This window comes from Caproiciproducens lactatisolvens, from assembly GCF_052443335.1.
GTDB lineage: Bacteria > Bacillota > Clostridia > Oscillospirales > Acutalibacteraceae > Caproiciproducens.
The window spans coordinates 2,759,758-2,871,380 of record NZ_CP195750.1 but is presented as its reverse complement, the minus strand read 5'-3'; the positions used below and the strand labels follow the sequence as shown (position 1 = coordinate 2,871,380).

Here is a 111,623-nt window from a genome sequence, read left to right as displayed (position 1 = left end):
TGCTGACGATTTGCGGGCCGGCTTCTGCGGCCGCGGTGCCGGGCGTGACGAAAGGCGGCGCAGCTTCCGCGGAAAGCCTGGAACCGTCCGTTATGCCGTACTTTACCAATCAGCCCGTAAGTCCCGACATCATGCCTTATGATACCGATCAACAGGTCGATCCGGCTATTGTGCCGAGCCAGAGAGATTCCGCCGTGCGTTCGGCCGGTGCGGTCAAGTGATTTTGATAAAATACTTGACAAGCAGGGCGGAATATAATATGCTATAAACCAATAACACAAATGCGCAGATGGGGACAGAATGCATCCTTTCCGCTCACAGAGAGCCGTCGGCAGGTGAAAGACGGCGCGGTGAATGCAGGATATCACCCCGGAGCAGGCAGCTGAACAGTCGCTAAGTAAGTACGCCCGGTTTCCCACCGTTACAGGGGAGTGCATTGTTTGATGCATGCTGAGATGCCGGTTTTCCGGCGAATTTAGAGTGGTACCGCGAAGGTAAGTCTTCGCCTCTATGCAGGGGCGAAGGCTTTTTTATTTTATCTGAGGAAGATGTGTCTTTAAGGAGGAATACGAATGCAGTTAACAGGGGCGCAGATCATTATGGAATGTCTGCTGGAGCAGGGCGTGGATACGGTTTTCGGCTATCCGGGCGGGGCGGTGCTGAATATTTACGACGCGCTTTACGAGTACAGGAATAAGATCAACCATATCCGCACCGCCCACGAGCAGGGCGCGGCCCACGCGGCGGACGGTTACGCGCGGTCGACCGGAAAAACGGGGGTCTGTATCGCAACATCCGGCCCGGGCGCGACCAACCTTGTCACAGGAATCGCCACCGCCTATATGGATTCGGTCCCGATGGTCGCGATTACCGGCAACGTAAGCTGTGACCTTCTGGGGCTGGACAGCTTTCAGGAAGTGGATATCACCGGCATCACCATGCCGATCACCAAACATAATTATCTGGTGAAAAATATCGAGGACTTAGCCGATACGATCCGCAAGGCGTTTTTGATTGCCGGTACGGGCCGGAAAGGGCCGGTGCTTGTGGATATTCCAAAGGACGTAACGGCGCAGAAATACGAATATACGCCGCAGCCGCCGCTCCCGGCGCCGAGGGGAGACTTCCCCTGGGCGGAGCGCTTCGAGCAGGCTTTGGAGATGCTCCGGACGAGCGAAAGGCCGTTTCTCTATACGGGCGGCGGGGTCATTGCCGCGGAGGCCTACGGCGAGCTGAAAAAATTCGCGGAACTTCTCGACGCGCCCGTTTCCTCTTCGCTGATGTGTCAGGGCGGCTACGACCAGACCGACCCGCGCTATATCGGAATGCTGGGCATGCACGGAACGAACACGGCGGCCCTCGCCATTAAAAACTGCGACCTGCTGATTGCCGTGGGAACACGCTTTTCCGACCGCGTGCTGTGCAACGCGAACCTGTTTGCGCGGCACTGCCCGATTATCCAGATTGAGATCGATACGGCGGAATTCAATAAGAATATCGACGTGGACCTGAAGATGAAGGGCGACGCCAGAGAAATTCTGGCGCACCTCAACGGGATGCTTTCACAGCGTCAGCACAAGCTGTGGATGGAGGAGATCGCGGAGTGGAAAGCGCTGTATCCGCTGGTGCAGGAAAGCACGTCGGAGGAAGAGGTCCTGCCGCAGGAGGTTCTGGAAACCCTTGACCGCCTTACGGATTCCGAAGCGATCCTCGTTACCGAGGTCGGCCAGCACCAGATGTGGACGGCGCAGTTCTACCGGTTCCGCACCCCCCGGCACTTTGTCAGCTCCGGCGGGCTGGGGACCATGGGCTTCGGCCTCGGCGCGGCGATCGGCGCGCAGGTCGCAAACCCCGGCAAACGCGTCATCAACATCGCGGGCGACGGAAGCTTCCATATGAACTGCAACGAGCTTTCCACCGCGGCGCAGTACAATATCCCGGTGATCGAGCTGGTCTTCAACAATCAGGTGCTCGGTATGGTGCGTCAGTGGCAGAAGCTTTTCTACGGCGGCCGCTTTTCGCAGACGACGCTGGACAGGACCACCAATTATGAAATGCTGGCGCAGGCGTTCGGCGTGAAGGCGTTTACCATCAGCCGCAGAAGCGAAATCGAACCGGTGCTGAAGCATGCGCTTGCCCTGCGGGAACCGGTCCTGATCAACTGCCATATCAATCCGGACGTCAATGTGCTGCCCATGGTACCGGCGGGCGGCTCGGTGGAAAATCCGATTCTTGAAATGTGAGGAGCGACAGATTATAATGAATCATGATAACGATAAAGAATATGTATTGTCCGTACTCGCCAGAAATAATCCGGGCGTTCTTCTGCGGATCGCCGGGCTGTTCAGCCGCCGGTGCTACAACATTTTGAGCATTGTCGCGGCCCAGACGGAAAACACGGAATACTCCCGTATCCTGATCGTCGTTTCGGGCGACGACCGCATTGTCCGCCAGGTGGATAAACAGGTGAGCAAGCTGGTCGACATCAAGGAAGTGACCGTGCTCAACCGGGAAGAGGCCGTCGTGCGCGAGCATCTGCTTTTGAAGGTGGAGCGGAACCTGCAGAACAGCGAAAAGCTGGTGGAAATCGCGAATGTGTTCCACGCCGGTATTTTAAATGTACAGCCGGATTCCATGATTATGGAGCTGACCGGCGACGCGAATACCATCAACTCTTTTATTGAACTGTACAATCCGTACAATGTCCTGAAAATCCTGCGCACCGGCGCAATGGCCATGATGAAATAATAATCGTTGGGGGTATCAGCTTGTTGACGTTAGATCAGGTTTATCACGCCGCCTATGTTTTAAAGGGAGTGATCCGCGAGACGGCATTGATTCACGCACCGCTCATCAATCCGGAAAGCCAGATTTACCTGAAGACCGAAAATCTTCAGATCACCGGTTCGTTCAAGGTACGCGGCGCATACTACAAAATATCTCAGCTGACCGAGGAGGAAAAGGCAAGGGGCGTGATCGCCTGCTCCGCCGGTAACCACGCGCAGGGCGTGGCGCTTGCCGCCGCGAAAAACGGGATCCGGTCACTGATCTGCATCCCGGACAGCGCGCCGATTTCCAAGGTGGAGGCGACCAAAAGCTACGGGGCCGAGGTCTGTCTGGTCAAGGGAGTCTACGACGACGCGTATCAGAAGGCCTGTGAGCTGCGGGAGGAAAGCGGCGCGACCTTTATCCATCCGTTTGACGACGCGCAGGTGATCGCCGGCCAGGGGACCATCGGGCTGGAAATTCTAAGTCAGCTGCCGGATGTGGACGCGGTGATCGTCCCGGTCGGCGGAGGCGGGCTGATTTCCGGCGTTGCCTACGCCGTCAAGTCGCTGAACCCCAACTGCAAGGTGTACGGCGTACAGGCCGGCGGCGCGCCCAGCATGGTGCAGGCTCTCGCCGACAAGCAGGTGGAGGCCCTGAAATGCGTTTCTACCTTTGCGGACGGAATCGCGGTAAAATGCCCGGGGGACACGACCTTTGACATCTGCAGCAAATATGTCGACGGGGTGGTCACGGTTACGGACGACGAGATCGCCACGGCGATTCTCACGCTGATCGAGCAGCAGAAGCTGATTGCCGAGGGGGCGGGCGCGGTGGCCGTTGCGGCCGCCATGTTCAATAAGGTTGATGTGAAGGGGAAAAAAGTGGTATGCTTATTGTCGGGCGGCAATATCGACGTGACCATCCTGTCCCGCGTCATCAGCCGCGGCCTGCTGAAAGCCGGGCGATCGGGCGACCTCGTGATCGCCATGGTCGATAAGCCGGGCCAGCTGAAGGACGTTTCCGCGATCATTGCCGATCTGGGCGCCAATGTGGTCAGTGTCCATCATGACCGCGGCGGGGAGAATACCGGCATCAACGACTGCTACCTGCACATCCGCATGGAGACCAGAAACCATGAGCATCTGGAACAGATCCGCAGGGCGATCGTCGACGCGGGATACCATATCAGAAATATGTAATAAATTGGAGGATGACAACATGAGTCAGGTCATTTCAACAAAAGACGCGCCGGCCGCCATCGGCCCGTATTCCCAGGCGATCGGGGCGGGCAATACCGTATACCTCAGCGGGCAGATTCCGATCATTCCCGCGACCGGGGAGATCGCCGAGGGCGACATCACCGTGCAGTCCGAACAGGTCATGCATAATATCGCCGCGGTGTTAAAGGCGGCGGGCGCCGATTTTACAAACGCGGTAAAAACCACCTGCTTTTTGGCGGATATGGCCGATTTCTCCGCCTTCAACGCTGTCTATGGAAAATACTTTATAGGCAAACCCGCGCGTTCCTGCGTCGCCGTGAAGCAGCTTCCCAAGAATGTGCTGGTGGAAGTCGAAGTCGTCGCGGTGAAGTAAAAAATTGGTTGTGCCGGCCTCTCTCAAAGAGGGAGTCAAAAAGACGTCGCGTGACGAATCGATCACTTAGGGACCTGCTTTTCAGCAGGCCCTTTTTTCGTACAGCAAAACAGCCGGAGGGATCCAGTGAACTGAGAGCCTCTCTCATAAAGCAATTAATTTTGGATATTATGTAATATATATTTGACATTATGCATAATATATGATATACTGCGTGTATCGGAAGTGCAAAGGAGGAATTTCGGTTGGGCAAGAATCTTCGCCTGAAATCCGCAAGGGCCGCGCTGGATATGTCGCAGAAGGAAGTCGCGGAGGCGGTCGGGGTCACACGGCAGACCTTAAATGCTATCGAAAACGGCGATTATAATCCATCGGTAAACCTGTGCATTGCCATATGCAGGGTTTTGGGGAAAACATTGGATCAGCTATTTTGGGAGGATGACGATCATGAAAAAAATTGAATTTGACGAATTGCAGCAAAACAGACGCTACCGGTACGGTTATCAGTCTTTTGTTCTGTTATCGTTCCTAATCCTCATGGATACGTTTATCGGCGGACTGGGCTTTGTGTGGATGGAGCCCCCGATGAACACCTTTATTCTGTTGCTGGCCGGGTGCACGTATTTTATCTGCCGCTGCATCTGGGGCGACGCGCTGGTAGGCCCGAAGGAAACGCCCCGGCGGGTCACCGCCAAAACGGCCGCGGTGATCATTTTGGCTGCTGCCGTTGCGGTGATTGCCGCGGGATACGGGCTTGTAAGGTACTCCTATCAGTTTTCCGCCGGAGCGGGCGGAAGCGGGGGAACGCTTACTCTGGCCTGTACGGCGATGTGGTCGGTCATCGCGCTGGTCTTTGCAGTGAAACATTTTATAAAAAGAAACCCGGAGAGGTAAAAAAAGGGCCGCCGATTCATCGGCGGCCCTTTGATTTATCCGCGGCGGATATTCTTCGTCTTTTCCCGGATGATCTCTTTCATTCTCTGCAGGGATTCATTGGAACGCATGGATTTCATAGTTGGGAACGCGCTGATAATGCGGCATTGAAGGCACTTGACGTCCGCTTCAATTTTATCCTTCTTTTCGTAAAGCTCACTCAGGGCTTTCTGATAAGCCGCTCTCGTTTCCTCATCGATCAGGCACGCCAGCGCGGACTGCATGGTTTCAATTTTATCCGCTTTAAAGGCCGCGGCCCTTTCTCTGATTTCATCCAGCACCTGCTGCATTTCGTCCAGCTTTCCGTTCAGCTTGAAGGTGGTGTAGACGGACAAAGTGGTGTCACAGACAAAGTACAGCACAAAAATACCGGCTGCCCAAGGCAGAACCGTTTCAGGAACGGATTCCAGCAGGTCCAGGAGCGTCGGGTGGATCAAAAGGATGCCGACCACACACATCACGCCGAACAACAGCGAATTTTCAAGGCAGATCCTGCCCTGAAAATGATATCGATGGGTGGAATAGTCCCAGTATTTTGTATGGAATATTTTTTCAAGGGCGAATCCTGTCCCGTATTCCAGCAGGGTCGTGATGACGACCCCGGCCAGATAAAGAACGACAAGATTGTCCTTAAAGGGCGTCAGGGCGGACACGACGACCACGCCGCCTACGCCGTAAATCGGGCAGAACGGTCCGTTCAGGAATCCGCGGTTGACGAATTTTCCGACGGGGACGGAACAGAAAATACTCTCAGTCAGCCAGCCGAGGAAACTGTATACGGTAAAAACGAGAAATAAGATCCAGAAATTATCCATTTTTCTCCCTCATTTTGCAGGATAGGTATAAGTTTAACTGCTTACAGCCATTTTGTCAAACTGCAAAACAAGGCGCTTTCTGAAGCAAGAGAAGCAAATAATACAATAGGGCGGCCAGAACCGCCGGAGTGAGAATCCAGCTTACCACATCCACCTCTATGGCGGTCACCTTCAGCAGCCGGTTGATGCTCAGGGAAGCGTTGTAAATCTCGCTCATAAAAAGGATGGCGATATAGGCCCGGATGCCGAAAATCGGCACCAGCCCCGCGATCAGGAGGACGCGCATCACCGAGTCGCTGAAATTGTATTTGAGGGAATACAGCTGCTGGTCAAGGCCCTTGAGCATCCCGTCCACCACGCTGTCAAGGTACATCAGCGGAAGAATCGGCGCCATAATGCGCAGAATATTTCCCACCTGTGCGCTTTTATAAAACGCCATTCCGATACTGTCCGCAAATACGATGAGGACCGAGGTCATCAGAAACGAAAAGGTGAGTGTAAAGCGCATCGCCTTTTCAACCGACCTCTGAATCGTCACCCGTTTTCCGCCCGCGTTGGCCTCCGCCATTTCGGGAATCAGCAGCATGGACAGGGCGGCGAGAAAGGCGGAAGGGAAAAACAGAATCGGCATCACCATGCCCTGCATGGTCCCGTACTGCGCCAGCGCGCCGCTGTCCCCGGCGCCGTATTTTCTCAGCCCGCGGGGAATGAGAATGTTTTCGGTGCTGCTCAGCAGGCTGCGGAAAAAGGAGCCGAACAGGACCGGGGCCGCAATATGAAGGACGCTTTGGAAAACGCCGCTGCTTTTCGTTTTGGAAAGGCCGCGCCGGCCGGCGAAGACAAGGTACAGCACGACGATATACGCGCAGGAAAAGACCTCGCCTATGGTAGAGCCGAGCATCAGCGCCTCCAGCGGCGCGGCGAGCCTGGTGAACAGGAAAATAGAAGCGCCGATAGTGACAAACTGCTCCAGCCACTCGCCGCACGCGGGAACAATCGTGTTGCGGATGGCAAGGAAATAACCTTTCAGGCAGGAGCATATCGCGATAAAGGGAAGGCTTGGCGCCAGAATCCGCAGCGGCGCTGCGGCGACGGCGTCGCCGATAAAATGTATGGAAATAAAATCCGCACAGGTAAACAGCGCCCCCGCCGCCAGGAGGCTCAAAACAAGCGCGTAGCAGACACAGCGCCGGATGCTGTCCCTGGTGCCGCGCCCTTCCGCCACAAGGCGCGTGACGGCAAGGCCCACCCCCGAGGTGCTCAGGGTGATGCCCAGAACAAAGACCGACAGGATCAGCTGATACAGTCCCATGCCGGACGCGCCGATTTTTGAGCAGATGAACACCCGGAACCAGATGTTGCTCAGCCGCAGAAGGACGCTGCTGGCGGTCAGGATGACCGCATTCAGGTAAAAAACGCGCTTTTTCATTCGATTAACACCTTTAATAAACTTCATTAATCAAGTGTATTCGCGCGCCCTGCAAAATAAGTCTATAAATTTTCAGAATCCTGGGTTATAATGAAAAGGAAACAGCCGGGAAAGCTTTGCTTCCCCGGCTCAGACTGACGACAAAGTTGTGCAACCGCAAAATTGCTGTGCAATTCTGCTTTCTGCGTTGGCTTGCACAATTGTCGCAGTCTGACAGTATAAGACAGCAGGAGGAAACAATGGACTGGACGGAAGTAACGGCAGAAGTGGACGCAAAGGAGATTGACAGGGCCGGCGACATTGCCCAGATGGTGGTGCCGTACGGAATTTATATTGAGGATTATTCGCATCTGTGCGAAGAGGTGGAGGAAATCGCGCACATCGACCTGATCGACGAGGACCTGCTGAAAAAGGACCGCTCAAAGGCAAAGGTGCACGTCTATATCAGCCCGGAGGAAAACCCCGCGGAGGCCATCGCCTTTTTAAGCGAGCGCTACAACGCGGAGGGAATCCGGCATACGATCACCACGGCGAACTGTGTGGAGGAGGACTGGATCAACAACTGGAAAAAATATTTCAAGCCGATTCCGGTGGGCAAAAAGCTTTTGATCCGTCCCACCTGGGAAGAGGAATACGATGCCGGAGACCGCAAGGTGCTCCACCTGGAGCCGGGGCTGGCGTTCGGCACCGGCACCCACGAAACGACGCGCCTGTGCATGGAGCTGCTGGAGGAAACCGTTACGCCCGGCTGCGAGGTGCTGGACGTCGGCTGCGGAAGCGGCATCCTTTCCGTCGCTGCCCTGCTTCTGGGCGCACAAAAGGCCGTCGGTGTGGACATCGACGCGCTCGCGGTCAAGACCGCCGAACAGAACGCTGAAATCAATCGGGTGGCCGACCGCTTCACCGGTATCTGCGGGGACCTGACCGACAAGGTCAGCGGAAAATACAACATTGTCGTCGCGAACATCGTCGCGGATGTGATCATTCTGCTCACAAAGGACATCGAGCGGTTTCTGTATCCGGATACGGTTTATCTGATGAGCGGAATTATCGACACCCGTGAGCGGGACGTTCTGGACGAGGTGGAGAAAAAGTTTACAATCGTCAGCCGCAGGACTGAAAAAGGCTGGGTCGCCCTCGCGGCCAAAAGGAGATAAGCATGCTACTGGAAAACGGGACGGACACCTGCAGCTGTCCGAAGATCAACTGTGAGCGCCATGGGAAATGCGCCGAGTGCCTCGAGCATCATCAAAGCCATAAAAAACATCCGCCGTACTGCAAGCGCGCCGGACGTACAAAAAGCAAAAAAGAGAACCCGCCGGACTGAAAAGCCCGGCGGGTTCTTTCTATCGGCAAGGTTATTCGTTTTCCGTGTAGTTCCCCAAAAAGGAGAAACGGGGAAGCTCGTCGTGAAGCGAACAGATCAGATTCAGCGTCGCGTCCTCCCGCACATTGCCGGTAAAATCAAGATAAAAATCGTATTCAAAGTTTTTATCCTGAATCGGGCGGCTCTCTATTTTCGTCAGGTTCAGCCCGAGCGCCGCAAAGCGCGCGAGCACGCTGTAGAGCGTGCCGGTTTTGTGGAGAAGCGAAAAGCACAGGCTGATTTTCCGGGCGCGGTCCGGGATAAACAGGCTGCGGCTGATGACGATAAACCGCGTGCAGTTGTTGGAGCTGTTCTGAATATCCCGTTCCAGAATGTGCAGCCTGTATTCGTTCGCCGCGTGCTCGGAGCAGATGGCGGCGATCCCGGCCTCCTGCCGCTGCGCGACCATCTGCGCGGCCGTGGCCGTGTTGGAGCACGGCAGGGGCCGCAGATCGTTTCTGGTGATGTATTCCGAGCACTGGGACAGCGCCTGCGGGTGGGAGTACACCGTGCCGATGGTGCGGACGTCCACTTTTTTAGCCGCCGCCAGGCAGTGGTGAACGTGCAGAGTCGCCGCGTTGACAATATAGAACCGGTATTTCAGAATGAGGTCGTAAACCTCGCTGACCGAACCGGCGGAGGAGTTCTCTACCGGCAGGATTCCAAGGTCCGCGTCCCCGCTGGCAACGGCCGAAAAAATCCCACCGAAGCCCTGGTAAAACTGGGGGGCCGCTTTGGGGTACAGCAGGCTGAGCGCCTCGTGGGAAAAGGAACCGTTTTCCCCAAGGCAGGCGATTTTTTCCGCCTTTTCCGGCGCGGCGCCGGCTTTGCGGATGGTTTCCCGCAGCTCTCCGCCGCCGCCGAGCAGGTTGTACTGCACCGCCCGGCTCAGATCCATCATGCCGGAATAAAGGAGCCGCGCTTCGCCGCCGTATTCCCCGGCCTGACGAACGATCCGGTCCAGAATTTCCTGCTCGCGCCCGCCGTTGAACACCGGAAGCTTCTGCTCCTGCTTGACGGCGGCGACCTGCTTCGCGCAGTCCATGCGACGGACGAAAAGCGGAAGAAGTTCCCGGTCGATCCGGTCTATTTCCTGTCTGATTTCTTCAAGGGTCATGCTTTCATTCCTCCGGTATGCAGATTGATCAGGTTCATCAGCGCGACCGCCGCCGCGGCTTCCACCACGGGGACCGCGCGCGGGACGATGCAGGGGTCGTGCCGCCCGTGCACGCTGAGCTTTGTATTCCCCTTTGCGGTCAGGTCCACGCTGTCCTGTTCTATCGCGATCGACGGCGTCGGCTTGAAGGCCGCGCGGAAAAGGACCGGCATCCCGGTGGAAATCCCGCCCAGGATTCCGCCCGCGTTGTTGGTTCTCGTTTTAATTCTATCGCCGTCACAGTAGTAGGGGTCGTTGTTTTCGCTGCCGAAAAGCGCCGAAGCGCCGAAGCCCGCGCCGAACTCCACGCCCTTGACCGCCGGAATGCCGAACAGGATGGAGGAAAACACCGGTTCGATCCCCCCGAACAGGGGGCCGCCGACGCCCGCCGAAAGGCCGGTCACCGCGCACTCGACCACGCCGCCCACGCTGTTTTGCGCAAGCCGGGCGGCCTCGATGGTATCCCGCATCTTCTGTTTTGCATTTTCATTGATAACGGGAAAATATACCGAGGATAAGGAAGACAATAAGTCCTCCGGAATAGATACGGGGTCGAACGGGTCGTCCGTCACGTCCTTCACTGAGAAAACATGCGCGCCGATCACAATGCCGCGGCGCTGTAAAATCTGGCGGCACACCGCGCCCGCAAAGACGAGGGGGGCCGTCAGCCGGCCGGAAAAATGCCCGCCGCCGCGCACGTCGTTGTATCCGCCGTAACGCAGGTGTGCGGGAAAATCCGCGTGTCCCGGACGGGGAACAAGCTTCAGGTTGTCGTAGTCCCCGGACCGGGTGTTCGTATTTTCAATCAGCGCGCACAGCGGCGCGCCGGTCGTTGTGCCGTTGAGCATCCCGCTGACGATCTGCGGCAGGTCGCTTTCCTTTCGCGGCGTGCTTGTGGAATCCCTGCCCGGCGCGCGGCGGCTCATCTGCAGCGCTGCGGCGTCGAGGTCGATTTTTTCCCCGGCGGGCAGGCCGTCCAGCACCACCCCGATCGCTTTTCCGTGGCTTTCGCCGAAGATGGATATTTTTACCGTTTCACCCCATGTGGAAGACATTTGCTTTTCCTCCCAACCGATTGTAATCTTCAAAAAAGGCCGGATAACTCTTTTGAACGCTCTGCGCATCGGTGACCGTGACGCTGCCGCCGGCTTTCAGCGCGGCAATGGAAAGGGCCATCACAATGCGGTGGTCGTTAAAGCCCTCCGCTTTTCCGCCGTGCAGCGCCGGGACGCCGTCGATGAGGAGCCCGTCGTCCGTTTCCGTAACCCTTCCGCCCAGCTTGGTCAGCCCGTCGGCCATGGCGAAAAGGCGGTCGCTTTCCTTGATTCTCAGCCGCTGCGCGTTGTAAATCCGCGTGCGTCCGCGGCAGAACGCGGCGGTCGCCGCCAGAACCGGCACAAGGTCGGGAATCTGGGACGCGTCGATTTCCATGCCCTTCAGCTCGTTTGGCGAGATGGACAAAACGGAACCGTGCCACTCCGCCTTTGCGCCGAATTCCCGGAAAAGCCGCTCCGCCGCGTGGTCTCCCTGACAGGAATCCCGGTTCAGGCCCTCCAGACGGAGGGTGCCGCCCAAAGCGCCCGCGGCGAGAAAGAACGCCGCCTGCGACCAGTCCCGCTCCACCCGGTACGCGCACGGGCGGTATTTTTGGCGTCCCGCAATGTTCCAGCCGTTTTCGGCGGGCTCCGCCGTTACGCCGTATTCGCGCATGATTTCGACCGTCATATCCACGTATCCCGCGCTTTCCAGCGGAGAGGAGAGTATCAGCTCGCTGTCGCCGTCCAGAAGCGGAAGCGCGAGCAGAAGGCCCGTAATGAACTGGGAACTGACGTTCCCCGGCAGCACGAACCGGCCCGGGGTCATCCGCCCGCTGACGGAAAGCGGAAGCCCGCCCTGCGTCCTGCACGAAACGCCGTGCCGCGGCAGGCAGTCCAGATATACGCCGATGGGCCGCTCCGGCAGGCGTCCGCTGCCGGTAAATTCCGCGTTCAGCCCCAGCGCCGCCGCGACGGGAATCAGAAAGCGCAGGGTGGACCCGGATTCCCCGCAGTCGATCCGAACGGGGTCCCCGCCGCCGCAGATTGCCCGCATGGCGCGGCAGGTCGCCGTAATGTCGTTGCTGATCGCTTCCCCGTCAAAAAGAGGGGCTCCGCCCGCCAGCGCGGAGCAGATCGCCGCGCGGTGCGCCGCGCTTTTGGAGGGGGGCACGAGGATGCTTCCGCTCAGGACGGAGGGGGAGATCGTTACATTTGCCATCACAGCACCCCGGTCAGTTCGGCAAGACTGCCGCGGGAAACGCGGTCCACAAAGCTTTCGCCGATTTCCCTGAGCATGATCAGGCTGATCATGCTGCCGCTGCTCTTCTTGTCCAGCGCGGTAGCTTCCAAAATCCGGTTTACGGGCATTTCGTCCTTTACCGGCAGGTTGTATTTTTTCAGGGCGGCGATGATTTCATCGGTCGTCCCGGCCTTTGTAATCCCCGCGTTTTCGCCGCATTTCGCCATCATTACCATGCCGATTCCGACGGCTTCCCCATGGGAAAGCTTCTTGAAGCCGTACAGCTTTTCCAGTGCGTGGCCGAAGGTGTGGCCGAAGTTCAGGAGCATGCGCTCGCCGGTGTCGAATTCGTCCCGCTCGACCACCTCGCGCTTAATGTCCACACAGCGGAAAATCAGTTCCTCTATCTTCGGGGAAATCTCTTCCCGGACAATCATATCGAACAGGACCCGGCTTTTGATGCAGCCGTATTTGACCGCCTCCGCCATTCCGTCGGAAAAGTACCGCGGGGGAAGCGTGGAGAGCGTGTCCGGGTCAATCAGCACCAGCCCGGGCTGGTGGAACGCTCCGACCAGGTTTTTTCCCTGCGGCAGGTCCACGCCGGTTTTTCCGCCGACGGAGGAATCGATCTGCGCCAAAAGGGTGGTCGGTATCTGGATGAACGGGATTCCGCGCAGAAAGGTCGCCGCGGCGAACCCCGCCATATCGCCCGTTACCCCGCCGCCGAGGGCGACGATAAAGTCGCTGCGGGTAAGGCCGCGCGCCGCGCACTCGGCGTACATGGCTTCAATGGCGGAAAGGCGTTTGCTTTCCTCGCCCGCCGGAAAAGAGAACAGGGAAGCGGAAAAGCCCGCGGCTTTCAGAGAATCCAGCACGCGCTTTCCGTACAGCGGGAGCACGTTGCTGTCGCCGATGACGACCGCTTTGGCGCCGGGCTTGAAAAGCTCCCCGGCGCGCGCGCCGGCCGCGTCCATACAGCCGCGTTCAATGATGATCCGGTAGGCGCCGGATGTGTGAACCGTCAGTTCCATTATTCACCAAGCCTTTCCTTGATCAGTCTGCCCCTGCGCAGAAGCGCGCGCAGGGCCTCGGCGTCGCCCTTCGCGACCGCCTCTTTGATATCGGTGATATTCGTAATGAGCGTATCCAGTTCATCGGAAAGCGCCTTCCGGTTGTCGATGAAAAGCTCCGCCCAAAGCTGCTCGTTGATATTCGCGACACGGGAAACATCCCGGTAGCTGCCGGCGGAAAAGCCGTTGTGCTCCGGGCACCGCGGGCTCATGACATAGGCGCAGGCAAGCACGTGGGGAAGCTGGCTGGTAAACGCAATCATCTGGTCGTGGTGCTCCGGCGTGGTGACCACCGTGCCGCCGAAATGGAGCTCCACGGCGACTGCCTTGAGCGTGTCAACAGCGGACTGCGGCGCGCCGCACGGAACGATCAGATAGCTGGCGTCCAGAAAAAGGTCGGCGTCGCTTGCCGCAAAGCCGCTCTGCTCCTTGCCCGCCATGGGGTGCCCCCCCACGAAGGGGAAGCCGTGCTTCTCCGCCAGAAGCGGGAGGTGCCTGCAGATTTCCGACTTGATGCCGCAGGTGTCGGTGACGAGGCACGACGCCGGAATCAGATGGGCGTGCGAAGCGATAAAGTCGATATCGGCCTGCGGGTACAGGCAAAGGTAGAGCAGGTCGGCGTTTCGGATATCCCCGTCGTCCCCGATCCTGTCGATCGCGCCGCAGCTCAGCGCGGCTTTCAGGACCCCGGGGTCCCGGTCGATTCCGGCGACGGTGCATTCGCTGTATTTCTGAAAGGCTTTCGCGAGCGAACCGCCGATCAGGCCCAGGCCGACGATCACGATTTTCTTGTTCATACAGGCTTCCCTCCGTACGCAGTATTTTTAAACTTTATTATAGCAAAGATCGGCGGGGGAATCCACTTTTCTTCCAAAAGCTTTCGCGGCGGCCTTCACATGCGCCGCCACCTTGTCAAACTGGTCGGGCGTCAGGGACTGCGCGCCGTCGGACAGGGCCTTGGCGGGGTTGTTGTGAACCTCGATAATCAGTCCGTCCGCCCCGGCCGCGACCGCGGCGAGCGCCAGCGGCTCCACCAGCCAGGCAATGCCGGAGGCGTGGCTCGGGTCGACCACCACCGGCAGATGGGAAAGCTTTTTCAGAATCGGGATGGCGGAAATATCGAGGGTGTTGCGCGTATAAGTCTCGTAGGTCCGGATTCCGCGCTCGCACAGGATCACGTTGTCGTTGCCGCCGGCCATAATGTATTCGGCGCTCATCAGAAGCTCCTCGATCGTGCTGGAAAGCCCGCGCTTGAGCAGGATGGGCCTTCTGATTTTTCCGAGCTCCTTCAGCAGCTCGAAATTCTGCATGTTTCTCGCGCCGACCTGGATGATGTCCACATTCTCCTTCAGGAACAGGTCGATCTGGCCGATGCTCATGAGCTCCGTAACGATCGGCAGGCCGGTTTTCTTTTTCGCTTCCCTGAGAAGCTCCAGCCCCTCGGCCCGCAGCCCCTGGAAGGCGTAAGGGGAGGTCCTGGGCTTGAAGGCGCCGCCGCGCAAAAACTGCGCGCCCGCCTTTTTTACCCGTTCGGCCACGCCGCAGATCTGTTCCTCGCTCTCCACCGAGCACGGCCCGGCAATCAGCGCGAGCCCGCCGTCGCCGATGGTCTGGCCGGTCGGCAGGGTAATCACCGTGTTGTCCGGATGGAACTTGCGGTTCGCCTTTTTATACGGCTCCTGCACCCTTTTTACGCTTTCCACAAAATCCTGCGCGGCAATGAAGTCGATGTCGATGGCGGAAGTGTCGCCGATCAGCCCGAGCACGGTGCTCTGCGTTCCCACCCAGGTGTTGACCTTCACGCTGTATTCCTTGGTGAGCGAATCCGTGAATTCTGAAAGCTGCTGCGGGGTACATTCGGGTTTTAATACAATAATCATACTGTTCCTCCTTTGATGCGGGCCGGTAAAATGAGTAAAAAAATAACGGAGCTGCTGTCAGCTCCGTCAAAAATATCAGCCCGTTATCAGTCAATAAAATACGGCTATATCCTTTTACACAAAAGCTTACAGTTGACTTTGCTGCATGCACAAAAATCCCATGCCATAAAATAGCGGGGATAACCGAAACCAGTAAATCGTGTTGTGTATGCGGACAAATTCATCATGTAACTCCTTTGCGTTCACCTTATCCCGTATCATAATACAGAATGCCGCCGGTGTCAAGATGAAATTGCGTGGATTTGGGCGTAAAGAAGAAAGAACGTGAAAATCCATACGAAATTTCTTGATTGTTCTATACTGATTTGCTATAATCAGTAAGTATATCAACCTGAGAAGCAGCAAGTGTCTTTACAGAAAGAAGTGACGCCGATGCCCCAAACGGCAATGAGTACACTCGGTATAGAAAACATAGTCAATTACCTCGGCGGCGGTGTTTTCTGCTGTAAAAACGATGGTGTCCTGACGATTATCTATGCAAGCGCTTCCTTTTACAGGATGTTTGGGTACAGCGAAAGGGAAATCACCGCGCTGAACGGGCCGGCGCCGAACCGGCTGCTGAGCAGCGACCAGCGGATCAACTGGGGCAGACTTGCCGAAAGTTTGAAAAAACGCGGCCTTGCCGAGCTGGAACTGAAACTGGTTCGGAAAGACGGGGATTCTATCTGGACCATCTGCTGTCTGCGTCTTATGACGGCGGGGGATGGTTCCGAGTATTTTTGCGGCGTGTTGGAGGATATTACCAAGAGAAGGCATTCCATCAAGCGGGAAAGGGAACAGCTTGAAATCATAAAAAAAGCCAGACGGGAGCTTGCCGCCAGCGAGGAACGGTACCGCATCATCATGGAGCAGGCGGCCGACCCGATCTGCGACTATAATTTCAAGACGCAGGAGCTTTACTGCTCGCCCCCGTTCAAAGAAAAGTTCGGCATTGAAGTAAACGCGGACGGTCTTTTAGACCAGCTCTACCATTCGGATATTATTTTCGAAGACGACAAATCGCGCATCCTCAACGACATCTACGGCTTTTTAAACGGGGCGAATCCCAAAAGCCCCGAATACCGGTTCAAGGACGTCAACGGCGATTACCGGTGGTACCGGGTACGCAGCACGGTGATCCGGGACGAGCAGAAGGAACCGCTCCGGATGATCGCCTTTATTTCCGACATCGACAGGCAGAAACGGGAAACGATCAGCTTAAAGGAGAAGGCGGAGCACGACCAGCTGACCGGCCTTTACAACCGGATGACCACCAACGCGCTGATCGACAAGGCGATCGGCCAAAGCTCCCCGGGCAGCCGCCACGCCCTGTTTACCATCGATATCGATAATTTTAAGAATGTAAACGACAATCTGGGCCATCTGGTGGGGGACGAAGTGATTGTCGACATCGCTTCCAAAATCAAGAAAAAATTCCGCGAGGACGACATTATCGGCAGGATCGGCGGGGACGAGTTTGTTGTGTTCCTGACGGATATTTCCCGCAAGGACGTCAGGCGGAAAGCCGATGTGCTGCAGGCCATCTTCCGCAACGCCCATCCTCAGGACGACGCGGAGCTCAGGGTTTCCGGCAGCATAGGGGTCGCGTTTTACCCGGAGGACGGAAAAAACTACAACGAGCTGTTTGCGAAGGCCGACGCGGCCATGTACGCCGCGAAGAACAGCGGGAAGGACGCTTACCGCACCTACGCCGACATGACGCTTCAGAATCAATAACAGGGTCCCGCTTATTCGTTTGGAATGAGCGGGATTTTTACTGTCTCCCGGATTTTTTCCGCAACCGTTTCCACCCCGCCGTCCGTGTCCACCGCGAAATCCGCCGCCGCGCGGTACCTGTCCGTCCGCTCGCTGTAAAGGCGGCGCATGGTTTCCTCCCGGCCGGGCCCGCTGAGCAGCGGGCGGGTGGAGTCGCCGGAAAGTCGCTGCCGGATGGTTTCCAGCGAAGCGTTCAGCAGTACGATCACGCCGTTTCCTTTCAGGGCGGCCGTGTTTTCGGGGTCCATCAGCGCCCCGCCGCCCGTGGCGATGATCAGGCCGCTTTTCAGGGACAGTTCTTTTGCCGCCGCACGTTCCATCGCGCGGAAGGCGGCTTCTCCCCGCGAGGAGAAAATTTCCGCAACCGTCATGCCCTCCTTCCGTTCGATATAGCGGTCCATATCCACAAAGGTACGGCCCGTGATCCGGGCAAGGCGGTTCCCCACGCAGGTCTTTCCGCTGCCCATATAGCCGCATAAAACGATATTGCCGAATTTCTTTTTCATTTCCGCCACGGCGTCGCCGCAGAGCGCCTGAACGTCGCCGGCGGCAAATTCCGCCCCGTACCAGATTCCGTGCGCGGCCGCCGCCTGCCAGACCAGCATGCTCATCCCGCCGACGGCCCGCACGCCGTTTTTGCGCGCGGTCCGGATCAGGAGCGTTTCGTCCGGGTTGTATACCGCGTCGAAAACACAGCAGGCTTTCCGGACGGTTTCCTCCGGAACCGGGCATTCCCCGGTGCGGGGGAACATGCCGACCGGAGTGGCGTTGGCCAGTAAATCGATTTTTCCGCCGATGTTTTCCAGCAGGCAGAAATCCGCCCGGGCGCCCGCCGCTTTTGCGCGGATATCCGCGCAGAGCTTTTCCGCCGCCGCCAGCCCGTGCGGGCGCACGGCCACGGTCACGCTGCCGCCGGCAAGGGCCGCCTCAAACGCCAGCACCCTGCCCGCGCCGCCCGCGCCGAGCACGACCGTGCGTCCGCTCAGGCTTGCGCCGCCGGCCTCCAGCGCTTTGCAGAAGCCCGTGCCGTCCGTGGTGAACCCGGTCAGACGGCCGTCCGTATTTTTTACGGTGTTGACCGAATGAAAAAATTCCGATTTTTCGTTCAGCCCGTCCAACAGCGGAATAATCGACTGCTTATGGGGAATGGTGATGTTGAAGCCGCTCAGGGTACGGAGCAGCTCCATCCGGCCGGGCAGTTCCTCCGGCGCGATGTCCAGGACGCCGTAGCCGCCGGTTTTTCCGCTCAGGGCGAAAAGTCTTTCATGAATAAACGGGGACATGGTATGCGCAATTGGATGCCCAATCACGGCGAAATGATTCTCGGCCATTTTCTTTCCTCTTGCTTTCTGAAAAAAAGGTTAAAAAAATATTGACAAAGTCATGGTTTGCTAATAATATGTGGTTATACAATCAGTGTCCGGAGCGATTTATGTGGTTTTTTCTGTGGCAATTGTAACATACGAGAGATATTATTGTCCACAATAAACAATAACGTTTTCCGCGTGCCGATGTTTCAAAATTTGTAATTCAAGATTTTTAAGGAGGATACGACATGGTTTTTGAGAAGGTAAAGGCGATTCTCAGCGAACAGTTTGACGTTGAGGAGGACTCTATCACTCCCGAAACAAGCATTGCTGACGATCTGGGCGCCGATTCCTTGGATGTAGTCGACCTGTTGATGTCCATCGAGGACGAGTTTGAAATCGAAGTTCCCGATGAAGAGATTGACAACATCAAAACCGTTGGGGAACTGGTAAAGTACATTGAAGATAATGTCTGAGTGACACGTCTTCCTGAAACCGCTGTGCATTTTGCATGGCGGTTTTTTAATTTTCTTCTGTTTTTGTGTGATTTTATTGTGCTTTTACTTGAAATAGCACCGCGCATCAGATATAATATTTTTAAGTTTTGCATTTTTTTAACAGAAGGAGAGTTAAAGTCGTTGAGTGAATTCAGCTTTTTAACGAACGGCATTCAATTCATGGCCCAGAACCCCAAGATGCTGGTCATGTGGGCGATCGGCGCGCTGCTGATCTGGCTTGCCATTGAAAAGGATTTCGAACCGGCACTGCTCTTACCGATGGGATTCGGAGCAATTCTTGTCAACCTGCCGCTTCCCGGCGTAGTGGGGGAATCCGGCATTGTGAAGTGGCTGTTTGAAAAGGGAATCGTCGCTTCCGAAGCATTTCCTCTTTTATTGTTCGTGGGGATCGGCGCGATGATTGATTTCGGCCCGCTGCTTTCCAACCCGCGCATGCTGCTGTTCGGCGGCGCGGCCCAGTTCGGCATCTTCCTTACCGTCGTGCTGGCGGTTCTGCTCGGATTCCCGCTGAAGGACGCGATGGCCGCCGGAGTGATCGGCGCGGCGGACGGCCCAACCTCCATTCTGGTTTCACAGGTACTCCACAGCAATTACATCGGCGCGATTGCGGTGGCGGCTTACTCCTATATGGCGCTGGTGCCGATTATCCAGCCCGCGGCGATCCGCCTTGTGACAACGAAGCATGAGCGGATGATCCATATGCCCTATAATCCGAAGGCGGTTTCCAAAACCACGAAAATCCTGTTCCCGATCATCGTTACGCTGATTGCGGGACTGGTCGCGCCGGATTCCGTTGCGCTGGTCGGCTTTTTGATGTTCGGCAACCTGATCCGGGAATGCGGCAAGCTGGAAGCGCTTTCCCAGACCGCTCAGGGACCGCTTGCAAACCTGATTACCATCTTTTTGGGAATCACCATCGCCTATCAGATGCGGGCGGAGCAGTTCCTTACCCTCGGCACTCTGATCATTATGGCGCTGGGCCTTTTCGCCTTTGTGTTCGACACCATCGGCGGTGTGGTCTTTGCGAAAATCCTGAACCTGTTCCTGCCGAAGGATAAAAAGATCAACCCGATGGTCGGCGGCGCGGGAATTTCCGCGTTCCCGATGTCCGCGAGGGTCATCCAGAAAATGGCTCTGAAAGAGGACAACCAGAACCACATCCTGATGCACGCGGTCGGCGCGAATGTGGCCGGCCAGATCGGATCGGTTGTTGCGGGAGGCATTATCCTGAATCTTGCAAGAATTTGGGGGATGATATAACATGATGCAGTTAAACGCAATGGCGGTTTTATTTAAGAGTCTTATGGGCGACGTAAGCGGCGCCGACATCGGAAAATCGTTTGAACTGATGGGGAAGGGCATGCTCGGCATTTTCATCGTAATGATTTTGATTTATGCCGTGATTGTCATCCTCAGTAAAACCAGCGGTACGAATAAAGATTCAAAGTAAGACGATCGATGAACCCCTTGGCGTTGCAAAGAGCCGGGGGGTTTGCTTTATCCCGTATAATCTAAACAGAATTGAGGAGATTTCAATGGCGGAACAGAAGAAGATGGTAGACGCGATCACTCCCATGGAGGAGGATTTCGCCAGATGGTATACCGATATCGTCAAAAAAGCGGAGCTGATGGACTACACCAGCGTGCGCGGATGCATGGTCATTCAGCCGTACGGCTGGGCCATCTGGGAAAATATTCAGCATATTCTCGACACAAGGTTCAAGGAGCTCGGTCATGAGAATGTTTCCATGCCGATGTTTATTCCGGAAAGCCTGCTGAATAAGGAAAAGGAGCATGTGGAGGGCTTTGCCCCCGAGGTCGCCTGGGTCACGATGGGCGGCAGCGAAAAGCTGCAGGAGAGAATGTGCGTGCGCCCGACCTCCGAAACCCTGTTCTGCGACCATTACGCCAAGGTGATCCATTCCTGGCGCGACCTGCCGAAGCTCTACAACCAGTGGTGCTCCGTTGTGCGCTGGGAAAAAACCACGCGCCCGTTCCTGCGCTCCGTGGAATTCCACTGGCAGGAGGGCCACACCATGCACGAAACCGCACAGGAGGCCGAGGCGGAAACGGAGCGGATGCTCCGGGTTTACGCCGACTTCTGTGAAAACGATCTTGCCATTCCGGTGATCAAAGGCCGCAAGACCGACAAGGAGAAATTTGCAGGCGCCGTGGCCACCTATACCATAGAGGCGATGATGCACGACGGAAAGGCGCTTCAGTCCGGCACCAGCCACTATTTCGGGGACGGCTTTGCAAAAGCGTTCAACATTACCTTCCAGGGCAGGGACAATTCCATCTGCCATCCGTTCCAGACCTCCTGGGGGATGAGCACCCGCATCATCGGCGGCATCATCATGACGCACGGCGACAACAACGGCCTTGTGCTCCCGCCCGCCGTCGCTCCCATCCAGGTGATTATCCTGCCCGTCGCGCAGCATAAGCCCGGCGTGCTGGAAAAGGCACACGAGCTGCGTGAGCGGCTCAAGAAGAGCTTCCGCGTGCGCGTGGACGATTCGGACAATACCCCCGGCTGGAAGTTCGCGCAGTATGAAATGAAGGGCGTTCCGCTCCGTCTGGAGATCGGGCCCAAAGATATTGAAAAGAATCAGTGCGTGCTGGTCCGCCGCAGCGACCGCGAGAAGATTTTCGTGCCGCTGGACAATCTGGAGGCCGCGATTGCGGAACAGCTGGAGGAAGTGCGCAAAGGAATTTACGAAAACGCGCTTGCCCGCCGCGAGAGCATGACGTATACCGCCCGGAATCTAAAGGAGCTCAGAGACATTGCCGACAATCAGCCGGGCTTTATCAAAGCCATGTGGTGCGGCGACCCGGCCTGCGAGGAAAAGCTCAAGGAAGCCGCGGGCGTTTCCTCCCGCTGCATGCCGTTCGAGCAGGAGCATCTGTCCGACACCTGCGTCTGCTGCGGCAAGCCCGCGAAATCGATGGTCTACTGGGGCAAGGCATACTGATAACGGAATAACAGCCTGACAGGTTTTCGACACTCTCACAGCCGCGGAACGTTCCGCGGCTGTTTTTGATAGGCTCCGTGATGATGATTATTTTTTATGCTGTAACCTTTTGGACCCGATAAACGTGTTGTTCGTGAAAGGAGATGAATCCATGGGGAAACAGGCAACGCGCCCGGACGATCTGTCTGAGAAATATGATTTATACGGGAATATGCTGTTCAGGCTCTGCATGGTCATTCTCTGCAACCGGGAAGACGCGGAGGACGTCGTACAGGACACCTTTGCGAAGTACTTGCAGAAGCGCCCTGAATTTCACAGCGAGGAGCATGAGAAGGCGTGGCTGATCCGGGTGGCCACAAACGGCAGCCGGGACAAAAGAAGGCGCTTCTTTTTCAGGAAGACCGTATCGCTGGAGGAAATCGGCGAGTACGCCGAAACCACGGAACAGACCGAGGTGCTGGAACAGCTGATGGAGCTGCCGCCGAACTACAAAACGGTTTTGTATCTTCATTATATTGAGGGCTATAAGATCAGGGAAATGTCCGGCATTCTGGGGATGAAGGAAAATGCCGTCAAGGTGGCGCTTTACCGGGGCCGGGAGAAACTGAAGCTGCAGATGAGAGAGGAGCTGATATCATGAAAACAGAGGATTTTATCGATGCGGTCAACCGGATTCATGCAAGGGAAGAGTTAAAGAATAAAGTGATGGGCGGAAAGCCGTCGCAGAACAGACGCCGGTCAGGATTTCCGGCGCTTGCCGCCTGCGCAGCCTGTCTGGCCGTTTTGATACTGGGGATCACGTTTGTGCCGAAGCTGTTAAAACCCGTCGGCACCGTCCGGAACGGGGAGTCCGCGCCGAATGCATCCCTTTCCTCCTCCTACGCGCAGCCGGTTTTGGTGAACGGCCTTTATCATCAGGACGAGGTGCGCAACCTTTTGGTGCTGGGCGTGGATGACGCGGGCGGCACCGGCGCCGGGCGCAGCGACTGCATCATGCTTCTCTCCATCGACCGCCGGAAAGGCAGCGAGCGGTGGATTCTGACGCCTTTCCCGCGCGACCTGTACGTGGAGATCCCGGGGAACGGGAAAAATAAACTGAATGCCGCTTATCAGCTTGGCGGCGCCGAACTGAGCGTAAAGACGATCGAGCAGAATTTCAAGATCGATGTGGATGATTACGCGGTGATCGACTACAGCGGCTTTGTCAAGGCCGTCGATTCTCTGGGCGGGATTCCCGTGAACGTGACCGCACAGGAGGCCGACCTTGTCAACCGGTATTCCGGCGAGCCCGCCGCACGGGATATCAGCGCGGGGGACCGGACCCTTTCCGGCAAGCAGGCGCTGTACTATTCCCGTATCCGCCAGATCGGCGGAGAGGAGTCGAGGCTGCAGCGGATGCAGGCGGCGGCGGCGGGGATCATTGGCAGGCTGGAATCAGTGGATGCGCACTCTCTGGCCTCGCTTACGGAAAAACTGCTGCCCTTTGTCAAAACCAGCCTGAATACGGAAACCGCGCTGAAGCTGGGGACGGACGCTTACGCATGCCGGAGCTTTCCGGTCGGCTGTTTCCGGCCTTCGGAGGATCTGTATACAGCGCAGCAGGTTACCATACAGCAATCGAATACGGCGGTGCTGGTTCCGGATCTCGAAAAATATCAGAACAGCCTCATCCGGTATATTTACTGGAACGAGGTATCCTGAAACCCGCCGGATTCCTGTATATCCACTGCGAAGCGGAAGACATTTGCCTTCCGCTTCCTTATTTTCATATATTTATTTCATTTCACTGAATGAATTTGTTTCAAGTGGAAAATACTGTATAATATATTCTCCAAAAGGTAACAAACAAGCGGATTATTGTCATTTTCATAACGGGTTTGTCATTTGATTTTTTCGGCCGGATATGGTAGCATTAGGAAACGTTGGCAGATGTTTTAGAAAATTTCGTATGTATCCGGGCTTTGCCGGGTACGTTGCGGCATACGGAGACACGCATCGGTTTGCCGATATTAAGAAGAAACAGAAATACTTAAAAGGAGTGAATCATCCATGAAAAAATTATGGGCGCTGATCTGCGCACTTGCCATGGTACTTTCCATATCAGCCTGTAAAGGGCAGGCTGCTCCGACCCAGAACGATGTGTCCGGCGCTTCCGGTGCGGGACAAAGCGGCGCGACTTCCGCGGGTTCGGCCTCTTCGGCAGCTTCCAGCAAGCCGGCCGTGCCGAGCCAGGCTCCGAGGGTGGAGAATAACAAGGCGGTTTCCGGATTGAACAACGGTACCTATACGGTGAAGGATGAAAAATACAGCTACAAGAACGGCAACATGTCCTATTCCGCAACCTACCCGGTGCTTTCCGGAAAAATCAGCAACGCGGATAAGGTGAACACGGCAATCAAAGCCTCCGCGCTGAAGACGATCAATTCTTTGGGGACGGGCGCGAAAAAAGACAAGACCACGGTCAAGGTAAACAGCGACGTCACCTATGAAGGGACCGGCTTCCTCAGCCTCGGCTTCAACGAATATGTGAAGCTTTCCTCCAAGGGAGAGAATGTCCATACGCTCCGGGCCATGAACATCAACCTGAAAACCGGCGCCGCGCTGGAAATGAAAGACCTGATCACGAAAAACGACGCGCTTTACAAGCTGCTGGAAACCGCCGCGAAGCAGCAGCTGAGCTCCGATATCGCCCCGTCCGTGACGGCAAGCGTCATTAAGTCCGCCCTGGATTCCGGCGCGATTTATTTCACGAAATACGACGTCGGCTTTGCTTTCCAGATTACAAAACCGGAAAAGCGTCTGGTCAAGCTCAGCCTGACATACGCGCAGATTAAACCATATGCCACCAGCAATGAAATTTGGAAGAATTTCCTCTAAGAGTGACCGGCTTATCTGAAAATTGAATGACGGCCCCTCCGTTTGCTTTTTGCCTGAAATACCATTATAATGTTAGGTGTTCCTATAGCAATTCCATTTCAGTTTGCAAGACAAAACACGTTCCTCCCCCGCCGAAGGCGGGGGAGGAACGCAACCTTGTCGCAGAATTAACTGGAAATGCTGTAAGGTGAAAACTGAAACGGAGGGGCATTTTGATGAAAAAAATTCTGGCAGCGCTGGTTTGCGTCTATTTGGGTACCCTGCTCCTGGTTGGTATCAAACTGTTCTCAAATACAGGAATGTCGGTCGGGGTCATTGGCGGCGCGGACGGGCCGACTTCTATTCTGGTTTCCCGGTCGCCGTTTCAGTTGGGATTCTTTTTCGCACAGGTTGCGGTTGTACTGCTTGCGGCGATTGTTTATTATGTGACCCGAAGGCGCAGAAACAGCAAATAAAGAGCGGATTACGGCCTCTTTTGCGGACTGAAAATATTTTAGCAAAATAACCAAATATCGTGTATAAATTTCTTGCAATAAAGAGAGAATAAGTATTGCATAACAGGCTCTTTTATGGTATTATAATTAAGCACGACTGCGACAGATATGCGATGAAGCGGGAGGTTGCGGCTGAAACAGGCCGGTTTTTCCGTGGAGTATGTCCGATTTTAAACCGGGCGACAGATACTTTGAGCGTGCGATAAGAGGATCGGTATGCGGATTTCCGCGTCTATGCTCTTATTATGCTCAGACGTTTTTTATGCCTATACCCGGATTTAACTTGTAAAAGTGAATCCGGTTTTTCAATGTGTTAAGAGGGAACACCCGGCACAGTGTTAGGATTTAAAAAACGCCGCCCGCCAACTACAATAAGGAGGCGATTCACAGTGGCAGTCAAGGAGAAAATCAGGATAAGAATTAAGGGTTACGATCATCAGTTGGTTGATCAGTCGGCTGAAAAGATTGTACAGACAGCGAAGCGCACGGGCGCAAGGGTTTCCGGACCCGTCCCGCTCCCGACGGAAAAGCAGATCATCACGATCCTGCGCGCTGTTCACAAGTACAAGGACAGCCGCGAGCAATTCGAGATGAGAACGCACAAGAGACTTATCGACATTCTCAGACCATCCAACAAAACCGTAGAGGCTTTGATGGGTCTGGAGCTCCCCGCCGGTGTTGAAATAGAGATCAAACTCTGATTTTAACCGACCAGCGGCCGAGGTCAAGTTGGCAAACGCCAACCAATAACCTGCATAGGAGGTAAAATAATGCAAAAAGGTATCATCGGCAAGAAAATCGGCATGACGCAGATTTTCGACGAAAAGGGAAATGTCATCCCCGTAACGGTTGTTCAGGCCGGCCCCTGTGTGATCTCACAGAAAAAGACGGTTGAAAACGACGGCTACGCAGCAGTCCAGATGGGCTACGGCGATTTGAAGCCGAACAAGGTCACGAAGCCCCTGAAGGGCCACTTTGCAAAGGCGGACATCGCTCCCAAGAAAACCCTCAGGGAGTTCCGCGTGGAAAACACGGAAGCTTACAACGTGGGCGATCTTGTCAAGGCGGACACGTTCGCGGCGGGCGACAAGATAGACGTCACCGGCACGAGCAAAGGGAAGGGATACGCCGGCGTTATCAAGCGCTGGAATTTCCAGAGACTCAAGGAAACCCATGGTTCCGGCCCTGTTGCCCGCCATGGCGGTTCCAACGGTTCCTGCTCGGACCCGTCGAGGGTGTACCCCGGCCTTAAGATGGCCGGCCACCTGGGCGCCGAGAAAGTAACGGTTCAGAATCTGACCGTTGCCAAAGTGGATGCGGAAAACAATCTGATTGCTATCAAGGGCGCAGTTCCCGGACCGAACGGCGGAATCGTAGTAATCCATGACAGCGTTAAGGCGTAAGGGAAGGAGGAATTTGGAATGCCTACAGTAGCAGTACTTGATATGGCCGGCAAAGAGGTAGAGAAGATCGACCTTTCCGAAGCCATATTCGGAATTGAACCCAACGCGAAGGTTCTGCACGACATGGTGGTCAACCACCTTGCGAACCGGCGCCAGGGCACACAGTCGGCGCTGACCCGCGCCGAAGTTTCGGGCGGCGGCAGAAAGCCGTGGAGACAGAAGGGCACCGGTCACGCAAGACAGGGCTCCACACGTTCACCGCAGTGGACTCACGGCGGTATCGCGTTTGCTCCGAAGCCGCGCGACTACAGCTATTCCTTAAACAAAAAGGTAAGACGTCTTGCCATGAAGTCGGCTCTTTCAAGCAAGGTGATCGACAACGAGCTGGTCGTGCTTGACGGGATTTCACTTGACGAGTATAAGACCAAGACCATCGCGGCAATGCTCAAGGCGATCGGCTCCGGGAAAAAGGCGCTCATCGTTCTTCCGGACGTGAACGAAAAGGTGATCGCTTCGGCTAAGAATATCCCGGGCGTGAAAACGGCAATGGCCAACACCCTGAATGTCTATGATATCCTGAACGCCGACAAGTTTATCGTGCTGAAGGATGCCGTAGCCCAGATCGAGGAGGTGTACGCATAATGGCAGCACAGGACATTATTATCCGCCCCATTATCACCGAAAAAAGCATGGCCGGCATCGGCATGAAAAAATATGCCTTTGAAGTTGCCAAGGATGCCACAAAAATCGATATTGCAAGAGCGGTTGAGACCCTCTTCGGCGTAAAGGTCGGCAAGGTAAACACCCTGCACGTAAGGGGCCAGCTCCGCCGTCAGGGCAAAAACGAAGGCTATACTCCTTCCTGGAAGAAAGCCTACGTCACCCTTACCGCCGACAGCAAGACCATCGAGTTTTTTGAAGGCATGATGTAAACTCTGCCCGAAAAACGCAGAGGCAAGGATGGGGAAAGGGCATTCCCCGCAAAGCCATCATGAGGAGTGTGAAACCTAATGCCTATTATTAACTTTAAACCTACCACGGCTTCCAGACGCAATATGTCCGTTACGGACTATTCCGGTCTGAGCAAGGTTGCACCGGAAAAGAGCCTGCTGACTTCCATCAGCAACAAATCCGGCCGCAACAGCTACGGTAGAATTACAGTCCGTCACCGCGGTGGCGGAAACCGTAAAAAGTATCGTATCATCGACTTTAAGCGTCAGAAGTTCGACGCGCCGGGCAGCGTTCTCACAATTGAGTACGACCCGAACCGTTCCGCCTTTATTGCCCTCGTGCAGTATGAGGACGGCGAAAAAAGATACATCATCGCTCCGAACGGCTTAAAGGTCGGCGACGTTGTTGTATCCGGCGCCGCGGCGGATATCAAGCCCGGCAACGCGCTTCCGCTTGAAAATATCCCGGTCGGTACCTTTATCCACAACGTTGAGCTTTATCCGGGCAAGGGCGCCCAGCTGGCGCGCGCCGCCGGCAACATGGCTCAGCTGATGGCGAAGGAAAACGGAATGGCTCTTCTGAGGCTGCCCTCCGGCGAACTTCGCAACGTGCCGGTCACCTGCATGGCCACCATCGGCCAGGTCAGCAACATCGACCATGAGAACGTGAAGCTCGGCAAGGCCGGACGCAAACGCCACATGGGATGGAGACCGACGGTCCGCGGTTCCGTTATGAACCCGAACGACCACCCGCACGGCGGCGGCGAAGGCAAATCCCCCGTGGGCCGTCCGGGACCTGTTACCCCGTGGGGTAAACCGGCTCTCGGCTACAAGACCCGCGCTCACCACCACCGCTCCGATAAATTTATCGTCAAGCGCAGAAACGGCAAATAAGGCGTACAGAAAGGAGCTTATCATCTATGGGCAGAAGCATAAAAAAGGGTCCTTATGTTCAGCCTGTGCTGCTTAAAAGGATTCAAGAAATGAACGCGGCCGGCGAAAAGAAAATCATCAAAACATGGAGCAGGGCTTCCATCATTTTCCCTGATTTCGTTGGTCATACAATCGCGGTCCACGACGGCCGCAAGCATGTTCCGGTCTATGTAACGGAAGATATGGTCGGCCACAAGCTCGGCGAGTTTGCCCCAACCAGAACCTTCAAGGGACATTCCGGTTCCAAAACATCATCGCCGACAAAATAACGGCCGAAAGGAGTGTATAGCATGGAAGCAAGGGCTTATTTAAAGTACGCCCGTATTTCGCCCCGCAAGGTCCAGATCGTGCTTGATCTCATTCGCAACAAGCCGGCTGACGTTGCAATGGCTATCCTCAAGAATACACCAAAGGCCGCTACGGAATATCTTCAGAAATTATTGAAGTCGGCCATGGCTAACGCTGAGAATAACCACAATATGGATGTTTCCAGACTTTACGTTGCGGAATGCTTCGTATGTCCGGGCCCGATCCTCAAGCGCATTCGTCCCAGAGCGCAGGGTCGCGCGTTCAGAATTGAAAAAAGATCTTCGCACGTTACCCTCGTGCTCAAGGAAAAAGAATAAGGCGGAAGAGGAGGTAAACTATGGGCCAGAAAATCAATCCCCACGGGTTTCGCGTGGGCATCATTAAAGACTGGGATTCCCGCTGGTTCGCGAAGGACAGCGTTTTCGGCGATACCCTCGTTGAAGACCACAATCTGCGCAAGGTGCTGAAAAAGCAGCTTTATCCGGCCGGGATTCCGAAAATCGAAATTGAGCGTGACGCCTCCAAGGTTCGCGTTCACATTCACTGCGCCAAGCCGGGCATGGTAATCGGCAGGGGCGGCGCGGAAATTGAGAAGCTCCGTCTTCAGTGCGAGAGCATCCTCAAGAAACCTGTTACAATCAACATTGTAGAGGTAAAGTCCCCCGACCTGAACGCGCAGCTCGTCGCAGAGAACATTGCGCAGCAGCTCGAAAAAAGAATTTCTTTCCGCCGTGCGATGAAGCAGTGCATCGGCCGCGCCATGAAGCTCGGCGCCAAGGGTATCAAAACCCAGGTGTCCGGCCGTCTGGGCGGTGCTGAAATCGCAAGACGCGAACAGTATCACGACGGTACCATTCCCCTTCAGACCATCCGTGCCGACATCGACTACGGTTTTGCCGAAGCCGCCACAACCTACGGCCGCATTGGCGTAAAGGTCTGGATTTACAGAGGCGAAGTCCTTGTGGACAACCGCAAGCCTCGTAAGGAAGGAGGCAGTAAATAATGCTGTTGCCTAAGCGTGTAAAATACCGCAAAGTACATCGCGGCCGTATGACCGGAAAGTGCTACCGCGGAAATAAGGTAACTTACGGCGATTACGGCCTTCAGGCCTTAGAGCCGGCGTGGATCACCTCCAACCAGATCGAAGCGGCCCGTGTCGCCATGACGCGTTACTGCAAAAGATTTGGTCAGGTATGGATCAAGATTTTCCCAGACAAGCCGATCACTCAGAAGCCGGCTGAAACCCGAATGGGTTCCGGTAAAGGTTCCCCTGAGTACTGGGTCGCAGTTGTAAAACCGGGCAGAGTCATGTTTGAAATCGGCGGAGTTTCGGAAGAAACTGCAAAAGAAGCTTTGCGTCTGGCGTCCAACAAACTGCCGATTAAGTGCAAGTTTGTTAAGAAGGAAGAAACGGGTGGTGAGCAGTAATGAAGGCCTCAGAAGTCAGAGAATTAACGACAGCAGAACTGGAAAGTAAGCTTAAGGACCTCAAGGCCGAGCTTTTCAACCTGCGTTTCCAACTTGCCATTAATCAGCTCGATAACCCGATGCGTATCTCCGCTGTCAAAAAGGATATCGCCCGTGTCAAAACAATTTTGCGCGAGATCGAAATCAAGGACAGCGCCAATGCGTAACGGAAGGGAGGATTAATCTGTGAGCGATCGGAATATTAGAAAAGCAGAGATTGGCAAGGTCGTCAGCAACAAGATGGATAAGACCATCGTGGTTGCAATCGAAAACAGGGTAAAGCATCCGCTTTACAACAAAATTATCAAGCGTACCGTGAAGCTGAAAGCACATGATGAAAACAATGAATGCACAATCGGTGACCGCGTGCGTGTGATGGAGACCCGTCCCCTCAGCAAAGAGAAAAGATGGCGTCTCGTCGAGATTATAGAGAAAGCCAAGTAATTGGCTTTAAGCAAAGGAGGAACGCACTGTGATTCAACAGCAGACTTACCTCAACGTTGCCGACAACACCGGCGCGAAGCAGCTTATGTGCATCCGCGTTCTCGGCGGCACCGGCAGAAGGTATGCCAATATAGGTGACGTGGTGGTCGCTTCCGTTAAAAAAGCGGCTCCGGGCGGCACCGTTAAAAAAGGCGAAGTCGTTAAGGCAGTCATTGTTCGCACTGCTTTCGGCGTCCGCCGTGATGATGGAACATACATCCGCTTTGACGAAAATGCGGCTGTCCTCATCAAAGACGATAAAAATCCGAGGGGAACGCGTATTTTCGGGCCCGTAGCCAGAGAACTGCGCGACAAAGACTATCTGAAAATTTTAAGTCTTGCCCCTGAAGTGCTGTGATGGGAGGTGCTCACTGATGAATAATAAGGTTCATGTTAAAACGGGTGACACCGTCGTCATTTTAAATGGCAAAGAACGCGGCAAGAAGGGCAAAGTTCTGGCCGTAAGCCCCGAAGAGGGGAAGGTCATCGTTGAGGGCCGCAACATGGTTTCCAAGCATGTTAAAGCCCGCAAAATGGGTGAACAGAGCGGTATTGTGAAAGCCGAAGGCGCACTGTACGCCTGCAAGGTCCAGGTCGTTTGCCCCCGCTGCGGCAAACCCACACGTGTCTCGCATAAGCTTTATGAGGACGGCACTAAGGAACGCGTTTGCAAAAAATGCGGCGAAGCGCTGTAAGGGAGGATAAAACGACATGGCAAGACTGAAGGAATTTTACCAAAAAGATGTCGCACCCGCACTGATGAAAAAGTTTTCTTACAAGAGCGTCATGCAGATTCCGAAGCTTGAGAAGATCGTCATCAATGTAGGCGCCGGCGAAGCAAAGGAAAACGCAAAGGTAATCGACGCCATTACAGCCGATCTCGCAGCAATTACCGGCCAGAGGCCGGTGATCTGCAAAGCGAAAAAATCGGTTGCAAACTTCAAGCTCCGCGAGGGCATGAACATCGGCGTAAAGGTAACGCTCAGAGGCGACAGAATGTATGAGTTCTTAGACAGGCTCTTCAATGTTGCTCTCCCGCGCGTAAGAGACTTCAGAGGAATCAGCGCAAACTCGTTTGACGGCCGCGGCAACTACAATATGGGCGTCAAAGAGCAGCTGATCTTCCCTGAAATTGATTACGACAAAATCGATAAGGTCCGCGGAATGGATATTTGTTTCGTAACGACCGCAAACACCGACGAGGAATCCAGAGAGCTCTTAACACTCATGGGCGCCCCGTTTGCGAAATAAGGAGGGAATATTGTGGCCAAGACTTCTATGAAAATCAAGCAGCAGAGAGTTGCGAAATTCTCGTCTCGCGAATACAACAGATGCAAAATCTGTGGCAGGCCGCATGCCTACCTTCGCAAGTTCGGAATTTGCCGTATATGCTTTCGGGAACTTGCTCACAAGGGTGAGATCCCGGGCGTGAAAAAGGCCAGCTGGTAAAGCTTAGCAAAGGAGGTAACGGTATGCAAATTACAGATACAATTGCTGATTTGCTCACCCGTATTCGCAATGCAGTTTCTGCAAAGCACGATTCGGTTGACATTCCCGCTTCCAACATGAAAAAGGCCATTGTGCAAATTCTTGTTGACGAGGGCTATGTAAAGAATTATACGGTAACAGAGGACGGCAAACAGGGCATTATCAAGGTAAATCTCAAATACGGCGAGAACAAGGCTCCCGCCATCAACGGTCTGCGCAGAGTCAGTAAGCCAGGCCTTCGTATCTATTCCAACGCAGAGGATCTGCCGAAGGTCATGAAGGGCCTGGGCATCGCTGTCATTTCTACTTCGAAGGGCGTCATGACCGACCGTCAGGCCCGCAAAGAGAATGTAGGCGGAGAGGTTCTCGCATTTATCTGGTAACAAGGGGGTGCAGTAATGTCGCGAATTGGAAGAAAACCCATAAATATTCCCGCTGGCGTCACCGTAAAGGCTGACGGCAACGTTGTCACCGTCAAGGGACCGAAGGGTACGCTGACCCAGAAAATTCATCACAACATGAGCGTTTCTGTGGAGGGCAGCGAGGTGCTCGTCACCCGTCCCAACGACGAAAAAGAAAACAGGTCACTGCACGGTCTGACCCGCACGCTGATCCACAACATGGTCGTCGGCGTAACGGACGGATTCAAAAAGGAGCTTGACGTTTTGGGCGTCGGCTACCGTGTGCAGAAGCAGGGCAAGAACCTTGTGATGAATCTCGGTTATTCTCATCAGGTGATCGTCCCTGAGATCGATGGCATTTCCATCGAGTGCCCAGCCGCAAACAAAATCGTGATCTCGGGCCCGGATAAGCAGCAGGTTGGTCAGTTTGCCGCGGAAGTGCGCGAGAAACGTCCGCCTGAGCCGTACAAGGGCAAGGGTATCCGTTATACCGGTGAATTTGTCCGCCATAAGGAAGGCAAGGCCGGTAAGGGCGCTAAGAAGTAAGTAAGGAGTGAATAACAAATGGTGAATAAGACTGACACAAACAGAGCCAGGCTTAACCGTCACCGCAGGGTGCGCGGTAAAATTTCCGGCACAGCAGAGTGCCCACGCCTGAATGTATTTCGCTCTACCACCAATATCTACGCCCAGATTATCGACGATGTAGAGGGAGTTACTCTTGCAGCAGCTTCCACACTGGACAAGGATTTCAATGGTAATGGCGGAAACAAGGACGCCGCACGCAAAGTTGGCGAGCTTATTGCCAAACGTGCCGCCGAAAAAGGCATCACCGAGGTCGTATTTGACCGCGGCGGCTATATTTTCCACGGCCGCGTCAAAGAGCTGGCCGAAGGCGCCCGTGAGGGCGGCCTCAAGTTCTAAGAAGGAGGAATACTTTTGGCTAGAATTGACGCAACGTCTATGGAACTCAAAGAACATGTAGTTGCTATTAATCGTGTATCCAAGACCGTAAAAGGCGGCCGTATCTTCAAGTTCGCAGCTCTTGTGGTAGTTGGCGACGGAAACGGCACAGTCGGTTTCGGCATCGGAAAGTCGGGCGAAGTTCCCGACGCGATCCGCAAGGGGATTGAAGACGCGAAAAAGAACCTGATCAAGGTTGCCATGCGCGGCTCCACCATCCCGCACGAAATCATCGGCGCGTACGGCGCCGGCAGAGTCCTGATGAAGCCTGCCGCCCCCGGTACCGGTGTCATTGCCGGCGGCCCGGTCCGTGCGGTCGTAGAAGCGATCGGAATCAGGGACATCAGAACAAAGGCCCTGCGTTCCAACAATCCGTGTAATGTAGTCAGAGCAACCTTGGACGGCATGTCCAAGCTGCGTACTGCCGGTGAAGTCGCTGCAACACGCGGCAAGTCGGTAAAAGATATTCTTTAATAAGGGGGTAGCAAGATGGCACAGCTGAAAGTAAAGCTGATAAAAAGTCTTATCGGCAGCAAAAAGGACCAGATTGCAACCGCCCGGGCTCTTGGTCTCTTTAAGATCGGCGACACTTCCGTTCAGCCTGAAAATGAACAGACCAAAGGCAAGGTGGCCAAGATAATCCACCTCATCGAGGTAAGTAAAGCGTAAGCAAGGAGGTGCGAGTAAATGAAGTTGCATGAACTAACTGCTGTACCCGGTTCCACCAAAGAGCCGAAGCGTATCGGCAGAGGACACGGTTCAGGTCAGGGAAAAACTGCCGGCAAGGGCCACAAGGGTCAAAAGGCCAGAGCGGGCAGAGGCATGCGTCCCGGATTTGAAGGCGGTCAGATGCCTTTACAGAGACGTATTCCGAAAAGAGGTTTTAACAATGTTTTTGCTAAAACCATCGTTTCTGTCAACGTAGGCACACTCGACAAGTTCGAAGACGGCTCTGTGGTGGACACCCAGGCGCTGATCGACGCGGGCATTGTAAAGACCTGCTGTGACGGGGTGAAGATCCTTGCCAACGGCAATCTGACAAAAAAATTAACAGTAAAGGTTACTGCTTATTCCGAGGCTGCGAAGCAAAAGATAGAAACCGCGGGTGGGAAGGCAGAGGTGATCTAAGTTGTTTCAAACAATAAAGAATGCCTGGTCCATCCCGGATCTCCGCAAAAAGATCCTGTTTACACTGCTTATCATCATGGTTTTCCGCTTCGGTGCGGTCATTCCTGTCCCGTTCCTCAATGTCACCGCATTGAAGGGGCTGATGACCACGGTCGACAAGACCGGTTCGGCACTGAGCTACCTTGATATGCTCTCCGGCGGCGCTTTTGCAAACGGTACTCTGTTTGCAATGAGCGTTACGCCCTACATCAACAGCTCCATTATTATGCAGCTTCTGACAGTTGCTATTCCGGCGCTGGAAAGACTGGCAAAAGAAGGCGAAGAGGGCCGCAAGAAGATCGGCACCATGACCCGCTACGTCACCGTCGGCCTTGGCTTGATTCAGGGCACCGCTTATTTCTTCTATCTGCGCAACAGCTCCTATCAGGGTGTTCCGATCGCGAAATACACCAAGGGCTGGGAGCAGGTGTTCGCCGCTTTTGTCATCATCCTGGCGTTTACCGCAGGTACCGCGCTGATGATGTGGCTGGGCGAACAGATCAACCAGAAGGGCATTGGAAACGGTATTTCCATTTTGCTGTTTTCCGGTATTGTGGCGAGAATGCCGCACACGATCAGCTTGCTGGGACAGTATCTGCAGGCCGCCAATGAGGACGCGTCCACCTACGGCAAGTACTATTTCTTCGTTCCGCTGTTTGTGCTGATCTTCCTTGTGGTCATCTGGGTCATTGTGTTTATGAATGACTCGGAGCGCCGCATTCCCGTACAGTACGCCAAGCGTATGGTCGGAAGGAAGATGTACGGCGGCCAGAGCAGCCATATTCCGATTAAGGTTGCCATGTCCGGCGTTATGCCGATTATTTTCGCAAGTTCCATTCTCTCGATTCCAAGTACGATCCAGCTGTTCCTTGGCAACAAGGTGACAACCGGATTCTGGAAGGGCTTTTTCGAAGCTTTCTCCTCTACCGGATGGATCTATTCGCTGATGTATTTCCTGCTGATTATCATGTTTGCCTATTTCTACGTGACAATTCAGTATAATCCGATAGAGATGGCCAATAATCTTCGTCAGAACAATGGCACGATTCCCGGCATTCGTCCGGGCAAACCCACTTCTGACTTTATCGCGAAGATTCTTTCTAAGATCACTTTAATCGGGGCGCTGTTCCTTGCGGTTATCGCTCTGCTGCCCATCGGCTTCGGCGCCGCTACCGGCATGCACAACATGTCGATCGGCGGAACCTCCATCCTGATTTTGGTTGGTGTCGCGCTGGAAACCGTGAAGCAGATGGAGTCGCAGATGATGATGCGCCATTACAAAGGCTTCCTTGATTGATAAGGAGTGAGAGAATATGAATCTGATCCTTCTCGGCGCCCCCGGCGCCGGTAAAGGCACGCAGGCAGAAGTCATCTGCTCGCGTTATAACATTCCTGCAATATCCACGGGTAATATTATCCGTGAAGCGCTGAAGAGCGGCACTGAGATGGGAGTTCGCGCCAAGTCCTTTGTGGACGCGGGCAGGCTTGTTCCCGACGAGGTTGTCATCGGCATTATCAAAGAGCGTCTGGCCAATGACGACTGCAAAAACGGATTCGTTCTGGACGGGTTCCCGCGCACGATTCCCCAGGCCGAGGCTCTGGACAAAATGGGCGTTCGCATCGACAGGGCCCTCAACCTTGAGGTTTCCGACGAGACGATCGTGCAGCGTATGTCCGGACGCCGTGTCTGCGAAAACTGCGGGGCCAGCTACCACCTGCTTTACAAAAAGCCGGAGGTGGAGGGCGTCTGCAGCAAATGCGGCGGCACCCTAATTCAGCGCAAGGACGACCACCCGGATACGGTCAAAGAGCGCTTAAATGTATATCACGAGCAAACCGAGCCCCTTAAAGATTACTATCTGAAACAGGGCAAGCTTTGCACAGTAGAAGGGCAAGAGGATGTCGAGCACACCACAAAACTGATTCTTGCCGCATTAGAGGCGTAATCATGATAGTGCTTAAAACCAGCCGCGAACTCAGCTTTATGAGGAATGCAGGCAGGGTATCTTCAAGAGCATTAAAGCTGGCCGGCGAAATGGTCGAACCCGGTGTTTCCACCTGGGAAATCGACCGTGCCGTCCGCCGATACATTGAGGAACAGGGCGCAAAGCCCACGTTCCTCGGGTATGGCGGCTTCCCGGCAAGCGCATGTATTTCCGTAAATGACGTGGTTATCCATGGCATACCACATAAGGGCACGATTATCAGGCAGGGTGACATTGTCAGCATTGACATAGGCGCGACTTTCGAGGGCTTTGTCGGAGACAACGCGTGGACTTTCCCATGCGGCGACGTAAGCCATGAAGCGCAGGCCCTTATGGATGCAACACGCGAAAGCCTGTTTGAAGGCATTAAAGCCGCAACAGCCGGTCATCGGATCGGCGATGTCGGCAGCGCGGTCCAGCGGTATGCCGAAGCTCGCGGTTACTCGGTGGTACGGGATTTTGTCGGCCACGGAGTAGGTGCGAAGATGCACGAAGACCCCAGTGTTCCCAATTACGGCACACCCGGCAGGGGCGTGCGACTGTTGCCAGGCATGACCATTGCAATTGAACCGATGATTAACCAGGGTGTAAAGGAAGTCAAAACCCTTGCGGACGGTTGGACGACCGTAACCGCGGACGGCAAGCTTTCCGCGCATTTCGAACATTCCATTGCCATTACTCCGGACGGCCCGGTCATTTTAACACAGCCGGATTAAGGGGGTAACCAATGGACTTTGTCAGAGGACTGGTTGTCCGGTCGGCCGCGGGACACGACAAGGACGGCTTTTTCACGGTGCTTGAGGCAGACGCCGGGTTCGCACTGATCTGCGACGGAAGGCGCCGCAGCCTTGACCACCCGAAAAGGAAAAAGCTGAAACACCTTTGTCCGACCAGAACCGTATTGGCCGAAGGTTCAATGCAGACCAACCGTGAAATACGAGGTGCCCTCAGGGAGTTCAACGCCGGGGGCCGTTTTCCACAAGAGGAGGGTAAGTAATGTCGAAACAGGACGTAATTGAAACTGAAGGAATCGTTACCGAGGCGCTGCCTAACGCAATGTTTATGGTAGAGCTTCCAAACCACCATACAATACTCGCGCACATTTCCGGCAAGCTCAGGATGAATTTCATCCGCATCCTGCCGGGGGATAAGGTCACAATCGAACTGTCGCCTTACGATCTGACGCGCGGACGTATTACGTGGCGTTCAAAGTAAAACAAACACTCGCTAAGGGAGGGCGCACAAATGAAAGTAAGACCTTCTGTCAAGAAAATTTGTGAAAAATGCAAAATTATTAAACGCAAGGGTAAAGTCATGGTAATCTGTGAAAACCCGAAGCATAAGCAGCGCCAGGGCTAATTTGGCGCAAACCTATTAACAGTGGAGGTGCAACCAGTATGGCGCGTATAGCAGGTATTGATCTGCCCAGAGATAAGCGCATCGAAATTGCTCTTACCTATATTTTCGGTATCGGCCGCAAGACTGCAACGGATATTTGTGCAGAAACAGGCGTCGACCCGGACATCCGTGTAAGGGATTTAACAGAAGATGATGCGGCAAAGCTCAGAGAGTATATCGACCATCACTGCCGCGTTGAAGGCGATCTTCGCCGCGACGTAGCATTTGACATTAAGAGACTGATTGAAATCGGCTGCTACCGTGGTGTCCGTCACCGCAAGGGCCTGCCGGTAAGAGGCCAGCGTTCCAAAACCAATGCGCGTACACGCAAAGGTCCCAGAAAGACCATGGCCAACAAGAAGAAGTAATAGGGAGGGATTCAAAAGATGGCAGCACAGAAAGGCGCAGCTAAAAAAGGCACCGCAGTTCGCAGACGCCGTGAGCGTAAAAATATAGATCGCGGAGCCGCTCATATCCAGTCCACCTTCAACAACACGATCGTTACCATTACGGATACGCAGGGCAACGCGGTTTCGTGGGCAAGTTCGGGTGAATTAGGGTTCAGAGGTTCCAGAAAGTCCACTCCTTTCGCCGCTCAGACCGCCGCCGAAACCGCCGCGAAAGCAGCGATGGAGCACGGTATGAAAACGGTTGAGGTTTTTGTAAAGGGACCGGGCGCGGGCCGCGAGGCGGCTATCCGCGCACTTCAGGGCGCAGGCCTTGAAGTCAGCATGATCAAAGACGTTACTCCGATTCCGCACAACGGATGCCGTCCTCCGAAGAGAAGACGCGTATAGTAACAAAACCGATATAGGAGGTGCAACCATAATATGGCAAGATATACAGACGCTGTGTGCAAGCTTTGCCGCCGGGAAGGCCAGAAGCTTTTCCTGAAGGGCGCAAGATGCTACACGGATAAATGCGGGGTAACCCGCCGGGCATATGCTCCGGGCCAGCACGGTCAGGGCCGCAAAAAGACCTCTGAGTATGGCCTTCAGCTGCGCGCAAAACAGATGACAAAACGTTACTATGGTGTACTGGAGTCCCAGTTCAGGGGCTACTACGACCTTGCAACACGCAAAGAAGGAAAGACCGGCGACGAACTGCTCGCAATTTTGGAATCCCGTCTCGACAACGTGGTTTACCGTTTGGGCTGGGGCAACTCCAGAGCGGAAGCCCGCCAGCTGGTGGTCCACGGGCACTTTACTGTGGACGGCAAAAGAGTGGATATTCCTTCCTACCTGACAAAGCCGGGCGAAGTGATCTCCATTAAAGACAAGAGCCGTCAGAGCGAAAAAATCAAGGCTGTCATTGAAGCGAACTCGGCACGTCCGGTTTCGAAGTGGCTTGACATCAATCGTGATACTCTGGAAGGCAAGATCATTGCATTACCAACCCGTGAGGATATTGACCTTGCAGTCGATGAGACTCTCATCGTTGAGTTGTACTCCAAGTAATGCCGTTTTATGACAGCATAAAAAACATCATGGCTGATAAATTAATCCGCTATATGTCAAGGAGGGTCGCTAATGATCGAGATTGAGAAGCCAAAAATAGAGACAGAAGTTTTAAGTAATGACGGAACCTATGGCAAATTTGTTGTGGAACCGCTTGAGCGTGGCTTTGGCACAACCCTGGGTAACAGCCTGAGGCGTGTTCTTTTATCTTCGCTGCCGGGTGTTGCAGTCACGTCTATCAAAATAGACGGCGTTCTTCATGAGTTTTCAACCATACCCGGAGTGAAAGAGGACGTCACTGAGATCGTGCTTAACATCAAGGGATTGACCGCCAAGCTCCATTGCGATGGACCGAAGACAGTGGAAATCGCTGCGGAGGGTCCGTGCAATGTAACGGCCGACTCTATCAAGTGCGACAGCGAGGTTGAAATCCTGAACCCGGAGATGCACATCGCGACCTTGGGTGACGGAGCAAAACTGTATATGGAATTGACCCTGGATAAGGGGCGCGGATATGTATCTGCCGAGCGCAACAAGCAAAACATGAACGCCAATGTGATCGGGGAGCTTCCGGTTGATTCCATCTATACTCCTGTTTATAAGGTGAATTATAATGTGGAGCCAACCCGTGTGGGGCAGAGCATCGACTTTGACAAGCTCACACTCGAAGTTTGGACGAACGGAACCATCGGCGCGCAGGAAGCGGTTTCTTTGGCCGCGAAAGTCCTCACCGAGCATCTGAATCTGTTTGTTGACCTGTCCGACAAGGGCAGCAGCACGGAGATCATGGTCGAAAAGGACGACAAGGGCAAGGAAAAGGTGCTGGAAATGACAATTGAGGAGCTCGACCTTTCGGTCCGTTCCTTCAACTGCCTGAAGCGTGCCGGTATCAATACGGTTGAAGACCTCATCAATAAATCCGAGGAGGATATGATGAAGGTGCGCAACCTCGGACGCAAATCCCTTGAGGAGGTTGTCTGGAAGATGGCCTCTCTCGGTTTTAATCTGCGCAAGGATGACGAATAATTGCGCAAACAACCTAAGGTAAAGGAGTGATATTTCGATGCCCGGAACCAGAAAGCTCGGAAGAGACACTGACCACAGAACCGCCATGCTAAGGGCGATGGTTACCTTTCTTTTAGAGAATGGCAAAATCGAAACCACAGTGACTCGCGCCAAGGAGGTCCGCTCCATGACCGAGAAAATGATAACGATTGCGAAGGAAAACAATCTGCACAACAAACGTCTCGTTCTGGCCTTTGTTACAAAGGAAGACGTTGCGAATAAACTGTTCAATGAGATTGCTCCGAAGTATGCCGACCGCAACGGCGGTTATACGCGCATCAGCAAGCTTGGCCCCCGCCGCGGCGACGCCGCCGAGATGGGAATTATCGAGCTGATTTAACTTCGTTGTTTATGGATCAAGGCTGCCGCTTCTGCGGCGGCCTTTTTTGGTTCGGTCTATAACTCCTTTCAGTCAAGCCAAACCTCAGCCTCCCTCATAGAGGGAGGTGGCGCGCTCGGCGCGCCGGAAGGAGTTTCGGAGCATCAGGCTTCGATTTAACGTAAGCTGACTGGAAGTGCCGCCGTAGGCGCGTGCCGACCGCATGGTCCGCGTTCAGCGCGCCGGAAGGAGTTTCGGAGCATCAGGCTTCGATTTAACGTAAACTGACTGGAAGCGCCGCCGTAGGGGCGAGTGCCGACCGCATGGTCCGCGCTCGGCGCGTCGAAGGGAGTCCGCAAGCTGCAGGGGGACTCCCCCAGTCAGGCTATGCCCGCCAGCCCCCTCAAGGAGGGGGCCAAATCCTCACCCTCCCAAAAAAGGGAGCTAAAAAGAAGGGGAGACGACAGCCGCCGGCCCCCGCAGGGGGAGGGCAGACGGCGTCTTCTTAAATCTGGCAAAAAACTTAATAAATACTGGTGTTTTTTCAGGAAGCACATGGGGATTTTATCGGATAAAACCGGCATAAAAACTGGGAATAATTACAATATAGAATTATTCTTCTTTTCATTTTATTTTGTATCCGGACTCCTATACAATATGGAAGTCAGAAATACCAACATTGGGCAAAAAATTTACAGAATGAAAGGGAAAGAACCATGAAAAAAACCTTGCAGGTGTTCAGCATGATTCTGGCGCTTACGCTTGTGTTTTCGGTATTCGGAAATACGGCGGCTTTTGCGGCGGAAGAAGAGACACAAATTACCTTCTCAGACGATTTCAACGAATTGGAAACATTGGATCTCAATTCCATGTATTACGGGATGGAGGCGACCGTCAGCGATCCTGCGCTGACGCTTACCGGAGAATCCAGCGATCCGTCCGTAGTCGATGTCTTCCTGGAGGATGTGGAGAACGGAACCTATTATTTCGATGTCGGGGCCATGGGCAACGGCGAAGCGACGCTGACCTTTACGGCTTCCGACGGCACAACGGTCAGCAAAACGCTGAAGGTTGAAGGTACCGGAGAACTCCCTTACACGCTTACCACGGATGTGGAAGGGGATTATTCCCTTGCAAAGGGAAGCAGCAACATTATTAAGCTGCATTACGAGGACAACGATACCTTTTCCTTTCCCTATCTGGCAAGTGACAACGAGGATGTCCTGCATCCGGAGCTGATGGATTACGATGAGGAGAACGGCGATTATTATTACCGTGTGGACGCCGTGGGCGACGCCGGGACAACCGCGAATCTCTACACGGGCGCGGTCGGATTCGTTCCCCAGAAGCTCTGCGCAGTGAGCGTGATTGAGAACGAAATCCTGCATATTGATACTTCCGGCCAATACATCTGCAATGTGAACGACGAATACACCTTTGTGGTTACCTGCAATCTGCCCGATATTGAGCACAGCATCACGACCAGCAGAGAAGGTGCGGTTGAGATCACTCCTCTGGGAAAGACCGGCAGCCAGTACACCTACAAGGTAAAAGCGCTGGAGCCCGGGACCACCCTGATTACCGTCAGCTTCAGCGGAGAAACGGCGTCCTTCTACGTGACTGCCAATGAGGACGACGATTTCCCGGTTGTTTCCACGGAAGATGAAGAGAACGTCACGCTGGAGCAGGGACAGTCCCACACCTACGACCTTTCCGTCATGGGCGGCGGAGTACCGGTGGTCGCAGCGGATACGGACGGAATCGTTTCCGTACAGTTGGAGAAAAAGGACGGCATCCATTATTACTACAAGGTGACGGCCGTCAGCGCGACCGGCGGAGAGACCAAGCTGTCCGTTACATTCCCGGACAGCGAATACGCCAGCGACTATACATACCCGTTAGGCACCGTTACAGCCAAGCCGGGCGATAACGAGCCGAAATCGGATACCAATTCCGATTTTTCCGTGAAGGTTGGCCAGAGCTATACCTTCAGAATCAGCAACGCGGACAGCTTTTTCCCGGGCTCCAGCGGAGTCTTTAAGGTTGAAAAGGCAGGAAGCAAAGACAATTACACCGACTACAAAATCACCCCGATCGGCCAGCCGGGCCAGGCCGCCGGTTTCTATATGGCGGCAAAAGGCCAGTCGAAGAAGGTCTGCGTCGTCACCATCGCAGCGGCGGTGGATCCGACGTCGGACACCAACTACGACTTTACCGTGAAGCAGGGCGCAAGCTACACCTTCAAGATCAGCAACGCGGCCAGCTTCTACCCCGGCTCCGACAGCGTCTTCAAAACCGAGAAAGTGAAAACCGAAGGCAGCAGCGTATTCTATAAGATTACCCCGATTGGCAAGGCAGGCCAGTCCGCCGGCTTCTACATGGCGGGCGCGGGCCAGACGCCGAAAAAGGTTTGCGTTGTCACGGTCGGCGCGGCTCCTGAGCCGAAATCCGACACCAACAATGACTTCACCGTGAAGCAGGGTGCAAGCTATACCTTCAAAATCAGCGACGCGGTCAGCTTTAACCCGGGTTCCAACAACGTGTTCAAGACCGAGAAGGTGAAGACCGAAGGCAACAGCGTTTTCTATAAGATCACCGCGATCGGCCAGCCGGGCCAGTCCTCGGGCTTCTATATGACGGGAGCCGACGGGGCAGGGAGAAAAGTCTGTGTCGTTACGGTCGGCGCGTCGGCAACGGCTGCCCTGAAATCCGACACCAACTCCAATTTCAGCATTGCGAAGAACGCGTCCTATCAGTTCAGAATCACAGCCCCCGGCGCTTCTTCCATCAACTTCAACACGGGTACCAGCGGTGTGTTCCAGGTGACGCTTCTGCGCCACACGGGCGACGATTTCTTCTACAAGATTACCGCAATCGGCAAGTCCGGCCAGCAGTCGGGAATTTATGCTTCCCTTCTCGGCCAAACGGGCCAAAAGCTCTGTGTCGTCAGCATCTCGTAAAGCCCGCGCAGCTTCTTTTCGGCCCTCTCCCAGAGGGGGATGGCAGGCGCAGCCTGACTGAGGGAGTTGAACTCAAAACGGGCTATTGCAAAACGAATTTGCGATAGCAAATGGCACAGATCAATAGCCTGAAACGTAAGAAAATACGTCTTGAAGCGGCTTTAAAAGCTCAATCAAGACGTGTTTTTTGTGCACTGTTTTTCGCTGAGGCCGCTTTGCGGCGGCTCTTTTGTTCTTATAAAACACCTTGAATAAAATATTTTTTCGGTTTATAATACAGATAAAGGATAGAATATTTTTTTCGCCAACAGGCCGGAAAATAAATACAGCAGAGGTGTAATACGATGATTCTGAAAAATGCGAAAATTGTGGACGACAGTTTTCATTTGTGCAATGCCGATCTTGCGTTGGAGGGGGACAAAATTTCTTCCATCGGGCCGGGCCTTTCCGGAAAAGAGGAGTATGATTTTTCCGGATGCGTGATTGTGCCGGGCTTTGTGGATATCCATATCCACGGGTGCGTGGGCGCGGACACCTGTGACGCGGATCCTGCGGGCCTTGCGAAAATGTGTAAGAAGCTGGTGCGGGAGGGCGTCACTTCCTTCTGCCCGACTACGATGACCGTTTCCCACGAGGGGATTGCCCGCGCGCTAAAAAGCGTCCGGGAATGCATGGTTCATCCGCCCGAGGGCGCGGCAATTGCCGGCGTCAATATGGAAGGGCCCTATATTTCCATCCACCGCAAGGGCGCGCAGGCGGGCGAGCATGTAAAGAACCCTGACTTTACAGAGTTCAAAAACCTTTACGATACATACGGCGGGATCATCAAGTTGGTGGATATTGCCCCCGAGTGTCCCGGCGCGGAGGAATTCATCCGCGGGGCTTCCGGGCTCTGCACCGTGTCCATCGCCCATACGACCGCGGACTACGCGGCCGCGAGGCGCGCGTTTGAGCTGGGCGTTTCGCACGTTACCCACCTTTACAACGCCATGCCGGGTCTGACCCACCGGGAGCCGGGTGTGGTCGGCGCCGTGTTCGACGACGGCCGCGTCACCGCGGAGATCATCTGCGACGGTCTGCATATTGACCCTGCGGTGCTTCGCATCACGTTCGGAATCCTCGGGAAAGACCGCGTTGTCGTCATCAGCGATTCCATGCGCGCGGCGGGACAGCCGGACGGGGTGTCCGACCTCGGCGGGCAGACGGTTTATGTGAAAGACGGCGCGGCCAGGCTGGAAGACGGTACTCTGGCGGGCTCCACCACGAACCTTCATCAGGAGCTCAAAAATCTGGTCGGTTTCGGCATCCCCTTCCTGCAGGCCGTTCAGGCGGCTACCCTGAACCCCGCGCGGGAAATCCATGAAGAAGATAAGATCGGAAGCATCAAAGCGGGCAAGTACGCCGACCTGGTTGTGCTGGACTCGGAATTGAATATTAAAATGGTGGTCGCCCGCGGGAAAATCGCGGTGGATAACCGGTGAGAACAAAATAGACGAAGAAGGACCGCTGAGAAATCTCAGCGGTCCTTTCAGTCTGTTGATAAAGTCGCTTCTCCTTTTTTGGCTCCCTCTTCGAGGGAGCTGGCAGGCGCAGCCTGACTGAAGGAGTTTCATAAAAAATGCATCGGAGGGGGAGTGGAATATCATCAGCTTTCGCGAAGAATCCTTACCCGGATGATCTCGGGGAAATTCTCGATGTGTTCGGCGGTGGTCTCTTTTACGTCCCCGGTTACGTCGAGGATGGTATAAGCATAATCTTTTTTGGATTTGCTCTGCATGTTTTCAATGTTGATGCCGCTTTCCGCCAGCGCGCCGGAGAGGCGGCTGATGGTGTTCGGAATGTTGCGGTGCAGGATGCAGATGCGGATGGAGCAGGAGGAACAGTCGCGCGGCATGGAGACCGCGGGCATATTTACGGAGTTTTTGATATTGCCGTTCTGCAGATATTCCATCAGCTCTCCGGCGGCCATGCGCGCGCAGTTGTCCTCCGATTCCGGAGTGGAAGCGCCAAGATGGGGGATGGCGATCACGCCGTCTGCGCCGAGCATGTCGTCGCTCGGGAAGTCGGTCGCGTAAGCCGAGACTTTGCCGGATTCCAGGGCGGAAAGGATGTCCGGAGACACCACAAGGTCCCCGCGCGCAAAGTTCAGAAGCCGTACGCCGTCCTTCATCTTCGCAATGGATTCCGCGTTGATCATGCCTTTTGTGTCCGGCGTCAGCGGGACGTGCACCGTGATATAGTCACAGGAGGTGTAAATTTCGTCAAGGGTGCGGGCGTGCCGGATGGAGCGGGAAAGGCCCCAGGCCGCGTCCACGGAAAGGTAGGGGTCGTAGCCGTAAACCTCCATGCCGAGGCCTTTGGCCGCGTTGGCAACCAGAATGCCGATTGCCCCGAGGCCCACGACGCCGAGTGTTTTTCCGCCGATTTCAGGGCCGACAAACGCGCCCTTTCCTTTTTCGACCAGCTTTCCCACTTCGTCGCCCTTGCCCTTCAGCGTTTTGGCCCACTCGATGGCGGGGAAGATCCTGCGGGAGGAGAGAAGCAGTCCGGCCAGCACAAGCTCTTTGACCGCGTTTGCGTTTGCACCGGGCGTGTTGAACACAACAATGCCCCGCTCGCTGCACTTGTCCAGCGGGATATTGTTGACGCCCGCGCCCGCCCTCGCGATGGCGAGCAGGCTTTTCGGAAGCTCCATGTCGTGCATGGAAGCGGAGCGCACCAAAATGGCGTCCGGGTTTTCCACGGCTTCGCCGCAGCAGTAGTTTTCATCAAAGCGGCCGGTGCCGACCTCCGAAATCTTATTCAGGCATTTTATCTGATACATATCTGTTCACCTACATTTCGTATTTTGAAAGCTTGAAGCGCTTCACAGGTTGTTCTTTTCAAACTCGCCCATGAACCGGACCAGCTTTTCGACGCCCTCAACAGGCATTGCGTTGTAAATCGAGGCGCGCATTCCGCCGACGGAGCGGTGCCCCTTGATATTGACAAAGTCGTGTGCGGCGGCTTCCTTGACGAATTTTGCGTCCAGTTCGTCGCTGCCGGTGATAAACGGAATATTCATCAGGGAGCGGTCCTTCGCGGCGACGGTTCCCCGAAACAGCTTTGAGCTGTCCAGAAAATCGTAAAGCATTCCCGCTTTTTTCTCATTGATCTTCTTCATTTCGTCCAGCCCGCCGACGGTGTTTTTGATCCAGTCGAGCACCAGCATGCACAGATAGATGCAGTAGCACGGCGGCGTGTTGAACATGGAGCCGTTGTCCGCGTGGGTTTTGTAGTTGAACATGGTCGGGGTAATGTCCATGGCGCGGCCGATCAGGTCCTCGCGGATGATCACCACGGTCAGGCCCGCCGGGGCCATGTTTTTCTGCGCGCCGGCGTAAAGCAGCGCGAATTTGCTCACGTCGATCGGTTCGCTCAGGATGCAGGAGGAAATGTCCGCGACCAGGGGAACGTTTCCGGTTTCCGGCAGCTGATGAAATTTTGTTCCGTAAATCGTGTTGTTCAGGCAGATATGAAAATAATCGGCGTCCTTTGTAAAGGTGTCCGGATTCAGTTCGGGGATGTAGCTGAAGGTTTTATCCTTGGAAGAAGCGACCACGTTGGCCGCACCGTAGCGGGCCGCCTCCTGATACGCTTTTGTCGCCCACTGGCCGGTCAGGACAAAGTCGGCCTTGTTGCTTTTGGTCATCAGGTTCATCGGGACCATTGCGAATTGGGAGGAAGCACCGCCCTGTAAAAAGAGGACTTTGTAATTGCCGGGAATGTTCATTACTTCACGAAGCAAACTTTCCGCGGAACAGATGATTCCCTCGTAGATTTTAGATCGATGGGACATTTCCATCACGGATTGCCCACTGCCCTCATAATCCAGCATTTCTGCAGCCGCACGGCGCAGTACAGGTTCGGGCAGCATTGAGGGACCTGCGGAAAAGTTGTAGACACGTTTCATTTTAAGCGCAACCTCCATCTAAAAATTTATGGCGTTCTGCCATATGGTAGATATAATTAATAATTATATCGCTTTAGTTAGTTGAAGTCAATGATGTGTAGAAATTAAATAAACCCGCGCTGCGCCTGGGTTTGCGGGCAGCGGATTCTTTTGTTGCCAAATGGATGATTTATGCTATAATATATCTATAAATCAGATGGAGAGACAGAAATTATTGTACATAAAATCAATTTTCGGGAGTGATTCGAATGACGGTAAACGATATGGTTTCCATTCTGGACGCGGAAATCATTACGGCGGGAGATCTGAATGCGGAAGTGAAAACAGCCTGCGGAAGCGATATGATGAGCGATGTGCTGGCGTTCGTCAAGGACCAGTCGGTGCTTTTGACCGGGCTGAACAATCCCCAGGCCATCCGCACCGCCGAGATGATGGATATGCGCTGTGTCGTTTTTGTCCGCGGAAAACAGCCGGCGCCGGACGTCGTCGAGCTTGCCCGGCAAAAGGAGATCACCCTGCTCAAAACACAGCACAGAATGTTTACTGCCTGCGGCCTGCTGTATACAAATGGTTTAAGTGGGGGCTGTAAAAGTTGAACAACACCCTTTCTTTCGATTACATTGTGCCGGGGGATGATTTCACCCGCGCGGGCGAAGCGTCGAGCGACGTGAAACATAAGCTGAAACAGATCGGGTACGACCCGGACGCCATCCGCCGCGTCGCCATCGCCATGTATGAAGGGGAAATCAACATGGTGATCCACGCGGGGGGCGGGAAGGCGCATGTGGAGATCAGCCCGGAAAAAATAGAGATGATCCTTGCCGATCACGGCCCCGGCATCAGGGACGTTGGCCTTGCCATGCGCGAGGGCTACTCCACCGCGCCCGACAATGTGCGCGCGCTGGGCTTCGGCGCCGGAATGGGTATGAGCAACATGAAAAAATGCAGCGATACCATGGAAATTGACACAAAGGTGGGCAAGGGGACCACCCTGCACATGACGGTGCTTGCGAAGAAGAAACAGTGAGGTGGGAATCATGAACCAGTTTTTCCATTCGGTTACGCTGGACAAGGATAAATGCATGGGATGTACCAACTGCATCAAACGCTGCCCGACGGAGGCTATCCGCGTGCGCGGCGGCAAAGCCAGGATTATTTCGGAACGCTGCATCGACTGCGGCGAGTGCATCCGGGTCTGCCCGCACCACGCGAAAAAAGCAAAATCGGACAGCCTCGACATGATTCAGAATTTCAAATACAAAATTGCCCTGCCCGCGCCGACCCTTTACGGCCAGTTCAACAATCTGGACGACATCGACATCGTCCTGACCGGGTTAAAGGACATCGGGTTCGACGAGGTGTTTGAGGTTTCGCGCAGCGCCGAACTGGTTTCCGAGGTCACCAGAAAGCTGATGCAGGAGGGGAAGCTGGAAAAACCGGTGATCAGCTCCGCCTGCCCCGCCGTGGTCAGGCTCATCCGCGTGCGGTTTCCCGACCTCTGCTCCCACGTGCTCCAGCTCAACTCGCCCATGGAGACGGCCGCGCGCATCGCGAAACGCGAGGCGATGAAAAAGACCGGGCTGCCCCGCAGCCAGATCGGCGCTTTTTTCATCACGCCCTGTCCGGCCAAGGTCACGGCTATCCGGATGCCGATCAGCTGTAAAAAATCCGAAGTGGACGGCGCGATCGCCATCAGCGAAATTTTCGCGAAGCTTGCCGCCGCGATGGAAAACCTGAAAATTGTGGAACCCCTCGCCCGCTCGGGGATCATCGGCGTCGGCTGGGCTTCCAGCGGGGGAGAGTCCTCCGCGCTGCTCAACGACAAATATCTGGCCGCGGACGGAATCGAAAACGTCATCCGCGTGCTGGAGGAGCTGGAGGACGAAAAGATCCGCGAGCTGAACTTTATCGAGCTGAACGCCTGCTCGGGCGGCTGCGTCGGCGGCGTGCTGTGCGTGGAAAACGCCTATGTCGCGAAAGCGAGGCTCCAGCGCCTGCGCCGGTATCTGCCCGTTTCGCAGAACCATATCGACGGGCGGATCCCGGGCGGCATGAAGTGGCAGAAAAACCTGCTGTTCACCCCCGTGCTGAAGCTTTCCGACGATATGAACGAGGCGCTCAGGATGATGGCGGAAATCGATGAAATCTGTGAGGAGCTGCCGGGTCTGGACTGCGGCTCCTGCGGCGCGCCGACCTGCCGCGCGCTGGCGGAGGACATTGTCCGCGGATTTGCGAAGAAAAACCAGTGCATTTTCATCATGAGGAAGGAAATCAAAAACGTCGCCGACGCCCTGTCGTCCATGGGAACATTCCCGCTGCTGAGCGACGAGGAGGAGAAAAAATCATGACGGTAAAAGAGCTTGCGGAAAAGCTTTCACTGAAGATTTTATCGGGACGGGAAAGCCTTTCCCGGGAGGTAACGGGGGGGTATACCGGCGACCTGCTCAGCTGGGTCATGTCCCGGCTGCCCGAAAACGCCGCGTGGCTCACGGTCATGGGCAACATCAACGCGGTGGCGGTGGCCTCCCTGAAGGACGCCGCCTGCATCATCCTGACCGATTCCGCGCCGTTTGACGCGGAGGCGCTGGAAAAAGCGCGCCAGCTCGACCTCCCGGTGCTTTTGTCCGAACGGAACAGCTACGAGCTCGGCCTGAAAGTCGCAGAGCTTCTCAGATGATACGGGTATTTTATGATCTGCATCTCCATTCGTGCCTGTCTCCCTGCGGCAGCGAAGACATGACGCCGAACAACCTTGTCAACATGGCGCTGCTGCTCGGCTATGATATCATCGCGCTGACGGACCACAATTCCTGCCGGAACGTGCCCGCGGCGGTCAAAGCCGGAGCGGCGCGCGGGCTGCCCGTCGTACCGGGGATGGAGCTTTGCACACAGGAGGAGGCGCACGTGATCTGCCTGTTCCCGACGGTGGAAGCAGCGCTTGATTTTGACCGGTATGTAGCGCAGAAAATCCCTAAAATCCGGAACAGGCCGGAAATTTTCGGCCGCCAGACCGTGATGGACGAACAGGATACGGTCGTCGGGGAAGAAGAAACCCTTCTGCTCAACGCGGTTTCCGTCAGCGTGAACCATGTGTACAGGCTGGCGCGCGGCTTCGGGGGGACGGCCTTTCCCGCCCATGTTGACAAAAGCGCGTACAGTGTCCTTTCCAGCCTCGGCTCCCTTCCGCCGGAAGCGGATTTTACCGCCGCGGAAATCAGCGCCAAAGGCGACGTGCAGGTCCTTCTTCACAGGAACCCCGAGCTGAGAGATTTGATTCTTTTAAAAAATTCGGATGCCCATTATCTGGAAAATATGCCCGACCCGTCCGCGTCGGTGCTGCTCCCCGAAAAGTCGCCGGAATGTCTCATCGCGGCGCTGAACAAAGAAATACGAACGGAATGGAACAGAGGATAACAGCCGGAAGCACCGAAAAGTGCCCGGCTGTTTTTAACTTAATTTTACTTAAAATAATGCTGCATGTTCATAAATTTTTGTGACTTATTGAACAAAAATCATAGATTTTATCAGAGGTGTATGCTATACTAAAGAACAATGGATTGCAGGAAACTTTTGTTGCCGCCACGACATTTTTTCTGCATTGATAAACCGCAAGGAGGAACAAGAATGCAAAAACGTATCAGCAGCTTGCCTTTCCAGGGAACCGCCGGGCAGCGGGAAAAGCTCGACGGGATCATCGAAAGGCACAAACAGCAAAGAGGCGCCATACTGCCTGTTTTGCAGGAAGCACAGGAGGTTTATGGCTACCTTCCGGCAGAGGTGCAGAGCATCATTGCCGAGGGACTGGGCGTACCGCTGGAAGAAGTATATGGTGTTTCCACCTTTTATTCCCAGTTTTCGCTTACCCCTAAAGGAAAATACAACGTGTCAATCTGCCTGGGGACGGCCTGCTACGTCAAGGGGGCGGCGGCGGTGCTGGACAAATTGACTTCCGTTTTGGGTATCCAGCCGGAGGAGTGCACTCCGGACGGTAAATTTTCGCTGACTGCCTGCCGCTGCGTGGGTGCCTGCGGTCTGGCTCCGGTACTGACGGTGAACGGGGATGTTTACGGACGCATGACCCCGGAGGAAGTGGAACAGGTACTGGAAAAATACGAATAAAGATGCGCGAACTGTCTTTAAACGTGATGGATATTGCACAGAATTCAATTTCCGCAGGTGCGAAGCTGATTGAGATCGACGTGTGTGAAGAACCGAGGACCGACAGACTGACCATCCGGATTTCGGATGACGGTGCCGGTATGACCGCCGAACAGGCGGCTCGTGTGACGGACCCGTTTTTCACCACCCGCACTACCCGCAAAATCGGGATGGGAGTGCCGCTCTTTAAAATGGAAGCCGAAATGACGGGCGGAAGCCTCGGCGTCGCTTCCCAAAAGGGCGTGGGAACCACAATCACCGCAGTCTTTGTGCCGTCCCATGTGGATATGATTCCGCTCGGGGATATCAATTCCACGGTGCTGCTGCTGATCACCTGCAACGAAGACAGGAATTTTGTCTTTCATCACAAAATGGATTCCCGAGAATTTACCCTTGATACGCGCGAACTGCGCGCGGTGTTAGGAAATGAGGTCAGGCTGAATTCACCGGAAGTGATACAGTGGATCAAAAACTGCCTCAGTGAAGAAACCCAATTCATTAAGGAGGAATCAACAGATGAAGTCTTTAGCGGAACTTCAGGCGATCAGGGATAGAGCCCGCAGTCAGGTTATTCTCCGCGAAAACAACGACAACGCGATCCGCGTTCTGGTGGGAATGGCCACCTGCGGAATCGCCGCCGGGGCGCGCCCGGTTTTAAACGCTATGGTGGAAGAAGTCGCTAAGCGCGGTCTTGCCAACGTCACGGTCACCCAGACAGGCTGTATCGGAATCTGCCAGTTTGAGCCGGTCGTGGAAATTGTGACGCCCGGGCAGGAAAAAGTGACTTATGTAAAAATGACGCCTGAAAAGGCGGTACGCGTGGTGAACGACCACCTGGTAAACGGCAATGTGGTAACGGAGTATACCATAGGCGCCAATTCGTAAAAAGGAGGCAGCATTCATGTATCGTTCCAATGTACTGGTTTGCGGCGGTACCGGTTGTACCTCCTCAAACAGCGAGCTGATCATCTCAAAGCTCAAAGAAGAAATTGCGGTCCGGGGACTGGACAAAGAGGTCAATGTGATCCGCACCGGCTGTTTTGGCCTCTGCGCCCTCGGCCCGATTATGATTGTATATCCCGAAGGTTCTTTTTACAGCAGGGTGACTCCGGAGGATGTCCCCGAAATTGTGGAGGAACATCTTTTAAAGGGCAGAATTGTCAAACGTCTGCTTTATCAGGAGACCATCGTAGACGACAATACCATCAAGTCTCTGAACCATACGCCGTTCTATGAAAAACAGAACCGCGTCGCGCTCCGGAACTGCGGCGTCATCAATCCCGAGTGCATCGACGAGTACATAGCGGTGGACGGTTACACCGCACTGGGCAAGGTTCTTACGGAAATGACCCCGGAAGAGGTCGTCGACGTGGTGAAGGCTTCCGGCCTGCGCGGCCGCGGCGGCGCGGGTTTCCCGACCGGACTGAAATGGAGCTTTGCCGCGAAAAATCAGGCGGATCAGAAATATGTCTGCTGCAACGCCGACGAGGGCGACCCGGGCGCGTTTATGGACCGCTCCGTGCTGGAAGGCGACCCGCACACCGTATTGGAAGCCATGGCGATCGCCGGTTACGCAATCGGCTCGTCCCAGGGCTATATTTATGTCCGCGCCGAGTACCCCATCGCGGTCAAGCGCCTGCAGATCGCCATCGATCAGGCGAGGGAATACGGCCTTTTGGGCAAGAACATTTTCAATACGGGATTCGATTTCGACATCGGGCTCCGCCTCGGCGCCGGCGCGTTTGTGTGCGGCGAGGAAACCGCTCTGATGACCTCCATCGAGGGCAAGCGCGGCGAGCCGCGCCCGCGTCCTCCGTTCCCGGCGGTCAAGGGCCTGTTCCAGAAGCCGACCATTCTCAATAACGTGGAGACCTACGCCAACATCACCCAGATCATTCTGAAGGGTGCGGACTGGTTTGCCTCCATGGGCACCGAAAAATCAAAGGGCACCAAGGTGTTCGCTCTGGGCGGAAAAATCAAGCACACCGGCCTTGTGGAAGTGCCGATGGGCACCACCCTGCGCGAGATCGTAGAGGAGATCGGCGGCGGTGTTCCGGACGGACATACCTTTAAGGCCGCTCAGACCGGCGGCCCCTCCGGCGGCTGTATCCCGGCCTCTTATCTGGACATTCCGATCGATTACGACAACCTGCTGTCCATCGGCGCCATGATGGGTTCCGGCGGACTGATCGTGATGGACGACACGACCTGTATGGTCGATATCGCGAAATTCTTTCTGGAATTCACTGTGGACGAATCCTGCGGCAAGTGCACGCCGTGCCGGATCGGCACCAGGCGCCTGCTCGAGGTGCTGGAGAAGATCACCAGCGGCAACGGCGCCATGGAGGACCTTGACCGGCTGGAAGAGCTGTGCTACTACCTGAAGGAAAACTCCCTGTGCGCTTTGGGCCAGACCGCGCCGAACCCGGTGCTTTCCACCCTGCGCTACTTCCGCGACGAGTACGTCGCCCATGTAACCGAGCACCGCTGCCCGGCCGGCGTCTGCAAGGCGCTGACCAACTATTTCATCCTTGAGGACAAATGCCGCGGCTGCACGCTGTGCGCGCGCAACTGCCCCGTCGGCGCGATCACCGGCAGCGTAAAGGTTCCTCATGTCATCGATACCAAGAAATGCATCAAGTGCGGCGCCTGCATGGAAAAATGCAAGTTCAGCGCCATCATCAAGAAATAAAGGAGTGTGCCATAATGGAAAACATGGTCAATATAAAAATAAACGGCATGCCCCTCTCAGTGCCGGCTGATTCCACGGTTTTGGAGGCGGCAAGGCTCGCCGGGATTGATATTCCGACCTTATGCTACCTGAAAGGGATCAATGAGATCGGTGCCTGCCGTATGTGCGTGGTAGAGGTAAAGGGCGCGCGCTCTTTGGTTGCTTCCTGCGTTTATCCGGTGAATGAGGGGATGGAGGTTCAGACCAATACGGCCAAGGTCCAGCGGTCCAGAAAAATGACGCTGGAAATGCTGCTTTCGGTCCACAACAGGGACTGCCTCGCCTGCAGGCGCAGCGGCACCTGCGAATTCCAGACCCTGTGCAATGAGCTGGGCGTGGAACAGACCGACCGTTTCGACGGGGCCAGGCCCGACGCGACCAGGGACGAGTCGACCCTGCACCTGATCCGCGACAACTCGAAATGCATCCTCTGCCGCCGCTGCGTGGCGGCCTGCGCGGACCAGCACGTCGCCGTCATCGGCCCGAACTGCCGCGGCTTTGATACGCATATCGCCTGTTCCTTTGAAAAACCGCTCAACGACGTTCCCTGCGTTTCCTGCGGCCAGTGCATCGTGAGCTGCCCGACCGGCGCTTTGACCGAGCGCGACCAGTGCGACGAGGTAATGGCCGCGCTGAACGATCCGGAAAAGTATGTGGTCGTACAGACCGCGCCCGCCATCCGCGCGACGCTCGGCGAGTGCTTCGGCCTTCCGGTCGGAACCAACGTCAAGGGCAAAATGGTTGCCGCTCTGCGCCGCCTGGGCTTTGACAAAGTGTTTGACACGGATTTCGGCGCCGACCTCACCATCATGGAAGAGGCCAACGAGCTGCTTGAGCGTGTACAGAACGGCGGCCCGCTGCCGCTGATCACCTCCTGCTCGCCGGGCTGGATCAAATTCTGCGAATACTATTACCCGGAGCTGCTGCCCAACGTTTCCTCCTGCAAATCCCCGCAGCAGATGACCGGTGCGGTCATCAAGACGTATTACGCGCAGAAGAACAACATCGATCCGGAAAAGATCGTGGTTGTCAGCGTAATGCCCTGCGTCGCGAAGAAATTTGAAGTCCGGCGCGAGGATCAGAACGGAGCCGGCGAGGGCATCCCCGACACCGACATCGCGATTTCGACCCGCGAGCTTGCGCACCTGATCAATATGGCCCATATCAACTTCAACCGTCTGCCGGACGAGGATTTCGACCCCGCGCTGGGCGTTTCCACCGGCGCCGCGGCGATTTTCGGCGCGACCGGCGGCGTGATGGAAGCCGCCCTCAGAACGGCGGCCGACACGCTGGAGGGCAGAAGCCTGGATTCCGTGGACTATACCGAGGTGCGCGGAATGGATGGCATTAAAGAGGCTGTTTATCATGTCGGCGGCATGGACGTAAAGGTCGCCGCGGTCAGCGGACTGAACAATGCCAACAAAGTCCTTGAAAAGGTCAAAAACGGCGAAGGCGGCTATCACTTCATCGAGATCATGTGCTGCCCCGGCGGCTGCATCAACGGCGGCGGCCAGCCGATTCAGCCCGCGGCCGTCCGCAGCTTTACCGACCTGAAGGCGGAAAGGGCAAAGGCGCTTTACGAGGAAGACAGAAACCTGCCCCTGCGCAAAAGCCATGACAGCCCGCTCATCAAAATGGTCTATGAGGAATTCTTTGAGAAGCCGGGCAGCCATAAGGCCCATGAAATTCTGCACACAAGCTACGTGCCCCGTAAAAAGTACTAAATCACCAATGCCTCCGGACCAAAAGTTCGGAGGCATTTTTATGGGAATTATGATATAATAATCGCAAGCGAATAGGATATCCGCATCAGCCCCCTCGGGGAGGGGCCGAAAAGAAATCGCGGTGATAGCGGAGCACGGACGAAAGGGAGGCGGAAATGCTGAAAAAACGGATTGTAAAAATTTTAGCGATGGCGGTTTCCCTTGGAGGGCTTGTCTGGTTTCTGATTCCGATCCATTGGGGTGTGCTGAATATCGGCAATGCGTCTGGAATCGCCGTATGCGTCCTCCTCTTTCTGACCGCCGTGTTTTCCGGCGCGATCGGCCGGAAATGCAAAAGCTCCAAAGGGCTCCGCGTTTTTTGCCGTACCGTGCTGGCTTTGTTCTGTGCCGGGGTGCTGTGGGCCGCGGTGCTGACCGGGCTGATGATTTACGGCGCGGGAGCGGGACAGGCCTCCCCGCCGGCGGACGCGACGGTGGTCGTGCTTGGCAGCAAGGTAAGCGGCACCGCGCCAAGCGCGGATTTGCGGGTGAGGATCGAAACGGCGGCCGCGTATCTGAAAGACCACCCCAACGCGAAATGCATCGCCAGCGGCGGGCAGGGAAAAGGCGAACTGGTGACGGAAGCTTCCGTGATCCGGGAGCACCTTGTGAAAAACGGGATCGACGCCTCCCGGATTCTCGCGGAGGATACGTCGGTTTCCACACAGGAAAACCTGAGCAATTCGCAGGCGCTGATTGAGAAAAACGGGCTGAATCCCGTGATGGCGATCGTTACGGACGACTACCACCAGTACCGCGCCGGAAGAATCGCCGCCGGGCTGAAAATCACGTCCTACCCGGTCAGCGCGCCGACGCCGTGGTATATTTTTTCCTCCTGTTACGCGCGGGAACTGCTGGCGCTGACAAAGTTCTTTGTTTTCCCCTGATTCATGACTGAAATACAGAAAAAATCTTTACTATTTGTATAAAATATGACAAAATAATCAATAAGTAATGATCTATATCTATATTAATCGGTTTTTTCGCATCCTCCATCAATGAAGACCCCAATGGTATCGTGCCACAGAAAGACACTTTGGGGATACCCTGGGGGGTGCAGGAGGATTTTATGTCGGAGGGAGTACGGTTTACCGACGGGCTTAGATTCCCTTGGCCCAGAATAGATATTGAAAGAACGGAGGGAAGAAATGGACAGACTGCTCATTCGCGGCGCAAGGCTTCTTGACCCGAAAAGCGCGACGGACGAAACAGGGGATATCCTAATCACGGACGGCGTTTTTACCGCCGTCGGCGGGGAAATCCCCTGTACGGACGCCGAGGTGACAGACGCGCGGGGATTGGTCGCCGCGCCCGGTCTGGTGGACATGCACGTCCATCTGCGCGACCCGGGATTCATGGAAAAGGAAGATATTCTGACCGGCTGCCGTGCCGCCGCCGCGGGAGGCGTCACCAGCCTGTTGTGCATGCCCAACACCGAACCGGCGGTCGATACCCCCGAAACGGTGCGGTATATCCGGGATAAAGCACAGAGTGCAGACGCGAGGGTGTATGTCGCGGCGGCGATTACAAAGGGCCTGAAAAGCGAAGAGCTGAACGATCTGGCGGCGCTCAAAAACGCCGGGGCCGTCGCGCTGAGCGACGACGGACGGCCCGTTGTCAACACCCTGCTGATGGCGCGGGCTTTGCGCCTTGCCGCCGAACTGGATATGAGGGTGGTGTCCCACTGCGAGGATCTGTTCCTGTCGCAGGGAGGCAAGCTCAACGAAGGAGCCGTTTCCGAAAGGCTGGGGGTAAAAGGCGTTCCCGCCGCGGCGGAGGACTGCGGCACCGCGCGGGAAATCGCGCTTGCGGCGGCTTACGGTATTTCGGTGCATATCTGCCACGTCAGTACGAAAACCTCCGTCGCGCTCATCCGCGACGCGAAGCGGCGCGGCGTCAGGGTGACGGCGGAGACCGCGCCCCACTATTTCGCTCTGACGGAAAACGAACTGCTGAGCCGCGACGCGGATTACCGCATGAGCCCTCCGCTCCGTACGGAAGAGGACCGGCTGGCGGTGATCGAGGGGCTGCGCGACGGCACGATCGACGCGATCGCGACCGACCACGCGCCGCATACCCCCGAGGAGAAATCCGATTTTCTTTCCGCGCCGAACGGAAGCGTCGGGATGGAAACAAGCCTTGCCGCGGGAATCACTTATCTGGTAAACGGCGGGCTTCTCACGCTGACGGAGCTTCTCCGCCTGATGAGCGCCGCGCCCGCGGCCCTGCTGGGGATTCCGGCGGGCTCGCTTATGGCGGGAGCACCCGCGGACCTTGTGCTGTTCGACCCCGGCGAGCGCTGGACGGTCGATCCCGACCGGCTGCACGGCAAAAGCAGGAACGCCGTCTTTAAGGGCAGGGAGCTGACCGGAAAAGTGAAAAAAACGGTTTGCCGGGGAAAAATCGTCTTTGAAGATACAGGTTTGCGATAAGGGCTTTTATGGCAGCCTGCCCAACCGAGGGCAAACCGCCATTCAATAAAAAAATAAACGGAGGAACCGCCATGGCACTGGACAGATTGATAGAAGGTATCGTAAAGCTGCAAAACCCCACGGTCGCGGGATTGGACCCCCTGCTTGACTATGTTCCGAACTTTATAAAGGAGAAAGCCTTTACCCGGTACGGCGAAACGCTGGAAGGAGCGGCCAGCGCGATTCTGGAGTTCAACAAAGGGCTGATTGACGCTTTGCGCGGCATCGTGCCCGCCGTAAAGCCCCAATGCGCCTATTATGAAATGTACGGATGGCACGGTGTAAAGGCCCTGTACGATACAATCGCCTACGCGAAGGACAGGGGGCTGTTTGTCATTACCGACGGCAAGCGCAACGACATCGGTTCCACTATGCAGGCGTACGCTGCGGCGCACCTCGGCACGGTCGCGGTCGGGGAGCGGACCCACGTCCCGTTCGGCGGCGACGCGCTGACCGTCAACCCTTATCTCGGCTCCGACGGTGTTACCCCTCTGATCGATATTTGCGGGGCGCAGGACAAGGGGATTTTCGTGCTGGTAAAGACCTCCAATCCCTCCTCCGGCGAGCTGCAGAACCAAATTTTTGAAGGCGGGGAAACGCTTTACGGCACCGTCGGGCATCTTTGCGAGCAGTGGGGCGAAGGCCTGTCTGGCAAGTACGGATATTCCGGCGTCGGCGCGGTGGTGGGCGCGACCTATCCCGAACAGCTGGCGGAGCTGCGCCGCGATTTGACCCACACCTTTTTCCTGGTGCCGGGCTACGGCGCGCAGGGCGGCGGCGCAAAGGACGTTGCCCCGGCGTTTGACGAAAACGGCCTCGGCGCGGTGGTCAACGCTTCCCGCTCCATTATGACCGCATGGAAAAAGAGCGGCGCGCCGGAAACAGACTATGCCCGGGCGGCCGCGCAGGAAGCGAAGCGGATGCGCGACGAAATCGCAAAGGAAATCGGCGCGGTTTCCTTCCCGCAGAAGGGGAGCCATCAAGGATGAAATACGATGTAATGCTCTGCAAAATTACAGAAAAAAAGCAGCTGACCGCCGATGTTTTCGACCTGACCGTGGAGGCTGGCGAGCTGGCCAAAGCCGCGTCGGCAGGGCAGTTCGCCCATGTTTATGTGCCGGGGAAAACCCTGCGCCGTCCCATTTCCATCTGTGAAATCGACCGCGCGGCGGGAACCCTGCGCTTTGTTTTCCAGATTCGCGGGGAAGGCACCGCCTGGCTTGCGGACGCATGCCCCGGCGATACGCTGGACATCCTTGCGCCGCTGGGAAACGGATATTCCCTCGGAAATACCCGACAAAAGGCAGTATTTGTCGGAGGGGGCATCGGCGTGCCGCCGCTTCTGGAGGCGGCGAAGGCCTTCGGGAAAAATGCGGCGGTTCTCGCGGGCTTCCGCAATGAGGAAAGCATCATCCTGAAAGAGGATTTTGAGAAGAATGGAAACCGGGTGCTGATCGCGACCGACGACGGCTCCTTCGGCTGCCACGGGCTTGTGACCGACCTGCTTAAAGGATTGGATTTTACCGTTATTTTTGCCTGCGGCCCCGTTCCCATGCTGAAAGCGGTGTGCAGGACCGCCGCTGCGCGCGGGGTGCCCTGCCAGATTTCCCTGGAAGAGCGCATGGCCTGCGGAATCGGCGCGTGCCTTGGCTGCGCGTGCAGGCTGAAAAAAGACGGGACGGAATTTTACGGCCATGTCTGCAAGGACGGCCCGGTCTTTGATTCTGAAACAGTCGTGTGGGAGGGATGAGCATGGCGGATTTACGGGTAAGCATTGCGGGCGTTGCGTTTCAAAACCCGATTGTCGCGGCGTCCGGAACCTTCGGCTTCGGCCGTGAATACGGCGAGCTTTATCCCCTCAGCACCCTGGGCGGGATTTCCTGCAAGGGGATTACGCTTTCCCCGCGCCCCGGCAACCCGCCGCCGCGCATCGCGGAAACGCCGGGCGGAATGCTGAACGCCGTCGGGCTGCAGAATCCGGGGGTGGACCATTTTATCGAACACGACCTGCCGTGGCTGAAACAGCAGGGGACGGTGATCATCGCGAACATCGCGGGCAATACGCCGGAGGATTACTGCCGGATGGCGGAAAAGCTTTCCGGAACCGATGTGGATATGATCGAGTTGAATATTTCCTGCCCCAACGTCAAACAGGGCGGCGTACAGTTCGGCACCAGCTGCGCGGGGGCGGAGGGCGTCACGGCGGCGGTACGCAGGCACTGCAAAAAGCCGCTGATGGTCAAGCTGTCCCCGAATGTCAGCGATATCGGCGAAATTGCCGCGGCGGCCGAAAGCGCGGGCGCCGACGCGATTTCCATGATCAACACCCTGACCGGCATGCGCATCGACATCCATACCCGCAGGCCGGTGATCCGCAACAATACGGGCGGGCTTTCCGGCCCGGCGCTGCTCCCGGTGGCCGTCCGGATGGTCAGTCAGGTATATAAAAGGGTGAAAATCCCCATCATCGGAATGGGCGGTATTTCCAAATGGCAGGACGCTGTAGAGATGCTTCTGGCCGGCGCTTCCGCGCTGCAGATCGGGACCGTGCTTTTTACCGACCCGTACGCGCCGGTGAAAATACTGGACGGGCTCAGCGAATATCTGGACAGGAACCATATTGCCAAAGCAGCCGAACTGACGGGAAAGATGATCCCATGGGAATCATAAGAAACAGGAGAATGACACAATGACACGAATCATACTTGTGCGCCACTGCGAAGCGCTGGGAAACACGAGAGGCGTTTTTCAGGGGAGCACCGACTGCGATATTTCCGGAAACGCCGAAGCGCAGCTTGACCTTTTGAGCATCCGGTGCCGCAACATGCCGATCGGCGCGATTTATTCCAGCCCGTTGCAGCGGGCGTATAAAACGGCGCAGGCGATCAACCGCTTTCACGATTTGCCCATTCAGGTGGAACCGGGCCTGCGTGAAATCAACGGCGGGATTCTGGAAGGCCGGCTCTGGAAGGAGATGCCCGAACGCTTTCCGAACGAATGGGATACCTGGCTGAACCGCCCATGGGATTTTGCCCCGCCGGAGGGGGAACCCATGCGGCAGGTCTATCAAAGGGTATGGGAGGGTATTACCGGTATTGTCCGGAAAAACCGGGGGAAAACCGTCTGTGCCGTTTCGCACGGCTGCGCCATCCGCAATATCCTCTGCAGCGCGCTGCATAAGCCGCTTGAGCAGATCGATCAGGTGGCGGGTTCCGCCAATACCGCGATCAGTGTGATTGATTTCGATGATAATCTGTATAGCACGGTGGTCTCTATGAACGACGCTTCCCACCTGACGCCGGAGGTCTCCTCCACCGCGAAATTCGTGTGGTGGAAGCAGAACAACCGGGAAGCGTCCGGGAAAAGAGGATCGTTATGAAAATACTGGCTGTCGATTTGGGCAGGGCGCGCACAGGACTCGCTGTGTGCGATAAAAGCGAGCTTCTGGCCTCTCCCGCGGGCGTAATCAGCGAACATAATATGGAACGGCTTGCCAAAACAATCGCCGCACAGGCCGCAGAAAGGGCCGTGGGGACGATTGTGGTCGGACTGCCCCGCAACATGGACGGCAGCGAAGGGGAAAGCGCGCAAAACGCCCGCGCCTTTGCCGAAGCGCTGCGGGCGCTGGTAAACGTTCCGGTGGAAATGCGCGACGAACGGGGGACCACCATTACGGCCCACGGGTATCTGAACGATACCGACACGCGCGGAAAAAAGCGCAAGGCGGTGGTGGACGCGGTTGCCGCAACCATCATCCTGCAGGATTATCTGGACTACCGGAGAAATCAAAGGGGACAGAAAAAAGAGGGGAACGGCTGAATTGAATTGACCCCAAAAAGTTAGACAAATATTTTAATTAGGCAGCCGAGAGGGCTTGTTGTCTGTGAAGAGCAGGCGGCAGGCCCCTTAGCTTTGCCTTGGAGCGGCGGTAGTTATAATAGTCAATATAATCGACGAGTTCAGTTTTAAAATGCTCCATGGACTCAAAAGTCTGTAAATATAGCAGTTCGCTCTTGAGCAGACCGAAAAAGTTCTCAATCACGGCATTGTCCAGGCAGTTGCCTTTTCGGCTCATACTCTGCCGGACGCCTTTCTTTTTGAGCATACGTTGGTATTGCTTGTGCTGGTATTGCCAGCCCTGGTCGGAATGCAGGATCAGGTTTGTCCCGTCTGGAATTCTTGCAAAAGCCTTGTCCAGCATTTCTGTCACCATGGAGAGCGCTGGTTTGTCCGAGATTGAGTAACCTACAACATCACGGCTACACAGGTCAAGAATTGGTGACAAATAGAGCTTCTGCCCAAACAGACTAAATTCTGTGACATCGGTCACCCACTTCTGGTTTGGCTTTTCCGCCTCGAAGTTTCGTTCCAGCAGATTTGACGCAACCTTGCCAACCGCGCCCTTGTAAGAGTGGTACTTCTTCATCCGTACACGGCAGACAAGGCCAAGCTGCTTCATCAGCCGCTGCACCGTCTTGTGGTTTAGTGGGAAACCGCGGCGGCGCAGCTCTGCGGTAATACGCCGGTAGCCATAGCGCCCTTTGTTCTCGTGGTAAATTGCGGCAATGCCCTCTTTGGCGTTGCCGTATTTATCTGCCTTTGCCAGCCGTTTCTCATGGTAGTAGTAAGTCGAGCGCGCAAGCTGAGCCACTTCCAACAGAATTTCCAATGAATAACTTTGCCTCAGTCCTCGAATCACCAGCGTTTTTTGCGCGCTTTTCGCTCGTCTTCCAAAACCAAGGCTTGCAAGTTTTTTAGGTACGCCACCTCTGCACGCAGTCGCTGATTCTCTGCGATCAGATCTTCTTCCATCTGCTTGTCCAGTTTTGGTGGTCGGCCTTTCTGGGTTCCGCTGGCGGCACTGGCTCGGCCTCGACGCTCGACATACAACCCTGCCGGTCCCTCTTCAAGATAAATTCGTTCCCATTTCTTGATTCGTTCTGCTCCGCCAATTTCAAATATGCGCATTGCTTCACGATAGCTTAATCCGTCCTTTCGGACTGTTTCTACTACCAGCTGCTTAAATTTACCAGTATACTTCTTGAGTGGTATTCCTTTGGGCATAAAAACTGCACCCCTTCCGTTAGTTTCAGTATATCATACTGTCTAACTTTTGGGGTGCAGTTCAAATCCGTTTCCCTCTTTTTTAATGTTGATAAGCTGATTCAATTCCGGTCTTTGCCAAGGTAGAACAGGGCTACGGTTCCCGGCCCGGAGTGAGTCCCGATCACCGGGCCGATGGGGTTGATTTCCGTCGCTTTGACATGGAACTTTTTCCGTACCTGGTCCGCTATGTACTTGGCGTCCTCCGGGACGTCCCCGTGGCTGACGAAAATCATCTGCCCTTCCGGGTCCTCCACCGCGTTCTGCATATGATGAAGGAGAGCGTCCAGGGACTGGCGGCGCCCGCGTACCTTTTCGACCGGAATCAGGCGCCCTTCGCTGTCGACATGAAGGACGGGCTTGATCCCCAGCATCGTACCGACCAGCGCCGCCGCGCCGGATACGCGTCCCCCGCGCTTCAGGTGGTTCAGGTCGTCGACGGTGAACCAGTGCGCAAGACGCGCCCGGTTCGAAAGCAGCCATTTGTGCACCTCGTCAACGGAGCTGCCGTTCTGGCGCATCTGCGCCGCGTAGTAAACGAGAAGGCCCTCTCCCATGGAAGCGGCAAGCGAGTCCACAGCGTAAACTTTTCTCCGGGGATATTTCAGCGCAAGCTCCTCGGCAACCAGGCGCGCATTGTTGTAGGTACCGCTCAGGGCGGAGGAAAATCCGATATATATCACATCCTGCCCCGCCTTTAAAGCCGGTTCAAAAGCTTCCGCGAAGGTGACGGGGCCAATCTGGTTGGTGGTGGCCATTTCCCCGCCGCGAAGACGGTCGTAGAAATTGTGGGAGGAAATATCGCGCTCGTCCGGGTAATTGGTATAGGAATCTTCTCCGACCGTAAAAGTCATCGGAATCACTTCAATATCCATTGCTTTGATTAGCTTTACAGGAAGGTCAGAAGTGGAGTCCGTTATGATTTTGTAATCGTACATCTAACCCTTCACTCCTTTCATAACTGGGTCCGGCTGCTTCTGAAATGCATTATATAATATTACCCGGAAACTGTACACCGACAAAATGAGCAAACTGTCATATGACATCAAAAAGGGCTCCCGATCTTCATCAGGGGCCCTAAACTTATTTATTGATCCCGCCTGGCCGTAATGTGCTGAAATAACCTGCTACTAAAAAGCAGGTGGGTGCCAGCCCAATGGTTTCGTACTCCCTTCGTCCGGCAAAAGCCGGGAGGTCTGAGGTCCGCCACCGGAGCGTATGCTCCCGATTTAAATTTGTAGGGTTATTTTTGCAACGGTCCACGCACCAGGCAGGGTGCAAACGAAATGTTTATTCGTCGTTTTCCGTATCTTCCTCGGAATCGTACAGTTCTTCAAAACGGCTTTCAAAAAGCTCGGCAAGCTTGTCGAGCAGCTCTTCGTCCTCTACTTCGGCCAGCTGCTGTTCGCCGTTTTCTTCGATCGCTTCAAAGATATAATAAGTGCCCTCCGCGTCAACTTTATCCTGTGGATCCTCAAATGTCGGCAGCAGCGCGTAGAAGCAGCCGTCGTCGTTATCGATAACATCCAGAACCTCAAATTCGTGTTCTTCGCCGTCGTCGTCAATCAGGGTAATTAAATCCGCACCGTATTCGTCGTTCACAGGGGTCATCTCCTCACCGTTTATTTGTCTATGTATTATTCTACATTTCCTGTTTCATGAAGTCAACAGGAAAATAAAGTTACACAATAATATATGAAATTTTCATGTACAAGCCAAAAAATATATTGACCTTTTACAAGTTATCGCTTATAATATAGATGGAAACAGAGATAGGAATGATTTTTAAACGGTGATGGGCGGGTGCCGAAAAAACGGCGGCGCTGCAGAAACGGCGCCGGCAAAGGGTACCGCCGGAAGAAGCACCGGAAAAATCAATGATGCAGAAAGAGGTGAGTCCAATGGGCATTGAACCGTTTTGTAAAGCACACAGCTGCAAGTTCGTTGGGCGCAGCTGCCGAATCCCTTGTTCAGCGTGAAAATAAATGATCCGGAAAATCCTGATGATTCATGCAGCAAGATTGTAGGCGGAATATCGACCACGATGTCCGAACCAACGAAACGACGATTCTTTATACTTTGCAACCCGTTTTTGCTTTTCTGAAAAAGCAGTTCGATTGAACAGGGAAAAGGGGTGAGTCCAAAATATAGTTTGAAACGCGTTTTCTGGTTTTCGTTTTATTAAAAAGAAATTGGTGGTCCCAATGTACAATTGAGAAACAATTTAACCGAATAAATTTGAGGCTCCGGCAATGAACTTGCCGGAGCTTTGCTTTCTATCGTAAATCGGCATACAAGTATGAGGTGATTACATGATTCGGACATGATGACGGCTGCCGCGTGTCACAAAGAGTAACCGCCTTGTTTCAATATAAAATATGCCGTAAAGTTTTTTTTCGTGCATCCGTTAAACGCATTTTTAAGAAGCTTTTTTCTTTGGGCATGAATTCAGTCCCGGGACGCCGCACGGGACGAAAAACAGCGAAAGAAAATTTCCTTCCGCTGTTTTTCTTATTTCCATAGTGATCAGCAGGTCCCGGTGATTCCTTTGATGCAGCGGAGAAGATCTTCCAGTGTACAGATCTCTTCACCGCAGCCGGACACTGCATTCTGTACATTTGCAGGCAGTGATGAAAAATACTGATTTACTTCAGTATTGGATGCTAAAAGATCACTTAAATTGTTTGCCATTTCTGTCACCTCGCGAATAGTTTGCGAGGATAGCATGAAATTATGAAAGTAAATTGTTGTTAAAAATATTGCCTTGGCCGCCCGCTATTTTGCATAGCAGGCGGTTTTTAACGATTTTTTTGCAAAGAAAAACCGTTCGGGACGGTACGGAAAAGTGTAAAACTATGACCTCTTACGGCTGCAGACAAGCCGCTCAATGACATCATCCAGTATACGCAGATCACTATTATTTAAATCGTCCAGCAGGGAAAGAATCCGTTTCAATGCTCTTGCGCTTTCGCTGTCACAGCTGTGGCTGCAGTCATTGGAATCGAAATCATTCGCGTCTGATACGGACTCAACATTATTGGTATAGCGGTTTAAACTCATTGTTCTACTCCTTTCACTCGAGAATACTCCATAGTATGCATTGCCTGAACAGCCTGTCAATATGGGTACGGGGAATTCCACGGGCATATAAAAATCCGCCGGTCGGGAACCGGCGGATTGCGGAACGGTCTGCGCGGTTCCGTTTTTATTTTCCTAATATATTTACCCATGAAAGCACGTTTGACTGCGGCATCGTTTTGTTCTGTGTAGTCCCCTGTACCGCTGCGTTTCCGGCGGAATTCTGCATATTTGACTGCGGCATGGCGCTGTTCTGCTGCATGGAGGCGCCCTGTGTCGCCGTATTTCCGGCGGCATTCTGCGTATTGGTCTGCGGCATGGCGCTGTTCTGCTGCATGGAGGCGCCCTGTGTCGCCGTATTTCCGGCGGCATTCTGCGTATTCGTCTGCGGCATGGCGCTGTTCTGCTGCATGGAGGCACCCTGTGTCGCCGTGTTTCCGGAGGCGTGCGTGTTCGTCTGCGGCATGGCGCTGTTCTGCTGCATGGAGGCACCCTGTGTCGCCGTGTTTCCGGCGGCACTCTGCGTATTGGTCTGCGGCATGGCGCTGTTCTGCTGCATGGAGGCGCCCTGCGTCGCCGTATTTCCGGCGGCGTTCTGCATTGTTGGCATATTCATCCGAGGCATCGCACTGCCCTGCTGCATGGAGGAGCTTTGCACCGCCGGCATGTTCATCCATGGCATGGGGCTGTTTTGCTGCATGGTGGCGCCCTGTACCGCCGTATTTGCGGTTGGAGCGTTTTGCGTCATTGGCAGATTCATCCGCGGCATTGCGCTGTTCTGCTGCGTGGAGGTCCCCTGCACCGCCATGTTTCCGGCGGCATTCTGCATCATCGGTAGATTCATCTGGGGCATGGCGCTGTTCTGCTGTGTGGAGGTCCCCTGCACCGCCGTGTTTCCGGCAGCGTTCTGCATCATTGGCATATTCATCTGCGGCATGGCGCTGTTCTGCTGTGTGGAGGTCCCCTGTACCGCCGCGTTTCCGGCGGCATTCTGCATCATCGGTAGATTCATCTGGGGCATGGCGCTGTTCTGCTGTGTGGAGGTCCCCTGCACCGCCATGTTTCCGGCGGCATTCTGCATCATCGGTAGATTCATCTGGGGCATGGCGCTGTTCTGCTGCGTGGAGGTTCCCTGTACCGCCGCGTTTCCGGCGGAATTCATGCTTTGCCACGGCATTGCGTTATTCGCCCACGGCATCGTGTTTTCCTTCTGTTTTGACATTCCCTGTACATTCATGTTGTTTCCGGCTGCTGTACCGTCCCACGGCCAGGGATCGGCGATCCACGCCCAGCGGCTGGTGTTCTGGGCGTTCACATTGACCGGCCCGTAGGCCGCTTCATACTTCGCGGTCATTTCATTTGTTGCTTTTCTGTATTCTTCCAGCTTCTGCGCCGCTTTGCAGTCGCCGGGATGGGTATCTAAAAAAATATGAAGCTCCCACATTGCAAACTGGTAGGAGCGGATTCTCGTCATTAAAGCTTCCTGTTCGGTCATTTCATTACACCTCGTTTACCTAAAAAAGGTTTGTCAAGATCTGGGAATATGGTGCCGCTGCGCAGACCCATTTCCGGCTCGTATACCGCGCCGAACTGCTGGAAAGGAACGTATGCCATTGCCACGACGGTCGTTGCGGGCAACGGCGGGGGACTCAGCAGGCACGATTCCCCTTCCACGATTTTCATGTCGTTCATTGTATATCTCCTTTCTGATACGTCTCGACACATCGGGCTTATCCGATAATATAGTATGCAGAATTCCCCAAGCGCGTGCAATCCGGCAATCCGCTGAAAGCGCCTGTAAACGCCGGGCCCCGTGGAATTTCCTCTTAGGGAATCCCTTAGTTCGGGAAACGGTCTTGTATAATTTTGCTGTTTGAGATAAAATATAGAAATGTCCCAGGCGTAAGGCCAATTTATAACAATGGAGAAAAAAATGGCAGGTAGTCTAAAAAAGGGAATCCGCAAAAATCTTTTTGTCATTCTTACACTGCTTCTTTCCGCCGGAATTCTGCTTTACTTTCTGTTTACCACGGACGGGATTGTCGCACTGGGGGAAATTATCTTGAAGCTGAAGCCCGAGTGGCTGTTTTTATCCGTTGCGGGCGCGGTGCTCTGCTGGATTTCGGAGGGCTTCGTCCTGAACCTGCTCTGCGTCCATTTGTATCCCGAATGGAGCTTCGGGCGTTCTTTTTGCGTAGGCATGATCGGCTTTTTGTACAGCGCGGTTACGCCGTTTTCAACCGGCGGCCAGCCGATGCAGATTTACTCCATGAGAAAATTGGGTATGGACACGGGGAAGGCCGGCTCCATCATTGCAGTCAAGACCCTGACTTATCAGGTGGTCATGGTGCTGTATTCCCTCGTACTGGTTGCCATGAAGCTGCATTTTTTCCAGACGAGCGTCAGCAATTTTTCCTTTGTAACGATTATCGGGCTGATCAGCAACAGCACTTTTATCACCCTGGTCGCCCTGTTCATGATCAGCGAGACCGCCACGGATAAAATTGTGACGGGCGTGATCCGCTTTCTTCATAAAGTGAAGCTTTGCAGACATCCCCAAGAGCGTTATGAGAAAATCCACAGCCAGCTCGAAATTTTCCACGGCGCTTCCAAGCTGATGGGAAGATCGGTCAGGCTGTATGCCGTCGTGATGGCGTTCACCGTTGTTCAGATCACGCTGAACAGCCTGATTCCCTATTTCATTTACCGCAGCTTCAACATAGGCTCCGCGTCGGTCACAACCATGGTGGCGGCCCAGGTGTTCGTAGCCATGGTCAGCGTGTTTGTGCCGCTGCCGGGAGCCTCCGGCGGCGCGGAAGGCAGCTTCTACCTGTTTTTCGGCATGTTCTTTAAGACCGCGATCATCCCCGCGATCCTTCTGTGGAGAATCATTACCTATTATTTCAATATCCTGTTCGGCGGCGTTTTCGCCTATGTCGCGCAAAAACGCTACCATGTGCAGGCGCCGGACGAATCGGAAAAACAATGATCGTAATAAGATTTCTATAACAAAAAAGCCCAACGGTCCGTTGGGCTTTTACGGAGGAAGCAATGCTTCCTCCGTTATTTTATAATGGTGGATAACCTTTATATCCGACTGCATGACGAATCTTAACGGCTATTTTAAACGCTTGATCGCTTCCTTGGTCCTGACCAGATATTCCTTTATCATCCCTATGTCGTTTTTTGCAAGACCCAAATACAGCAGGTCCGTGACGATGAGAGAGGCGTTGCGCGAAGCAATTGCGCCCAGCCTCAACTCTCTCTCCGAGGAGGGAATATAGAGCAGGATGTCTGAAAGCTTTACCAAAGGACTTTTTTTGAACTGAGTAATGCTGATAACGGGCGTCCCCAGCTCTTTCGCAAGCTGTACGGCAGTGTTGACCTCGCGTGTTGTCCCGCTGTAGCTAACGGCGATCGCCGCATCCCGGTCCGTCATGTGAGCGGCGGCGGGCAGCTGATAATGAAAATCGCTTTGAAACACGACCCTGCGATTTATCCGCGTCAGCTTCTGCATAAAGTCCATACACACGATCCCCGATCCGCCGACCCCGAAAAGATAGACCGTGTCACAGTGAAGCAGCAGGTCGACCGCTTTTTCAAGGCTTGCGGTGTTGATAAGCCGGTATGCCTGATTCTGCAGCATGGTATTCAGGTTTTCCGCCTTTTTCAGGACGGTATCCATCGAATCCTGTTCCTGAATCATGTCGTCGTAATTTGTGATTTCAGCAGCTCTGTCCTTGGCCAGATCGACTTTCAAAGCGGTAAAGCCGTTGTAACCCAGTTTTTTAGAAAAGCGTATCACTGCGGCGGCAGAAACACCGACGCGTTCCCCTAAAGTCTGTGATGAGTTTAAGGGGACTTCGTCAATATGGTTCAGGATGTAATCCGCCAGCTTCTTTTCCGTATCCGTGTAGCTGGAGGCTCCTTCCCGTATTTTGTAAATGCAGCTCATGTGTAAACGCTTCCTTTTCTGAATTCAGTTTTTGGGGAGTACGGCGTCTCTGCTTTTAAGCGAGCGGATTGCCATCGATATATTGCCCAGGCTATCGTTCAGCATGGTTTCACAATTGCTTCTGGAAAGACCGGTCAGCGCCATGCAGATCGCCACCTTTACGTCGGAGCCGCTGGATTTCAGATATTTTTCGGCTTCTTCGTAGCTGCACCCGGTGCTTGACAGGATAATCCGTTTTGCCCTCTCGATCAGCTTTTCGTTTGTCGGCTGTACGTCTACCATCAGATTTTTGTACACTTTTCCATATTGTACCATAAGTGCGGTGGAAATCATATTCAAAATCATTTTTTGTGCGCTCCCGGATTTCATGCGTGTGGAGCCGGTAATGACTTCCGGCCCGACAAGCACTTCGATTTTGGTTTGAGCATGCATTGAGATTTCAGCGTTGCTCACGCAGCTGATCGCCCCGGTGTAAGCGCCGATCTCTTTTGCGTAATCCAGCCCGCCGATCACGTACGGCGTTCTCCCGCTTGCCGCCAGACCGATAACGGTATCGCTGCTGTTCAGAGAAATGCGCATTAAATCCTGCTTTGCGAGGGAGAAATCATCCTCTGCCCCTTCCTTCGCCCTGATCAGCGCCTCAAATCCGCCGGCGATGACGCCCTGGATCAGCGTGGGCTCCACACCGAAGGTCGGAGGACATTCGCTGGCGTCCAAGACACCCAGCCTGCCCGAAGTACCCGCGCCGATGTAGACGACTCTGCCGCCGCGCATCATGCGCTTGTGCGCTTCATCTATCAGCTCCTGAATAGCGGGCAGCACTTTTTCTACGGCAAAAGCAACCTTTTTATCCTCGGAATTGATTACTTCAAGCATTTCTATTGTGCTCATTACATCGATCTCACGGCTTTCTTCGTTCTTTTGCTCTGTTTCAAGTATATCAAGATTTGTGATCATTTTGCATATCTCCCTTAAAATGTTGTAGTGTGTGGGAAATTTGGTTTCTGTGCGTTGTTCAATGCTTTTTTCAATGAATAACCGGCAAGCGAAGGTTCGTTTGGGACTGTTGCTGCCTTCCAAGGTTATTCTTAGTAATTTAATTATAAACATTTAAAATAAAAATTCAATACATATTCTTAAATAATAAAATTAAATTTTATAAATTCTATTTAAAATACAGGAAAAATGCGGGATAATATTTTAAAACTGGTTTTTCAATATTCTTAATTTAAAAGCTGTTTTGTAAATGTTTTGAAATAAAATTTTAAAATTTCCACAATAATTCTTAAAATTTTATTGACTTTTTAATTGGAGTATTATATACTTTTGTCAATTCTAAGGGGGGGTTCTATGGGTGATAAGAAAAAGAAGCGAAGAATTTTAATTGTAAGCCATGGAAAAATCGCGGAGGCGATGGTACACGTTGCTACACTGATCATGGGTGAGATGGACGCAGTCGACTATCTGTGCCTGCAGGAAGATGAATCTTTGGAAAGCTTTACCGCAAGAATCGGGGAAAAGACAAAAGAGGAGTGCGAATATATCATTCTTGCCGACCTGATGAGCGGGACGCCCTTTAATGCCGCGTTTGCGGTAAAGCAGGGAAAGCCGCACCTTGAGATCATCGCGGGCTTCAATTTGCCGCTGCTGCTTTCATTGGTGAACGATCAGGATGCTCCTTTGGATCAGGCGATAAAAAACGCGGTGGAGACGGGAAAAACGACGCTTTTCCATTTAGCGCCCGAAAATCTGAGTCGCCGGGACTGAGCATACAGGAAAATACTTCCTGTATGGCGATTTAAAAGAAAAGAATCGAAGGGCTATGTGTACAAAGATGGAATGAGTAAAGAATGAGGAGGGAGAAAAATGGCAATTGCAGTGGCAAGAATAGACGAAAGGCTGGTTCACGGTCAAATAGCCTATAGCTGGAGCGTAGCATATCAGGTGGACACCATTATTGTTGTGGACGATATCTGCGCAAAGGACCAAATGCAGAAAATGCTGATCGGGATGGCGGTGCCGAAAGGAAAGACCGGTTATGTCTTTTCAGTGGACGAAACGATACAGTACTTTAAAAGTGAAAAGGATCTCCATCAAAAAATCTTTTTAGTGGCAAAAGGACCGGAGGCATATTTAAAGCTGGTAGAAGGAGGCGTGGCGGTAAAAAGCATAAATGTCGGCGGAATGTATTTTAAAGAGGGAAAGAAGCAGCTGTCCAAAACGGTTTACGTGGATGACGAAGACATCCGGACCTTCAGAAAGCTTCAGGAACAAGGAGTGGAGTGTGAAATCAGGACTGCTCCAAGTGATAAATCTCTTGATCTGTACCATTTATGCTGACAAAGAAATAAAAAATATAGAAAGGGATTGATACCATGTCTACTCTTAGCGCCTTGGGATTAAGCGCTTTTATCGCGCTGCTTATTTTGGAAAATTACGGATATGGTTATTGGATGATTAGCCGCCCGGTGGTAGGCGGGGCAATTTTGGGCCTTCTGATGGGGGACTTGAACACCGGCCTGCTTGTCGGCGGCAGTGTTGAATTGATGTTTATGGGTGTTCTGCCGATCGGAGGCTCCGTGCCGCCGAACGCACAGATCGCCGGTCTGATCGGCACGGCCTTTGCTATTTTATCGGGGGGAAAACCGGAAATCGGCATTGTTCTTGCGATGCCGGTAGGAATTCTGGCGCAATTCCTGATTATGCTCGCTTGGAATGTCAATATCTATCTTGTCCATCGGGCGGATAAATACATATCGGAAGGCAATACAAAAAAAGTGGAGAGAACCCATTTGACCGGGCTGATCGTGTTCTTCGTCATTTTCTTTATCGCTACATTTTTTGCATTGCGGTTCGGAAGCGAATGGGTATCAAACTTGGTCGCGTCTCTGCCGGCATGGCTGAATACGGGGCTGAAAGCGACTTCCACCATCCTTCCTGCGGTAGGTATGGCAATGCTGATCAAGATGATGGACGCAAAAAAATATTGGGCATTTCTGCTTTTGGGCTTCGTGTTAGCGGAGTATCTGAAGCTTGACGTACTTGCGATCTCGCTGATGGGTTTGGCGATTGCCGCCGGAGTCTTTTCTCTGAGCAAGCGGGAGGACGGAGAAAACATCTTTGCGGATAATGATAACGGTGAAAACCGGGAAACCCTGTTGGACAAGAAAGACCTGAAAAAAGTATTCTTCAGATCTTTCTTCTCCATGACATCGATCAATTATGAACGGTACTGCAACCTTGGTTTCTGCTATGCCATGATCCCGGCTTTGAAGAAGTTCTATAAAAACGAAGAGGAATATAAGGAAGCGCTTGCGAGAAACAACGAGTTTTTCAATTGCCATCCCTACACCGGAAATGCAGTCATTGGGGTGACCCTGGCACTGGAGGAAGAAAAATCGAGGAATCAGCAAATGGCTCCGGAAATCATCTCTTCCACAAAAGCCGCGTTGATGGGACCGCTGTCCGGAATTGGGGATTCTCTTTTCAAAGCGACCTTTATGACCATTTTTGCGGCGATCGGCGCCGGAATGAGTTTGAACGGGAATTTTCTGGGGCCCATTGTGTTCATCGTTCCGAATGTTTTGCTGAATGTTTTTTCGCGGTGGTACTTTATCAAGTACGGCTATCGGTTCGGAATCAAGCTTGTCAGTAAAATCAATGAATCAAATCTGATCGATAAGTTTGTTCAGGCGGCCACTATTGTGGGTTTGATGGTCACCGCCGCAATGGTTGTCAGCTTTGTCAAGCTGCCCATTGCCCTGCAGTTTATTTCCGCCGGCAAAAAAGTCGTGGTGCAAGAGCTTTTGGATCAGATTCTGCCCGGACTGCTTCCCGTTGCGGTCACTCTCATTTATTATAAAATCTTAAACAAATCACAAAAAGGCAATTATATTTGTATTGTTTTAAGTTTTGTGATCGGTATTTTCGGAAAACTGTTTGGGATACTTTAAAGTTCTCTGTTGAAAGGAATGGTTGGATGACGTCGAAACAGGAAACTGTTTTAAACCAGATCAAAAACGGTCTCATTGTCTCCTGTCAGGCCCGGGAAGGCTGGGCGATGCGGGGCAGCGATATTATGGCGGCTTTCGCAAAAGCCGCTGAAGAGGGAGGCGCAGTAGGAATCAGAGCAAACGGCGAAGAGGATATTCGCGCCATTTCCCGGAAAGTAAAGCTTCCGATTATCGGGATTCGTAAAATATGGGATCAGGATAAACGTGTTTTTATCACGCCGGATTTTGAAAGCGCCAAAAAAGTGATTGAGGCCGGTGCCTCCATTGTTGCACTGGACGGGACAAAAAGAGAAAGGCCGAACGGCGAAACGCTTACTTCCATGATTCAGGGTATCCATAAAAATTACCCGGATATATTGGTTATGGCGGATATTTCAACCTTTGAAGAGGGTGTTTACGCAAGTGACTGTGGCGCGGATATCGTGTCAACCACGCTTTGCGGATACACTCCCCAGACGAGTCATATAAACGGACTCAGCTATGAGCTGGTGGAACAGCTTGTCCGTCATCTCGCAAAACCGATCATCGCAGAAGGCAGGATCCACACCAAAGAAGAGGCGCTTAAAATTCTGGAGCTGGGCTGCCACAGCATTGTTGTGGGAACGGCGATCACCCGACCGGAGATCATTACCTCGTGGTATGTCGAAGAATTGAAAAAGCGGAAAGCTTCTCCCACGGCCTGACGGACAAGAGATTAAAAAAGGATGTACTATGATAAAATTTGATTACACGATTCAGGATAAACTTGGATTACATGCGAGACCGGCGGGGATGCTGGTGAAAATCGCGCAGGGCTCCGGCTGTAAAATCAGTGTGCTGGCCAATGGCACGACAGCCGATGCCAAACGCCTGTTTTCCATCATGAGCTTGTGCGCCAAAGAAAACGACAGACTTACCTTTACCGTTGAAGGGGAAGACGAACAGACGGAAACGGACCGTTTGAAAGCGTTTTGCAAACAAAATTTATAACAAATAGTCTATTTCAAATTAGCTGTCGGTAATGGAAGCGGACCCGGAACAGATTGTTCCGGGTCCGCTTCTCTGTTCTCCTCTTAACCCGGTATCCTCACCGGTTAAGAAATGCCTTTCCTTTTCCCTGAAACGATTTCTTTGGTACCCCGCCGGACTTTTTATGTCCGCTTTGTATGGGCTTGTGCCGGGATTTGTGTCCTGTGACCGCCTTTTCAAGCTCTACCACCGCAAGGGGAATCAGGGACAGCAGCGCTACGATCAGCCATTGGCGGCCGTTCAGCACCGCGGTCTTGAAAATTACGGCCAGCGGTTCAAAGACGATCACCATTGTCTGGAGCGCCGTGCAGATTATCCCCGCCAGCACAAGCTTGGGGTTGGCGAAAATGCCGGCTTTAAACACGGAGTGCGGAGACCGCATGTTAAAGGTATGTACGATCTGAGAGAGGCTGAGGACCGCGAACGCCATGGTGCGGCCGACATACGGGGACGACGGGTCGACGTCGAAATAAATGCGGCCGATGCTGTAGGCCAGAAGCGAAATAGCGCCGATCAGGCACCCTTCCACAATAATATTGTATCCCATGCCGCCGGAAAAAACGCTTTCGTTCGGTTTTACCGGCTTGCGGTCCATGATGTCCCTGTCTATCGGTTCAACGCCCAGCGCAAGCGCGGGAAGGGAATCCGTCACAAGGTTTACCCACAGCAGCTGGATGGCCAGCAGGGGGGTGGGCAGGCGCAGCAGAAAGCTGACAAACACGGTCAGAATTTCCCCGATGTTGCAGCTGAGCAGGAAATGTACGGTTTTTCGGATGTTCTCATAGATGCCCCTGCCTTCGCGTACAGCGGTCACAATCGTTGCGAAGTTATCATCCGTCAGAACCATATCCGACGCCGCCTTGGCCACGTCAGTGCCCGAAATGCCCATTGCGCAGCCGATGTCCGCGGCGCGCAGCGCGGGGGCGTCGTTTACGCCGTCCCCCGTCATGGCGACGACCTCGCCATGGGACTGGAACGCGCGTACGATGCGTACCTTGTGTTCCGGGGAAACGCGGGCAAACACGGCGTAGTCGTAGATGCTTCTTTCAAGCTCCTGCTGGCTGAGTCTGTCCAGCTCCGCGCCGGTGATGACGCGGCTTTTTCCGTCCATAATGCCGAGCTGCTTCGCAATCGCCGCCGCGGTGGCGGCGTGATCCCCTGTGATCATAACGGGCCGGATGCCGGCCTTGCGGCATAAATCCACAGCGGGTTTTACCTGCGGGCGGGGCGGGTCGATCATTCCGATCAGGCCGCAGAAGGTCAGGCCGTGTTCAATATCCTCGTCCGGGTCCGGCAGAAAGTCGATGTCCCGGTAGGCGACGCCGATCACGCGCAGCGCGCGCGAGGCCATCTCCTCGTTCTGCCGCGGCGCTCCGCCCGTACAGTGCGTGAACAGAATGTCGGGCGCGCCCTTGGTGATAATCCGGTAACGCCCGCCGCCCAGGCGGTGTACGGTCGTCATCATCTTGCGCTCGGAGCTGAACGGGATTTCCATTACGCGGGGATACTGTTCGTCGAGCCGTTTCTTTTCGGTGGGAGCGGCGGAGACGATCGCCGTTTCGGTCGGGTCGCCGTGGATCGTGCTCCCGCTGACCGTACAGTTGCAGCAGAGCGACGCAAGGCTCAGAAGGAAATCTCCCTGCGTCGAGTGGATCGGGACGGTCCCTCCGGAGCCTCTCAGCTCCACCACGGTCATCCGGTTCTGCGTCAGGGTGCCGGTTTTATCGGAGCAGATCACACTGGCGCTGCCAAGCGTTTCCACAGCGGGCATACGCCGTACAATGCTCCTTTTCGCCGCCATGCGGCGTACGCCGATCGCCAGCACAATGGTGACGACCGCGGGAAGGCCCTCAGGGATCGCCGCCACGGCCAGACTGATGGCAATTAAAAACATTTCCAGTGGTTGAACGTGCTGAAACAGGCCCATAATAAAAATGACAAAGCAAATGACCAGGGCGCCGATTCCAAGCCAGCGCCCCGTCTGTGCCAGCTTGCGCTGCAGCGGGGTCTGAGGAGCCGACTGGGTGCTGATCATATGCGCGATTTTCCCCACCTGTGTTTCCATCCCGGTCGCCGTAACGATGCCGGCGCCGTGCCCCGACGCAATGGAGCTTGAGGAAAACAGCAGATTGTGGCGGTCGCCGAGAGGGGTGTTGGCGGAGCAGGTCATGTCCGCGCGCTTTCTGCTCGGCAGGCTTTCCCCGGTCAGGGCGCTTTCCTCCGCCTTCAGGTTGACGGCTTCGGTCAGCCGCAAGTCGGCCGGAACAAGATCGCCCGCGTTCAGAAGGACAAGATCGCCGGGGACCAGGTCCTTTGCCTCAATCAGCGCTTCCGTGTCCGCGCGCACCACATGGGCGTGAGGACTGGACATCTTTTTGAGCGCTTCGATCGATTTTTCCGCCCTGCTTTCCTGTATCATGCCCATCATCGCGTTTACCGTGACGATTGCCAGAATGATGATGGAATCAATATAATCGTTGTCCTTCTGCAAAAAGGAAGTCACAAACGAAATTCCGGCCGCCACCAGCAGGATGATTACCATAAAGTCTGAAAACTGCGCGAAAAACCGCAGCAGAACGCTCTTCTTTTTCGGCTGCTCCAGTTCGTTCGGGCCGTACCTGTTCCGACGCTCTTCCGCCTGGGCCGGCGACAGGCCCGTCTTTATATTGGTACCGAGTTTTTTTGCACATTCTTCTTTTGTAAGACTCTGCCAATCCAATCGTATCAACCCCCTGTTATGGTTAAGTATATTCGCGGATTTCTCAAAATATGGTAGTATCGTCCAACGATAATACGTTCCCGTTTCCCACACGGGCAGGCGGAAAGGAGGAAAAGAGAGGATGAATCTGGATCTTCTGATCCTGAATTTTATACAGAGCCATTTTCACAACGGCTTTACGGATTTCTTTTTCCCCGCCGTCACCGTGCTGGGAAACGCGGGATTCATATGGGTTGTGGCCGGCATCTGCCTGATCTGCTCTAAAAAATACCGTCCGTACGGAGTGATGCTTCTGGCCGCTCTGATGCTGACGCATACGGTCGGGGAAGGAATCCTGAAGCCGCTTGCCGCCCGCCCGCGCCCGTTCAGCGTTATCCCCGGGTACAGGCTGCTGATTGCCGCGCCGCACGGGTATTCCTTCCCGTCTGGTCACGCCGGTTCTTCCTTTGCGGCGGCGTTCATCCTGCGCAGGGCAAACCGTAAATTTACGGCTCCTTCTTTTTCCCTTGCGCTGCTGATTGCCCTTTCACGCATTTTTTTATTTGTGCATTACCCGTCGGACGTTCTCGCGGGCGCAATACTGGGCGTATTATGTGCCGGTTTTATTTGCTTTCTGTATAAAAGGGTCTAAATAGTTCTTAAATCCAATATACAAGATATGCTTGAAAAGTCCAAAAGAGCCAAATATATTGCGTAAATATAATTTTCGTGAAGAAAGAGAACGTTTTCGTCTTGCATATCTGACAAAATTGAATTATCATTAAACTAGTTTGTGGTCATATTTCACACAAAAAGGAGGGGAAAAATGAGAAGATGCGTAGGGAATATTGAGCTGTGCGGCAACAGTCTGAAGTATTACGTTTATGGTAGCCGCAGCACGGGCTTCGGGGTGGAAATCACCGTGACCCGTGTAGAAAAAGCTGACCAGATAGTGTCACATGATTTGGGGACGGCAATGAGTGTGGCGCAACAGCTGCAGAGGGGTTCGGTTTTTCCGACCAATTTAAGCGAAATAATCGAAGACTTTCAATTTGAGGCCAATTCCGATTGACAAAAAAGCTGTGCTATTCTATACTAATGACAAATTCAACCAAAGGAGCGAAGTTTATGAAATATGTTTGCAATGCATGCGGCTATGTATACGACCCCGCGGTAGGCGATCCGGACAACGGCATCGCGCCCGGAACAAAATTCGAGGATCTGCCCGACGACTGGACCTGCCCTATGTGCGGGGTCGGCAAGGATATGTTTTCTCCGGAATAACTGAAAAGGAAGAATGTCATTAGAATGGGTGCAATCAAACTCAAAAACAATGTTTATTCAGTCGGTGTGCTGAATCCGTCACTCCGTGTTTTTGACATCATTATGGAGTCGCGTTATGGCACCAGCTATAACGCGTACCTCATTACGGGTGAAAAAAACGTTTTGATTGATACGGTTCACGCCCCGTTTTTCGACGAGTACCTGAATAACATTCAAAGTGTCATCGATATTTCAAAAATTGATTATCTGATTATGGACCACACGGAACCGGACCATTCCGGCAGCGTTGGAAAGCTGCTCGAAATGAATCCCAATATTACGGTTTACTGTACGACGGCGGCAAAGATGTATCTTTCTGCCATTACCAACCGGGACTTTCAATGCGTCACTGTAAAACAGGGAGACAAGCTTTCGATCGGAAGGGAAGAGCTTGAATTCATCGTAGCGCCTCTTCTTCACTGGCCGGATTCCATGTTTGTCTACATGGGTTCGGAAAAGACGCTGTTTACCTGCGACTTTCTGGGGACGCATTACTGCGAGCCCACTATGCTTGATACGACCGTCCATTATCCGGACAAGTACAGCGAGCAATTTAAACATTATTACAATTGTATTTTCGGGCCATTCAAGCCTTATGTTCTGGCCGGACTTGACAAGATAAAGGACCTTCCGGTTACCTTGGTCTGTCCCAGTCACGGCCCCTGTCTTACCGAAAGCATTCAGAAATGCGAGGACCTTTACCGGGAGTGGAGCACTCCTGTCCCGCATGAGAAAAAAACGGTCGGTATCCTTTACGCTTCCGCTTACGGATGTACTGGGAAGCTGGCCGAAGCGGCCTATGACGAACTGAAAAAAGACGAGAAGCTGGATGCGAAGCTGATCAACGTCGTCTTTACGCCGTTTGAAGAGGCAGCGAAGCTTGCGAATGAAGCGGACGCTCTGCTGATCGGTTCCTGCACCATTAACCGCGACGCGCCGAAAGTGATCTGGGATATCCTTGCCAGCGTGGACGCGATCAACACCAGACAAAAACCGGCCGGGGCGTTCGGCGCTTATGGCTGGAGCGGCGAAGCCGTTCCGATGATGAAATCCCGGATGGAACACCTGAAGTTCCGGTTTATCGGAGAAGGCTTCCGTGTTCTTTTCAATCCTACGGACGAAGACCTGACGGCCATCAGGGCGTACGCGAAAGAAATAGTATCTAACATGAAGTAAAAAAATAAATCCGGGAGCGCTGATTTGTGAACTGCACCCCAAAAGTTAGACAGTATGATATACTGAAACTAACGGAAGGGGTGCAGTTTTTATGCCCAAAGGAATACCACTCAAGAAGTATACTGGTAAATTTAAGCAGCTGGTAGTAGAAACAGTCCGAAAGGACGGATTAAGCTATCGTGAAGCAATGCGCATATTTGAAATTGGCGGAGCAGAACGAATCAAGAAATGGGAACGAATTTATCTTGAAGAGGGACCGGCAGGGTTGTATGTCGAGCGTCGAGGCCGAGCCAGTGCCGCCAGCGGAACCCAGAAAGGCCGACCACCAAAACTGGACAAGCAGATGGAAGAAGATCTGATCGCAGAGAATCAGCGACTGCGTGCAGAGGTGGCGTACCTAAAAAACTTGCAAGCCTTGGTTTTGGAAGACGAGCGAAAAGCGCGCAAAAAACGCTGGTGATTCGAGGACTGAGGCAAAGTTATTCATTGGAAATTCTGTTGGAAGTGGCTCAGCTTGCGCGCTCGACTTACTACTACCATGAGAAACGGCTGGCAAAGGCAGATAAATACGGCAACGCCAAAGAGGGCATTGCCGCAATTTACCACGAGAACAAAGGGCGCTATGGCTACCGGCGTATTACCGCAGAGCTGCGCCGCCGCGGTTTCCCACTAAACCACAAGACGGTGCAGCGGCTGATGAAGCAGCTTGGCCTTGTCTGCCGTGTACGGATGAAGAAGTACCACTCTTACAAGGGCGCGGTTGGCAAGGTTGCGTCAAATCTGCTGGAACGAAACTTCGAGGCGGAAAAGCCAAACCAGAAGTGGGTGACCGATGTCACAGAATTTAGTCTGTTTGGGCAGAAGCTCTATTTGTCACCAATTCTTGACCTGTGTAGCCGTGATGTTGTAGGTTACTCAATCTCGGACAAACCAGCGCTCTCCATGGTGACAGAAATGCTGGACAAGGCTTTTGCAAGAATTCCAGACGGGACAAACCTGATCCTGCATTCCGACCAGGGCTGGCAATACCAGCACAAGCAATACCAACGTATGCTCAAAAAGAAAGGCGTCCGGCAGAGTATGAGCCGAAAAGGCAACTGCCTGGACAATGCCGTGATTGAGAACTTTTTCGGTCTGCTCAAGAGCGAACTGCTATATTTACAGACTTTTGAGTCCATGGAGCATTTTAAAACTGAACTCGTCGATTATATTGACTATTATAACTACCGCCGCTCCAAGGCAAAGCTAAGGGGCCTGCCGCCTGCTCTTCACAGACAACAAGCCCTCTCGGCTGCCTAATTAAAATATTTGTCTAACTTTTTGGGGTCAATTCATTTGTCAGTCGCTCCCGGATTTTTCTTTTTTGTCCTGTCGGTACCGTCTGGAAATTTTGCGGTAAGCAATCGCGCCGATCAGGCTGGCGGCCGCCGTGATGGAATAAATGATGGCCGCGATCCTGTAATCCTGCATTCCCAGCGCGTTGCCTGTAATCGTAGAGGTGATCACGGAAGGAATTCGCGCAATGCTGGTCAGAATTAAAAAGGTTTTCAGCTTCATGGACGTAAGACCGATGAAATAGGTCATAAGGTCCTTCGGGGTTCCCGGAATCAGGAACGCGAAAAATACGATGAAGTTCAGATTCCTGCTGTATTTCATAAAGCGCAGGGAATGGATTTTTTCCCGGCTGATAAACGCTTCCACCAATCTGTTCCCCCAAAGCTTTGTAAACAGGAAAATAACGGACGAGCCGACCGCCGCTCCGGCCAGGCACAGCAGGGTGCCCTCCAGAGTGCCGAAGGCGTATCCCGCGCCAACCTCCATCGGTTCGCCGGGGATGACGGCAAAGATGATCTGCAGGACCATCATACCGACGAAGGCGAATCTTCCCGCCACGCCGTGCAGGTTGACCCACGCGCGGAACTGCTCCGGGTTGGAGATGGTGTCGATCAGCGGCCTCCAAAGCAGCGCGGTGGCTGCCGCAAACAAAAGGAGCAGCACGGAAACGGAAACAATGCCGGTGATTTTTCTTTTCTCTTCGTATTCCTTTTGATTTTCAGTGTTTATAATTTCAGGTTCCTCCCAAAACATATTTCAGGACCAATTTTTAACCGGCACAGTATGGACCGGAGGAGCGCATGACGGTATTTTCGGATAGAAAAGGCGGCCGGGTCCGAGAGCCGGCCGCCTTCCTGTATTGATATGCTGTATTTGCGTAATTATGCAGCTTGTTATTTGTTCCAGCCGAGTTTTTCCACCAATTCTCCGGTTTTGCTGGAGCTGTTCAGGAAATGGTAGCTGTTTACGTACAGGTAAATATCGCCTTCGTATCCGTTCAGCAGAGTCTTCAGCCTCCCGCCCTTCACCTGAAGGGGGGCCTTGTATTCGATCACCAGATAAGAGGCTTCTGCGTCAAGATCTTTTCCGTTGTTCAGCTTGCCTTCCAGGTAATCCTGCCTCATTGCGTCCAGCAGTTCCTTTTTGGTGTTCAGATCCGGCGCGAAGGTGGTGCTGTCTTCCCCGCCCCGTGTGTCCAGGTCGACGCTTTTAATGTATTCCGGCTCAACATAAAACAGGAGGTCCTGCGTTTCTTTGTATTCTCTGGTATCGGCGATTTCGCCCAGCGGAGAGATCGGGTTTCCCTGTCCGTCCTCCTTATATTCCAGATAATAGGTTCTGTTTACGGCGCCGCCGTTTTTCAGATGATAGGTCAGGGTGAAGGAAGTGCCGTTCCTGCTGTTCAGGGAATAAGGATAGGAATGTTCTCTTTTGTCCTGCGTGATTTTCTTATGGAAATCGGTTACCTTCTCGATATTGGCCTTTTCCATCAGAGTCGGCGTAACGGAGGCAAGCAAACGATGATTCCCGTCTACAATCTGCCCGCCGCCATCCGTATAGGGGTCCTGAATGGTGACGCTTGCCACGTCCTCCGCCAGAGGAACGCGGGTGTCGTAGCCCAAAGCGCCCGTGGCAAGAAAAGCATAAGCGGCCACAAACACGGCCATGAAAACGCCGTATCCGGCAAAGCTCTTTTTCAGCTGCTTAAACCCGCGGGAATAAATGGTTTCCGTCACAATATGCGCGGCGAGGGACCCGGCGATCAGGCCGATGAAAAAGTTCCCGGAGCTTTCCGTTCCGCTCTGGAGCAGCAGCCCCAGGCCGAGGCCCGTTACGGCGGTGATCATAAAGCGGATCACATTTTTGGGAAGGGAAAAGGCAAAGCTGCTTTCGGCGCATTCGCTGCGGCGTTTCCGGTAGAGAAGGACGGTGCCCGCCAGAAGCACAAGGGTAAACACGATCCACCAGATATAAAAGCCTGCATCGACAACTAAAGCCCCGCTGCGAGCCTGGCTTCCGCTCACAATATACGGCATGAAAGCGGCCATAAAAGGAGAAACCGCGGTCAGAATAATGGAGTTGGCGGTTAATCCGGTATTCAGGCCGGGCAAAAGCGAGGAGGCAAACCGGTCGCCCAGAAAAATCAGAAGAGGATATGCCGCGTTAATGCCCAGCAGGGACAGGATCATGTCGGTGGTCATTCCGGTACAGACCGCCATGAAAGAGGAAAGGCACAGAGCCGCCGCGCAGATCAGCATCAGCCACAGCAGATAGGAAAATACGGTGACCCAGCAGAGCTGAAGCTGTACGGGGTAGGCCGCGCCCACAACGAATATAAGGGCGAAATTCAGTAAAATAGGCGCGTAAAGCGCGGTCAGGCTGGAAAGCAGCCGTCCCAAAATCATGGGCGTCCTGCCGACCGGCAGCGCATGGAACAAATCCACGCTGCGCTTTTGATGCATATATCCGAACAGGGAGACGGAAATTACCAGAACGAAAATCAGGGATATCGGGGTAACAAGCAGAGCGGTCAGCCCTGTGACGCTGCTCAGATAGGTCTGCGTCCACATTTCAGGTGTGTAAATCTCGGTGGTAATCCGATTCTGCGTGTTGGACATCAGGATCATCAGGATCATGGGCAGCGCGATAAACATCAGAAGCGTAAGAAGCGCCATCATACCGCGGTTTTTCTTCAGCGACCACAGATAGGTTTCCCAAAACTCTTTCCTGCGTCTAATTGAGGATGTTTTCGAGGTCATAACCGGCCACCTCCATTTCACTGATAAATACTTCTTCCAGAGTGAGCGGAAGCACTTCCGCGAAAACAGGGTTCAACCCGTTTATCTTTTCCAGAATCTCGTCTTTTGAACCGCGGACCACCAGATTAATCAGAGAACCGTGCATTTCGGTCTTAATGATTTCCAGCGGTGCAAAGGCGCTGATTTCGGGCATGGGCTTGAACACCGCCTGCACCTTGTTGATGCCGAGCTTCAGCTCGTCAAGGTCGCGCTCGAACACGACGCCGCCCTTGTGGAACAGCCCCACATGGTCACAGAAATCCTCCAGCTCCCGCAGATTGTGCGAGGCGATGATCACCGTCATGCCGCGCTGGGCGACTTCCCCGGAAACAATGCGCTTTAAAAGCTGGCGCATTACCGGGTCAAGACCGTCGAACACCTCGTCCAGAAGAAGGCAGCTCGGCTGGGTTGCGATCGCGCAGATAATAGCCGCCTGCCGCTGCATCCCCTTCGACATATTTACGATTTTGCTCTTGCTGTCAATCGGGAACAGCCCGCACAGCTCTTCAAACCGCTTTTGGCTCCAGCCGGGGTAAATGCGTGACAAAAACCCCGCCATTTCCCTCAGCGTGGCCTGCGGCAGAAAATAGGGGAAATCCGATATAAAGGAAATCTGCGACTTGACCTCCGAGTTTTCAAACGGTGCCGCTCCGTCCAGAAGCACTTCGCCGCCGTCCGGCTTGTAGATTCCCGCGAGCGTGCGCAGAAATGTGGATTTTCCGGCGCCGTTGGAACCGACCAGCCCGAACACCGAGCCCGACCCGATGGAAAAAGATATCTCATCCAGCGCGGTGGCCGCGCCGAATTTCTTCGTTAGTTTTTTTGCTTCTATCATCGCTCACTCACCTCTCCCGCTTACAAGGCTTTCCACCCTTACAATGATTTGATTTTTTGTGATTCCAAGATCCGCGGCGGACCGGATTGCGTCGTCCAGCTTTTCCAGCGCGATTTCCCGCTGCTGGGAAATTGCGGAGAGGTCCTCGGAAAGAAAGGACCCTTTCCCCGGGACGGAACAGATAATGCCGTCGTGTTCAAGCATCCGGTAGGCCTTTTGCACCGTGTTCGGGTTGACCCCCAGCTCCTGCGCCAGCGCCCTTACGCTCGGAAGCGGCTCCCGCTGGTCCACAGCGCCCACGGCGGCCATGCGCCGTATGCTTTTGTACAGCTGCTCGTAAATCGGCAGCCGGCTCTTATAATCGAGTGTGAACACCATTCTCACCTCTTCTGTGTTTTCTGTATTATTAAGATTAGTACAGTTAGACTATAGCATGCAATCTTCCATAAGTCAATCATCATTACAAAACTGTCAACAATGGAAAAACAGCGGAGAAAAACGTTTATGGCCCGTTTTTTTCTTCTGTCAGACTTTTGGTGGCGGCGGATCGTTTTTCGGCGCGGATTTTGAGGCCTCGCCGCCGGCGGGCTTCGCTTCAAACAAGGTGGGGAGCACGCCGATCTGGGTCAGGATCTTGTAAAGGATCAAAAGCGCGGAACAGTAGATCAGAATCAGAAAATTCTGGGCCACCAGCGCGAAATAGATCGCCGCGAGCATGGTCAGCGGATGAATGTCGATCGAAGAGGAGATCAGTTTCGGCTCGATGATCTGGCGGATGGCGGTAATCAGCAGCCAGCAGACCAGAAGCGCGCCCGCTTTGAAAAAGCTGCCGCTTACAAGGTAAAGAAGCGTCAGGGGGATATAAATGGTTCCGGGGCCGAGCACGGGCAGAATATCGGCGATGCCGGTCACAATGCTCAGCACAAGCGGATACGGGACGCCCAGCGCGGAAAAGACGATCAGCGTTTCGACAAAGGTGATGAAATAAATCAGCAGATAGGAGCCGACGTATTTTCCGCTCATATTCATTCCGTGGCGCGACGCGGAGCGGATATTGAGCGCGGTGGTTTGGGAAAACAGCGACATGATGTGCGATTTGATCGAGGTCATGTCCTTTGAAAAGAAGTACGTGGAAAGGATCATGACGATAAACATGGTGAAAATGGCCGGCAGGGAGGTCAGGAAGGTGAGCACGCTCGCCAAAATCGTTTTTACGATTCCGGCGCCGGACTGGGCGATATTCAGAATCTGCTGCTGATTCTGTTCGATATATTTGGAGTTGATCCGATTCAAATACTCTCCCGCCATGCTGACCAGGCTGTTGACCGGCGCGGTCAAAGCGCCTACGTCCGTGGTCAGGTTGTTCAGCAGGTTGCTGATTTCATAAATCAGCCAGTAACCCAGCAGGAACAGAAGGCCGAAAACCACTACAAAAACCAGAACCGTGGAAAGCGCCGCGGCCGCCGAAGGGTTGAAATGCATCCGTTTTTTCAGCTGGCGGATGACGGGCTGTACGATCAGGGCCAGCAGAAATCCCGCCAGAAAAGGGAACGTGAATTTCAGCGTAAGCGCGAAAAAATAGAAAAGCAAAGTAAACCCTGCGAAAAAGACCAGCAGCGGCTTTAACCGGGTAAGCTGTCGCCTGTCAAACAAAATCATATCCTCCTTGCCTTTTTTTGTCCAAAATAGTAATATAATATCGTTATATTCCAGACTGACGACAAAGCCGCGCAACCGAAAAATTGCAAAGCAATTTTGCTTTCCGTGTTGCCTGCACTTGCACGATTTGCCGCAGTCTGACAGTTTGTCTACAACCCGTAATATAATATCATTATATTCGATCTTTTGCAAAAAAGAAAGCAGAAAAAGAGCGCCCCGCTCAACGCGAAGCGCCTCAACCTGCCCCGTTATTCAAATACGATTATTTTTCGCGGCCTAAAAGCCAGTCGACTGAAACATTTAAAATATTAGCTAAAGCAGAAAGTTCAAAATCCGTTACATAGCGAATTTGGCCTTCCAATTTAGACAAGCCGGAGGCGTTCATATCGACACCGTTAACCTGAAGCTGAGCCAGAAGCTCTTTCTGCTTCATCCCCTGGTTTTTGCGTGCCATCTCCACACGCGCACCGACTAAATTACGGGTTCCAAGTGCCTGTTTGCGTAATCTCACTGAATTCATCTCCCCACGAAATATTTTTTACGCACATACATATTCCATCTGCACAGCGCCTGTAACAAAATTTCCTGGAAATTTACAAATCATTGGAAATTTACCATCGTAAATTCTGTTAATGTCATATAGTATAATATTTTATTGTTTATAATGCAATAAAATATAAAAAAATTTCACATAATGAACCAATATTTTTCAAATTAGTAATTATTTCATCATATTTGCATTTCTTATTTGTTATTTTGCCTTAACCTTGTTATAATATTCTTCATACGGCTTATAATTTATGGTAATTTTCAGAAAGAGATTTTTCTATAAACCGGATGCCGTTACGGTATCCATGAGACACTTTACTGCTGTTCTATAATATGATAACCAGCACAGGTGGAGTTACAGCAAAATTTAATTTATTGGAGCTGAACAGGATGAATGAACAGAACGGATTCAAAACCAACCTGACCATGCTGACCGATTTTTATGAAATCACCATGGCCAACGGCTATTTTACAAACGGCTATCAGGACACGGTCGTCTATTTCGACATGTTTTTCCGGCGCGTGCCAAGCGACGGAGGCTATGCGATCATGGCCGGTGTCCAGCAGGCCGTGGAGTATCTGGAGAACCTGAAGTTTACCGAAGAGGACATTCAGTATCTGCGGGACTGCAAGATTTTCAACGAGGATTTTATCCGTTATCTGCAGAACTTCCGGTTCGCCTGCGACGTGTGGGCGGTCCCGGAAGGAACCCCCATCTTTCCGACCGAGCCCATTGTTACGGTGCGCGGTCCGGTGATCCAGGCGCAGTTCATTGAAACCATGATTCTGCTCTGTATTAACCACCAGAGCCTGATTGCCACCAAGGCCAACAGGATTGTCCGCGCGGCGCAGGGAAGAGCGGTCATGGAATTCGGCTCCCGCCGCGCGCAGGGACCGGACGGAGCCGTTCTCGGGGCCAGGGCGGCCTATATCGGCGGGTGCTGCGGAACCGCCTGCACCCTCTGCGACCGGGATTACGGCGTAAAGGCGCTGGGCACCATGGCGCACAGCTGGGTCCAGCTGTTTGACAGCGAGCTGGAAGCCTTCCGCGCGTATGCCCGGGAATATCCGAACCAGTGTACCCTGCTGGTCGATACCTACAATGTTCTGAAATCGGGCATTCCCAACGCGATCCGCGTGTTCAACGAGGAACTTCTCCCCCTCGGGTTCCGTCCCGCGGGAATCCGCATCGACAGCGGCGACATTACTTATCTTTCCCGGAAAGCGAGAAAAATGCTGGACGCCGCCGGATTTGAGGACTGCAAGATCTGCGCGTCGAATTCTCTCGATGAGTATATAATACGCGACATGCTGATGCAAGGTGCCTGTGTGGACAGCTTCGGCGTGGGCGAGCGCCTGATTACCGCGGCCAGCGAGCCCGTTTTCGGCGGCGTCTACAAGCTGAGCGGAGTCGAGGACGCGCAGGGGAATGTCACTCCGAAAATTAAAATCAGTGAGAACGTGGCGAAAATTACCACTCCCTGCTTTAAAAATCTCTGGAGACTGTTCGACCGGGAAAGCGGCAAGGCGATTGCCGACCTGATTACTCTGCACGGAGAAGTGATCGACGACACCAAGCCGTACGAGCTGTTTGACCCCGAGCATATCTGGAAGCGGAAAATTGTCAAAAATTTCCGCGCGGTGGAACTGCGTCAGAAGCTGTTTGAAAACGGAAAGAGCCTGACAAAGCCGCGCGACCTGGATGAAATCAAGGAATACTGCCTGCAGCAGGTGGACACGCTCTGGGACGAAGTGAAGCGTTTTGAAAATCCGCACCAGTATTATGTGGATTTATCGCAGAAACTTTGGGATGAGAAAAACCGCCTGATCTCCGAGCACAGCTTTTAACGGAGGCGGGTATCGCATCCGTGCGGTAGGCGGGGGAAGGCCGGATTCCATAATCTGCAGTTGACAGACGGCCTTTCATCGATTAAAATAGTTTAGCGAGCAGGCTGAACGGCTGCGGACACAGTCCGAAAGGACGTGCCCGAGGAAAGTCCGAGCTCCACAGGGCAAGAATAACGGCTAACGGCCGCCGGGGGCGACCCCAGGGAAAGTGCAACAGAGATATACCGCCGGTAACGGTAAGGGTGGAAAGGCGAGGTAAGAGCTCACCAGCGCGCGGGAGACCGCGCGGCTCTGCAAACCCTATTCGGAGCAACACCGCAGAGGGACTTATGCGCCGGCCCGGCGCGTCCCGAGAAGGTGGCACTGAGCCGCGATGGCAACATCCGGCCAAGATAGATGGCTGTTCACGACAGAACTCGGCTTACAGGCCTGGTCGCATCAAAAAGACGAAAACCCGCTGTTTCAGCAGGCTTTCGTCTTTTTATCTTTCATTGCGCATTTGAATAATACAAATTGTATAATTTAAAACAAAAAATACTGTTATTGCGGCGGAAATTCCGGGTTCGTGCCGGATCCAGGCTATAAAGCGGGCAGCCCTGCCACCCCGTTGACCGGCAGGGAGAACGCAATGGCCTTGGCATCCGTATGAAGGCCCTTTTCGCGCGTAATCGCCTGCATGATTTCTTCGCGGTGTTCGCTTTTTGTTAAAATCAGAATCAATTCCTTTTCCGGCTGAATCGTAATGCCGAAGAATTTTTCGGCATCCTTCACACTGGCGCCCCGCGCGTGGATCACGGTACCCCCGGTCGCTTTCGCGGCCTTTGCGGCATCCATCACTTCATCTGAAAAGCCCTGATTGGCGATCGCAACGATGAGTGCGTGTTCAAAGGATTGGTCCATAAAGCTCCCTCCTGTTTTCTGTAATACGGTATGGCAGAGAGTCTCTTCCCTGCATCCCGCGGCACCGCTGATCGGTATGGTCATGGCAATGCCGCTTCCGGGCCTGCCTATTTTTTCATTCAGTTCTTCCACAAAGCTCTCGGCTGTTTCCCCGGGCATCACACTGAACAGAACGTCTTTTTCCGTTTCGCCAAGGCCCCAGTAGGACAGGATTTTTGAATCCGCGGTTCCTTTTCCCAAAGCCAGGAAATTCAGGCGCACACCTCTGCCGGAAAACAGATCTGCAATTTTTTTGCCGTTTCCCCGGTTGAGAATCGTGATCATCAGTACGGTCGATTCCGATCCGGTATTTGTCTGCGTCATTTCATTCCTCCCTTTCCAACGAATTGTCGCCATCTGTTCTATTTTCGCTGGTTTCCTCGGAATTTGCAATAGGGTTTTCCACTTTTCCCTTATTTTCCTCCGATTCTTCCGGAAATTCCGGATTTTTCTCCGGGAATTCAGGCGATGGAACCCCTTCCTCCGGCAGTGCGTTGTCCGCTTCTTCCGCCTTTTCCGCGCGGTCCAGCTTGATCCGGTAAATAATACCGATTGCCTGTACGGTGATAATCGGCATCATGGCCACCATGGCGATAATGCCGAAGGCGTCCGTCATAATATTGCCGCCCATGGCTTCACACGCGCCGGAGGCAAACGGGAGCAGAAACGCCGCGGCCATGGTCCCGGCCGCGACGCCGCCGGAATCGAAAGCAATAGCGGTAAAAATTTTCGGGCTGAAAAAGGTCATTGCCAGCGCAACGGCATAGCCCGGAAGCAGGAAGAACCAGATGGGGATTTGCGCCATGATGCGGATCATGGCCATGGCAAGCGCAAGCCCAACGCCGATGGAAAGGCCGGCCATCATCATCCTTCCGGAGATCGCGCCGCTGGTGATATCCTCCACCTGATTGTTCAGAACATGAACCGCGGGCTCCGCAAAGACGACGCAGCACCCGATCGCCGCGCTCAGGGGAATGAGAATCCAGCGGTAGGGAAGGGACGCAATGGAGCGTCCCAAGTAGGTACCGGCGGGCATAAAGCCGATGTTGACGCCGGTCAGAAAGACCGAAAGCCCGACGAGCGTGTACACAATCCCGACCATAATGCGGATCAGCTTGGTTTTCGGGAGCTTGAGATGGATCAACTGGAGGAATACGAAAATCACGATAATGGGAAGCAGAACAATACAGACTTCCTTGAAAAACTGAAGAAAGCCGTTTGCAAACAGCGCGATCAGCTCGCCGACGCTGTCTACGGTGGCGGCGGACTCAAACGCGAACCCCGTTCCCGAGGGGTCGAAAAACATCCCCGTGATCAGCACCGCCAGAATAGGGCCGATGGAACACAGGGCGCACAGCCCGAAGCTGTCCTCCTCCGCGGTACTGCCGCCGCGCACCGCGGAAATGCCCAGGCCAAGCGCCAGAATAAAGGGTACGGTAATCGGCCCGGTGGTCACGCCGCCGGAATCGAAGCTGACAGCCAGATAGTCCGGGGCCGTCAGCGCGGCTATAATAAATACAAAAACATACGAGACGATCAAAACGTGGGAAAGATTCATCTGGAACAGGATGCGCAGAAGCGCAAGCACCAGGAAAATGCCCACCCCGCACGCGACAGACGCGATCAAAGCGGCGTCCGGCACGGCGGGCACCTGCTTGGTCAGCACCTGCAGGTCCGGCTCCGCCACCGTCACCACGACGCCCAGGATAAAGCTGCTTACCACCATCAGCCAGAGCTTCCGCGATTTGGTCAGCACCGAACCGATGGTTTCTCCCATGGGGATCATCGATATTTCCGCGCCCAGAGTGAAAATGCTCATCCCAACGATCAGCAGGACCATTCCGGTGAGGAACATCATCAGAGTGCCTGTGGGCATGGGCGCGATCGTAACGTTCAGCAGAAAAACGATGATGCCGACAGGCAGAACGGATTGCACGGATTCTTTCAGTTTTTCGGCCATTACTCCATTCATTCTCAACTTCCTTTCATTCATGTTATATTTTCAGCTTTCAAACCAGCTATTCAGCCATTCATGGTAACGACCGCATATTTTATTAAAATTATAACATATTTTGTATAAAATAGACCGGAAAATACAAAGAGTTCAAAAAATGTTCATAAAATCAAAGGAATATATAAAGCGGACGGCCTGCCGGAAACGACAGACCGCCCACTTTATATAGGAAGATATGTAAAGATCTTGTACTCTGAATGAATATACACCCGGCAGGCGCCGTATCTTTTACCGGTGGGTTGCGGGAATGCGGCAGGCCGCCGGGCGGTTGATAAAAAAGAAGCGTGTATTCTGCAAGCTATAACAGAATACACGCCCTTGTGCATTATATTACAAGATACCCTCTCAAGCCAATGCTGTTCCCACTTTTTACATCACGCTGAAAAGCAGGTCGCCGTAGGTCGGGTACGGCCAGTATTTCGCGCCGACCAGGCTTTCGATTTCATCCGCGATGACACGGGTTGCTTCCATCTCCGCGAAAACCGTATTGCGGTAGTATTTTGCCTGTTCCAGAACATCCTTGAATTCTTTTTCCGGTACGACGGTCTCTTCCAGAACAAGCATTTTTTTGTACAGGTCGGAACTGAGGCTGGAAAGCTTTTTCAGCAGGGTCTCTTCCAGTTCGCAGCAGATGTCCGCACAGAGCTGCTTCTTGTTGATGGCCTCCTTGCTGATGTCCTTCATATAGGAGCAGGCCGCCGGCAGAATGTCTTTTTTAATCATATCCACCATGGTCAGCGCTTCGATGTGGAGCTGTTTGCAGTAGTTTTCCAGCTGGATTTCATAGCGGGAGTGAACTTCCGTTTTCGTCAGCACATTGTATTTTTCAAATAAAGCGATATTGGCGTCGCTGATATAGTACGGCAGCGCGTCCGCGGTGGAACGAAGGTTCAGCAGGCCGCGTTTTTCCGCTTCCTCGACCCACTCTTCGGAATAGTTGTTGCCGTTGAAGATGATACGGCTGTGATCCTTGATCGTATCCTTGATAATCTCAGCCAGCTTGAAGTTGAAATCATCGGCCTTTTCCAGCTCATCCGCAAAGGTGCACAGGGCGTCGGCAATGATCGTGTTGAGCATGATGTTCGGGCACGCGATGGAAACGGTGGAGCCGAGCATACGGAACTCAAACTTGTTGCCGGTGAAAGCGAACGGGGAGGTGCGGTTGCGGTCCGTGGAATCCTTCGGGAAAGCGGGCAGAACGTCGACGCCGATTTTCATGGAAACTTTGTCCTGCTGATGATAGGAAGAACCGTCCTCAATGGACTTCAGCACGCTGGACAGCTCGTCGCCCACGAACATGGAGACGATCGCCGGGGGAGCTTCGTTCGCGCCCAGACGGTGGTCGTTCCCCGCGCTAGCGACGGAGATGCGGAGCAGGTCCTGATGCTCATCGACCGCTTGGATGATCGCAACGAGAAAAAGGAGGAACTGCGCGTTCTCGCGGGGAGAATCGCCCGGCTCAAGAAGGTTTACGCCGGTGTCGGTCGAAATGCTCCAGTTGTTGTGCTTGCCGCTTCCGTTGATGCCCGCAAACGGCTTCTCATGGAGCAGACAGGTCAGGCCGTGCTTTGTGGCGACCTTCTTCATGACCTCCATGGTGAGCTGGTTCTGGTCGGAGGCTACGTTGCTTGTGGTGAAAATGGGAGCGAGTTCATGCTGGGAAGGAGCGACTTCATTATGTTTTGTCTTGGCGAAAATACCAAGCTTCCAGAGTTCTTCGTCCAGTTCTTTCATGTACGCGGACACTCTCGGCTTGATTACGCCGAAATAGTGGTCCTCAAGCTCCTGTCCTTTCGGGGGCTTCGCGCCGAACAGCGTTCTGCCGGTGTAGATCAGGTCTTTTCTTTTTTCGTACATCGCCTTGTCAATGAGGAAATATTCCTGTTCCGGACCTACCGTGGTAATGACCCGGTGGGCTTCCGTGTTGCCGAACAGCTTTAAGATTCTCATTGCCTGCCTGTCGATCGCGTCCATGGAACGCAGCAGGGGAGTCTTTTTATCGAGCGCCTCGCCGCCGTAGGAGCAAAACGCCGTGGGAATACAGAGGGAGCCGTCTTTGATGAACGCATTGCTGGTAGGGTCCCAAGCCGTGTAGCCTCTTGCCTCAAAGGTCGCTCTCAGTCCGCCGGACGGAAAGCTGGAAGCATCGGGTTCGCCCTTGATCAGTTCCTTCCCTGAAAATTCCATAATGATCTTGCCGTTTTCCACCGGATAGATAAAGCTGTCGTGCTTTTCTGCGGTGATCCCGGTCATCGGCTGGAACCAGTGGGTGAAATGGGTCGCACCTTTTTCCACCGCCCAGTCCTTCATCGCGTTTGCAACGACGTTCGCGACCTGCAAATCCAGCGGCTTGCCCTGTTCCCTGGTCTTTCTCAGAGCCTTATAGGTGTCCTTTGGCAGTCTTTCCTTCATGACCGTATCGTTGAAGACCATGCTGCCGAACATTTCAGGAATATTGCTCATGAAAATCACTCCCTACATAAATTACAAAAAAGAATAAAAAAAGAAGACACTATAGGGCAAATCCCTACAGCGCCTTTGCTGCTATGCGCTTATTATATGACAGCCGGGACGGAATGTCAATAAAAAAATAAAAATTTGCAGGATTTGATAATATTACATGCATAATCGTCCTGTTATTAATAAAGTTTTATGGAAAATTGCACTAACCTGCAATTTTAATACCATAATTATGCAAAATCTATTGACATTAGAGCCTAAACATTATATTATAAAAAAACGCAAATCTTAGTAAACAGCCGAAAGCTGTGAATTTCGCAATTTTTGCTGACGGGGCATAAAATGCGTCGGAATACGAAATTGCAGGGAGGTCAGTTTTTTATGCAATTAGAGGGAGATGTAAGGATACCTTCGGGCTGCGCCATATCGGGAATTTTTTCGCGCAGCGGAAAGAAAATGAATGGCGAAGCCATCATTCGTTCCATTACCACCATGCACGACCGCAGCAATGGATTGGGCGGAGGATTTGCGGGCTACGGAATTTATCCGCATAACAGGGATCTGTACGCGTTCCATGTTTTCTACGGCAGCGCCCGCGCCAAAGAGGAATGCGAAAAAGAGATCATGGCGAACTTCGACGTGACGGTCGCGGAAAAGATTCCGACCCGAAAAATGCCGGAAATTACGGATGAACCTGCAATATGGCGCTATTTCGGCCTGCCGTTTGAAAAGCTGCTCAAGGATACGCAATTGGACGAAAGGGAATTTGTCGCGCGCTGCGTGGTAAAGATCAACACGCGGATCAAGGACGCCTATGTGTTTTCCAGCGGAAAGAACATGGGCGTGTTCAAGGCGGTCGGCTTCCCGGAGGATGTGGGGAGATACTACTGTCTGGAAAACTACGAGGGCTACTGCTGGACGGCGCACGGGCGTTACCCGACCAACACGCCGGGCTGGTGGGGCGGGGCGCACCCGTTCGCCATGCTGGACTATTCCATTGTACATAACGGTGAAATTTCCTCCTACGACGCGAACCGCCGTTTCATTGAGATGTTCGGTTACAAATGTACGCTTCTGACCGATACCGAAGTGATTACCTATATTATCGATTACCTGAACCGGAAACAGGGGCTCAGCCTGAAAGAGGCCGCGGACGTCATCGCCGCCCCGTTCTGGAGCGAGATCGACCGGATGCCGGAGGCGGAACGCAAAAAGTTCACCTATCTGAGAAACGTGTTTTCCAGCCTGCTGATTACCGGCCCGTTCTCCATCCTGCTGGGCTTCAGCGGCGGCATGATGGCGCTGAACGACCGTCTGAAGCTGCGCTCCATGGTCGTCGCCGAAAAGGGCGACATGGCCTATGTGGCGAGCGAGGAATGCGCGATCCGCGCGATTGAGCCGGACCCGGACAGAACCTTCGCCCCCAGAGGCGGAGAACCGGTCATCGTAACGTTAAATGAGGGGGTGGATGCATAATGCCTGTCGATTTCTTATATCCTGAATATGAAGTGATCCGCAATCCACAGCGCTGCATTGCCTGCCGCGTGTGCGAACGACAGTGCGCCAACGAGGTGCATTCCTACGATGCGGAACTGAATCTGATGAAGAGCGACGAGTCCAGGTGCGTCGACTGCCACCGCTGTGTGGCGCTTTGCCCGACAAGGGCCCTGAAAATCGTAAAGTCCGACCACACCTTCAAGACGAACGCCAACTGGACGAACGAGGTCATCGGCGAGGTATACCGTCAGGCCGGATCGGGCGGCATGCTGCTTTCCTCCATGGGCAACCCGAAGCCGTATCCGGTTTACTGGGATAAGATCCTGATCAACGCGTCGCAGGTGACGAACCCGTCCATCGACCCGCTGCGCGAGCCGATGGAAACCAGAACCTTTCTGGGCAAGCGGCCGGAAAAACTGGAGCGCAACGCGGACGGCAGCCTCAACACGGAGAACCTTCCCCCGAATCTGGAGCTTTCCGTGCCGGTGATGTTTTCCGCCATGAGCTACGGCTCCCTCAGCTACAACGCGCATGAAAGCCTTGCGAGGGCCGCCCAGGAGCTGGGCATTTACTACAACACCGGCGAGGGCGGGCTGCACGAGGACTTTTACCGGTACGGCGCGAACACCATCGTGCAGGTTGCGTCCGGACGTTTCGGGGTACATAAGGACTATCTGGAAGCCGGCGCGGCAATTGAAATCAAAATCGGTCAGGGCGCGAAGCCGGGAATCGGCGGGCATCTGCCCGGAGCGAAGATCGTCGGCGACGTTTCCCGCACCAGAATGATCCCGGAGGGCTCGGACGCGATTTCTCCTGCGCCCCATCACGACATCTATTCGATCGAGGACCTCCGCCAGCTGGTTTACTCCCTGAAAGAGGCCACCAACTATAAAAAGCCGGTCATTGTAAAAATCGCGGCGGTGCACAATGTCGCCGCCATCGCCAGCGGCATTGCCCGCAGCGGAGCGGACATCATCGCCATCGACGGCTACCGCGGCGGCACCGGCGCCGCCCCGACCAGAATCCGCGACAACGTCGGTATTCCGATCGAGCTTGCGCTCGCGGCTGTGGACGAACGGCTCCGTCAGGAGAAAATTCGCAACAACGTTTCCCTTGTCGTCGGCGGCAGCATCCGCAACTCCGCGGATATCGTCAAGGCCATCGCTTTAGGCGCGGACGCGGTGTACATCGCGACGGCGGCGCTTCTGGCGCTTGGCTGTCACCTTTGCCGCAGCTGCCAGACGGGCAAATGCAACTGGGGCATCGCGACCCAGCGGCCGGACCTTGTCAAACGCCTGAACCCCGATATCGGCTATAAGCGCCTCGTCAACCTTGTCTCCGCGTGGCAGCACGAAATCAAGGAAATGATGGGCGGCATGGGAATCAATTCGATTGAAGCGCTCAAGGGCAACCGCCTGATGCTTCGCGGGATCGGATTAAATGAGAAAGAGCTTGAGATTCTTGGTATCAAGCATGCGGGGGAATAAGCGATGAAAAGGATCTATGTAAATGAGAAATGGTGTCTCGGGTGCCATCTTTGCGAATACAACTGCGCTTTTGCCAATTCCGGCAGCGACGATATGGTCAAGGCGCTCAAGGATATTCATATCAACCCGAGGATACGGATCGAGGAAAACCAGGGGATCAGCTTTGCCGTTTCCTGCCGCCACTGTACGGAACCGCTCTGCGTGAAAGGCTGTATTACCGGCGCGCTCAGCGTGGATAACGGCGTCATCGAGGTCGACAAGGACAAATGCGTGGGCTGCTACACCTGCGTTATGATATGCCCCTACGGCGCGATCATGCCGGGGAACGACGGCAGCGTCATTCAGAAATGCGAGCTCTGCACGAACAACAGCTTCGGAGAGCCGGCGTGCGTGCGGGGCTGCCCGAACAAGGCGATCGTTTTTGAGGAGAGGTGAACAGAATGAATTATGTCATTATCGGAAACTCGACTGCGGCTGTCGGCTGCATCGAAGGCATCCGCTCCGTGGATCAAACCGGAAAAATCACGGTGATTTCCAAAGAACCGCATCATGTTTATTCGCGTCCGCTGATTTCCTATCTCCTTTACGGAAAAACCACCCGGCAGCGCATGAAGTACCGTCCGGACACCTTTTATGAAGACAACCGGGTGACCCCGCTTTTAGGGGTTACGGTTACCGGGGTGGATTACGAAAACAAAAAGGTCCTTTTGGACAGCGGGGACGGGGTCGCGTTTGACAAGCTGCTTTTCGCGACCGGTTCCTCCCCCTTTGTTCCGCCCATGGCGGGGCTGGGGGAAGTGGAGAATCAGTTCAGCTTTATGAAACTGGACGACGCGGCGGCCTTACAGAAGGTCATTGATCAGGAAAGCCGCGTGCTGATCGTCGGCGCGGGCCTGATCGGCCTGAAATGCGCGGAGGGAATCTGCAGCAGGGTAAAGCAGATTACCGTTGTGGACCTGGCGCCCCGCATCCTGCCGAGCATCCTCGACGAAGCGGGCTCTGAAATCGTGCAGAAGCATATTGAGGAGCAGGGGGTAACCTTTATCCTCAGCGACAGCGTCGCGCAGTTTACCAAAAATTCCGCTCTGCTGAAAAGCGGCGGAAAGCTGGAGTTCGACGTCCTGATTGTCGCGGTCGGCGTCCGCCCGGAAACGAAGCTTGCCGCGGACATCGGCTGCAAGGTCAATAAGGGAATCGTTTCCGACATCCACTGCGCCACGAATCTGGATGGTGTTTACGCGGCGGGCGACTGCAGTGAAAGCTACGACATCACCTCCGGTCAGTACCGCGTGCTTGCCCTTTTGCCGAACGCGTATATGCAGGGCGAGACCGCAGGCATCAATATGGCGGGCGGGGAAAAGGTCTACGACAAGGCCATCCCGATGAACGCGATCGGATTTTTCGGGCTGCATATCATCACCGCCGGAAGCTACGACGGAGAGACCTATGTGGTGCGGACCGAACAGACTTATAAAAAGCTGGTCTCGAAAGACAATCTGTTAAAGGGCTTCATCCTGATCGGCGACGTCGCCAGGGCGGGAATCTACACTTCGCTGATCCGCGAAAGGACCCCGCTCGACACCGTCGATTACGAACTGATTAAGGAAAAACCGCAGCTCATGGCGTTTACCGCGTCAGAAAGGGCCGTTAAGCTCGGAGGTGCCAAAGAATGAAAATCAATGCGGACAATCAACATTTCAAAGACCTGAACAACGAAATCCGTGTCTCCTCGGAAGCGGATATCACGGTGGACAACTGCCTTGGGCAGCGCTACATCGCCTCCGGCATGAGCGGGAAAAACATCACGATCAACGGAGTGCCGGGCAACGATCTGGGCTGCTATCTGAACGGCGCCACCATCCGGGTAAACGGCAACGCGCAGGACGCCACCGGCGACACCATGAACGAGGGGACCATCATCATCAACGGTTCCAGCGGAGACGCCACCGGCTACGCGATGCGCGGAGGAAAAATCCTCGTGCGGGGCAACGCGGGGTACCGCGCGGGCATCCATATGAAGGCGTATCAGACGCACCAGCCGCTGATCATGATCGGCGGCGAGACCGGCAGCTTTCTGGGCGAGTACCAGGCCGGCGGCACCATCGTCGTGCTGGGCCTGGGTTCCGAAAAAAAGGTGCCCGTGGGCAACCTTTGCGGAACGGGAATGCACGGCGGCAAAATTTACCTCCGCTGCGAGGCGCTTCCGGAGGATCTGCCGAAGCAGGTGCAGGCGGCCCCCGCCTCCCCGGAGGACATGGCGGCAATCGACGGCCATCTCGACGAATTCTGCGGTATTTTCCATATCGATAAGCGGGAAGTGCTTTCCAGAAACTTCTATGTCTTAACGCCCAATACGAAAAATCCGTATAAATCGCTCTATACATTTAACTGAAGCGCAGGCTGCCGGACCTACCGGTCGGGAAGCGCCTTCGGCCATACTCTCGAATAGTTGCATGTTGAATCGGTCTCGGAGCACTCCGAAACAAATCCCTCTTTGAGGGAGGCAGGGGTTTGGGACCGGAGAGGTCCTGACTGAGGGAGTTCCCGATTCAGCAAATTTGGTTAAATATAGAAAGGCGGAGCAGCTGCTCCGCCTTTTCGTATGTTATGATTTACAGTTTATTTAGCGACTGGTCGATATCCTCAAGGATATCCGCGATGTTTTCGATGCCGACCGACATCCGGATCATGTCGGGGCCGATGCCCGCCTCCCTGAGCTGATCGTCGTTCAGCTGGCGGTGGGTCGTGCTGGCCGGGTGAAGCACGCAGGTGCGCAGGTCCGCCACATGGATGACGATGGACGCGAGCTTTAAGCCCTCCATAAATCCGGCGGCGGCTTCGCGCCCGCCCTTTATCCCGAAGGAAATCACGCCGCAGGTGCCGTTTGGCATATACTTTTTCGCGAGTTCGTAATATTTGCTGCTTTTCAGGCCGGGATAGTTTACCCACGCGATTTTGTCATTCTGCTCCAGATGCGTCGCCACGGCGAGCGCGTTGGAACAGTGCCGTTCCATTCTGAGCGCGAGCGTTTCCAATCCCAGGTTGAGCAGGAACGCGTTGTTCGGGCTCGACTGCGCGCCAAGATCCCGCATCAGATGCGCGCGGGCTTTTACAATGTAGGCCGCTTTGCCGAACTGCTTTGTATAGACGATTCCGTGATAGGATTCGTCCGGTTCGGTCAGGCCGGGAAACTTTCCGTTTTCCCAGTTGAAATTCCCGCTGTCCACAATCGCTCCGCCGACCTGAACGGCGTGACCGTCCATGTACTTCGTGGTGGAGTGGGTGACGATGTCGGCGCCGAAAGCAAACGGGCGGCAGTTGATGGGAGTGGGGAAGGTGTTGTCTACAATGAGGGGGACACCGTGCGCGTGCGCCGTTTTCGCGAACAGCTCTAAATCGGTTACGACGAGCGAAGGATTGGTCAGCGTCTCCGCGAATACGCAGCGCGTGTTCGGCCAGAAAGCGGCGTTCAGCTCTTCCTTCGTGCAGCCGGGGGCAAGAAAGGTGAATTCCAGTCCCATTTCGCGCATGGTTTTGTAAAACAGGTTGAAGGTGCCGCCGTAAATTGCGCTGGAGCAGACCACATGGCCGCCCGCGGGGCAGATGTTGAGCACCGATATCAGGGAAGCCGCCTGACCGGAGGAGGTCAGCAGCGCGCCGACGCCGCCTTCCAGGGCGGCGATCTTTTTTTCCACCGCGTCAATGGTCGGGTTGCCCAGGCGGGTGTAGAAGAATCCGTCGGCCTTCAGGTCGAACAGCTCGCCGAGCGTTTCCGCGCTGTCGTATTTAAAGGTTGTGCTCTGCACAATGGGCAGTACGCGCGGTTCTCCGTTTCCCGGTTCGTAACCCGCGTGGATGCAGTCCGTATCAAGATGGTAATGGCTCAATGGAATTTTCCTTTCACTTTAAAATCCGCCTTTTGTGAAAAACGCTTTCAGCGCGTTGGCCAGAAAGTCGGCCGCCGCCACAACCCCCCACACAATCAGAATAAACATCATTGCCGAAACGATCCGCCAGAAAAAGCGCTTGCGGGAACTCATCGGTTCCGGCTCCTCTTTCGGTTCGGACGGTCCTTCGGGTCCGGGCCCTTCCTCCGGCGCAGGGGTGCTGCTTTCCAGCTTCGCGTCCCCCGCGTCCGCGATTCCGATCCCGTTCAGCAGCTCTTTGGCGGTATCCAGATCCCGGAAAGCCACAAAAATATTGCGGGACCCGTAAAAGGGCCTGCTGCCAAGCAATATGGAAGGCGGCGAGCCGAAGCCGCTGTCCTGTTCGACAAATACGATTCCGTTTTCCTGAAAGACGGACCGGATCATGATGATATTCGTTTCGTCCGTCGTCAGCAAAAGCACCGGGTCGTCCGGTCCGGGCTCCCGCAGCTTTTTGGAACCGCACGCGGCGCAGCGGTCGGCGTCGCTGTCGATGAGCAGTTGGCACTTAGGGCAGTACAGCATTCCTTTCACTTCCATTTCATTGCTTTATCATATCACATTTATTGACTAACTTACAAGAAATCCGCATAAATATTTATGAATATCCATCCTCACAGCAGGATGGGCTGAAGCTGCCTTCCCTCCAGCGCGGCAAGCGCCGCGGGCTGAATCAGGCTGAAGTCCGCGACCACGGAGGTCGGCTTTTTGCCAGGGTCATCCTGTTTCATAGGAACGAAATAGATATTTTTGGTATTCAGTAATTTTGCGATATTCTGCGCCGACGCGGCGAGCGCGTCGTTTGTGGCAGGGGCCAGAAGCACCGGCCTGCCGATGCGCAGGTTGGACTTCACCGCCATGGTCACGGTGGTGTCGGTGATTCCGTTCGCGATTTTGGCCAGCGTATTGCCGGTGCAGGGAGCGACGATCATCAGGTCGACCATCTTTTTCGGCCCGATGGGTTCCGCCTCCACCATGCTTTTGATGATTTTTTTACCGCAGAGGTCTTCGATTTCCCAGATAAAATCGTCCGCTTTTCCAAAGCGGGTGTCCGTCGTCGCGGCGTTCTGCGACATGATCGGCAGAATGTCGTACCCCGCTTCAACAAGGACGCGGATTTGCTCGATCGCCTTGTCGAAGGTGCAGAAGGAACCGCAGAGGGCGTAACCGAAAGTAAGGCTTTTCATCTTTCACTCCTCCATCATATTATAAATGGTATTTTTGATGATTTCACCGGCGGTTTTCGGAGCGACCTTTCCGGGCAGGGAAAGAGCGTGGATCGCCTTGATGCCGAATTTCTGCGCGGCTTCGTAATCCACGCCGCCGGGCGGGGACGAAAGGTCGATGATCAGCGGTTTGGAGCGCATCTTCGAAAGCATGCGCCGGTTGAATATCAAAGCGGGCGCCGTGTTGAAAATAACGTCGTACTGATCTTTGTCGCAGATTTTGTCCGTCAGGGCGGAGGAATACCCGAAGGATTCGATCCAGGCGATATCGGAATATCTGCGGGCGCTCACCGTCACCGAAGCTCCCAGCCCGCGCAGCATCATCGCCAAAATTTTTCCGATTCTTCCGTAGCCGACAACAAGGCATTTGCTCTGGCTGACGGTACCGGGGTATTCGCGCATCGCGATCTCGATCGCGCCTTCCGCGGCGGGAACGGAGTTGTGCACGGCGAATTCCTCGCGGGTATAATAATCATAGGCGTCGATGGAATCCCACACGTCGCTGGTCTGGTAAAGCTTTCCCATCATTCCTCCGTAAACCTGTTTATTTCTCATCAGTTCGGCAAAGCTGTCGTTCAGCTCGATGCTGTTTTCGCTGAAAACCATATTCAGATGACTGCCGTCCGCCGTAACCGGCAGCGGAAGGATCATATTTTCACACCGGATCATAATTTCTTCAAGATCCGCCTTTTTTACGTCCTTGGAAAATTCGATGTTGTCAAATCCATAGACATAGACGGTGTAGCCGTCCGACGCAATGGATTCGGCCAGCGCAATCTGGCGTTTGTCACCGCCCAGTACGCCGAAACTGTTTATATCGACCATTGTACAAACCTCCACAAACTTCTTTCTCCATATTATGGAGATGGAACGCTCGGTGTGATTGCGCGGTATTTTCGTTTTGATTTTATTTTTTATTGCAAATATCCGAAAAACTGTTTATTATAAACAGGTATGGCAATATAATAGAGAGGATCAATATTTTGCAGCGGTTTCCTTTGCGCCGGGTCACGGGACCGAACGGCTTTTTCCTCACGGAAGGTGAGGAGCGATTTAACCAAAAACGCTGCAGTTGAATTGAAAACGCTGTCACATTATCTCATTTAAGGAGCTCAACAAGCATGGATTATCAAGATACTTTATCCAAGGTTAAGAAAATACATTTTGTGGGAATCGGCGGTTCCGGCATGTGCCCGATCGCTGAAATCCTGTACCACCGCGGCTATGAACTGACCGGGTCGGACACCAACGAGTCCGATACGCTCGCCAGGATCCGTTCCTACGGAATTCCCGTCTCAATGGGTCACAGGCCGGAAAACATAGGCGACGCCGAAATGCTCGTGTACACGGCGGCCGTCAAGGCCGACAACCCGGAGCTTGTCGCCGCCCGCGAAAAGGGAATCCCGGTTGTGGAGCGCTCCGTCATGCTCGGCATGGTGACGCGCCGCTACCCGCACCCGGTGGCGGTTTCCGGTACGCACGGCAAGACGACCACGACCGCGATGATTACCCAGATTCTGCTTCACGCGGGAAAAGACCCCTCGGCTGTCATCGGCGGAAAGCTCCCGCTGATCGGCGGGAACGGGCGCGTGGGCAAATCCGGCACCATCGTCTGCGAGGCGTGCGAATATGTGGACACCTTTTTGCAGCTGAACCCCGAAACGTCGATCATCCTCAACATAGACGCCGACCATCTGGATTACTTCGGAACGGTGGAGAATATTATAAAATCCTTCCATCAGTTTGCGCTCCAGACGTCAAAGACGCTCATTGTCAACGGCGACGACGCCAATACCATGAAGGCGGTGGAGGGCATAAAAAATGCATCCGTCGTTACGTTCGGCCTGAACCCGTCCAATGAGTATTACGCCGATCATATCGCGGACACAAAAGGGGCGAGGGAATGCTTCTCGGTGATGAAAAACGGGGAAAAGCTCGCGGATGTAACGCTGAGTATCCCCGGAAAGCACAATATCTATAACGCGCTGGCTTCGTTTGCCGCGGCGGACAGCATGGGCGTGAAGGCAGGCACCATCGCGGAAAGCCTGCACCAGTTTACCGGCGTCCACAGGCGCTTTGAAATCCTCGGCACGTTCGGCGGGATTACGGTTGCCGACGACTTTGCGCACCACCCCACGGAGCTGACGGCGACCCTTTCCGCCGCCATGAAAATGAATTTCCGGCGCGTGTGGGCGGTTTTCCAGCCTCACACCTATTCCAGAACCTACCTGCTTCTGGACGAATTCGCAAAGGCGCTTTCCATCCCGGACAGGGTTGTCCTTTCCGAAATCCTCGCGGTGCGCGAGGAGAACACCTACCATATTTACGCAAAGGATCTGGCCGACAAAATCCCGGGCAGCATATGGTTTAAAACCTTTGAGGAAATCACGGAGTATGTGACCGCCAACGCGGAAGACGGCGATCTAATCCTTACCCTGGGCGGCGGCGACATTTACAAATGCGCGAACATGATTGTAAAAAAATACAGGGAACGCTGATCGGCTTTCATCTTGCACATGCCTGTAAATTGTATTATAATATGTGTACGTTAATATTATCACATGCATATTATGATTGGCCGGACTTTCATTTTTACAGGGAAGGGATTACAAATGCTGAAAAATCTATCATTTCTCAACATGTTTCTATGGAATCTTTTTATTATCGGCGTCTGGCATTTGACGGTCTTTCTGGCCGGTGTCAAGCTTCCCCATTCCATTTCCCAGAAGGAGCGTTACGCGCCGAAGGAATGGGAACACGGCGGGCGTTGGTACAGGGATAAATTGAAGATTCAGCTTTGGAAGGACAGAGTGCCGCAGCATATCGGCAAAGACGGCTTTTCCAAAGAGCATCTTACGGATATTTCCATTGATTATGTCGACGAGTTTATTTTTGAAACCTGCAGGGGCGAGTGGGTGCATCTGAAAAACTGTATCTGTATTGTCGTTACAATGCTGATTAACCCCTTTTTGGTGGGAATCGTGTTTTCTTTTTTGATTATGCTTGGAAACCTGCCCTTTGCCATCATCCAGCGGTATAACCGTTTCCGGCTGCAGGTCCTGCGTAAAAAACTCTTACGCGATCTGCGCGCGAACGGAATGGGGCAGACCGTTACCGCTTGACAAGCCAAATGTTTTTTAAAAATCAGCTTTGCCGGAAAACCGGCTCAGCTGGTTTTTATCTATCTGCCGTTGGGGGGAGCCGTCTGTGAAAAAACAGGATATTCGCGCCTTTTTGCTTTTGCTGCTGCTTCCGGTGATTTTACGGATTCCTGCGCACGCCGCTACCGTACCCTATTTTACATACAGCGTAGACAAGCCCTCCGCCGCGCGCGGGGAGCTGGTCAAGCTGCAGATCAACGCGGGACAGGTTCCCGACACCGCGGCCGGGTTCCGGATGCGGATTGGGTATCACGCCGAAGCGCTCAGCTTTGTCCGTACCGAGACGTCCTCGCAGATCAAAAGCGGGACGATGGTCACAAACAGCGTGTCGAACCCGATCTGCAGCGTTTACGTATGCAACGTGGATCAGGGCGCCGCGCCGCAGCTTTCCGGGAATATCATTTCCTTTGTGTTTCAGGTCAGGGACGGCGCTTCTTCGGGCGATACGGCGATCAACGCGCATATCGACGAAGTGTGCAACTATGCGGCGAAGCAGCTGGATGTGGATATTGAGGAGAATCTGACCGTTTCCATCGAGCCGCCGGAGGAAGAGCCTTCCGACGAGGCGGCGCTTTCCCGCTTGGACCCGTATAACGGCGAGCTGGTGCCGGAATTTTCCCCCGACATCTATCAATACCGGATGTCCGTCGGTTACACGGTGGAGTCGGTGGAATTTTACGCCCGCGCGGAAGAAGGCGGGACGGTCAAAATCAACCGGAAATCCCTTTTCAAGCCCGGTACGGATACGCCCATTGTCGCGACGGTCACTTCCGCCGATAAAACAAATCAGGTACAGTATGTCGTCCTTGTCAGCAGGGCTGAAAAACCCGCGGGGTCTGCCGGACTCAGCTCGGATCCGCCTCGTTCCGGTGAAGAGGCATCCGGGCCGGAGAAAACGGATGCCGGGAAGGCCCAACTGCCTGAAAAGGAAACAGAAGAAATGGCAGCGCAAGGGGAAGATGATTTTTCAGCGGCTGCGGAAGCGGAGAATCCGGCTCAGCCGCAGGCGGTACGGACGGCTGCCCAGCCATATGCAAATACCGGCTACGGCGGCAGGAATATTTATATTATCGGGAATCAGATGCCCGTCTATGTGAATGGAATGCTTACAGCCGCTTTGTGCATACTGCTTGGAATCGCGCTCAGCCTTTATCTGAAAATCAAGCCCAGGGAATAGCGCTCATAAAAAGAAAACGGCCGGACGGCCGTCGGTATACGATAATATTTTACCGTGAGAAAGGCCGTTTTAACGGCCTTTTTTCTATCTGCTTTAGCAGGTTTTCCAAACGTCTATCCGTTTGGAAAACGAAAATCCGCGCGCTATGCGCGTGAGATTAAAAGCTTAAGCAAAGAGCATCACCATTCTGATATAATGACGAGTGTTCAAGCCGTCAAAAAAGCAGAAGAAAGGTGATGCTCCATGGCAAACAGTTTAGCACACACGAAATGGGTGTGCAAGTATCATATTGTTTTTGCGCCGAAATACCGCAGAAAAATCATTTATAATCAACTCAGGGCAGATATCCAAAAAGATATCAGAGATTTGTGTAAATGGAAAGGTGTAGAAATCATAGAAGGTCATATGATGCCGGACCACGTTCATCTTCTCCTTTCCATCCCACCCAAATACAATATCTCAAGTTTCATGGGATATCTCAAAGGAAAGACGGCAACCATGATTTTCGAGAAACATGGAAATCTGAAATACAAGTTTGGCAATAAGCACTTTTGGTCAACAGGATATTATGTTAGTAACAAGCTGATTGAGGATTTCAATCCACGCTCCCGTGTGGGGAGCGACCGAAAAGCTCGAGCGGCTCAAGTCCGGAGAGGTTTATTTCAATCCACGCTCCCGTGTGGGGAGCGACGCGAGGATCACAAGACCGATAGGGGAGGTAAGGATTTCAATCCACGCTCCCGTGTGGGGAGCGACACTATTCTCTATTGTATGTGGTTATTCAATAGTATTTCAATCCACGCTCCCGTGTGGGGAGCGACATTTTTATATGTAAAGTTAACCTTACATTAGCCATTTCAATCCACGCTCCCGTGTGGGGAGCGACACCAAGCAAAATTGAATGAGCAAGCATACCAAAACGCCGCGTACTGCGAACATTTCAATCCACGCTCCCGTGTGGGGAGCGACCATCATCGCATCGACGGTATGGAGCAGGAAATCATTTCAATCCACGCTCCCGTGTGGGGAGCGACTTACAGTCACGTTCCGGGCGTCAGGCTCAGTAACATTTCAATCCACGCTCCCGTGTGGGGAGCGACAAATTCAATCGGTTCCTGCGCCTTAGCTATATCATTTCAATCCACGCTCCCGTGTGGGGAGCGACGGGATGGATTACATGCAAACCAGACTTTTTCGTCATTTCAATCCACGCTCCCGTGTGGGGAGCGACATCTCCTCATGGGTGCCATAGACTCCATCAAAGAATTTCAATCCACGCTCCCGTGTGGGGAGCGACCATAGACAAGCATGTTTGCGACGAACGCCTGCCATTTCAATCCACGCTCCCGTGTGGGGAGCGACCCTGTCAACACAGGCATACTGGGGGGCTTAGTATATTTCAATCCACGCTCCCGTGTGGGGAGCGACCCATAGACAAGCATGTTTGCGACGAACGCCTGCCATTTCAATCCACGCTCCCGTGTGGGGAGCGACGCCGGCGGATTCCGATCTGCTTCAGCGCAGGATAATTTCAATCCACGCTCCCGTGTGGGGAGCGACTTATGACAATCGCGGTCCAGCAAAGCCAGAACATATTTCAATCCACGCTCCCGTGTGGGGAGCGACTCTTTGACGCCACCGACCTTTTTCGGCAGCACTATTTCAATCCACGCTCCCGTGTGGGGAGCGACTAATGAGCGGGTTTAGTTGCATTGCGGATTTGCCATTTCAATCCACGCTCCCGTGTGGGGAGCGACGCTTGGTTTTCGCGTCCGATTGGATGTACCTAATATTTCAATCCACGCTCCCGTGTGGGGAGCGACCATTTGGCCTGTCATAAACGGGTTAGGTTCTTCCAATTTCAATCCACGCTCCCGTGTGGGGAGCGACCCGGGTGGATTGCCGGGCGGGACAAGCGCATAGCATTTCAATCCACGCTCCCGTGTGGGGAGCGACTTTCCTCCAAATAAACGTCAACCGGGACATGGTAATTTCAATCCACGCTCCCGTGTGGGGAGCGACTTCGGACTTGTCGCATCAATCCCAAACCAGTCATATTTCAATCCACGCTCCCGTGTGGGGAGCGACGTGCCCAGTATAGACAATCCATGCTCCGAGTACCATTTCAATCCACGCTCCCGTGTGGGGAGCGACTGGGATTTTATCCTCTTTGCTTCGCTGTTCTATCATTTCAATCCACGCTCCCGTGTGGGGAGCGACAATACGGGAGCTTTGAGGGCTTGGGCAACATCATATTTCAATCCACGCTCCCGTGTGGGGAGCGACAAACCAATTGAAATCACTTGACACCGATCTTATAATTTCAATCCACGCTCCCGTGTGGGGAGCGACGTTTGCCGTGGTCATGTCGGCATCGGAAAGAGAATTTCAATCCACGCTCCCGTGTGGGGAGCGACGTACACCATGCTGCATCATACCCCAGGTTGGACATTTCAATCCACGCTCCCGTGTGGGGAGCGACCTCATGCTGATAGCGCAGCGGAGTTTGAAATAGGTATTTCAATCCACGCTCCCGTGTGGGGAGCGACCTCATGCTGATAGCGCAGCGGAGTTTGAAATAGGTATTTCAATCCACGCTCCCGTGTGGGGAGCGACGCGGTACTCTGCTGTCTTTTAAAGCACTCATAATATTTCAATCCACGCTCCCGTGTGGGGAGCGACTCAACAAGCGAGGCAGACTTTACGGCATGGGTTCATTTCAATCCACGCTCCCGTGTGGGGAGCGACAGGATGCATGAAAGAGAGGTGCGGCGGATTTGCCATTTCAATCCACGCTCCCGTGTGGGGAGCGACTAATCATCCAGCACGATCCCAACAGCCGAAAGAATTTCAATCCACGCTCCCGTGTGGGGAGCGACGGCGAAAGAACGCAATGTAAGCCGTGGACTCGATATTTCAATCCACGCTCCCGTGTGGGGAGCGACTCCTCCGGCTCTGGAAGGGACGGACAACATTTCATTTCAATCCACGCTCCCGTGTGGGGAGCGACATTGGGTACGCAGACATAGCAGCAGGGGAAAACATTTCAATCCACGCTCCCGTGTGGGGAGCGACGGGAGGTTTCAATCTTTTGCTTTCCGGTCAATTTATTTCAATCCACGCTCCCGTGTGGGGAGCGACTTTAATTGATAGTTTGCGCACAAATCCCGAAATATTTCAATCCACGCTCCCGTGTGGGGAGCGACTAATCCTCTGGTCAAGGCGCATCCCCCATTTTTCATTTCAATCCACGCTCCCGTGTGG

At 53.9% G+C, this 111,623-nt stretch carries 122 protein-coding genes, 2 other RNA genes, 3 pseudogenes, 1 CRISPR repeat array and 1 other annotated feature (2 of these 129 only partly in view); of the genes and pseudogenes, 92 read left to right on the top strand and 35 right to left on the bottom strand.

Annotated elements, in window-relative coordinates:
* The 7 genes from ACRQV7_RS14170 to ACRQV7_RS14140 form a co-directional block, all read left to right on the top strand.
* A protein-coding gene (locus tag ACRQV7_RS14170; RefSeq protein WP_444658705.1) for a hypothetical protein crosses the window boundary here: on the top strand, positions 1-221 show its 3' portion. Its footprint begins 40 nt before the window's first position; the window shows 221 of its 261 coding nt (coding positions 41-261); the start codon falls outside the window, past its left edge; its stop codon occupies positions 219-221.
* A 56-nt stretch (positions 222-277) separates the two neighbouring features.
* Positions 278-513 (top strand) — a binding site (T-box leader).
* Between the two features lie 59 nt (positions 514-572).
* Positions 573-2,243 (top strand): biosynthetic-type acetolactate synthase large subunit, encoded by a 1,671-nt coding sequence (ilvB, locus tag ACRQV7_RS14165; protein ID WP_444658703.1) that lies wholly within the window; start codon positions 573-575, stop codon positions 2,241-2,243.
* A 16-nt stretch (positions 2,244-2,259) separates the two neighbouring features.
* Positions 2,260-2,748, top strand: a complete 489-nt coding sequence (ilvN, locus tag ACRQV7_RS14160) for an acetolactate synthase small subunit (protein WP_275713334.1) — start codon at positions 2,260-2,262, stop codon at positions 2,746-2,748.
* A gap of 20 nt (positions 2,749-2,768) precedes the next feature.
* Positions 2,769-3,968 (top strand): threonine ammonia-lyase, encoded by a 1,200-nt coding sequence (gene ilvA / locus ACRQV7_RS14155; protein ID WP_444658701.1) that lies wholly within the window; start codon positions 2,769-2,771, stop codon positions 3,966-3,968.
* A 19-nt stretch (positions 3,969-3,987) separates the two neighbouring features.
* Positions 3,988-4,362, top strand: a complete 375-nt coding sequence (locus ACRQV7_RS14150; protein ID WP_444658699.1) for a RidA family protein — start codon at positions 3,988-3,990, stop codon at positions 4,360-4,362.
* Positions 4,363-4,607: 245 nt separating this feature from the next.
* Positions 4,608-4,823: a helix-turn-helix transcriptional regulator gene (locus tag ACRQV7_RS14145; RefSeq protein ID WP_141826396.1), complete on the top strand. Its 216-nt coding sequence runs from the start codon at positions 4,608-4,610 to the stop codon at positions 4,821-4,823.
* A complete protein-coding gene (locus ACRQV7_RS14140) occupies positions 4,810-5,256 on the top strand; it encodes a hypothetical protein (protein WP_444658697.1) in 447 nt (148 codons plus the stop codon). The genes ACRQV7_RS14145 and ACRQV7_RS14140 overlap by 14 nt, the downstream gene beginning before the upstream one ends.
* A 35-nt stretch (positions 5,257-5,291) precedes the next feature.
* On the opposite strand, the gene ACRQV7_RS14135 is transcribed toward ACRQV7_RS14140, so the two are convergent.
* Together ACRQV7_RS14135 and ACRQV7_RS14130 are read right to left on the bottom strand one after the other, a co-directional pair.
* Positions 5,292-6,110, bottom strand: a complete 819-nt coding sequence (locus ACRQV7_RS14135; RefSeq protein WP_444658695.1) for a putative ABC transporter permease — start codon at positions 6,108-6,110, stop codon at positions 5,292-5,294.
* A gap of 55 nt (positions 6,111-6,165) precedes the next feature.
* Positions 6,166-7,539: an oligosaccharide flippase family protein gene (locus tag ACRQV7_RS14130; protein WP_444658693.1), complete on the bottom strand. Its 1,374-nt coding sequence runs from the start codon at positions 7,537-7,539 to the stop codon at positions 6,166-6,168.
* Between the two features lie 239 nt (positions 7,540-7,778).
* Between ACRQV7_RS14130 and prmA the strand changes: the two genes are divergently transcribed.
* On the top strand, positions 7,779-8,696 hold the full coding sequence (gene prmA / locus ACRQV7_RS14125) for a 50S ribosomal protein L11 methyltransferase (protein WP_444658691.1): 918 nt from the start codon (positions 7,779-7,781) through the stop codon (positions 8,694-8,696).
* Between the two features lie 2 nt (positions 8,697-8,698).
* The gene (locus ACRQV7_RS14120) at positions 8,699-8,866 is read left to right on the top strand and encodes a hypothetical protein (protein WP_444658689.1); all 168 of its coding nucleotides are present in this window, start codon (positions 8,699-8,701) and stop codon (positions 8,864-8,866) included.
* Positions 8,867-8,897: 31 nt separating this feature from the next.
* On the opposite strand, the gene pheA is transcribed toward ACRQV7_RS14120, so the two are convergent.
* Genes pheA through aroF form a run of 6 tightly spaced genes read right to left on the bottom strand, consistent with a single transcriptional unit; the run spans position 8,898 to position 15,288 of the window.
* The gene (gene pheA, locus ACRQV7_RS14115; protein WP_444658687.1) at positions 8,898-10,022 is read right to left on the bottom strand and encodes a prephenate dehydratase; all 1,125 of its coding nucleotides are present in this window, start codon (positions 10,020-10,022) and stop codon (positions 8,898-8,900) included.
* Positions 10,019-11,116, bottom strand: coding sequence for a chorismate synthase (aroC, locus tag ACRQV7_RS14110; protein WP_444658685.1), 1,098 nt, complete (start codon positions 11,114-11,116; stop codon positions 10,019-10,021). The genes pheA and aroC overlap by 4 nt, the downstream gene beginning before the upstream one ends.
* Positions 11,097-12,317 carry a 3-phosphoshikimate 1-carboxyvinyltransferase gene (gene aroA, locus ACRQV7_RS14105; RefSeq protein ID WP_444658683.1) on the bottom strand — a complete coding sequence of 407 codons (1,221 nt, stop codon included), beginning with the start codon at positions 12,315-12,317 and terminating at the stop codon, positions 11,097-11,099. Before aroA ends, aroC begins: the two co-directional genes overlap by 20 nt.
* Complete coding sequence (gene aroB, locus ACRQV7_RS14100; RefSeq protein WP_444658681.1) at positions 12,317-13,369, bottom strand: 3-dehydroquinate synthase; 1,053 nt, start codon at positions 13,367-13,369, stop codon at positions 12,317-12,319. Before aroB ends, aroA begins: the two co-directional genes overlap by 1 nt.
* Positions 13,369-14,205, bottom strand: a complete 837-nt coding sequence (locus ACRQV7_RS14095) for a prephenate dehydrogenase (protein WP_444658679.1) — start codon at positions 14,203-14,205, stop codon at positions 13,369-13,371. Before ACRQV7_RS14095 ends, aroB begins: the two co-directional genes overlap by 1 nt.
* Before the next feature lie 27 nt (positions 14,206-14,232).
* Complete coding sequence (gene aroF / locus ACRQV7_RS14090) at positions 14,233-15,288, bottom strand: 3-deoxy-7-phosphoheptulonate synthase (RefSeq protein WP_444658677.1); 1,056 nt, start codon at positions 15,286-15,288, stop codon at positions 14,233-14,235.
* Positions 15,289-15,693: 405 nt separating this feature from the next.
* Between aroF and ACRQV7_RS14085 the strand changes: the two genes are divergently transcribed.
* Positions 15,694-17,064: a sensor domain-containing diguanylate cyclase gene (locus ACRQV7_RS14085; protein ID WP_444658675.1), complete on the top strand. Its 1,371-nt coding sequence runs from the start codon at positions 15,694-15,696 to the stop codon at positions 17,062-17,064.
* Between the two features lie 11 nt (positions 17,065-17,075).
* Here ACRQV7_RS14085 and ACRQV7_RS14080 read toward each other — a convergent pair whose 3' ends face one another.
* Positions 17,076-18,434 (bottom strand): shikimate kinase, encoded by a 1,359-nt coding sequence (locus tag ACRQV7_RS14080; RefSeq protein ID WP_444658673.1) that lies wholly within the window; start codon positions 18,432-18,434, stop codon positions 17,076-17,078.
* Between the two features lie 224 nt (positions 18,435-18,658).
* Between ACRQV7_RS14080 and acpP the strand changes: the two genes are divergently transcribed.
* From acpP to nagA, 42 genes are all read left to right on the top strand, one after another.
* Positions 18,659-18,886: an acyl carrier protein gene (gene acpP, locus ACRQV7_RS14075; RefSeq protein ID WP_038325944.1), complete on the top strand. Its 228-nt coding sequence runs from the start codon at positions 18,659-18,661 to the stop codon at positions 18,884-18,886.
* A gap of 219 nt (positions 18,887-19,105) precedes the next feature.
* Positions 19,106-20,188, top strand: coding sequence for a sodium ion-translocating decarboxylase subunit beta (locus ACRQV7_RS14070; protein WP_275713658.1), 1,083 nt, complete (start codon positions 19,106-19,108; stop codon positions 20,186-20,188).
* A gap of 1 nt (position 20,189) precedes the next feature.
* The gene (locus ACRQV7_RS14065) at positions 20,190-20,378 is read left to right on the top strand and encodes an OadG-related small transporter subunit (protein WP_444658672.1); all 189 of its coding nucleotides are present in this window, start codon (positions 20,190-20,192) and stop codon (positions 20,376-20,378) included.
* 85 nt (positions 20,379-20,463) lie between these two features.
* A complete protein-coding gene (proS, locus tag ACRQV7_RS14060) occupies positions 20,464-21,900 on the top strand; it encodes a proline--tRNA ligase (RefSeq protein ID WP_444658671.1) in 1,437 nt (478 codons plus the stop codon).
* Between the two features lie 151 nt (positions 21,901-22,051).
* Positions 22,052-22,540, top strand: coding sequence for an RNA polymerase sigma factor (locus ACRQV7_RS14055; RefSeq protein WP_444658669.1), 489 nt, complete (start codon positions 22,052-22,054; stop codon positions 22,538-22,540).
* Positions 22,537-23,601 carry an LCP family protein gene (locus tag ACRQV7_RS14050; protein ID WP_444658668.1) on the top strand — a complete coding sequence of 355 codons (1,065 nt, stop codon included), beginning with the start codon at positions 22,537-22,539 and terminating at the stop codon, positions 23,599-23,601. The genes ACRQV7_RS14055 and ACRQV7_RS14050 overlap by 4 nt, the downstream gene beginning before the upstream one ends.
* A gap of 348 nt (positions 23,602-23,949) precedes the next feature.
* Entirely contained in the window at positions 23,950-24,777 is an 828-nt protein-coding gene (locus ACRQV7_RS14045; RefSeq protein WP_444658666.1) for a hypothetical protein, read from the top strand.
* A 215-nt stretch (positions 24,778-24,992) separates the two neighbouring features.
* A complete protein-coding gene (locus tag ACRQV7_RS14040; protein ID WP_444658664.1) occupies positions 24,993-25,232 on the top strand; it encodes a hypothetical protein in 240 nt (79 codons plus the stop codon).
* 428 nt (positions 25,233-25,660) lie between these two features.
* The gene (gene rpsJ, locus ACRQV7_RS14035; protein ID WP_038325938.1) at positions 25,661-25,972 is read left to right on the top strand and encodes a 30S ribosomal protein S10; all 312 of its coding nucleotides are present in this window, start codon (positions 25,661-25,663) and stop codon (positions 25,970-25,972) included.
* 69 nt (positions 25,973-26,041) lie between these two features.
* A complete protein-coding gene (rplC, locus tag ACRQV7_RS14030; RefSeq protein WP_444658662.1) occupies positions 26,042-26,674 on the top strand; it encodes a 50S ribosomal protein L3 in 633 nt (210 codons plus the stop codon).
* 18 nt (positions 26,675-26,692) lie between these two features.
* The gene (rplD, locus tag ACRQV7_RS14025; RefSeq protein ID WP_444658661.1) at positions 26,693-27,316 is read left to right on the top strand and encodes a 50S ribosomal protein L4; all 624 of its coding nucleotides are present in this window, start codon (positions 26,693-26,695) and stop codon (positions 27,314-27,316) included.
* Positions 27,316-27,606, top strand: a complete 291-nt coding sequence (rplW, locus tag ACRQV7_RS14020) for a 50S ribosomal protein L23 (RefSeq protein ID WP_275713371.1) — start codon at positions 27,316-27,318, stop codon at positions 27,604-27,606. Before rplD ends, rplW begins: the two co-directional genes overlap by 1 nt.
* Before the next feature lie 78 nt (positions 27,607-27,684).
* Entirely contained in the window at positions 27,685-28,518 is an 834-nt protein-coding gene (gene rplB, locus ACRQV7_RS14015) for a 50S ribosomal protein L2 (RefSeq protein ID WP_275713372.1), read from the top strand.
* A 26-nt stretch (positions 28,519-28,544) separates the two neighbouring features.
* Positions 28,545-28,826: a 30S ribosomal protein S19 gene (gene rpsS / locus ACRQV7_RS14010; protein WP_275713373.1), complete on the top strand. Its 282-nt coding sequence runs from the start codon at positions 28,545-28,547 to the stop codon at positions 28,824-28,826.
* A 21-nt stretch (positions 28,827-28,847) separates the two neighbouring features.
* Complete coding sequence (gene rplV, locus ACRQV7_RS14005) at positions 28,848-29,183, top strand: 50S ribosomal protein L22 (RefSeq protein WP_275713375.1); 336 nt, start codon at positions 28,848-28,850, stop codon at positions 29,181-29,183.
* Positions 29,184-29,203: 20 nt separating this feature from the next.
* Complete coding sequence (gene rpsC, locus ACRQV7_RS14000) at positions 29,204-29,869, top strand: 30S ribosomal protein S3 (protein ID WP_275713377.1); 666 nt, start codon at positions 29,204-29,206, stop codon at positions 29,867-29,869.
* Positions 29,869-30,294: a 50S ribosomal protein L16 gene (gene rplP / locus ACRQV7_RS13995; protein WP_275713378.1), complete on the top strand. Its 426-nt coding sequence runs from the start codon at positions 29,869-29,871 to the stop codon at positions 30,292-30,294. Before rpsC ends, rplP begins: the two co-directional genes overlap by 1 nt.
* Positions 30,294-30,500: a 50S ribosomal protein L29 gene (gene rpmC / locus ACRQV7_RS13990; protein WP_038325927.1), complete on the top strand. Its 207-nt coding sequence runs from the start codon at positions 30,294-30,296 to the stop codon at positions 30,498-30,500. The genes rplP and rpmC overlap by 1 nt, the downstream gene beginning before the upstream one ends.
* Positions 30,501-30,519: 19 nt before the next feature.
* Positions 30,520-30,777, top strand: a complete 258-nt coding sequence (rpsQ, locus tag ACRQV7_RS13985) for a 30S ribosomal protein S17 (RefSeq protein ID WP_038325926.1) — start codon at positions 30,520-30,522, stop codon at positions 30,775-30,777.
* Between the two features lie 28 nt (positions 30,778-30,805).
* Positions 30,806-31,174 carry a 50S ribosomal protein L14 gene (rplN, locus tag ACRQV7_RS13980; RefSeq protein ID WP_038325924.1) on the top strand — a complete coding sequence of 123 codons (369 nt, stop codon included), beginning with the start codon at positions 30,806-30,808 and terminating at the stop codon, positions 31,172-31,174.
* 16 nt (positions 31,175-31,190) lie between these two features.
* Complete coding sequence (gene rplX, locus ACRQV7_RS13975; protein WP_038325923.1) at positions 31,191-31,511, top strand: 50S ribosomal protein L24; 321 nt, start codon at positions 31,191-31,193, stop codon at positions 31,509-31,511.
* 16 nt (positions 31,512-31,527) lie between these two features.
* Positions 31,528-32,067, top strand: a complete 540-nt coding sequence (gene rplE / locus ACRQV7_RS13970; RefSeq protein WP_275713383.1) for a 50S ribosomal protein L5 — start codon at positions 31,528-31,530, stop codon at positions 32,065-32,067.
* 12 nt (positions 32,068-32,079) lie between these two features.
* Positions 32,080-32,265, top strand: coding sequence for a type Z 30S ribosomal protein S14 (locus ACRQV7_RS13965; RefSeq protein ID WP_038325921.1), 186 nt, complete (start codon positions 32,080-32,082; stop codon positions 32,263-32,265).
* A 23-nt stretch (positions 32,266-32,288) separates the two neighbouring features.
* Complete coding sequence (gene rpsH, locus ACRQV7_RS13960) at positions 32,289-32,687, top strand: 30S ribosomal protein S8 (protein ID WP_275713384.1); 399 nt, start codon at positions 32,289-32,291, stop codon at positions 32,685-32,687.
* Between the two features lie 15 nt (positions 32,688-32,702).
* On the top strand, positions 32,703-33,251 hold the full coding sequence (rplF, locus tag ACRQV7_RS13955) for a 50S ribosomal protein L6 (RefSeq protein WP_275713385.1): 549 nt from the start codon (positions 32,703-32,705) through the stop codon (positions 33,249-33,251).
* A gap of 18 nt (positions 33,252-33,269) precedes the next feature.
* On the top strand, positions 33,270-33,629 hold the full coding sequence (gene rplR / locus ACRQV7_RS13950; protein WP_275713386.1) for a 50S ribosomal protein L18: 360 nt from the start codon (positions 33,270-33,272) through the stop codon (positions 33,627-33,629).
* 15 nt (positions 33,630-33,644) lie between these two features.
* Positions 33,645-34,142 carry a 30S ribosomal protein S5 gene (rpsE, locus tag ACRQV7_RS13945; RefSeq protein ID WP_038325917.1) on the top strand — a complete coding sequence of 166 codons (498 nt, stop codon included), beginning with the start codon at positions 33,645-33,647 and terminating at the stop codon, positions 34,140-34,142.
* A gap of 15 nt (positions 34,143-34,157) precedes the next feature.
* Positions 34,158-34,337: a 50S ribosomal protein L30 gene (rpmD, locus tag ACRQV7_RS13940; RefSeq protein WP_275713388.1), complete on the top strand. Its 180-nt coding sequence runs from the start codon at positions 34,158-34,160 to the stop codon at positions 34,335-34,337.
* A gap of 18 nt (positions 34,338-34,355) precedes the next feature.
* The gene (rplO, locus tag ACRQV7_RS13935) at positions 34,356-34,796 is read left to right on the top strand and encodes a 50S ribosomal protein L15 (protein WP_038325915.1); all 441 of its coding nucleotides are present in this window, start codon (positions 34,356-34,358) and stop codon (positions 34,794-34,796) included.
* Position 34,797: 1 nt separating this feature from the next.
* Entirely contained in the window at positions 34,798-36,132 is a 1,335-nt protein-coding gene (gene secY / locus ACRQV7_RS13930) for a preprotein translocase subunit SecY (RefSeq protein WP_275713389.1), read from the top strand.
* A 16-nt stretch (positions 36,133-36,148) separates the two neighbouring features.
* Positions 36,149-36,781, top strand: a complete 633-nt coding sequence (locus ACRQV7_RS13925) for an adenylate kinase (protein ID WP_444658655.1) — start codon at positions 36,149-36,151, stop codon at positions 36,779-36,781.
* Positions 36,782-36,783: 2 nt separating this feature from the next.
* Positions 36,784-37,536, top strand: a complete 753-nt coding sequence (gene map, locus ACRQV7_RS13920; protein ID WP_275713393.1) for a type I methionyl aminopeptidase — start codon at positions 36,784-36,786, stop codon at positions 37,534-37,536.
* A gap of 11 nt (positions 37,537-37,547) precedes the next feature.
* The gene (locus ACRQV7_RS13915; RefSeq protein WP_444658654.1) at positions 37,548-37,817 is read left to right on the top strand and encodes a KOW domain-containing RNA-binding protein; all 270 of its coding nucleotides are present in this window, start codon (positions 37,548-37,550) and stop codon (positions 37,815-37,817) included.
* Positions 37,817-38,035 carry a translation initiation factor IF-1 gene (gene infA / locus ACRQV7_RS13910; RefSeq protein WP_038325909.1) on the top strand — a complete coding sequence of 73 codons (219 nt, stop codon included), beginning with the start codon at positions 37,817-37,819 and terminating at the stop codon, positions 38,033-38,035. Before ACRQV7_RS13915 ends, infA begins: the two co-directional genes overlap by 1 nt.
* A gap of 30 nt (positions 38,036-38,065) precedes the next feature.
* Entirely contained in the window at positions 38,066-38,179 is a 114-nt protein-coding gene (rpmJ, locus tag ACRQV7_RS13905; protein WP_022174947.1) for a 50S ribosomal protein L36, read from the top strand.
* Between the two features lie 38 nt (positions 38,180-38,217).
* Positions 38,218-38,586: a 30S ribosomal protein S13 gene (rpsM, locus tag ACRQV7_RS13900; protein ID WP_038325907.1), complete on the top strand. Its 369-nt coding sequence runs from the start codon at positions 38,218-38,220 to the stop codon at positions 38,584-38,586.
* An 18-nt stretch (positions 38,587-38,604) separates the two neighbouring features.
* Positions 38,605-39,015: a 30S ribosomal protein S11 gene (rpsK, locus tag ACRQV7_RS13895; RefSeq protein ID WP_275713401.1), complete on the top strand. Its 411-nt coding sequence runs from the start codon at positions 38,605-38,607 to the stop codon at positions 39,013-39,015.
* A 33-nt stretch (positions 39,016-39,048) separates the two neighbouring features.
* Complete coding sequence (gene rpsD, locus ACRQV7_RS13890; protein ID WP_038325905.1) at positions 39,049-39,675, top strand: 30S ribosomal protein S4; 627 nt, start codon at positions 39,049-39,051, stop codon at positions 39,673-39,675.
* Positions 39,676-39,747: 72 nt separating this feature from the next.
* Positions 39,748-40,701 (top strand): DNA-directed RNA polymerase subunit alpha, encoded by a 954-nt coding sequence (locus tag ACRQV7_RS13885; protein ID WP_038325904.1) that lies wholly within the window; start codon positions 39,748-39,750, stop codon positions 40,699-40,701.
* 37 nt (positions 40,702-40,738) lie between these two features.
* Positions 40,739-41,080: a 50S ribosomal protein L17 gene (gene rplQ, locus ACRQV7_RS13880; protein WP_219964951.1), complete on the top strand. Its 342-nt coding sequence runs from the start codon at positions 40,739-40,741 to the stop codon at positions 41,078-41,080.
* Between the two features lie 695 nt (positions 41,081-41,775).
* A complete protein-coding gene (locus ACRQV7_RS13875) occupies positions 41,776-44,019 on the top strand; it encodes a hypothetical protein (RefSeq protein ID WP_444658651.1) in 2,244 nt (747 codons plus the stop codon).
* Positions 44,020-44,363: 344 nt separating this feature from the next.
* Positions 44,364-45,500: an N-acetylglucosamine-6-phosphate deacetylase gene (nagA, locus tag ACRQV7_RS13870; RefSeq protein WP_444658650.1), complete on the top strand. Its 1,137-nt coding sequence runs from the start codon at positions 44,364-44,366 to the stop codon at positions 45,498-45,500.
* A 164-nt stretch (positions 45,501-45,664) separates the two neighbouring features.
* On the opposite strand, the gene ACRQV7_RS13865 is transcribed toward nagA, so the two are convergent.
* Together ACRQV7_RS13865 and serC are read right to left on the bottom strand one after the other, a co-directional pair.
* Positions 45,665-46,843 (bottom strand): phosphoglycerate dehydrogenase, encoded by a 1,179-nt coding sequence (locus tag ACRQV7_RS13865; RefSeq protein ID WP_444658648.1) that lies wholly within the window; start codon positions 46,841-46,843, stop codon positions 45,665-45,667.
* A gap of 42 nt (positions 46,844-46,885) precedes the next feature.
* Positions 46,886-47,971, bottom strand: a complete 1,086-nt coding sequence (serC, locus tag ACRQV7_RS13860; RefSeq protein WP_444658646.1) for a 3-phosphoserine/phosphohydroxythreonine transaminase — start codon at positions 47,969-47,971, stop codon at positions 46,886-46,888.
* Positions 47,972-48,219: 248 nt separating this feature from the next.
* Between serC and ACRQV7_RS13855 the strand changes: the two genes are divergently transcribed.
* The 17 genes from ACRQV7_RS13855 (at position 48,220) to ruvX (ending at position 62,913) form a co-directional block, all read left to right on the top strand.
* Positions 48,220-48,567: a DRTGG domain-containing protein gene (locus ACRQV7_RS13855; RefSeq protein WP_275713409.1), complete on the top strand. Its 348-nt coding sequence runs from the start codon at positions 48,220-48,222 to the stop codon at positions 48,565-48,567.
* Positions 48,564-48,998: an ATP-binding protein gene (locus ACRQV7_RS13850; RefSeq protein ID WP_444658645.1), complete on the top strand. Its 435-nt coding sequence runs from the start codon at positions 48,564-48,566 to the stop codon at positions 48,996-48,998. Before ACRQV7_RS13855 ends, ACRQV7_RS13850 begins: the two co-directional genes overlap by 4 nt.
* Positions 48,999-49,008: 10 nt before the next feature.
* Positions 49,009-50,319 carry a [Fe-Fe] hydrogenase large subunit C-terminal domain-containing protein gene (locus ACRQV7_RS13845; protein ID WP_444658643.1) on the top strand — a complete coding sequence of 437 codons (1,311 nt, stop codon included), beginning with the start codon at positions 49,009-49,011 and terminating at the stop codon, positions 50,317-50,319.
* Positions 50,316-50,648, top strand: a complete 333-nt coding sequence (locus ACRQV7_RS13840) for a DRTGG domain-containing protein (RefSeq protein ID WP_444658641.1) — start codon at positions 50,316-50,318, stop codon at positions 50,646-50,648. Before ACRQV7_RS13845 ends, ACRQV7_RS13840 begins: the two co-directional genes overlap by 4 nt.
* On the top strand, positions 50,645-51,385 hold the full coding sequence (locus ACRQV7_RS13835) for a PHP domain-containing protein (protein WP_444658640.1): 741 nt from the start codon (positions 50,645-50,647) through the stop codon (positions 51,383-51,385). The genes ACRQV7_RS13840 and ACRQV7_RS13835 overlap by 4 nt, the downstream gene beginning before the upstream one ends.
* A gap of 210 nt (positions 51,386-51,595) precedes the next feature.
* The gene (locus ACRQV7_RS13830; RefSeq protein ID WP_444658639.1) at positions 51,596-52,090 is read left to right on the top strand and encodes an NADH-quinone oxidoreductase subunit NuoE family protein; all 495 of its coding nucleotides are present in this window, start codon (positions 51,596-51,598) and stop codon (positions 52,088-52,090) included.
* A 2-nt stretch (positions 52,091-52,092) separates the two neighbouring features.
* Positions 52,093-52,683, top strand: a complete 591-nt coding sequence (locus ACRQV7_RS13825; RefSeq protein WP_444658637.1) for an ATP-binding protein — start codon at positions 52,093-52,095, stop codon at positions 52,681-52,683.
* Entirely contained in the window at positions 52,646-53,014 is a 369-nt protein-coding gene (locus tag ACRQV7_RS13820) for a (2Fe-2S) ferredoxin domain-containing protein (protein ID WP_275713419.1), read from the top strand. The genes ACRQV7_RS13825 and ACRQV7_RS13820 overlap by 38 nt, the downstream gene beginning before the upstream one ends.
* Positions 53,015-53,030: 16 nt before the next feature.
* Complete coding sequence (gene nuoF, locus ACRQV7_RS13815) at positions 53,031-54,821, top strand: NADH-quinone oxidoreductase subunit NuoF (RefSeq protein WP_444658636.1); 1,791 nt, start codon at positions 53,031-53,033, stop codon at positions 54,819-54,821.
* A 14-nt stretch (positions 54,822-54,835) separates the two neighbouring features.
* Complete coding sequence (locus ACRQV7_RS13810) at positions 54,836-56,584, top strand: NADH-dependent [FeFe] hydrogenase, group A6 (RefSeq protein ID WP_444658634.1); 1,749 nt, start codon at positions 54,836-54,838, stop codon at positions 56,582-56,584.
* A 155-nt stretch (positions 56,585-56,739) separates the two neighbouring features.
* Entirely contained in the window at positions 56,740-57,510 is a 771-nt protein-coding gene (locus ACRQV7_RS13805; protein WP_444658632.1) for a YdcF family protein, read from the top strand.
* A gap of 261 nt (positions 57,511-57,771) precedes the next feature.
* Positions 57,772-59,055, top strand: a complete 1,284-nt coding sequence (locus ACRQV7_RS13800) for a dihydroorotase (protein ID WP_444658631.1) — start codon at positions 57,772-57,774, stop codon at positions 59,053-59,055.
* Between the two features lie 71 nt (positions 59,056-59,126).
* Complete coding sequence (pyrF, locus tag ACRQV7_RS13795) at positions 59,127-60,083, top strand: orotidine-5'-phosphate decarboxylase (RefSeq protein ID WP_444658630.1); 957 nt, start codon at positions 59,127-59,129, stop codon at positions 60,081-60,083.
* A complete protein-coding gene (locus tag ACRQV7_RS13790) occupies positions 60,080-60,844 on the top strand; it encodes a dihydroorotate dehydrogenase electron transfer subunit (RefSeq protein WP_444658628.1) in 765 nt (254 codons plus the stop codon). Before pyrF ends, ACRQV7_RS13790 begins: the two co-directional genes overlap by 4 nt.
* A gap of 2 nt (positions 60,845-60,846) precedes the next feature.
* Complete coding sequence (locus ACRQV7_RS13785; protein WP_444658626.1) at positions 60,847-61,764, top strand: dihydroorotate dehydrogenase; 918 nt, start codon at positions 60,847-60,849, stop codon at positions 61,762-61,764.
* 19 nt (positions 61,765-61,783) lie between these two features.
* Positions 61,784-62,473, top strand: coding sequence for a histidine phosphatase family protein (locus ACRQV7_RS13780; protein ID WP_444658625.1), 690 nt, complete (start codon positions 61,784-61,786; stop codon positions 62,471-62,473).
* Positions 62,470-62,913: a Holliday junction resolvase RuvX gene (ruvX, locus tag ACRQV7_RS13775; protein WP_444658623.1), complete on the top strand. Its 444-nt coding sequence runs from the start codon at positions 62,470-62,472 to the stop codon at positions 62,911-62,913. The genes ACRQV7_RS13780 and ruvX overlap by 4 nt, the downstream gene beginning before the upstream one ends.
* 37 nt (positions 62,914-62,950) lie before the next feature.
* Here the strand turns inward: ruvX and ACRQV7_RS13770 are convergent, their stop codons facing one another.
* From ACRQV7_RS13770 to ACRQV7_RS13735, 8 genes are all read right to left on the bottom strand, one after another.
* A complete protein-coding gene (locus ACRQV7_RS13770; protein ID WP_444657876.1) occupies positions 62,951-63,763 on the bottom strand; it encodes an IS3 family transposase in 813 nt (270 codons plus the stop codon).
* Positions 63,764-63,789: 26 nt separating this feature from the next.
* On the bottom strand, positions 63,790-64,158 hold the full coding sequence (locus ACRQV7_RS13765) for a helix-turn-helix domain-containing protein (protein ID WP_444657875.1): 369 nt from the start codon (positions 64,156-64,158) through the stop codon (positions 63,790-63,792).
* Positions 64,159-64,259: 101 nt separating this feature from the next.
* The gene (locus ACRQV7_RS13760) at positions 64,260-65,135 is read right to left on the bottom strand and encodes a DegV family protein (protein WP_444658621.1); all 876 of its coding nucleotides are present in this window, start codon (positions 65,133-65,135) and stop codon (positions 64,260-64,262) included.
* A gap of 151 nt (positions 65,136-65,286) precedes the next feature.
* A non-coding RNA gene (gene ssrS / locus ACRQV7_RS13755) (6S RNA) lies at positions 65,287-65,477 on the bottom strand.
* A 10-nt stretch (positions 65,478-65,487) separates the two neighbouring features.
* A complete protein-coding gene (locus ACRQV7_RS13750; protein ID WP_243122518.1) occupies positions 65,488-65,808 on the bottom strand; it encodes a DUF1292 domain-containing protein in 321 nt (106 codons plus the stop codon).
* Between the two features lie 1,242 nt (positions 65,809-67,050).
* Positions 67,051-67,257 (bottom strand): hypothetical protein, encoded by a 207-nt coding sequence (locus ACRQV7_RS13745; protein WP_038325871.1) that lies wholly within the window; start codon positions 67,255-67,257, stop codon positions 67,051-67,053.
* Between the two features lie 145 nt (positions 67,258-67,402).
* Entirely contained in the window at positions 67,403-68,770 is a 1,368-nt protein-coding gene (locus ACRQV7_RS13740) for a spore coat protein CotJB (protein ID WP_444658619.1), read from the bottom strand.
* On the bottom strand, positions 68,767-68,967 hold the full coding sequence (locus tag ACRQV7_RS13735) for a spore coat associated protein CotJA (protein WP_038325869.1): 201 nt from the start codon (positions 68,965-68,967) through the stop codon (positions 68,767-68,769). Before ACRQV7_RS13735 ends, ACRQV7_RS13740 begins: the two co-directional genes overlap by 4 nt.
* A 241-nt stretch (positions 68,968-69,208) precedes the next feature.
* On the opposite strand from ACRQV7_RS13735, the gene ACRQV7_RS13730 reads away from it, so the two are divergent.
* The gene (locus ACRQV7_RS13730) at positions 69,209-70,264 is read left to right on the top strand and encodes a lysylphosphatidylglycerol synthase transmembrane domain-containing protein (protein WP_444658618.1); all 1,056 of its coding nucleotides are present in this window, start codon (positions 69,209-69,211) and stop codon (positions 70,262-70,264) included.
* A 129-nt stretch (positions 70,265-70,393) separates the two neighbouring features.
* Here the strand turns inward: ACRQV7_RS13730 and ACRQV7_RS13725 are convergent, their stop codons facing one another.
* Both ACRQV7_RS13725 and murQ read right to left on the bottom strand, forming a co-directional pair.
* Entirely contained in the window at positions 70,394-71,230 is an 837-nt protein-coding gene (locus tag ACRQV7_RS13725; RefSeq protein ID WP_275713442.1) for a MurR/RpiR family transcriptional regulator, read from the bottom strand.
* A 24-nt stretch (positions 71,231-71,254) separates the two neighbouring features.
* Positions 71,255-72,184: an N-acetylmuramic acid 6-phosphate etherase gene (gene murQ, locus ACRQV7_RS13720; RefSeq protein ID WP_444660296.1), complete on the bottom strand. Its 930-nt coding sequence runs from the start codon at positions 72,182-72,184 to the stop codon at positions 71,255-71,257.
* Between the two features lie 396 nt (positions 72,185-72,580).
* Between murQ and ACRQV7_RS13715 the strand changes: the two genes are divergently transcribed.
* The 5 genes from ACRQV7_RS13715 to ACRQV7_RS13695 all read left to right on the top strand — a co-directional run bounded on the left by ACRQV7_RS13715 (position 72,581) and on the right by ACRQV7_RS13695 (position 76,212).
* A complete protein-coding gene (locus ACRQV7_RS13715) occupies positions 72,581-72,997 on the top strand; it encodes a PTS sugar transporter subunit IIA (RefSeq protein ID WP_444658615.1) in 417 nt (138 codons plus the stop codon).
* 99 nt (positions 72,998-73,096) lie between these two features.
* A complete protein-coding gene (locus ACRQV7_RS13710) occupies positions 73,097-73,570 on the top strand; it encodes a PTS system mannose/fructose/N-acetylgalactosamine-transporter subunit IIB (protein ID WP_275713445.1) in 474 nt (157 codons plus the stop codon).
* A gap of 35 nt (positions 73,571-73,605) precedes the next feature.
* Complete coding sequence (locus tag ACRQV7_RS13705) at positions 73,606-75,183, top strand: PTS system mannose/fructose/sorbose family transporter subunit IID (protein WP_444658614.1); 1,578 nt, start codon at positions 73,606-73,608, stop codon at positions 75,181-75,183.
* Between the two features lie 26 nt (positions 75,184-75,209).
* Positions 75,210-75,926, top strand: coding sequence for an N-acetylmannosamine-6-phosphate 2-epimerase (locus tag ACRQV7_RS13700; RefSeq protein ID WP_444658612.1), 717 nt, complete (start codon positions 75,210-75,212; stop codon positions 75,924-75,926).
* A 28-nt stretch (positions 75,927-75,954) separates the two neighbouring features.
* Positions 75,955-76,212 carry an HPr family phosphocarrier protein gene (locus ACRQV7_RS13695; RefSeq protein WP_444658611.1) on the top strand — a complete coding sequence of 86 codons (258 nt, stop codon included), beginning with the start codon at positions 75,955-75,957 and terminating at the stop codon, positions 76,210-76,212.
* Between the two features lie 97 nt (positions 76,213-76,309).
* On the opposite strand, the gene ACRQV7_RS13690 is transcribed toward ACRQV7_RS13695, so the two are convergent.
* Positions 76,310-79,000, bottom strand: a complete 2,691-nt coding sequence (locus tag ACRQV7_RS13690) for a calcium-translocating P-type ATPase, PMCA-type (protein WP_444660295.1) — start codon at positions 78,998-79,000, stop codon at positions 76,310-76,312.
* A gap of 91 nt (positions 79,001-79,091) precedes the next feature.
* Between ACRQV7_RS13690 and ACRQV7_RS13685 the strand changes: the two genes are divergently transcribed.
* From ACRQV7_RS13685 to ACRQV7_RS13660, 6 genes and pseudogenes are all read left to right on the top strand, one after another.
* Complete coding sequence (locus ACRQV7_RS13685) at positions 79,092-79,601, top strand: phosphatase PAP2 family protein (protein WP_444658609.1); 510 nt, start codon at positions 79,092-79,094, stop codon at positions 79,599-79,601.
* 174 nt (positions 79,602-79,775) lie between these two features.
* Positions 79,776-80,021, top strand: a complete 246-nt coding sequence (locus ACRQV7_RS13680; protein WP_275713452.1) for a hypothetical protein — start codon at positions 79,776-79,778, stop codon at positions 80,019-80,021.
* A 56-nt stretch (positions 80,022-80,077) separates the two neighbouring features.
* On the top strand, positions 80,078-80,233 hold the full coding sequence (gene rd / locus ACRQV7_RS13675) for a rubredoxin (RefSeq protein WP_081928396.1): 156 nt from the start codon (positions 80,078-80,080) through the stop codon (positions 80,231-80,233).
* Positions 80,234-80,257: 24 nt separating this feature from the next.
* Positions 80,258-81,448 (top strand): FprA family A-type flavoprotein, encoded by a 1,191-nt coding sequence (locus tag ACRQV7_RS13670; RefSeq protein WP_444658607.1) that lies wholly within the window; start codon positions 80,258-80,260, stop codon positions 81,446-81,448.
* Between the two features lie 91 nt (positions 81,449-81,539).
* Positions 81,540-81,725 (top strand): annotated as a pseudogene (locus ACRQV7_RS13665) (helix-turn-helix domain-containing protein); the annotation flags it as partial.
* 72 nt (positions 81,726-81,797) lie between these two features.
* Positions 81,798-82,747: pseudogene (locus tag ACRQV7_RS13660) on the top strand (IS3 family transposase); the annotation flags it as partial.
* 39 nt (positions 82,748-82,786) lie between these two features.
* Here ACRQV7_RS13660 and ACRQV7_RS13655 read toward each other — a convergent pair.
* From ACRQV7_RS13655 to ACRQV7_RS13630, 6 genes are all read right to left on the bottom strand, one after another.
* Entirely contained in the window at positions 82,787-83,536 is a 750-nt protein-coding gene (locus tag ACRQV7_RS13655; RefSeq protein ID WP_275713454.1) for a TVP38/TMEM64 family protein, read from the bottom strand.
* 140 nt (positions 83,537-83,676) lie between these two features.
* Positions 83,677-85,542 (bottom strand): hypothetical protein, encoded by a 1,866-nt coding sequence (locus ACRQV7_RS13650; protein WP_444658605.1) that lies wholly within the window; start codon positions 85,540-85,542, stop codon positions 83,677-83,679.
* Positions 85,517-86,416, bottom strand: coding sequence for an ABC transporter ATP-binding protein (locus ACRQV7_RS13645; protein WP_444658604.1), 900 nt, complete (start codon positions 86,414-86,416; stop codon positions 85,517-85,519). Before ACRQV7_RS13645 ends, ACRQV7_RS13650 begins: the two co-directional genes overlap by 26 nt.
* Positions 86,417-86,419: 3 nt before the next feature.
* The gene (locus tag ACRQV7_RS13640; RefSeq protein ID WP_275713459.1) at positions 86,420-86,794 is read right to left on the bottom strand and encodes a GntR family transcriptional regulator; all 375 of its coding nucleotides are present in this window, start codon (positions 86,792-86,794) and stop codon (positions 86,420-86,422) included.
* Between the two features lie 147 nt (positions 86,795-86,941).
* Positions 86,942-88,069 carry a sporulation integral membrane protein YtvI gene (ytvI, locus tag ACRQV7_RS13635; protein WP_444658602.1) on the bottom strand — a complete coding sequence of 376 codons (1,128 nt, stop codon included), beginning with the start codon at positions 88,067-88,069 and terminating at the stop codon, positions 86,942-86,944.
* 268 nt (positions 88,070-88,337) lie between these two features.
* Positions 88,338-88,595 carry a helix-turn-helix domain-containing protein gene (locus ACRQV7_RS13630; RefSeq protein ID WP_038325855.1) on the bottom strand — a complete coding sequence of 86 codons (258 nt, stop codon included), beginning with the start codon at positions 88,593-88,595 and terminating at the stop codon, positions 88,338-88,340.
* Positions 88,596-89,014: 419 nt separating this feature from the next.
* On the opposite strand from ACRQV7_RS13630, the gene ACRQV7_RS13625 reads away from it, so the two are divergent.
* Together ACRQV7_RS13625 and rnpB are read left to right on the top strand one after the other, a co-directional pair.
* Positions 89,015-90,472: a nicotinate phosphoribosyltransferase gene (locus ACRQV7_RS13625; RefSeq protein ID WP_275713463.1), complete on the top strand. Its 1,458-nt coding sequence runs from the start codon at positions 89,015-89,017 to the stop codon at positions 90,470-90,472.
* Positions 90,473-90,568: 96 nt separating this feature from the next.
* An RNA gene (rnpB, locus tag ACRQV7_RS13620) (RNase P RNA component class A) lies at positions 90,569-90,912 on the top strand.
* A 139-nt stretch (positions 90,913-91,051) separates the two neighbouring features.
* Here the strand turns inward: rnpB and ACRQV7_RS13615 are convergent.
* The 3 genes from ACRQV7_RS13615 to ACRQV7_RS13605 all read right to left on the bottom strand — a co-directional run bounded on the left by ACRQV7_RS13615 (position 91,052) and on the right by ACRQV7_RS13605 (position 95,888).
* A complete protein-coding gene (locus ACRQV7_RS13615; RefSeq protein ID WP_444658600.1) occupies positions 91,052-91,735 on the bottom strand; it encodes a hypothetical protein in 684 nt (227 codons plus the stop codon).
* A 1-nt stretch (position 91,736) separates the two neighbouring features.
* Complete coding sequence (locus tag ACRQV7_RS13610; RefSeq protein ID WP_444658599.1) at positions 91,737-93,383, bottom strand: DUF1538 domain-containing protein; 1,647 nt, start codon at positions 93,381-93,383, stop codon at positions 91,737-91,739.
* Between the two features lie 411 nt (positions 93,384-93,794).
* Positions 93,795-95,888 carry a glutamine synthetase III family protein gene (locus ACRQV7_RS13605; RefSeq protein WP_444658597.1) on the bottom strand — a complete coding sequence of 698 codons (2,094 nt, stop codon included), beginning with the start codon at positions 95,886-95,888 and terminating at the stop codon, positions 93,795-93,797.
* A 378-nt stretch (positions 95,889-96,266) separates the two neighbouring features.
* On the opposite strand from ACRQV7_RS13605, the gene ACRQV7_RS13600 reads away from it, so the two are divergent.
* The 5 genes from ACRQV7_RS13600 to ACRQV7_RS13580 are packed head-to-tail and all read left to right on the top strand — an operon-like array spanning position 96,267 to position 101,261.
* A complete protein-coding gene (locus ACRQV7_RS13600; RefSeq protein WP_444658595.1) occupies positions 96,267-97,361 on the top strand; it encodes a class II glutamine amidotransferase in 1,095 nt (364 codons plus the stop codon).
* Entirely contained in the window at positions 97,361-98,869 is a 1,509-nt protein-coding gene (locus ACRQV7_RS13595; protein WP_275713471.1) for a glutamate synthase-related protein, read from the top strand. The genes ACRQV7_RS13600 and ACRQV7_RS13595 overlap by 1 nt, the downstream gene beginning before the upstream one ends.
* 3 nt (positions 98,870-98,872) lie before the next feature.
* Entirely contained in the window at positions 98,873-99,304 is a 432-nt protein-coding gene (locus tag ACRQV7_RS13590; protein WP_444658593.1) for a 4Fe-4S dicluster domain-containing protein, read from the top strand.
* A 5-nt stretch (positions 99,305-99,309) separates the two neighbouring features.
* Positions 99,310-100,542: an NAD(P)/FAD-dependent oxidoreductase gene (locus ACRQV7_RS13585; protein WP_444658592.1), complete on the top strand. Its 1,233-nt coding sequence runs from the start codon at positions 99,310-99,312 to the stop codon at positions 100,540-100,542.
* The gene (locus ACRQV7_RS13580; RefSeq protein WP_444658591.1) at positions 100,539-101,261 is read left to right on the top strand and encodes a glutamate synthase; all 723 of its coding nucleotides are present in this window, start codon (positions 100,539-100,541) and stop codon (positions 101,259-101,261) included. The genes ACRQV7_RS13585 and ACRQV7_RS13580 overlap by 4 nt, the downstream gene beginning before the upstream one ends.
* A gap of 220 nt (positions 101,262-101,481) precedes the next feature.
* Here ACRQV7_RS13580 and ACRQV7_RS13575 read toward each other — a convergent pair whose 3' ends face one another.
* The 4 genes from ACRQV7_RS13575 to dpsA all read right to left on the bottom strand — a co-directional run bounded on the left by ACRQV7_RS13575 (position 101,482) and on the right by dpsA (position 104,846).
* On the bottom strand, positions 101,482-102,756 hold the full coding sequence (locus ACRQV7_RS13575) for an O-acetylhomoserine aminocarboxypropyltransferase/cysteine synthase family protein (RefSeq protein ID WP_444658589.1): 1,275 nt from the start codon (positions 102,754-102,756) through the stop codon (positions 101,482-101,484).
* A gap of 18 nt (positions 102,757-102,774) precedes the next feature.
* A complete protein-coding gene (locus ACRQV7_RS13570) occupies positions 102,775-103,320 on the bottom strand; it encodes a hypothetical protein (protein WP_275713477.1) in 546 nt (181 codons plus the stop codon).
* An 89-nt stretch (positions 103,321-103,409) separates the two neighbouring features.
* On the bottom strand, positions 103,410-103,982 hold the full coding sequence (locus ACRQV7_RS13565; protein WP_444658587.1) for a dipicolinate synthase subunit B: 573 nt from the start codon (positions 103,980-103,982) through the stop codon (positions 103,410-103,412).
* A gap of 3 nt (positions 103,983-103,985) precedes the next feature.
* Positions 103,986-104,846 carry a dipicolinate synthase subunit DpsA gene (dpsA, locus tag ACRQV7_RS13560; RefSeq protein ID WP_444658585.1) on the bottom strand — a complete coding sequence of 287 codons (861 nt, stop codon included), beginning with the start codon at positions 104,844-104,846 and terminating at the stop codon, positions 103,986-103,988.
* Positions 104,847-105,142: 296 nt separating this feature from the next.
* Between dpsA and murC the strand changes: the two genes are divergently transcribed.
* From murC to tnpA, 4 genes and pseudogenes are all read left to right on the top strand, one after another.
* Positions 105,143-106,519 carry a UDP-N-acetylmuramate--L-alanine ligase gene (gene murC, locus ACRQV7_RS13555; protein ID WP_444658584.1) on the top strand — a complete coding sequence of 459 codons (1,377 nt, stop codon included), beginning with the start codon at positions 105,143-105,145 and terminating at the stop codon, positions 106,517-106,519.
* A 114-nt stretch (positions 106,520-106,633) separates the two neighbouring features.
* A complete protein-coding gene (locus ACRQV7_RS13550) occupies positions 106,634-107,143 on the top strand; it encodes a glycosyl-4,4'-diaponeurosporenoate acyltransferase CrtO family protein (protein WP_275713483.1) in 510 nt (169 codons plus the stop codon).
* A gap of 85 nt (positions 107,144-107,228) precedes the next feature.
* Positions 107,229-108,359 carry a cadherin-like beta sandwich domain-containing protein gene (locus tag ACRQV7_RS13545; RefSeq protein ID WP_444658581.1) on the top strand — a complete coding sequence of 377 codons (1,131 nt, stop codon included), beginning with the start codon at positions 107,229-107,231 and terminating at the stop codon, positions 108,357-108,359.
* 243 nt (positions 108,360-108,602) lie between these two features.
* Positions 108,603-108,935 (top strand): annotated as a pseudogene (gene tnpA, locus ACRQV7_RS13540) (IS200/IS605 family transposase); the annotation flags it as partial.
* 16 nt (positions 108,936-108,951) lie between these two features.
* Positions 108,952-111,623: a CRISPR direct-repeat array (repeat unit 32 nt; unit sequence ATTTCAATCCACGCTCCCGTGTGGGGAGCGAC) (it continues 2,765 nt past the right edge of the window).

Excerpts from the sequence above, each read along its gene's own strand:
- ACRQV7_RS13820 (WP_275713419.1), top strand. The coding sequence starts at position 52,646 with ATGAAGTCTTTAGCGGAACTTCAGGCGATCAGGGATAGAGCCCGCAGT.
- ACRQV7_RS13640 (WP_275713459.1), bottom strand. The coding sequence starts at position 86,794 with ATGGTGTTCACACTCGATTATAAGAGCCGGCTGCCGATTTACGAGCAG.
- ACRQV7_RS13630 (WP_038325855.1), bottom strand. The coding sequence starts at position 88,595 with ATGAATTCAGTGAGATTACGCAAACAGGCACTTGGAACCCGTAATTTA.
- ACRQV7_RS13705 (WP_444658614.1), top strand. The coding sequence starts at position 73,606 with ATGTCTACTCTTAGCGCCTTGGGATTAAGCGCTTTTATCGCGCTGCTT.
- ACRQV7_RS13780 (WP_444658625.1), top strand. The coding sequence starts at position 61,784 with ATGACACGAATCATACTTGTGCGCCACTGCGAAGCGCTGGGAAACACG.
- rplD (WP_444658661.1), top strand. The coding sequence starts at position 26,693 with ATGCCTACAGTAGCAGTACTTGATATGGCCGGCAAAGAGGTAGAGAAG.
- ACRQV7_RS13825 (WP_444658637.1), top strand. The coding sequence starts at position 52,093 with ATGCGCGAACTGTCTTTAAACGTGATGGATATTGCACAGAATTCAATT.
- rplF (WP_275713385.1), top strand. The coding sequence starts at position 32,703 with ATGTCGCGAATTGGAAGAAAACCCATAAATATTCCCGCTGGCGTCACC.
- pyrF (WP_444658630.1), top strand. The coding sequence starts at position 59,127 with ATGGCACTGGACAGATTGATAGAAGGTATCGTAAAGCTGCAAAACCCC.
- ACRQV7_RS13715 (WP_444658615.1), top strand. The coding sequence starts at position 72,581 with ATGGGTGATAAGAAAAAGAAGCGAAGAATTTTAATTGTAAGCCATGGA.
- ACRQV7_RS13725 (WP_275713442.1), bottom strand. The coding sequence starts at position 71,230 with ATGAGCTGCATTTACAAAATACGGGAAGGAGCCTCCAGCTACACGGAT.
- ACRQV7_RS13885 (WP_038325904.1), top strand. The coding sequence starts at position 39,748 with ATGATCGAGATTGAGAAGCCAAAAATAGAGACAGAAGTTTTAAGTAAT.
- ACRQV7_RS13695 (WP_444658611.1), top strand. The coding sequence starts at position 75,955 with ATGATAAAATTTGATTACACGATTCAGGATAAACTTGGATTACATGCG.
- murC (WP_444658584.1), top strand. The coding sequence starts at position 105,143 with ATGGATTATCAAGATACTTTATCCAAGGTTAAGAAAATACATTTTGTG.
- rplC (WP_444658662.1), top strand. The coding sequence starts at position 26,042 with ATGCAAAAAGGTATCATCGGCAAGAAAATCGGCATGACGCAGATTTTC.
- ACRQV7_RS13645 (WP_444658604.1), bottom strand. The coding sequence starts at position 86,416 with ATGATAGAAGCAAAAAAACTAACGAAGAAATTCGGCGCGGCCACCGCG.
- ACRQV7_RS13750 (WP_243122518.1), bottom strand. The coding sequence starts at position 65,808 with ATGACCCCTGTGAACGACGAATACGGTGCGGATTTAATTACCCTGATT.
- rplW (WP_275713371.1), top strand. The coding sequence starts at position 27,316 with ATGGCAGCACAGGACATTATTATCCGCCCCATTATCACCGAAAAAAGC.
- ACRQV7_RS13570 (WP_275713477.1), bottom strand. The coding sequence starts at position 103,320 with ATGCTGTACTGCCCTAAGTGCCAACTGCTCATCGACAGCGACGCCGAC.
- rplR (WP_275713386.1), top strand. The coding sequence starts at position 33,270 with ATGGTGAATAAGACTGACACAAACAGAGCCAGGCTTAACCGTCACCGC.
- ACRQV7_RS13740 (WP_444658619.1), bottom strand. The coding sequence starts at position 68,770 with ATGACCGAACAGGAAGCTTTAATGACGAGAATCCGCTCCTACCAGTTT.
- ACRQV7_RS13565 (WP_444658587.1), bottom strand. The coding sequence starts at position 103,982 with ATGAAAAGCCTTACTTTCGGTTACGCCCTCTGCGGTTCCTTCTGCACC.
- rpsM (WP_038325907.1), top strand. The coding sequence starts at position 38,218 with ATGGCGCGTATAGCAGGTATTGATCTGCCCAGAGATAAGCGCATCGAA.
- rpsC (WP_275713377.1), top strand. The coding sequence starts at position 29,204 with ATGGGCCAGAAAATCAATCCCCACGGGTTTCGCGTGGGCATCATTAAA.
- ACRQV7_RS13590 (WP_444658593.1), top strand. The coding sequence starts at position 98,873 with ATGAAAAGGATCTATGTAAATGAGAAATGGTGTCTCGGGTGCCATCTT.
- ACRQV7_RS13765 (WP_444657875.1), bottom strand. The coding sequence starts at position 64,158 with ATGCCCAAAGGAATACCACTCAAGAAGTATACTGGTAAATTTAAGCAG.
- ACRQV7_RS14045 (WP_444658666.1), top strand. The coding sequence starts at position 23,950 with ATGAAAAAATTATGGGCGCTGATCTGCGCACTTGCCATGGTACTTTCC.
- rplV (WP_275713375.1), top strand. The coding sequence starts at position 28,848 with ATGGAAGCAAGGGCTTATTTAAAGTACGCCCGTATTTCGCCCCGCAAG.
- ACRQV7_RS13650 (WP_444658605.1), bottom strand. The coding sequence starts at position 85,542 with ATGACCTCGAAAACATCCTCAATTAGACGCAGGAAAGAGTTTTGGGAA.
- prmA (WP_444658691.1), top strand. The coding sequence starts at position 7,779 with ATGGACTGGACGGAAGTAACGGCAGAAGTGGACGCAAAGGAGATTGAC.
- pheA (WP_444658687.1), bottom strand. The coding sequence starts at position 10,022 with ATGACCCTTGAAGAAATCAGACAGGAAATAGACCGGATCGACCGGGAA.
- rd (WP_081928396.1), top strand. The coding sequence starts at position 80,078 with ATGAAATATGTTTGCAATGCATGCGGCTATGTATACGACCCCGCGGTA.
- ACRQV7_RS13810 (WP_444658634.1), top strand. The coding sequence starts at position 54,836 with ATGGAAAACATGGTCAATATAAAAATAAACGGCATGCCCCTCTCAGTG.
- aroB (WP_444658681.1), bottom strand. The coding sequence starts at position 13,369 with ATGGAACTGACGGTTCACACATCCGGCGCCTACCGGATCATCATTGAA.
- ACRQV7_RS13745 (WP_038325871.1), bottom strand. The coding sequence starts at position 67,257 with ATGAGTTTAAACCGCTATACCAATAATGTTGAGTCCGTATCAGACGCG.
- rplX (WP_038325923.1), top strand. The coding sequence starts at position 31,191 with ATGAATAATAAGGTTCATGTTAAAACGGGTGACACCGTCGTCATTTTA.
- ACRQV7_RS13625 (WP_275713463.1), top strand. The coding sequence starts at position 89,015 with ATGAATGAACAGAACGGATTCAAAACCAACCTGACCATGCTGACCGAT.
- ACRQV7_RS13680 (WP_275713452.1), top strand. The coding sequence starts at position 79,776 with ATGAGAAGATGCGTAGGGAATATTGAGCTGTGCGGCAACAGTCTGAAG.
- ACRQV7_RS13805 (WP_444658632.1), top strand. The coding sequence starts at position 56,740 with ATGCTGAAAAAACGGATTGTAAAAATTTTAGCGATGGCGGTTTCCCTT.
- ACRQV7_RS14055 (WP_444658669.1), top strand. The coding sequence starts at position 22,052 with ATGGGGAAACAGGCAACGCGCCCGGACGATCTGTCTGAGAAATATGAT.
- ACRQV7_RS14040 (WP_444658664.1), top strand. The coding sequence starts at position 24,993 with ATGAAAAAAATTCTGGCAGCGCTGGTTTGCGTCTATTTGGGTACCCTG.
- ACRQV7_RS14050 (WP_444658668.1), top strand. The coding sequence starts at position 22,537 with ATGAAAACAGAGGATTTTATCGATGCGGTCAACCGGATTCATGCAAGG.
- ACRQV7_RS13835 (WP_444658640.1), top strand. The coding sequence starts at position 50,645 with ATGATACGGGTATTTTATGATCTGCATCTCCATTCGTGCCTGTCTCCC.
- ACRQV7_RS13615 (WP_444658600.1), bottom strand. The coding sequence starts at position 91,735 with ATGACGCAGACAAATACCGGATCGGAATCGACCGTACTGATGATCACG.
- ACRQV7_RS13760 (WP_444658621.1), bottom strand. The coding sequence starts at position 65,135 with ATGTACGATTACAAAATCATAACGGACTCCACTTCTGACCTTCCTGTA.
- ACRQV7_RS13685 (WP_444658609.1), top strand. The coding sequence starts at position 79,092 with ATGAATCTGGATCTTCTGATCCTGAATTTTATACAGAGCCATTTTCAC.
- ACRQV7_RS13845 (WP_444658643.1), top strand. The coding sequence starts at position 49,009 with ATGAACCAGTTTTTCCATTCGGTTACGCTGGACAAGGATAAATGCATG.
- rpmJ (WP_022174947.1), top strand. The coding sequence starts at position 38,066 with ATGAAAGTAAGACCTTCTGTCAAGAAAATTTGTGAAAAATGCAAAATT.
- ACRQV7_RS14140 (WP_444658697.1), top strand. The coding sequence starts at position 4,810 with ATGAAAAAAATTGAATTTGACGAATTGCAGCAAAACAGACGCTACCGG.
- ilvN (WP_275713334.1), top strand. The coding sequence starts at position 2,260 with ATGAATCATGATAACGATAAAGAATATGTATTGTCCGTACTCGCCAGA.
- ACRQV7_RS14065 (WP_444658672.1), top strand. The coding sequence starts at position 20,190 with ATGATGCAGTTAAACGCAATGGCGGTTTTATTTAAGAGTCTTATGGGC.
- ACRQV7_RS13865 (WP_444658648.1), bottom strand. The coding sequence starts at position 46,843 with ATGTATCAGATAAAATGCCTGAATAAGATTTCGGAGGTCGGCACCGGC.
- proS (WP_444658671.1), top strand. The coding sequence starts at position 20,464 with ATGGCGGAACAGAAGAAGATGGTAGACGCGATCACTCCCATGGAGGAG.
- acpP (WP_038325944.1), top strand. The coding sequence starts at position 18,659 with ATGGTTTTTGAGAAGGTAAAGGCGATTCTCAGCGAACAGTTTGACGTT.
- map (WP_275713393.1), top strand. The coding sequence starts at position 36,784 with ATGATAGTGCTTAAAACCAGCCGCGAACTCAGCTTTATGAGGAATGCA.
- ACRQV7_RS13855 (WP_275713409.1), top strand. The coding sequence starts at position 48,220 with ATGACGGTAAACGATATGGTTTCCATTCTGGACGCGGAAATCATTACG.
- ACRQV7_RS13580 (WP_444658591.1), top strand. The coding sequence starts at position 100,539 with ATGAAAATCAATGCGGACAATCAACATTTCAAAGACCTGAACAACGAA.
- ACRQV7_RS13710 (WP_275713445.1), top strand. The coding sequence starts at position 73,097 with ATGGCAATTGCAGTGGCAAGAATAGACGAAAGGCTGGTTCACGGTCAA.
- aroC (WP_444658685.1), bottom strand. The coding sequence starts at position 11,116 with ATGTCTTCCACATGGGGTGAAACGGTAAAAATATCCATCTTCGGCGAA.
- ACRQV7_RS14080 (WP_444658673.1), bottom strand. The coding sequence starts at position 18,434 with ATGGCCGAGAATCATTTCGCCGTGATTGGGCATCCAATTGCGCATACC.
- ACRQV7_RS13605 (WP_444658597.1), bottom strand. The coding sequence starts at position 95,888 with ATGAGCAATATTCCTGAAATGTTCGGCAGCATGGTCTTCAACGATACG.
- infA (WP_038325909.1), top strand. The coding sequence starts at position 37,817 with ATGTCGAAACAGGACGTAATTGAAACTGAAGGAATCGTTACCGAGGCG.
- ACRQV7_RS13730 (WP_444658618.1), top strand. The coding sequence starts at position 69,209 with ATGGCAGGTAGTCTAAAAAAGGGAATCCGCAAAAATCTTTTTGTCATT.
- rplO (WP_038325915.1), top strand. The coding sequence starts at position 34,356 with ATGAAGTTGCATGAACTAACTGCTGTACCCGGTTCCACCAAAGAGCCG.
- rplE (WP_275713383.1), top strand. The coding sequence starts at position 31,528 with ATGGCAAGACTGAAGGAATTTTACCAAAAAGATGTCGCACCCGCACTG.
- ACRQV7_RS13550 (WP_275713483.1), top strand. The coding sequence starts at position 106,634 with ATGCTGAAAAATCTATCATTTCTCAACATGTTTCTATGGAATCTTTTT.
- ACRQV7_RS13595 (WP_275713471.1), top strand. The coding sequence starts at position 97,361 with ATGCCTGTCGATTTCTTATATCCTGAATATGAAGTGATCCGCAATCCA.
- ACRQV7_RS13610 (WP_444658599.1), bottom strand. The coding sequence starts at position 93,383 with ATGAATGGAGTAATGGCCGAAAAACTGAAAGAATCCGTGCAATCCGTT.
- aroA (WP_444658683.1), bottom strand. The coding sequence starts at position 12,317 with ATGGCAAATGTAACGATCTCCCCCTCCGTCCTGAGCGGAAGCATCCTC.
- ACRQV7_RS14130 (WP_444658693.1), bottom strand. The coding sequence starts at position 7,539 with ATGAAAAAGCGCGTTTTTTACCTGAATGCGGTCATCCTGACCGCCAGC.
- ACRQV7_RS13700 (WP_444658612.1), top strand. The coding sequence starts at position 75,210 with ATGACGTCGAAACAGGAAACTGTTTTAAACCAGATCAAAAACGGTCTC.
- ACRQV7_RS14135 (WP_444658695.1), bottom strand. The coding sequence starts at position 6,110 with ATGGATAATTTCTGGATCTTATTTCTCGTTTTTACCGTATACAGTTTC.
- ACRQV7_RS13735 (WP_038325869.1), bottom strand. The coding sequence starts at position 68,967 with ATGAACGACATGAAAATCGTGGAAGGGGAATCGTGCCTGCTGAGTCCC.
- ilvB (WP_444658703.1), top strand. The coding sequence starts at position 573 with ATGCAGTTAACAGGGGCGCAGATCATTATGGAATGTCTGCTGGAGCAG.
- rplQ (WP_219964951.1), top strand. The coding sequence starts at position 40,739 with ATGCCCGGAACCAGAAAGCTCGGAAGAGACACTGACCACAGAACCGCC.
- ACRQV7_RS13830 (WP_444658639.1), top strand. The coding sequence starts at position 51,596 with ATGCAAAAACGTATCAGCAGCTTGCCTTTCCAGGGAACCGCCGGGCAG.
- dpsA (WP_444658585.1), bottom strand. The coding sequence starts at position 104,846 with ATGGTCGATATAAACAGTTTCGGCGTACTGGGCGGTGACAAACGCCAG.
- ACRQV7_RS13790 (WP_444658628.1), top strand. The coding sequence starts at position 60,080 with ATGAAATACGATGTAATGCTCTGCAAAATTACAGAAAAAAAGCAGCTG.
- rplB (WP_275713372.1), top strand. The coding sequence starts at position 27,685 with ATGCCTATTATTAACTTTAAACCTACCACGGCTTCCAGACGCAATATG.
- ACRQV7_RS14120 (WP_444658689.1), top strand. The coding sequence starts at position 8,699 with ATGCTACTGGAAAACGGGACGGACACCTGCAGCTGTCCGAAGATCAAC.
- rpmD (WP_275713388.1), top strand. The coding sequence starts at position 34,158 with ATGGCACAGCTGAAAGTAAAGCTGATAAAAAGTCTTATCGGCAGCAAA.
- ACRQV7_RS13875 (WP_444658651.1), top strand. The coding sequence starts at position 41,776 with ATGAAAAAAACCTTGCAGGTGTTCAGCATGATTCTGGCGCTTACGCTT.
- rpmC (WP_038325927.1), top strand. The coding sequence starts at position 30,294 with ATGAAGGCCTCAGAAGTCAGAGAATTAACGACAGCAGAACTGGAAAGT.
- rpsS (WP_275713373.1), top strand. The coding sequence starts at position 28,545 with ATGGGCAGAAGCATAAAAAAGGGTCCTTATGTTCAGCCTGTGCTGCTT.
- nagA (WP_444658650.1), top strand. The coding sequence starts at position 44,364 with ATGATTCTGAAAAATGCGAAAATTGTGGACGACAGTTTTCATTTGTGC.
- nuoF (WP_444658636.1), top strand. The coding sequence starts at position 53,031 with ATGTATCGTTCCAATGTACTGGTTTGCGGCGGTACCGGTTGTACCTCC.
- rpsD (WP_038325905.1), top strand. The coding sequence starts at position 39,049 with ATGGCAAGATATACAGACGCTGTGTGCAAGCTTTGCCGCCGGGAAGGC.
- ACRQV7_RS13670 (WP_444658607.1), top strand. The coding sequence starts at position 80,258 with ATGGGTGCAATCAAACTCAAAAACAATGTTTATTCAGTCGGTGTGCTG.
- ruvX (WP_444658623.1), top strand. The coding sequence starts at position 62,470 with ATGAAAATACTGGCTGTCGATTTGGGCAGGGCGCGCACAGGACTCGCT.
- rplP (WP_275713378.1), top strand. The coding sequence starts at position 29,869 with ATGCTGTTGCCTAAGCGTGTAAAATACCGCAAAGTACATCGCGGCCGT.
- ACRQV7_RS13600 (WP_444658595.1), top strand. The coding sequence starts at position 96,267 with ATGCAATTAGAGGGAGATGTAAGGATACCTTCGGGCTGCGCCATATCG.
- serC (WP_444658646.1), bottom strand. The coding sequence starts at position 47,971 with ATGAAACGTGTCTACAACTTTTCCGCAGGTCCCTCAATGCTGCCCGAA.
- rpsH (WP_275713384.1), top strand. The coding sequence starts at position 32,289 with ATGCAAATTACAGATACAATTGCTGATTTGCTCACCCGTATTCGCAAT.
- aroF (WP_444658677.1), bottom strand. The coding sequence starts at position 15,288 with ATGATTATTGTATTAAAACCCGAATGTACCCCGCAGCAGCTTTCAGAA.
- ACRQV7_RS13585 (WP_444658592.1), top strand. The coding sequence starts at position 99,310 with ATGAATTATGTCATTATCGGAAACTCGACTGCGGCTGTCGGCTGCATC.
- ACRQV7_RS13785 (WP_444658626.1), top strand. The coding sequence starts at position 60,847 with ATGGCGGATTTACGGGTAAGCATTGCGGGCGTTGCGTTTCAAAACCCG.
- ACRQV7_RS13655 (WP_275713454.1), bottom strand. The coding sequence starts at position 83,536 with ATGTTTTGGGAGGAACCTGAAATTATAAACACTGAAAATCAAAAGGAA.
- ACRQV7_RS13840 (WP_444658641.1), top strand. The coding sequence starts at position 50,316 with ATGACGGTAAAAGAGCTTGCGGAAAAGCTTTCACTGAAGATTTTATCG.
- ACRQV7_RS13925 (WP_444658655.1), top strand. The coding sequence starts at position 36,149 with ATGAATCTGATCCTTCTCGGCGCCCCCGGCGCCGGTAAAGGCACGCAG.
- rpsK (WP_275713401.1), top strand. The coding sequence starts at position 38,605 with ATGGCAGCACAGAAAGGCGCAGCTAAAAAAGGCACCGCAGTTCGCAGA.
- ACRQV7_RS13800 (WP_444658631.1), top strand. The coding sequence starts at position 57,772 with ATGGACAGACTGCTCATTCGCGGCGCAAGGCTTCTTGACCCGAAAAGC.
- ACRQV7_RS13915 (WP_444658654.1), top strand. The coding sequence starts at position 37,548 with ATGGACTTTGTCAGAGGACTGGTTGTCCGGTCGGCCGCGGGACACGAC.
- ACRQV7_RS14150 (WP_444658699.1), top strand. The coding sequence starts at position 3,988 with ATGAGTCAGGTCATTTCAACAAAAGACGCGCCGGCCGCCATCGGCCCG.
- ACRQV7_RS14095 (WP_444658679.1), bottom strand. The coding sequence starts at position 14,205 with ATGAACAAGAAAATCGTGATCGTCGGCCTGGGCCTGATCGGCGGTTCG.
- ACRQV7_RS14070 (WP_275713658.1), top strand. The coding sequence starts at position 19,106 with ATGCTGGTCATGTGGGCGATCGGCGCGCTGCTGATCTGGCTTGCCATT.